Origin of the sequence: Chitinophaga japonensis, assembly GCF_007830125.1 — a bacterium.
In the GTDB taxonomy this organism is placed as follows: Bacteria; Bacteroidota; Bacteroidia; order Chitinophagales; family Chitinophagaceae; genus Chitinophaga; species Chitinophaga japonensis.
Genome location: NZ_VLLG01000002.1, coordinates 1470579 through 1585921, shown reverse-complemented (window position 1 = coordinate 1585921; position 115343 = coordinate 1470579). Strand labels below are relative to the sequence as shown.

Genomic DNA, 115343 nt, shown 5'->3' with positions numbered 1-115343 from the left:
AGCCGTGGCTGAAGGAGCGCTTCGTTTCCCCGAACAGGTAGCGTGAGGGCGTATCGTGCAGGTAGATGTTATATTCATTGGGGAACAGGAATTTCACTTTGCCCAATGCATTGGAGCGGCCCGGCTTCTGCCGGATGATGTACGGGAAATTGGATCCGCTGTACCTGCTCCAGTCAATGCTGCTCACGGAGATCGGTTTGCCGCTGGCGCCCACCACTTCCATATTCTGGCGGGCCAGGTAGCCGCGGTTCCGCTTTACGGCGGGCAGTATCTCATTCTTCAGTATGCCGGGCGGCACATTCCAGTACGGGCTGAATACCACGTACTTCATGGGCCGGGTAAAAATAACGGTGCTGGCGCCTGGCTTGCCCACTACCACATTGCAGCTCCAGGCCAATTGCCCGTTCTCATATACATGCAGCTTAAACTCCGGGATGTTTACCAGCAGGTAGTTATTACCGGGGTCTACGGGCACCCAGCGCATACGTTCCATATTCACCAGTATCTGCCGGATGCGTTGCTTCAACGGTACATTCAGTGCGTTCAGCACAGGCTGCTGGATAGTACCATTGATGGTAAGGCCCATCCGCTCCTGGAAGCGCCTCAGCGCAGTATCCAGCGCAGGGGTGAACAGGGCGCTGGTATCCGGTGCCAGCAGGTCACCCCAGGCCTGCAAACGGGCCTTTACGGCGGCGATAACGGCAGACGAATCCCCTTTTTTATACACCTTCTTATCGGCATGAATGGAATCCCAGTGCGTGGTGCGCTCCAGCTCCGCTACTTTTTGCAGCGCCTGGCGGAGCATGACGTAGTAGCGGTTCACCGGTTCTTCAAAAGTGCTGGCCGGCAATGTTACCAGGGAGTCCAGCAGGCTTTCCATATCCAGCTTTTTACGGGGAATGAACCATTCCAGGTCTTTGGCCGTATCGGCCGTCATACCGCCCCACTCGTTGCTGCCATACATAAAGAACTGCCCGGTCAGCATCATTTCCAGCCGGGTGAGCTCCGCAACAGGCGTGCGGCTGCTGTCTGTCGTCACTTTATCATAGAGCTGCTGCAGGGCGGGGTTTACGATCGCGCTATCTGGTACGCCGCGGGTATCATCGTTGCGGATCATGTTCAGGAAGTTGCCTGCCTGCTCCGTGAGCGAGCCATCATTAGACACCCAGGCGTAGTGATAGCCCCGCTGCTGGTAAAAGTTGCGGATCAGGTCACTGTAGGGGCTATACGCTGTATCCTCCTGCAGAAAGCGATGCAGGGCATTGCTGTCCAGCACCCGGTCAATATATTCCTGCCTGGTATAATGGGTAGAGTCCCGCACCAGCGGCGTGCGCGCCCCCGGCGACTGCTGGCAGGCCACCGCGCAGGATAATAAAAACAAAACAGCCAGGGTGAGATTTCGTACCTGCATAAGCGTTCCAAGTTTTGGTAAAATGATGGTATCCGGCTAATTTTAAACAAATTTCACCTAAATAAGTTTGATCATGCCACCTAAAGCATTAAAAGACATTCCCGGACGCGAGATCGTAACGGGCTTTACCGGGCGCTTTGTACATGGAGAAAGAAGCACGCTGTCCTTCTGGGAAGTGACTGCAGGGTGTGCATTGCCTGTGCACCAGCATGATCACGAACAGATCACCTATATAGCAGAAGGCACCTTTGAAATGCAACTCGGAGACGAGGTGTATACCCTGCACCAGCACGATACCCTGCTGATCCCCTCCAATACGCCGCATGGCGGCAGGGCCATTACCAACTGCCGGATCATTGACACTTTCTGCCCGGTACGGGAAGACTACAAATAATGTGCTGAAGTGAACCTCACAGTTTTATCTCCTCGTCGCTCGCATCAAAGAAGCGGTATTCCGTCAGGTGGTAGTTGGTATCCGCCTTTACCCTGATCCATTTCCGGAACTGGAAATACCATTTCCACTGGCGGCTGGTCAGGAAACCTTTGGTGAGGAAGGCGCTTAGTATGGGGTGCACCCTTACGGTAAGTCCCTTATGCTGATGGTTAATGAGGTAATGCAGGTTCTTTTCTATGTCGTCAATGATCAGCACGGAGGCGCCTATTTTACCGGTGCCTTTACAGGAGGGGCAGTCCTCGGCTACGGAAATGGTCACTTCCGGCTTCACCCGCTGCCGGGTGATCTGCATCAGGCCAAACTTGGAAATAGGCAGGATAGTGTGCTTGGCGCGGTCCAGGGCCATGAATTTTTCCATCGCTTCATACACCACCTTTTTGTTCTCCGGCAGCTTCATGTCTATGAAGTCGATAATGATGATACCGCCCAGGTCCCGCAGGCGCAACTGCCGCGCAATTTCGGCAGCGGCTTCCAGGTTGCTGGCCAGGGCGTTCTGCTCCTGGTTATTGCTGGAACTTTTATAGCCGCTGTTCACGTCTATCACGTGCAGGGCCTCCGTAGCTTCTATGATCAGGTATACGCCGCTGTCCAGGTTCACCGTTTTACCAAACGAGGCCTTTACCTGCCGGGTAACACCGTAATGGTCAAAGATGGGGGCGCCGTTATGATAATAGGTAACGATATCCTGCTTCTCCGGCGCTATCTTCTGGATATAGGCGCGGGTATCAGAATAAATGCTTTTATCATTAATGACAATGCGGTTAAAGCTCTCGTTCAGCAGGTCGCGGAGAATGCTGGTGGTCTTGGCCTGCTCGCTCAGTATCTTTTGCGGGGGCTGGGCGCCGCGCAGGTTGGCCTGTATGTTCTTCCAGGTTTCCACCAGCGTGGTCAGGTCCTCGTGCAGCTCGGCTGTTTTCTTGCCTTCCGCGGCGGTGCGCACTATTACGCCGAAGTTCGGCGCTTTAATGGCCTCCACAATCTTTTGCAGGCGTTTTCTTTCTTCGGAAGAGTGTATCTTTTTAGATACGGCAACAATATCGTTAAAGGGTGTTAACACGATGAATCTTCCGGGGAGCGAAATTTCGCAGCTAAGACGCGGGCCTTTTGAAGAGATGGGCTCCTTCAGTATCTGTACAAGGATATTGGGCTTGCCGCCCAGTACATCTGTGATCTTGCCGGTCTTTACAATTTCCGGCTCATTCTTGAACTTTGTAAAATCAAACCCTTCAGGGGTTTTGTCGTTAATAGCGAGCTGGGTGAATTTGAGGATGGAACGGATGTAAGGGCTTAAGTCTGTGTAGTGCAGAAAGGCGTCCTTTTCAAAGCCTACGTCTACAAAAGCGGCGTTAAGGCCGGGAATCAGCTTTTTTACCTTCCCCAAATACAAGTCCCCTACAGCAAAATTGGGATTGCCGCTTTCATGATGCAGCTCCACCAACTTCTTATCCTCCAGCAACGCTATCTCCACACCAGTGGGTGCCGCATTTATAATAAGTTCCTTATTCAAGCGTCCAAAATTTTTACCATTATAACTTCACCTTTGCCGACTATGCCGGCTGTGCAATGACGAGCAGCCGCATACCAAAAATCGCTAACTGTACAATACAATCAGCATGTTCGTCACATACGTGATGATGGAATTGCTTAAGGGTTTAGTGATCTGCAGGCGATATCCGGGAAATGCATTTGCGGGATCTGTGGAAATTGCCTGCATGACATCGGCAATTTAATAAATTGGGAGCAATTCACCATCAAATAATGCTCGCCGGTGTCATGCAGGCTATATATGAAACAGCGTTTTGATCTCGCTTAGCAATATACCTGTTCAGTATAAATGGCGGGAAACAGGGAAAAATACTTATTTCTTTTTCTTATGCCGGTTCTTTCTCAGTCTTTTTTTACGCTTGTGAGTGGCTATTTTATGTCTTTTTCTTTTCTTACCGCAAGGCATACTGTAATAAGTTTTTAAATGTTTGAAAAATAAATATTATTGAATGCTTTTGATATAATTGTCTATTTCTGCCTTGAGCGCCGGATCTTTTAATAGTTCCTTACATTTCCTGAACAAGGTGACCGCTTTTTCCACGTCTCCTTTGCCCCTGTAAGCCTCTGCCAGCACAAAATAGGCTTTCGCCTCTTCCGGATGGCTCTTAAGCAGCGTTTCCATCCGCTCAATAGCTTTGTCATACTGGCCGGATGTAATGGCCAGGTTGGCCAGTGTTACCTGCGCTTCTACATTGTCGGGATGCTCTGCCACCAAAGCTCTCAGCTTCTGTACTCCCACCATTGGCTCGCCGGTGTTCATGTACACAAGGGCCTGTTGTATTTTCAGGGAATCATTGCCGGGATTCAGTGTAATGGCCTGTTCCAGTAGCTCAATGGCCTGTTGGGCCTCCCATTTCATAATACCTGGCTCCGGTGCATGTTGCAGGTGCTCCAAAAACAAATTGGCTGCAAAGGTGAGGCTTTTTTCGGAATTTTCCAACTTGGCGGCCTGCCCCAGGTAATAGGCTGCCACCGGCATCTGGTTAAGGCTGTCCCAGGCGGAATATAGCTGTTTGTAAGCGGCTATCTGCTGGTGCTTTACATCACCTCTTACCACTTTATTCTCCCATGAATTGATCTGCAGCAGCTTTTCGGCAGGGATCTTTGATTTTGCGGATGATAACAGCTCCTCAAAAGATATAGGCTTTATGTCCTGCCCGCTGGCCATAGGAGCGGCAGTTGGCATAGCTTTCTTGTCAGGCCGGGGTACGGTACGGCCAAAAGCCAGCAATACTACGAGTAGTGCGATAGCTGTACCTACCAGGAGAACTTGCGATTTTTGCATGCCTAAAAATATTAGGCTGCAAAATTAAGAACTTTTGAGCTTCTTTACTTCAGCAACAAATTCTTTAGAAGGCTTGAAAGCAGGAATGTAGTGCTCAGGAATTTCCACAGCTACATTTTTCTTAATGTTACGCCCGATTTTGGCGGCTCTCTTTTTGGTGATGAAACTACCGAAACCCCGGATGTAAATGTGCTCGCCATTTGCCAGCGCTTCTTTCACCTCCTTAAACATGGCCTCCAGTGTTACTAACACATCTACTTTGGGGATGCCGGTTTTTTCAGCAATGTTGTTTATCAAGTCAGCTTTTCTCATAATTGAAGCGGAGGATTACTTATTTCTCAAAAATATTTAAAAAAATTATAATTACTGGTTTTAAGTAAGATAAATTTTATCTTTTTTCCTTATACCACCCTTTCCTTTCGTTCCAACGTGTTTATATTGAATAAGTTTTGTTCACTCAAATATCATGCAAAGGACCGCCTGGAAAGGCTTCCTGCTGACGCTACAACACCTTTTCATAGATAGCTGAGATCAAAATTCAAAATTTCACAAAACCATTGAGTAACGAATATACAAAAAATAATATTCATATCAGATTATTTTTTTTGCGCCCCGCCCCCCGATTTGCACATTAACTTTGCTGCGCATGAAACGTCCATGACAAAATTTTCATTATAACAGAGAAATGAAAATTTTGTCATGGTAAGTAACATCTGGCCGCTAAAAGAAACAAATATTGACAGATGAAACTGAGCCCGAAGCAATTTTTTACTGCCCGCCTGCTGGAATGGAACCGGCAGCACAATACCCGCAGCATGCCCTGGAAAGGGATCAGGGACCCGTACCGGATATGGCTGTCAGAAATTATCCTGCAACAAACGCGGGTGGAGCAGGGCCTGCCTTACTATGAACGCTTCATTGCCCACTACCCCACCGTACGGGACCTGGCGGCCGCACCGGATGAGGCCGTATTCCGCCTGTGGCAGGGCCTGGGCTACTATGCCCGCTGCAAGAACATGCTGGCGGCTGCCCGGCAGATCGTACAAACATTTGACGGCCGCTTCCCGGACACCTATGAGCAGATACAAAGCCTGAAAGGCATCGGCCCGTACACGGCCGCCGCCGTGGCTTCCTTTGCCTTCAACAGCCCGCATGCGGTGCTGGACGGCAATGTGTTCCGCGTGCTGGCCCGCTACTTTGGCATAGACACTCCCACGGACAGCACCGGCGGCAAAAAACAGTTTGCTGCGCTGGCGCAGGAGCTGCTGCCGCCGGAACAGTCTGCTATTTATAATCAAAGCATTATGGATTTTGGGGCGGTGGTCTGCAAACCCCAGCAGCCCTCCTGCGGGCAGTGCCTGCTGGCGCCCGCCTGTGTAGCGCTACAGCAACAAACCGTGGCCCGGCTCCCCGTAAAATCCAAAAAGCTGGTGATCCGGAAGCGGTACTTTTATTATATCGTGCTGGAGCACCAGGACCAGGTATTCATCCGCAAACGTACCGGCAACGATATCTGGCAGAACCTGCACGAGTTCATCCTGCTGGAAATGCCCGCACCGGTAACTGCCAGCGAGCTGCTGGCCTCCCCGGAGCTGCGCGGGGTGATGAACGGCACTCCATATACTATGCAGGGCGCCTCCCCTACTTTTAAACAGCAGCTTACCCACCAGACCATCCACAGCCAGTTCCTGCTGCTAGCCGCTACCCGGAAGCCCGCCATAAAGGATTACATGGCCGTGCCCCGCACCCGCCTGAACAGTTACGCCTTCCCGAAAACGATCACCGATTTCCTGCAAAACAAGTCCCTGGAGTTGTTTTAGCGCCTATAAAAATTTCTGCGTCGATTGGAAAAAAATATTAACTTTAAAGAGGTCGATTATAAGAAGAAGTTTTCATCAATAGATTAAATCCTACAACTATGAGAGGTGTTAATAAAGTAATCCTGATTGGCAACTTAGGTAGGGATCCGGATGTACAGTTTTTGGAAGGCAATATCGCGGTAGCTAAATTCTCCCTCGCTACAACAGAAACATTTAAAGACAGGGCCGGCAAGCTCATTTCCCAAACAGAATGGCATACGGTGGTACTGTGGCGCGGACTGGCGGAACTGGCACAAAAATACCTGCACAAAGGCAGCCTGGTATACATTGAGGGGCGGCTGCGCACCCGTAGCTGGGAAGACAAGGAAGGCAACAAAAAATTTGCTACCGAAGTAGTAGGAGATAACCTGGTAATGCTGGACAAACGCATGGACATGAACCATACGGAACATGCTATTCATCACAGCAATACAGGAAGTTCCTCCGGCGAAAATTTCCCCAACAACATGGAAATGCCCCCCTCCATGGGCGACGCGGCAGACGATCTGCCTTTTTAAACTGATACACGTCACCACTCCGATATCCATGAAAAATAATATGTATTTTTACTGACGGTCCCAATATGGGACATTCCCTTATATTTGCACAAGGGAAAGCGATTCGACGATTATACACGGGCATTGCTTTCCCCTTATTTTTGATCAAAAGTTGAACATCTTGGTTATCCATTCGGCAAGCATTTTATCCGGTGAACCATTCCTGCTGCAAGCCGCCGCGCCCATTGCCACACCCAACGTGGTCATATACCTGCTGGTGATATTCGTACTTTTATTACTGGCATTTATAGTTTCCGGTGCAGAGGTAGCCTTTTTCACACTGAACTATAAGGACCTGAACGTTTTGAAGACCCGGCAGAATACCAGCGGCAAGCTCATCACCAAACTGCTGGAAAAGCCTAAATCTTTATTAGCTTCCCTGCAAATAGCCGGTATATTACTGGCTATTGCTTTTATAATGGTTACCAATTACCTCATCACCCAGATGGAGGACCTGCAGACCCTGCCGGTGATCTCCCTGGTGGTAAGGATCGCCCTGATCAGCTTCATCCTGCTTTTTTTCGGGCAGGTACTGCCCCGTGTATGGGCTGCGCAGAACAATATCCGCTTTGCCACCTACTTTGCCTGGTTTGTAAGCATCATACATGCTACCCTGGAGCCCGTGAGCGACTTTTTCGTGGAGCTGAGCAGCAGCATAGAGGGGCGCTTCTTTCACCGGCAGAGCGGTGTGGTCAACTACCAGGAGATAGACGAGGCCATAGAAATGAGCGTGGACCCTACCGCCTCCCAGGAGGAAAAGAACATCCTGAAAGGCATTCTCAAATTCGGCAACATTACCGTAAAACAGATCATGCGCACCCGGCTGGATGTATCCGGGCTGGAATATGACAGCACTTTTGACCACGTGACCAAGCAGGTGGCGGAGCTGCACTACTCCCGCCTGCCGGTATACAAAGGCAACCTGGACAATATTGTAGGCGTTATCCATACCAAGGACCTGCTGCCCCACCTGGGCAAAGGCAACAGCTTTGACTGGCATGAAGTAATGCGCCAGCCTTTCTTTGTGCATGGCCACAAGATGATAGAGGACCTGCTCACCGAATTCCAGACCCGGCGCATGCACTTTGCCGTGGTGGTGGATGAATTTGGCGGCACCAGCGGTATTGTGACCCTGGAGGATATTATGGAAGAAGTGATCGGCGATATCAAGGACGAATTTGATGAAGAAGAGTTCAACTACAGCAAAGTAGATAACTATACTTACGTATTTGAGGGCAAAACCATGCTGAACGATGTTTGCCGTATTATGAACGTACCGCCCGATACCTTTGAGCACGTAAAAGGCGAAAGCGATTCCATTGGCGGGCTGATACTGGAACTGGCCGGGAAATTCCCGGAAGAGAACAGCGTGATCAACTACGGCAGCTTCGACTTTACCGTGCTGGAGGTAAGCAAAATGCGCATCCAGAAAGTGCAGGTCATTATCCGGCAGGATGAAGGCATTGCCGCCAGCTAAGCACCCAAGCCAACTTAACCGTTATTCAACAGCCGCAACATGAAGTTTCTTTTTCCGCTTTGTATACTTATACTTTTATTTACCGCCTGCGAACAAGCCTATACACCCAAACCCAGGGGGTACTTCAATATACCGTTCCCCGAAAAAAAATACCAGGTGTTTGACCTGCCGGGGTATCCTTATACGTTTGAATACCCTGTATACGCCAAAGTGGTAAAGGACTCCCTCTTCTTCGGCGAGCAGGCGGAAAATCCCTACTGGATCAATATTGAGTTCCCTTCGCTGAACGGTAAGATCTACATGAGCTATAAAGAGATAGGTCCGCGTGAGAACAACCTGGAAGCGCTGGTGAACGATGCATTCAAAATGACCTATAAGCATACCTACAAAGCGGATTATATAGATGAAAAAGAGATCTATAACGCCCATGGCGTAAGCGGCCTGTTCTACGAAGTGGGCGGCAATGCCGCCAGCGCCAAACAGTTCTTTGCCACAGACTCTACCCGCCATTTCCTGCGCGGCGCCCTGTATTTTGACGCTACGCCCAATGCCGATTCCCTGGCCCCGGTGCACCGCTTCCTGGAGGAAGATATGTGGCACCTGGTGGAGACATTGAAATTCCAAAAACCAAATTCCAAAAACCAAATTCCAAATCCCAAATCCCAGATCCCGAACTGAAACCGGCCTGCTTCAGTTAAAAGCCAGGTGTTTCACTTTTGGCATGCTTTTCCTGTTTGGAATTTGGATTTTGGAATTTGGGATTTAGCATTATTGTACCTTTGGGCTATCCATTATGATCATTATAGACGACAAGTACATCAGTGACGAAGTGATTGAGGAGCAGTTCGTATGCAACCTAAGCGCCTGCAAAGGAGCCTGTTGTGTGGCAGGGGACTGCGGCGCGCCGCTGGAGAAGCAGGAGATCAAGATCCTTAAAAAGATATTCGGCAAAATTAAGCCCTACCTGCGCGAAGAGGGCCTGCAGGAAATAGCCAAAACGGGCGTGCATACCATTGACGATGAATATGGCTACGTAACTCCCATTGTAGACAAAGGTATCTGCGCGTATGCCGTAATAGACGAACACGGCGTAGTAGGCTGCGGCATAGAGAAGGCTTACAACGACGGCGTGGTGGATTTCAAGAAACCCATTTCCTGCCACCTCTATCCCATCCGTATCAAAAAATATGACAGTTTTCAGGCCGTCAATTATGACCGCTGGGATATCTGCGCGCCTGCCTGCCGCAATGGCAAAAAGCTGCAGGTGCCGGTATACCGGTTCCTGAAGGAGGCGCTGGTACGCAAGTTCGGGCAGGAGTTTTACGACGTGCTGGATAAAATAGCCAGGAAAGCGTACCGCTGAAACCCTGCGGGTTTATGATCTATCCGTGAAAGTTCCCTATCTTTATTTTGGATCTCGGAATTTTATTTGCTTATGCACCAAATAGCATCCACCTTCCTGGAAGAGAGTGAAAAAAAAGCTTCCGACCTGGGACACCGTCAGACTATCAATTACAATATTGGTAAATACAATACTGCCGTAAAAGCTGGCAAGCAGCAGTTCACCGACCTGCAAACGGCCAGGGAACGCGCCAAGAACGTCAAATGGCGGGCCCTGGAGCACCTGGACAAGTACCTGGAGGAGTTTGAGATGCATTTCACCCAGCGGGGCGGAAAAGTGATATGGGCGGAAAATGCGCGACAGGTGCAGGAAGAGATTCTGGCCATCTGCCAGGCCAGGCAGTGCAAAAGCATTGTAAAAAGCAAATCCATGGCCACGGAGGAAGTGCACCTGAACGAGTTCCTGGCCAAACAGGGCATTGAATGCGTGGAAACCGACCTGGGCGAATACATCCAGCAACTGGACGGTGAGCCGCCTTACCATATTGTAACCCCTGCCATGCACAAGAGTAAGGAAGATGTGGCGCAGTTGTTTGAAGCCAAGCTGGGCACCCCGCCCGGCCTTACGCCGGAGCAACTGACACTGGTGGCCCGGGAAAACCTGCGGCAAAAATACCTGCAGGCGGAAATAGGCATCACCGGGGCCAACTTTATCATTGCCGATACCGGCTCCGTAGCCGTAAGTGAGAACGAGGGCAATGCCCGCCTGAGCACCGCTTTCCCCAAAACGCATATCGTACTGGTAGGCATTGAAAAAGTGCTGCCTTCCGTAAATGACCTGGCCCTGTTCTGGCCCCTGCTGGCTACTTACGGCACCGGGCAGCAGGTAACCGTGTACAATTCCATTTTCAGCGGCCCAAGGCAGGAAGGGGAAACAGACGGGCCGGATGAAATGTACGTGATACTGATGGACAACGGGCGCACCAATATACTCGAAGACCTGGAAGCACGGGAAAGCCTTTACTGCATCCGCTGCGGCTCCTGCCTCAATGCCTGCCCGGTGTACAAGAATATAGGCGGCCATACCTACGCCACCACCTACAGCGGGCCTATCGGCTCCGTGATCACGCCTTACATGCAGGGGCTGGAATCCTACGGGCATTTAAGCTATGCCTCCTCCCTCTGCGGTAACTGCACGGAGGTATGCCCGGTACGCATTAACCTGCATGAGCTGCTGCTGCACAACCGGCACAAGGCAGTGGAAGAGAACTATACCTCCGGGAGTGAGAAAATGGCCTGGTTTGGCTGGAAACAGGCCTGCCTGAGCCGAAAAATGATGAACATGGTGAGCGGCAAAACCAAGAACTTCTTCATGCGGCGGTTCTTCTCCAAAGCCTGGGGAGCGGATCGGGAGCTGCCGGTATTTGCGGCCAAATCATTCAACCAATTGTGGAAAGAAAGAAAAAACAGCTAATACTTTTAATATGACCCTGATAGCCATCCTGTTACCCTGGCTTTCCTTCCTGCTGCGGGGAAAGATATTATCCGGCATTCTCTGCCTGGTACTGCAGATCACGCTCATTGGCTGGCTGCCTGCCGCTATCTGGGCGGTAATGTCCCTTAACAACAGCCGCGCCGAGCGCAGGAACAGGCAACTGATAAGAGCGATAAAAGCGAAGTAAATTATTCTATCCTCTCCTTCACTCTTTCCAGCATCAACCGGTGCCCGCGCCCGTTCAGGTGCACACCGTCCCCGCTGTCATACTGTGGTAGCAGGCGGCCGTCCGGGGTACTGAAGCCTTCCCAGAAATCAATATAGGCGTTGGGGTAAGTGCGGATAATGTAGTCCCGCATTTCCTGCAGTTTTTCCCTTTCCGCGTCATTCATATTACGGGGCTGGGTAGTGGTGATATAGCAGGCCACGTTAAAGAGCTGCGCCCGGTGCACCACCGCAGCCAGGTTCCGCTGGAACTCCTGCAGGGAATAGCCCTCCATAATGTCATTGGAAGGCATGTTGATGATGATGGCATCCGGCTGCAGCAGGAGCGCTTTCGTGATGTTGTGCTGCAGGTCCGGCCGGGGGCGGCGGGGAGATACATCCGCGTCGTGGGGCAGAATACGGTAGGAGTTAGCCGAGCCCACTGCCAGGTTGACCACCATTGCGCGCGGATCTTTATCCTGGAGGTATTCCCGGAGCAGGTTCACCCAGGCACTGTCCGGTGTTTGGGGGCCGATGCCGGCGGCGGTGGAAGAACCCAGCACCACTATCCTGCGGGGAGCAGCCACAAAAGCCGCCTGCCTCATTTTGCGGGCCGGCGGCGCCACCATGGCCTGCGGGCGGGGGGCAGCGCTGCTGGCCGCTACTTCGGCCGGGGCGCTTCTTTTATAAGTGTCTGCTGCCGCAATGCCCGGAGCATCTTCCCGGTGAGTTTCCGTACCGGCTATTTTATTTTCCAGCAGCGCTTCAGCTTCGGGTGCTGCATCTTTAGCCGCTTCATGCAGGGCAGGCGCCGGGTGAGGCGGCGGTACGTCTGCCGGGGCGGCAGTGACCGCCTTCACCGTTTCCGCCTTTGGCTTTTCAGCGGTACGACCGGCAGGCGGCACAGCAGGTACAGGGGTACCGGCAGCGCTGTCCGCCGGCTTGGCTGCGGACGGAGCCGGGGTGGTTTCCCTGGTTTCCACCCTGGCCATATCCTGCCGGCGGGATACCTGCTGCTGGTTGATCCACCAGAAGCTGAGGCCCAGTATCAGCAGGATAGCGGCGGCAGCGGCCCAGCGATAGTACAGGAGCCTTACCCGCGCCCGGCCGCTCCGGCCTACCCGTTGCTCCAGCCGCTGCTGCAGGTCCGCCAGGTGGGCGGACTGGTCCGGGGCATGGCCGGAGAAGCCTTCCAGCGCTTCCGCCAGGAAGGGATCGTCCAGCGCCTGCCTTTCCAGGGCATGCATGGCCTTATCGTCCAGCTCCCCGGCCAGGTATTGCCGTATCAGCTCCCCGCTTACGGATGGTTTGTTATTTGCGTGCTTGTCAGGCATGTTGTTGCTCCATACATATTTTCAGGTTACGCTTACCGTTCTGAATATAGCTCTTCACTTTCTTCATTTCGTAGCCTGTAAGGGATGCCACCTCCCGATAGCTTTTTTCCTGCAGGTAAAACAACTGTACGCTCTTCTGCTGTTCTTCCGGCAGGGTTTCCAGGCATTTCTCCATTACCTGTAAATTCGCTTCCAGGCTAAATCCATTGTCATGATGTAATAATTCCTCGTTTTCCATAAGGGGCCGGTCCTCGATGGAAACCAGCCTCCCCTCCCGCTGCTTCATGGAGCGCAGCTTCATCAGGCAATGGTTGCGGGTGAGCACATGCAGCCAGCTTTTGAAATTATGCACCTCGTGCTGCTGCAGCTTGGTGACCAGCTCCTCGAATACCTGCATCACGGCGTCCTTGCTGGCTTCCTCATCAAAATAGCGCAGGCATACACCATATACCAGGTTCATGTAGCGCTGGTACAGCGCTGCCAGGTAATCCAGCCTGCCGGTAGCTTTGTACTGCCGGATCAGGTCTGCATCTGCAGTTTCCTGCATGGTATTGTGGTGTAGAAAAGCCATATTTTCAAATGTAAAATTCCAAATCCCGATGGAAATTCCAAATCCCAAAATCCAAATTCCAAATAGGGGAAATATGTCAAAATTAAAAGCAGGTCGCTTTTTATTGAAGCATATCCTGTTTCATTTGGAATTTGGATTTTGGGATTTGGAAATTCCCTTGATTTGGAATTTCAGACTTAGTGCCTGAAATGCCGCATGCCGGTCATGATCATCACCATGTCATTCTGCTTGCAGAATTCAATGGAGTCATTATCGCGTACGGAGCCGCCCGGCTGGATCACCGCTGTAACGCCGGCCGTATGCGCTATGCGCACGCAGTCGTCAAAGGGGAAGAAAGCATCGGAGGCCATGGAGGCGCCGCTCAGGTCAAAATTAAACTGGCGGGCTTTTTCGATGGCATGGCGCAGGGCATCCACGCGGGAGGTCTGCCCACAGCCTTTGCCGATCAGTTGCTTGTCCTTCACCAGCGCAATGGCATTTGACTTCAGGTGCTTGCATACCAGGTTGGCAAACTCCAGGTCCGCCTTTTCCGCGGTGGAAGCGGGCCTTGCGCCGGCATCGGTCCAGTCCTTGTAATTGCCGGTGTCGCTGTCCTGCAACAGGATGCCGTTCAGCACATTCTTATACATATAAGGCTGCTTCACGGGCTGTTTCTGCTGCAGCAGGATGCGGTTCTTTTTGGTGGTAAGCACCGCCAGCGCGTCTGCATCAAAGCCGGGGGCTATCAGTATCTCGAAGAATATTTCGTTGATGGCTTCTGCAGTGGCCTTGTCTACCACCGCATTACAAGCCAGTACGCCGCCAAAGGCGCTTTCCTTGTCGCCTGCCAGGGCGGCTTCCCAGGCATCTTTCAGCGCGGGGCGGCTGGCAATGCCGCATACGTTGGTATGCTTGATCACGGCAAAGGTAGTGGCGGTAAACTCCTGCACCAGTTGGCAGGCCGCATCCACATCCACCAGGTTGTTGTAGGACAGCTCCTTGCCATGCAGCTTGTCAAACAGCTCCTGCAAATTGCCATAGAAGCGGCCGTCCTGGTGCGGGTTCTCTCCGTAGCGCATCACCTGGCCCTGCGGCAGGGAAGCCTGGAAATACTGCTGCGGCTCATTATGCAGGAAATACTGCGCAATGGCCACATCGTAATGGGCGCACACCTCAAATGCTTTGGCGGCAAAGCGGCGGCGATCTTCCAGCGTAGTGGCGCCACTACCTTCCACCAGCACTTTCTCCAGGTCTGCATACTGGTCTTTGGACGCTACGATCACTACATCCTTATAGTTCTTGCCGGCCGCGCGGATCAGCGATACGCCGCCGATATCTATTTTTTCAATGATGGCCTGCTCCTCGGTAGTGCTTTTTACGGTTTCCTCGAAGGGATACAGGTCCACTATCACCAGGTCTATTTCCGGGATGCCGTATTCCTGCAACTGCGCCAGGTCCTGCTCATTGCCGCGTCGGGCCAGTATACCGCCAAATACTTTGGGGTGCAGGGTCTTTACCCGTCCGCCCAGTATGGAAGGATAGGCAGTGAGTTCTTCTACGGCCACGCAATGTACGCCCTGTTCCTCGATGAACTTTTGCGTACCGCCGGTTGAGTAAATAGTTACACCCTGTTCACCCAGTTTCTTAACAATGTTCTCCAGGTTATCTTTATAGAAAACGGAGATCAATGCTGATTTAATTTGCTTTTGCATGAATGGAAAACATTAGAAATTAATAAGATAGGCTCCCTGATCCGGGACCGAAAAGCAGCGCAAAGTTAGGACGCTACATTCACTTTTCCATTGTTGTACCTGCCAGAACGGGTTGGATGCGTCAAAAATGATCATCTTAAAATCAAACATATCCTTTAACTGCATGATACTCAACCGGGGATGATGTGACAACAAAATATAATCCGTGCAGAATTTTTTCACAGGGGCGCAGGCTCTCCAGGTGCTGTCTACCACCACCAGTCTTTTACGGCCTATGCTGATGAAGCCTTCCTGTTGCTGCAATGCAGGCAGGGTAGCGTCCTTTGCCCCGTACAGCAGGCGGGCGGGCTGCAGGTATCTTTTGCGCAGGGCCGCATTGCGCAGCAGGGCGGTATCTCCTGCAAAGCGGCAATGGCGGCCGGCCACCACATCCATTGCCGTATAGCCGGGCACGTTGTATATGACCAGTTGCCGCCGGTTGCAGTTACGGACCGTGGCAACGGCGTACAGCGCCGCCCATAGCAAGGCGGCATACAACGCCAGGTGCCAGCCCCGTTTCCACCTGGCCAGCCACGCCCCCATCAGTGCGGCAATGATCACGTAGGCGCAAACGGTGGCATACCCGGGCATGGGAATATTTTCCGTTACGGCATAGGGCAGGCTTTCAATGAACAATACCAGGCGGTTCATACAGGAAATCAGCCAGGTAACGGCGGCTCCCGTATAATGCGCGGCCGCCGGCAACGGCGACAGCAGCAGCAACAGGATCAGCCCATACAGGATGATGGTGGACAGGGTAACAATGAGCAGGTTGGCGGGCAGAAAGAGATTGGGAAACTGGTGAAAGTAATACAGGCACACCGGCAGTGTAAATACCTGGGCGGCCAGGGTGACGGCCATAGCGGCCCAGCACCGGCTGAGCCATTTGTTCCTGATCACCCACAGGTCGTACAAAGGGCGGTAACATAGCAGGATGCCCAGCACGGCCAGGTAGGAAAGCTGGAAACCGGCGTCCAGCAGCAGCCAGGGATCATAGCATAGCAGCAGGAAGGCCGATGCGGCCAGGGTGTTGTAAGTGCTGGTGTACCGGTTCAGCACCAGTTGCCCGATGGCGATGGCGGTAAACATTACGGCGGCGCGCAATATGGAAGCGGCAGCGCCGGTAACGCAGGCAAAGGCCCACAACAGGCTGATGATAATGGCCGCCTTTATGATGTTGGAAAACCGGTGCGCCGGCCACCATTGCAGCAGCCAGAGTAAGGTGGCATAGATCAGCGCCAGGTGCATGCCGGAAATGGCAATGATATGCACTACCCCGGCATTGGTGTACGCCTGCACCATGTCCTTGTCCAGGTCATAGCGGTAGCCAATGAGCAGGGCCGCCGCCAGTGCCGATGCCTGCCCCCCGCCCACGTACTGCTGCAAGGTATGCACGCACCAGGCCCTGGCCTGCAGCAGCCAACGGTCCACCATGCCGTTACACTCCCCTGATCTTTTCCAGTGACCGGACCTCACATAGGCCTGGTGGAATATCTGCCTGCGGGCGCAATACTGCCGGTAGTCAAAGGCGCCGGGATTGCCGGTGTTACCCACCGGGCGCAGGGTGGCGCAAAGCAGTAGCGCCTCCCCGCATTGCAGGGCCGCCGCCGTGCTGTCTTTCTGGAAATATAACAGGGTACGGCCTTTCACCGGCAGGCGCTTACCATTCCTTAGCAAAGCCTCTATGGTGGCAATGGACTTCCAGCTACGCGGCCTTTCCTGGAGGGGCTCCTGCAGCCGCACCAGTAAGGAGTCCTCACCTTGCAGGGCCTTCCCAGCATAAGCTGGGTGGTGGCGGATATCCTTTACACTTACCAGCAGCCCGCCGCCTCCCAGCAACAGGCAGTAGATAAGTATACCACGCAGCCGGTTAAGCGCATACTGCATCCCCACTGGCAGAAAGGCCGACACCATTATTCCTGCCAGTGCTACCAGCAGCACTACTGCCGACCAGTGCCAGGAAATAGCCCATCGTACCTGTACGCCAATGCCAATTGCCAGCGGGATGAATAAACGGATAAAAGGTGTAGCTCTCAATGGGTTACCAGGGTTATTTAATGGTTTGGAATGCGAATTTAGGGCCCGCTTACTTAAAAAATGTTTATCATGTGTTAACGGTGCAAAAAGGGGCGATCCAGGGAAATTCCGAAAACGGGCGTTAACATATTAAAAATATTACTATTTATATATGAATAATAAGCAATTAATTTCAATTTTAATTTTTTTGAATCTGTTATTGATTAGTTAACATCTTTTTAAATTATAATATTTATAGTAAACTGCATTACCGGTCACGCTATTTTATTGTAAATAGTCGTGTCTTTAATGGTTATTTTGAGGGAAAAGAAAGAGCCTGATTTTTATCAGGCTCTGATTTTTTTATGCTAAATGCATTAAGCAAAAAAAGCTGAAAGCAACCGGAGCGGATGGCTCACCTGCTTTCAGCTTTTTTATTTTTACTTTTCTTACTGCCTATTTCTGACCTCGTACTTCCTACTTACTCAGGTACATGCTCTTCTCTTTGTACAGTTGCCGGAAGTAAGGATCCCTCAGGTCCCTGATAAAGCGTATAGCCTCTCCCGTTGACTTCATTTCAGGTCCCAGCTCCTTGTTCACGCCCGGGAACTTGTTGAAGGAGAACACCGGCTCCTTAATGGCAAAGCCGTCCAGCTTCTTCTCCATGGTAAAGTCCTTCAGCTTGTTGGCGCCCAGCATTACCTTGGTGGCAATGTTCAGGTAAGGCACCTGGTAAGCCTTGGCAATGAAAGGCGTGGTGCGGGAAGCGCGGGGGTTGGCCTCTATTACGTATACCTTTCCGCCCTTCACGGCAAACTGGATGTTTATCAGTCCGCGGATATCCAGCGCACGGGCTATTTTCTCCGCGTAATATTCCATGGTGGTCACTTCCAGGGGAGTGAGGTTAAAGGCCGGCAGCACGGCGTTACTGTCGCCGCTGTGAATACCGGCAGGCTCAATGTGCTCCATTACGCCCATCACGTGAAACTCCTCGCCGTCAAAAATAGCGTCTATCTCGGCCTCCTGGCAGCGGTCCAGGAAGTGGTCTATCAGTATCTTGTTGCCCGGCAGGTGCTTCAGCAGGCTGATCACGGCTTTTTCCAGCTCCTCTTCATTGATCACGATACGCATGCGCTGTCCGCCCAGTACATAGCTGGGGCGCACCAGCACCGGGTAGCCTACTTCCTTGGCTACATCCAGCGCCTCATCTGTCGTATAGGCGGTGCCGTAGTTAGGATAAGGAATACCCAGGTCTTTCAGCAGGTCGGAGAAGCGGCCGCGGTCTTCCGCAATGTCCATATTGTCAAACGAAGTACCGATGATGCGGATGCCTTTTTCCTGCAGGCGCTTGGCCAGCTTCAGCGCTGTTTGCCCGCCCAACTGCACAATTACGCCCTCCGGCTTCTCCAGCTCTATGATCTCCCAGAGGTGCTCCCAGAACACCGGCTCGAAGTACAGCTTGTTGGCCATGTCAAAATCTGTGGACACGGTTTCCGGGTTACAGTTCACCATGATAGCGTCGTAACCGCATTCCTGGATGGCCTGCAGGCCGTGCGTACAGCAGTAGTCAAATTCAATCCCCTGCCCGATGCGGTTAGGACCGGAGCCCAGCACGATCACTTTCTTCCGGTCGGAAGGGATGCTCTCGTTCTGCGTATCAAAAGTGGAGTAGAAGTACGGTGTTTTCGCTTCAAACTCCGCGCTGCAGGTGTCCACCATTTTGTAGGTGCGCACAATGTTCAGTGACTTGCGCTTTTCATATACGTCCTCTTCCTCGCAGTTGCCGAACAGGTAGCACAGTTGCTTGTCGGAAAAGCCCATTTGCTTGGCTTCCCGCAGCAGGGTGGCCGGCACGGATTCCAGGTCATGCTCCTGCAACTGCTTTTCGAGGTTCACAATATCATTGATCTGGTACAGGAACCAGCGGTCAATATTCGTAAGCTGCTGGATGGTCTTTACAGACACGCCTTCCATCAGCGCGTCCTTGATGCGGAAGATGCGGTCCCATTTAGGAGTCTTCAGTCTTTCCAGCAATTGCTCGCTTTTCATGAGCGACTTGCCGTAGTAGCCCAGGCCCACAGCATCGTTCTCCAGGCTCTGGCAGGCTTTCTGGATGGCTTCGGGGAAAGTACGGCCAATGGCCATTACTTCGCCCACGGATTTCATCTGCAGGCCCAGGGTTTCGTCTGCACCCTTGAACTTGTCGAAGTTCCAGCGGGGCACCTTTACGATCACGTAGTCCAGCGCCGGCTCAAAGCAGGCGGAGGTGGTGCCGGTGATCTGGTTGCTCAGCTCGTCCAGCGTATAGCCGATAGCCAGCTTGGCGGCCACCTTGGCAATGGGATACCCCGTGGCTTTGGAAGCCAGGGCCGAAGAACGGCTTACACGGGGGTTTATTTCGATAGCGATCAGCTCCTCGTTCTCCGGGTTCAGCGCAAACTGCACGTTACAGCCGCCGGCAAAGTTGCCCAGGTTACGCATCATCATCATGGCTTTGTTGCGCATATCCTGGTAGGCCGTATCGCTCAGCGTCATGGCCGGCGCCACGGTAATGGAGTCGCCGGTATGCACGCCCATCGGGTCCAGGTTCTCCACGGTACAGATGATCACCACGTTGTCGTTATCATCACGCAGCAATTCCAGCTCGAATTCTTTCCAGCCCAGCACGGCTTTTTCCACCAGCACTTCGTGTATGGGAGAGGCCTGCAGGCCGCGGTTCAGCGCTTCGTCCAGCTCGTCCTTGCTGTGCACAAAGCCGCCGCCGGTCCCCCCCAGGGTAAAGGAAGGGCGTATTACCAGCGGGAAACCTATTTCCTGGGCAAATTCCTTTCCTTCCAGGTAGGAATTGGCGATCCTGGCGGGCGCTACCTGTATGCCCAGCTCTATCATGAACTGGCGGAACAGCTCGCGGTCTTCCGCTTTATTAATGGCTTTAATGTCCACCCCTATCAGGCGCACATTATACTTTTCCCAGACGCCCAGCTCGTCGGCCTCTTTACACAGGTTCAGGGCAGTTTGCCCTCCCATAGTAGGCAGCACGGCATCTATCTGATTCTCTTCCAGTATCTGCTCGATGCTTTCCACCGTCAGCGGCAGCAGGTATACCCTGTCTGCCATCATAGGGTCTGTCATAATAGTGGCCGGATTAGAGTTGATCAGTATCACCCTGATCCCTTCTTCCCGCAATGAACGGGCCGCCTGGGAGCCGGAATAGTCAAATTCGCAAGCCTGACCAATGATAATAGGACCAGAACCGATAATAAGGACAGATTTGATAGATGAGTCTTTTGGCATTTGTTTAATCTATTGAAAATGAAAAACCAGTCTGATTTTGATGCCAACAAGGGACCAAAAAATCGTGCAAAGATAAGGCTTTCGATGTATTGAGAAAATAAATCTGGTGCTAATATTTTGTAACTAAGTTTTAGTTGCAAAAACGAGGCATTTAGTTTAATTTGCAGGAAAAGTCCATTGCCCCATGTCCAAACATGAAAAATTGATAGCAAGGCTATTGACCCGACCTACAGATTTTACTTATCCGGAACTGGTGAAGCTTTTATTTGGTTGGGGTTATGAGGAAAGCAGCCAGGGAAAAACATCCGGTTCGCGGGTGGCTTTTATAAACAGAACGACACAACATATTATACGATTACATAAACCTCATCCCGGCAATGTATTAAAACGATACCAAGTAGACCTGGTAATTGAAGAATTGAAAAATGTAAAACTATTGTGAAACAGGTTGAATTATTTTCATATGAAAAAAGACATTCTCGAATATAAAGGTTTTATTGGCAGCGTACACTTTAGCGCAGATGATGATGTTTTCTTCGGCAAAATAGAAGAGATTGATGACCTCGTTACATTTGAAGGCTCCAGTGTAAAAAGTTTGCATAAGTCCTTTAGAGAAGCCGTGGAGGATTATCTGGAACTATGTAAGCAGGTTGGCAAGGAACCATTGCGCTCAGTAAAGGGATCTTTTAATATTCGCATTACCCCTGAACTGCACAGGAAAGCTATTCGCCTTTCCAAGCAACAGCGCATGAACCTGAACCAGTTTGTACAAAAAGCCATCGAACAGGCGGTAGCAAGGAATTGCTAATAGGCTGCCACATTATAATTAAGAAAGTCCCGGCAGAAATACCAGGACTTTTTTGAATTATGCAAATTGTTACACGTAATTGTCGGTTCTTTTACAGCTATGCCTTTATCCGGCTACCCATCACGGCAATGCAAATGCCCATGACCGCGATAATGGAAAAGGAAATGCTCAGGCTGGATGCTTCCGCTACAAAACCTATCAGCGGCGGACCTACCAAAAAGCCCAGGTAGCCGATGGTAGATACGGTGGCCAGCGCCATACCGGGCGACAGCTTTTTGGACTTGCCGGCTGCGCTGTATACCAGCGGCACTACGGAAGACACCCCGGCTCCTACCAGCAGGAAACCGAAAATGGCCGTGGCAAAATAGGGCAGCAGCACGGCTATCAGCAAACCGGCGGCCGTAAGCGTGCCGCTCAGCAGCAATACTTTCCGCGGGCCTAAACGGGTAGTGAGCCAGTCAGCCACGAAGCGGAAAGATGCCATGGTACTCATAAAGGCGGCATACCCGATGCCAGCAACGCCGTCCGGCGCATGGATCACCTTTTTAAAGTACACCCCGCTCCAGTCAAACATAGTGCCTTCACATATCATGGAGCAGAAAGCAATAATTCCCAGTATCAGCAGGAAACGGTCCGGCCTGGCGAACAAAGGCTGCCCGGCTTCCTGCGTATTTACATCCTGCGGCACAATATGCCGGGCGCTGGCGGCCACTATTACAGCGCCTATGACGGTGATGAGCAGGAAATGCTGGTAGGGCGCTACGCCCTGCCCCGCCATGAAGGCGCCAATGGCGGCACCGGTAAAACCGGCCAGGCTCCACAGTCCGTGAAAGGAAGCCATGATGGTGCGGCCGTACATGGCCTCTACGGCTACCGCCTGGGTATTCACGGCAATATTGGCCAGGTTGCCCATAAAGCCAAACAGCACCAGGACGGCAAACAGTTGCCAAGGCGCCTGCACCATACCCAGCAGGGGCAGCACAATGGCGTACAGCAGGCCGGCTGTCAGCACGATCTGGCGGCTGCCAAAGCGCCCCACCAGCCAGCCGGCCACCGGCATGGAGATCATGGAGCCCACCGGCAGGGCCAGCAATACGCCGCCCAGCCCTCCATCGCTCAGGTGCAGGGCCTGCTGTATGGCCGGGATGCGGGAGGCCCAACTGGCAAAACACAATCCCGTTAAAAAGAACAGGGAGCTGACGGCTATACGCGCGGGTCTTTTTGGAGACATTGCTTCAAGAGATAAAGACTGCAACATATTGTTATATTATATCACTTTAATACCCAGTTTTTCGTAAGGCTGTATCAATTCCGGCTCCAGCCGGTCGGTTATAATGGTGTCCAGGGCCGTAAGATCGCATACCTTGAAAGGCTCCGCCGTGCCCATTTTGTCGATGGTGGCCAGGGCTATGACCCGGTTGCCGGCCTGCACCATGCTGTACTTCACCTCCGCCTCGCCCAGGTCTATGCCGGTAACGCCGGCGGTAGGATGCAGGCTGCAGATGCCCATAAAACAAATATCGGCCCGTACTCTTTCCAGCATGCGGATGGTATCCAGCCCGGAGGTGACCTGCGAGTTCTTGAACACGCGGCCGCCGGTGAGGATCACTTCCGTGGAGGGATGCTCCATGAGCTGCATGGCAATGGGCACGCTGTTGGTAATGACGGTGATCTTCAACTGGGGCGGGAACATCTTTACCAGCGTGTAGGTAGAGGTGCCGCCGTCCATAATAATGGTCTGCCCGTCGTGCAGGAAGGAAAGGGCCTTGCCCGCGATCGTCTTCTTATCGTCCTCGTGTATGCCTATACGTTCCTTGAAAGAATACGGATGGGGGGAATGGGGAATAGCGCCGCCCCTGACCTTGATCAGCAGGCCATTCTGCGCCAGCACTTCCAGGTCGCGGCGCACGGTATCTTCCGATACCTGCAGGTCGTTGCTCAGCTCCGTCTGCAATACCTTATGATCTGCTTTCAGCTTTTTCAGGATATAGTCCAGGCGCTCTTCTTTCAGCATAATCTTGCCATTTCTTGCAAAATTATGTAATTGTTTGCAATAAGTTAATAGAAAAAACTATAAAAGTTGGAACCTAATGCATAATTTTGCAAAAAACAGCAAAATATGGCACGTATTGCAATTGACATGGATGGCGTTATGGCAGACAGCACGCAGCAGTACATCAACTGGTACGCGGCCCGTTACGGGGTACAGGTAGAAAAGGCTTCGCTGCTGGGCAAGCCGGAAACCACCGGTTTCCCGCTGGAAGGCGTGGTGCGGCAGTTCCTGTACACACCGGGTTTTTTCAGGACCAAGCCGGTGATACCCGGCAGCCAGGAGGTGATAAAGGCCCTGCAGGAAAAGCATGACGTGTTCATCGTATCAGCAGCCATGGAGTTCCCGCAATCCCTTTCAGAGAAGCTGGCCTGGCTGGAGGATCATTTCCCTTTTATAAGCTGGCACAATATTGTTTTCTGCGGTTATAAGAATATTGTGGACGCGGATTATATGATAGATGATCACATCAAGAACCTCAGCACCTTCAAGGGCGAGCCGCTGCTTTTCACGGCGCCGCATAACGTACATGTGGAAGGCTACAAACGGGTAAACACCTGGGAAGAGGTAGGCGCGCTGCTGCTGTAAAGCAGCTAGTCCGCATTAAACTGGAACGGCGTATGATCAATCCCTGCCCGGTTATTGAACCAGGTGTAGGGGTAATATTCCGGTGCGCTGACATAGCCCGCCTTTACAGGTGCGGACAGCATCCTGGACTCAAATGCCTCGAACTCCTTTTCGGAACCCACCGGCAGGTGCTCAATATTGCGCCAGAATACCTCAACGCCGTTATTATCGCGGTTCACAAAAAAACTGAACCATTCCTTTCTTTCATCCTGCATGTCGGTACGCAGGCTTTCGCAGATATGCAGGGCGGTATCTTTTACAAAATACTGCATCCAGGCGGCCAGCGGGCTTTTAAAAGGCTGCACCAGCAGCAGCAGTTGATCTGGCAGCAGCAGGTGGCTCCTGACAATGATCTCCTGCCGCTGCTGGCTGTCATTGAGCTGCCGGGCCAGGATGCCGGAATAACGGGGCCTGGTCAGCAGGTTGGGCCGGCCAATAACGGACATGGAAATAAACCAGGTTTCAGGAAAATCAGGGTTAGCGCGCATAAGCATTATTTTGGGCGTCAAAACAAATCCACATGTATCAAAAAGAGGATTATTTGATAATACAGATCATTTTGATTGCTCAAATGTAATATAAAAGGCTATTTAAACAGAAGGTTATCTTATAATAATTTTACTTAGCTATATGATAATATTATGCTTACAATAAACCTGTTTGTTACGATGTGGTAGTGCGGGCTATACTTTTCTGGGCCTGGCTTGTTTGCGTAGTTGTACAATATCCTTCTTGAAGGTATCGAGGGTTTCCTTCAGGGCGTTGTGCTGTTTTAGCAGTTGGTTGTAATCTTCCAGCAGCCGGTAATATTTTTCCCGCATCGCCAGCATCTCTTCCGAATCTGCAATGCGTACGTCGGTTACCATATTAGGGTGCAGGAAAGTGCTCTCCGTTACTTCCAGGGCTTTGGTAACCGACTCCATTTCAAGCGGGTCGAAGGCTGCTTTCTCAAAGAGGTCGTACATGTTTTTGCGGCTCATGTCCAGGCGCCTGGCCAGCTTGCTTTTATTCAGGCCTTTTTCTTCTATGAGCTCCGTAAAGCGCTGCCCGTGATGGGCTACAGTGGTTACCTGCCCCTGGCCGGTTTTCAAGGTTACTGCATTGTTCCAGTTGTAAAACTCTTCTGCCGTAATGCCCACCAGGGAACAAAAGCGCTCCAGGGAAGATCTTTTCATATCGCTTTTGCGGAGGTGGTAGTGCGCAATCTGGTTGGTGAAGCCGGCCATTCTTGCAAAGTCAACGATCTTAATTTTTTTATGCTTCAGTATCTGTTTCAAGCGCTGGCCCATGTGGATTAACCCTTGCTGCATGGTAAAAATATTTTTTGACTCTTTTGTTTTATATCAGTTTTTCATATTATATCATTAATACAATATAATAATTTCTATTTCATTACGTAAATATAAATTTCGAAACAATAAAAAATATATCATCTTAACCATTGTACAGTTTGCTAAAAGGTGCCTGAGGGGGATGAATGGAGCGGCCTGCTAAAACAACCCATTGCAATATTTCCGGTGAAAGGCATTCTGCAATTAAATTATCCACACTGTAATGCGCTGTGCGCTGAAAGCGGCTGTGGTATTGCAATAATAGTGGTATGCGGATGGGGAAAATTGTAAACTAAAAACAGCGCATTTAAAATCATTATCAATATATTTGCTAACACTAAAGCAGGTGATTATTGTTTAATCCCTATTTATTATCAACGCAAAAGCCGAACACTTTTTTTGACAGCAAGTAAAACCTCCAAACCATGAAGAAGCTAGTACCTCAGACGCCGGTACCTGTAAACATGCTGCAGGATATCCATGCTAACCTTATTGATTTTCCCATTCGCTTCCGCGAAAAGGTGTGCGAGGAATGCTCCTGGAGCGTTCCTACCTTTTACCGTAAAATGCGGGGGATAGACAAGCCTGCTGACGCGGAAAAAAAACGGGTGCCCGCCCTCAGCAATGCGGAAAGGGAAAAGATCATAGCGGTACTGGACGAGGTGTTCCGCGAACTGTGGGACTATTGTGAGCAGTACCGCAAAAAACCGCGTACCTGAGGCACATTGTTTTACCACCCGCTCCCTGCCTGCTACGTTTCCTGCTCATTACCCTGGCGGCCCCGGACATCAACTAAGTTTTTCTTATTAAAACTAAATGTTTAGTTTTATGGTAAACTTAATGGATGATGCGATCTCTTTTTATTATGCTGGCAGCAGTGCTCTGCTGTACATCCACTTATGCGCGGCAGGCGCCGGATACAATTGATAAAGCGCTGGTAGTGGGCTGGTTCCAGGACCAGCAATATGAACAGGCGGTACAATACCTCCAGGGCCGGGTGCGGCCCGACAACGTTGCTGAGCAGTCACTGCTGGGATATGCCCTGTACCAGTGGGGGCAATGGCCGGCCACCATCCGCACCTACCGGCAGGTGTTACAGTTGGACAGCCTGTATATACCGGCCCACCAGTACCTGGCTACTATTTACCTGCAGCAGGACAACCCGCTGCAGGCCATCCCCCATTGCAAGAAACTGGTAGCGCTGCAGCCATTACAGTCGCGGTACTACCGGCAGTTGAGCTTTGCCTGCTTTGCCGCCCGCCAGCCGGACTCCGGCTTCCACTACCTGCAGCAGGCCTATGCGCTGAACCCGATGGACAGCAAAGTGGTGGCCCGCCTGGGCGAGGAGTGGCTGGACCGGGAGCAGTACCCGGCGGCAGACAGCGTGCTGCGCGCCTACCTGGACAAGGACTCCCTGCAGACCAGCGTGATCATACCCGCCATTAAAGCGGCCTATTACCTGAAGGATTATCCGCGGGCCATCGCCCTGGGCCAACACCTCATACACCGGCAGGTGATCTCCGTAACGGCCTGCTCCTACGTGGCCGCCGCCTGCTATTATACCAAACGCTACCAGGAATGCATACACGTACATGATTTCCTGAAAGAAGTGGATATGACTACGGAAACCATTACCTACTACGCAGCCATGGCCTATGCGCAGCTAAAGGACTACGGCTGCAGCAACGAGCTGCTGCAGCAATGCATTGACCGCGCCAGGTCCAAAAGCCTGGACGACTACTATACCGCCATGGGCAGCAACTACGAGGAGCTGCATCAATACAAAAAGGCCACCGCCTGCCTGGATACGGCCTGGTACCTGTTCCAGAACCCCTTGCGCCAGTACAGCATTGGCCGGATCTATGATCATCACCTGCACCAGCCGCTTACAGCCAGGCGCTATTACCAGCGTTACCTGCGGCTGGCTGCCCGCCGGGAGGAAGACCCGGCTATTTCCAAATATGTACGGGAGCGGCTGGGAGAAATGGAGAAAAGAAAATAAATTTACTCTCCGTTATGACCAACGTAAATACAAAAATACAAAGCAGCTATGGCCTACCCGTATCAGATCAAGAACTTAGATGAGTACCAGCAAGCCTATCAACAGAGCGTAATAGACCCGGAAGGATTCTGGGCCCATGTGGCCGACCACTTTTACTGGCGCCGCAAATGGGACAAGGTGCTGGAATGGGATTTTAAGCAGCCGGACGTAAAATGGTTCCTGGGTGGTAAGCTGAACATAACGGAGAATTGCCTGGACCGTCACCTGGGCTCCCTGGGCAGCACGCCCGCTATTATCTGGGAGCCTAATGACCCGGAAGAACATCACCGCGTGCTTACCTACCGCGACCTGTATAACAAGGTATGCCAGTTTGCCACCGTATTAAAGAACAACGGCGTACAGAAAGGTGACCGTGTTTGTATTTACATGGGCATGATACCCGAGCTGGCCATTGCCGTACTGGCCTGCGCCCGTATTGGCGCTATCCACTCGGTGGTGTTCGGCGGCTTCAGCGCACAGTCCATCGCAGACAGGATACAGGATGCGCAGTGCAGCCTGGTGATCACCTGCGACGGCGCTTTCCGCGGTAACAAGGACATTCCGCTGAAATCCGTGATAGACGATGCCCTGATGGCCTGCCCCAGCGTAAAGAAAGTGATCGTATGCACCCGCACCCGCACGCCGGTGAGCATGCTCAAAGGCCGGGACGTATGGTGGGAAGATGAAATAAAGCAGGTGGAGACCCTGGGCAACCCGCCCTGCCCCGCCGAGGAAATGGATGCGGAAGACATGCTCTTTATCCTCTACACCTCCGGCAGCACCGGCAAGCCCAAGGGCGTGGTGCATACCTGCGGCGGCTACATGGTATATGCCAACTACACTTTTGTAAATACCTTCCAGTACCAACCCGGTGAAGTGTACTTCTGTACGGCGGATATCGGCTGGATCACCGGACACAGCTACATCCTGTACGGGCCGCTCAGCGCAGGGGCCACCACCCTGATGTTTGAAGGCATTCCCACCTGGCCGGACGCCGGCAGGCTGTGGGACATTACAGACAAGTACCGCGTAAACATATTGTATACCGCCCCCACGGCTATACGCAGCCTGATGGGCTTTGGCCTAGGACCGGTAAACCATAAGGACCTCAGCTCCCTGCGGAAGCTGGGCAGCGTGGGCGAGCCTATTAACGAGGAAGCCTGGCAATGGTTCAAGACCCACATCGGCAAAGACAAATGCCCGATCGTGGATACCTGGTGGCAAACGGAAACGGGCGGCATCATGATCACGCCCATTGCCGGCATCACCAAAGAAAAACCGGGCTATGCCACCCTGCCCCTGCCCGGCGTACAGCCAATGCTGGTAGATGAGAACGGGCAGGAAGTAACCGGCAACGGCGTGAACGGCAACCTTTGCATCAAATTCCCCTGGCCGGGCATGATACGCACCACCTACGGCGATCATGAGCGCTGCCGCAAAACCTACTTTGCCACTTACGAGAACCTGTACTTTACCGGCGACGGCTGCCTGCGCGACGAGGACGGCTACTACCGCATTACCGGCCGCGTGGACGATGTGCTGAACGTAAGCGGGCACCGCATAGGCACCGCCGAGGTGGAAAACGCCATCAACATGCACGCCGGCGTAGTGGAAAGCGCCGTGGTAGGCTACCCGCACGACATCAAAGGACAGGGCATCTATGCCTACGTGATCACCGACCGGCTCACGCACGACATGGAGCTGACAAAAAAAGATATTATACAGACGGTGTCCCGCATCATCGGGCCTATTGCCAAACCGGACAAGATACAGTTTGTAAGCGGCCTGCCGAAGACCCGCTCCGGAAAGATCATGCGCCGCATCCTGCGCAAGATAGCGGAGGGGGAAATGGATAACCTGGGCGATACCACTACCCTGCTGGACCCGGCGGTGGTAGAGGAGATCAAGCGGGGGAGGTTGTAGGGAATATCAAATCATAAATGTAAAATGACGAATGTAAAAGTGAATGCGGCGGACCAGACAGTAACTTAGTCTTTGCTGCATTCACTTTTACATTTATCATTTAGCGTTTTACATTTAGCGTTTTATTGTATGCCACTCCTGAAGCGTATTGGTAAAATCTTCCTGGGGCTGTTCCTCTTCTCCAACACCATCCTGGCTTTCCACGCCTGGAAGTTCACCCACTTTTACGAGGATGCCGCGCACACCAACATGCGCCCGGAGCAGATGAACGCCTGGGAAAAAACCCGGATGGTGCTGTTTGGCGTGCGCCTGTCCAAATCCGTTGTACACGCTTTCCCGGAAGCTCCTTATGAAACCGTACACTTAAAAACGCAGGACGGCATCCCGCTGGAAGGCTGGTGGATACCGGCTGCGCAGCCGGCCAAGGGCAGCGTGATACTGCTGCATGGCTATGGCAGCAACAAGGGCGCCAAGCTGCCTGAAGCCCGGTACTTCCGGGAACTGGGCTATAACACTTTCCTGCTGGACTTCCGCGCGCATGGCAACAGTGGAGGCTACACCTGCAGCATCGGGTATAAAGAGGCGGAAGAGGTAAAGCTGGCCTATGCGCATGTGCGCAGCCGTACAGCGGGGCCGCTGGTGTTATGGGGCATGAGCATGGGGGCCGCCGCTATCCTGAAAGCCGTGCCGGAATACCACCTGCAGCCGGACAAGCTGATACTGGAAAGTCCCTTTGCTACTTTAACAGATGCGGTAAAAAGCCGTATGCGCTCCGTACACCTGCCACCCACGCCCCTGGCACAGCTCATAACTTTCTGGGGCGGTGTGGAGCAGGGATTCTGGGCGCCGGGTTTTCAGCCGGTGCAATATGCTCCGCATATACAAATGCCGGTGTTACTCTGCTGGGGGAAAAAGGATATACGGGTCATGGAGCACGAAACGCGGGACATTTACCAGGCGCTGGGCAGCGCACAAAAAAAGCTGGTGGTATTTGACAGCGCCGGCCACCACTCCATCTGCCGGCGGGAGCCGGAAAAGTGGAAAGCGGCCATCAGCGGCTTCCTGCAATAGCGGTGAAATGTATCAACGCCGTATCACTACCGGCGTGCCTACCTTGATGATATCATACAGTTCGTTCACATCCGGGTTCTTCATGCTTATGCAGCCCAGGGTCCAGTTAATGCGGCGGTCTACATATACATCGCGGATACCGGACCTGTACTCTACACCATGAATACCTATGCCACCGCCGATGTCTGCATTAGGGCCTACCAATCCCTGTTGCTGGCGCTGGTAGAACTTGGCCCAGGAGGTTTCGTTCGGGTAATCCAGCAGCAGGAAACGGCTCCAGCGTCCGTCATACCGCTTGCTGGTAATATGGAAAGTGCCTTCCGGTGTTTTGCGGTCGCCCTGCATCAGTTTGTCCGCCAGGTTGCGGCTGCCGAACACCACTTTGTAGATCTTGCGCAGGGTCACATCTTCATAAAGATACAGGCGGTAATCGCTTTTGTCTATCAATAAAAATACTTTGTCTGCATCAATGTTGGCAGCACGCAGGTTTACGGAGTACAACCCGTTCTCATTATTAAACCCTGATAAGGGTATAAACAGCATTAACAATATGCACCAGCTATAGCGCGGCATCTCACAAGGGTTTTTTAGTACTATTGATAACGAGCCTTTTAAGGGTTTATTGTGCGTGTGAGCTAAAAGCAACGAAGCTGAAAGCCTGTGAGCGATTTGCTCCATTAGCTTTCAGCTTCGTTGCTTTATGCTTTTAGCTTTCCCTAGTACCCGAACAATTCTTCCAGTGAAACTTTCTTCACTTCACCGTACTTTTTCAGGTCGTCCATGCTGATCCGCTTTTCAGAGCCCAGCACACAATAGGTGTAGGGCTTGTTGGCCAGGTTCTGGTCATGGAATTGTTTCACCTGGTCAAAGCCCAGGTTATCGATCGCAGCATATACCTGTTTGCGGTAATCGGTGCTCAGGCCCAGTTTCTGCGCGGCCAGGTAGCTGAAGATGATGCCGTCCTGGGTAATGCGCTCGGTCTCTATATTCTGCTTCATGCTTTCCTTGGCTGTTTCCAGCAGCTTGTCGGAGCGGGGTATATCGTTCAGCAGCTCGTTCATCCCGCCAATGGCTTCGTTCATTTTATCGGCCTGGCTGCCTACATAGGCCACTACGGAATAGCGGTCTTCCTTTTTATCGGGCGTTACGTAGAACGCGTAGGTGGAATAGGCCAGGGCTTTGGATTCACGGATGGTCTGGAACACAATGGAGCCCATGCCGCCGCCAAAGTAGTTATTGAACAGGTCTATCACCGCCGTGTTGGAGGGGTTATAGCCGCCGGTATTGCGCAACCAGTTCACCTCTGCCTGTACCATGTCATAGTCTGCAAACAGCACCTGGTTCTTTGCCTGGCTGCTCTTGGCAAATGTTACGGGCTTGGGCGCAGCGGTAAATGCCGCCGGTATGGTATGCAGTTGCTTCACGGCATCTGCTGCGGCAGCAAGCGTTTGCGGGCCGTAGTAGATCACGGTATGCTTGTAGGAGGGCAACTGGTGCAGCATATCCACCAGCTCTTTGGAGGTGAGCCCCTCCAGCTCCTGCTGGCTCAGTTGATTATTGTACGGGTTCCGGGGGCCGTACATGGCGTACTGCACCAGGCCGCGCATGATGGCCACTTTGCTGAGCTTATTGTCTGTACGGGCTTTCTGCAGGCGGCCTTTTAAAGCGGCCAGCGCCTCCTCATTGGGCTGGCAGTGGGTAAGCAGGTGCTCGAACAGCGTTACCGCCTTGTCAAAATTTTCCTGCAGGCCGGAAATGGTGATGGTAGTTACATCCGTACCGGAGGCCACGTTAAAGTTGCAGGCAATGTTGTAAAACTCCTTGCTGATCTCTTCCGTGGTATACTTGTCCGTGCCCAGGAACTGCAGGTACTGCGCAGCCATGGGCAGCTTTTTATTATTCCAGGCGCCCATGTCAAAACGGTAGTACAGGCGGAACAGTTCGTTGTTCTTGTTCTGTACATACAGCATTTCGGCGGGGCCTATCTTGCTTTTCTGTATGTCCTTGTCATAGTCCAGCCACTGCGGTTTTACCGGGGTGGCCGGCATGGCGGCAATGCGCTGCAGGAAGGGGGACTGTGCTTCACGGTTCACCGCCACCGGTGTAATGGCCGGCTTTTCCACCTTCTGGATGTTCTTGTCCTCGCCCTTGCGCTTGTAGACCAGCACATAATTATCGCCGATGTATTTATTGGCAAAATCCACGATCTGCTGTTTGGTAACCTGGCCCATGGCATCTACCATTTCCACGTCATGTTCCCATTGCTGGCCGCGGTGCTTGATAAAGGCGTCCATGATGGCGTTAGCGCGGTTATTGTTGCTTTCCAGGCCCTGCAGCTCGGAGAGCTTGGCATTGTTCACGATGGCTTTTACCAGGGTCTCGTCAAACTCGCCTTTCTTCAGTATTTCCAGTTGTCCCAGCAGCAAGTCTTTCACTTCCTCCAGTGTTTGCCCCTGCTTGGCTTTGCCGCTGAGGTAGAAAACGGTGTAGTCTTTCCAGGGCAACTGTCCTACGCCGGCATTCAGCACCTTCTGCTGCTTGTTGATGTTCAGGTCCAGCAGGCCGGCCTTGCCGTTGTTCAGTATCTGTCCCATTACATTCAGCAGCACGGCGGACCGGGCATCCAGCGCACCCGGCATCCGGAAGGCCAGGAATACGTTCTCCGCATCGGGGCCAAACACCTCTTTCACAATGGGCGCCTCGATGGGCTTTTCCTGCGGGGCTTTATATTCCTGCACCTGTTTGGGCTGCATGTAGGCAAAATCTTCGTCTATCTTTTTGATCACGTAATCGGGATCAAAGTCGCCCGCCATTACAATGGCCATGTTGTTGGGCACGTAGTAGGCGTCGTAGAAATCCCTGATGACCTTCAGGTTGGGATTCTTCAGGTGCTCTATGGTGCCGATGGTGGACTGCTGCCCGTAGTTGTGGGTGGGAAACAGCGCCGCCAGCATGGTTTCATACATCTTGCGGCCATCATTGTCCAGGCCGCGGTTCTTTTCTTCGTACACGGCTTCCAGTTCTGTGTGGAAGAGGCGGAACACGGGTTCGCGGAAGCGCTCTGCCTGTACAGCCAGGTATTTATCAACGGCGTTGGAAGGAATATCCTCTTCGTAGATGGTTTCCTCTACCCAGGTGTGGGCGTTGGTGCCCTGGGCGCCCATGCCGGTCATCATTTTATCGTACTCGTTGGCAATGGCATATTTGGCGGCCAGGCCGGATACGCTGTCTATCCGGTGATAAACGGCTTTACGGGCATCGGGGCCGGAGGTGTGGTTATAGGTATCATACAGGCCTTCTATCTCGCTGAGATAGGCTTTTTCCTTCTCCCAGTCCAGGGAACCGAACTTGTTGGTGCCTTTGAACAGGAGATGTTCCAGGTAGTGCGCCAGGCCGGTATGGTCTGCGGGATCGCTGTTGCTGCCGGCGCGTACCCCTATCAGGGTCTGTATGCGGGGCTCTTTTTTGTTAACGCTCAGCACAACGGTGAGCCCGTTTTTCAGGGTATAGAAGCGGGCCTGCATGGGGTCGTCGGTAACGTACCGGTAAGTATAGCCCCCGGAGCTGCCTTCCTTCCATTGGTATTTATCCTGCGCATGTGCAACGTGCAAGGTACAGGACAATAGCAATAAGAGAAGGACTCTTTTAAAAATAGTCATACGGTGGTTTTTGAAGATTAAATATAAATCATTCAAATATATAGAAAAGAGAAAAGGCAGGGCCAGTTAAAAAAGGGGGAAAGGCTAAAAAAAATGAAGGGCGACGGGGCTATACTACCGGCGGGGCCGGAAATGCAGCATCATGGTATCTGTTCTGGCGGAAAAAAGGTTCCTTTGCCGCAGGTACCGGTAGCTGGCCAGGTACACCTGGGGATCGTTACCTACTACGCTCAGGGCGGCGGCGGAAAAGAACTGCTTTAAATACCGCTGTTTGACGTAATAGGGACGGGGTTTAGCCACTTCCTGTTTTACTGCCAGGGTTTCGCGGGCTGCCGGGGAGGGTTGTACGCCTACTATTCTTTTATCACAGGAATGTGCCCATACAATGAATCCCGAACATGCCAGAAAGGTCAAAAAAGTGCGCATAAGCTATCTAGACTGGTGATCAAAAACGTCAAAACCCGTTAAACCGGATACCGATAGAGAAAGGGTATTGCTCCAACCCATAATCGTGTAATGGCGTCAAGGCAAAGTTACTATATAATTTCACAGGTCCATAGGCCAATTCACTGGTAAGCCCGAAACGCCATTTATTGAGGTTAAAATCATCTGTACGCTTGATCTTGCCGCGCTCTTCACTGATCTGCTTGGTGCGGGACTTTACAAGGTACCCGCCCATAACGCCTACACTCAACTCAAAAGAACGGCCGGGCCGGGCCGGGTTTGAATTAAAATTGAGCATTACCGGAACACTCAGATACTCTGCAAACAATTTATTTTTAGAAAAGTTCACTGTATCGCGAATAATTTTGGTAGGATAGCCGGGCACATAGGTAATGTTGCGGGCATAACGGTAGTTGTTCATTTCCACGCCCAGGGCGTAAATAACATTCAGCTTGTGCTTGTAAATATTGAGGCGCTGCTGTATGATCCAGATATTGACGTTGACGGATTTGCCGGTGATCAGCTTGAACTCGTCCGGGGTAAGGGGCGCGCTGGCAGCGCGGGGGGCAAAAGCATTCAAGCCTGTACCACTATACCCATAACTTGCGTTCGGGCTGCTGTAATAGCTGTTTCTTACATCCAACGCCTCCGCATAAGCTCCCCTGTAATCACTGCGGTCTATATAATTATTAAAGCCCACATCCACCACAAACCACTTGGTATGCAGGTTCTTAGCCAGCTTGGCGCGGGCATAGGCGGTGTCATGGTAGAATTTATAGGTATTTTTGCCACGGGCGTCCTTCCCTTTTATAATGATCAGCCCTTTGACCTGGATAGTATCCGCCGTTGGCGCCGCAGCCTTCTCCTGGGCGTAAGCCCCTCCTGCCATTATCAGTATCAATAATAATATCCAGTGTAAAATTTTATGCTTCATACTAACATCAAACATTATAAAACAGGATGCATAATTATTTATTCGGATCTCCGGTTTTTCTTCTTTGAAAAGAATTTGGCGATGCTGGTCACCCCGTTGAGCAGCTTGCTTTCACTGCTGCTGGTCACGGACATGATCAGCTCTCCCTGTACCGACTCCGGCGCGGGAGCTGCCTTTTCTGCAGCCGGCGCGGGGGCCGGGGGCAGGTCCATGTTATTGGCCAGCACCGGGCTCTGATCGGCCCGGATGGGCGTTTGCCGTGCCGGCGGCATTGCATTCTCCAGGTGTTTTTCCAGGTGCTGCTCCACTACTTCCGCCGAGGTGGCGGGCGGCTGGGGCAACTGGGCCAGCACCGCTGTATTGTTATTGTTACCGGCCGGCCTGGGCTTAGCCGGTGCAGGCGCTGCGGCCACGGTTATGGCAGATGGCTGGCGGGCCGGCGTGTTGGTTACCGGGGCCGGTTGCCTGGCAGCAGGTGCGGCAGCTTCCTCCTCCGCCCTTGTTGCCGGCATATGGGCGGCCACCTGCGGCGCATCCGGATCCGGTGCGGGCAGGGCCCGGGAAGGCGCCGGTACGGTATTCCCTGCGCCGTTGTTCTCCGGGGCACCGGGTGTGGTCACCGCTACAGGGGCGGTCTGCACGGTATCCGTATTTTGCTGTAACGGCAGCAGCCATACCAGGCAGCCGGCCACTACGGCCGCGGCGGCGCCCCACCACCAGGCCGGGCGTATCACCCCGCGGTTGCCGGTTTTCCGGTACAGATCTGCCTTGCCGGGCATCCGCAGCGCGGGGTCCGGCTGCAGGCGGGTGCGCTGTAGCACCTGCAGCGCCGGTTGCAATTCCGGGTGCTGCTGCAGGAACTGCTGCAACGCCTGTTCCTCTTTTTCACTCAGCTCGCCATCAATATAACTTAGTAAATACGTTTCGTAGTTTTCGGTGGTGAGCGTACCGGTGTGGCGGTACAGCATTTCCCGGTTATCGAACTGCAGGCCGGGATCTGCCTGCAGGCGGGTGGCCTGCCAGGTTTCCAGCTCCTGTTCCAGGTGGGGGTGTTTTTTCAGGAACGCTTCCAGGGCGGTTCGTTCCGCGGCATTCAGCTCCCCATCCATGTAGCTGAGCAGGAAGGCCTCATAGTTTTCGGTGGTGATCTCTGTGCTGCGGTACAATATTTCCCTGTTGCCAAAGCCCTCCTGCTCATCCGGTTTTAAAATGGCGGCCTTCAATACCTCCAGCTCCTTCCCCAACCGGGGATGTTGCTGCAGGAAGGCTTCCAGCGCAGCGCGCTCTTCATTGTTCAGCTCCCCGTCTATATAACAGAGCAGGTATTCCTCGTAATTCGATATGTTGATGTCTACAGACAATTATATTACATTTTCCATTTTTATCAGATAGTTCTTCAGATGTATCCTTGCCCGGTGCAGGTATACCTTTACCTGGGAAGGGTTGAGCCCCATGATATTGCTGATCTCCTCGTAGCTGTATCCTTCATAATCCTTCAGCAGCACCAGGGAGCGCTGTACTTCCGTAAGCCGGTTCAGGGCCTTTTCCAGCACTGTCCGGGCATTGTGTATGCGCTGCTCCGATACCTTCTCTTCTTCCTTGAACTGGTCTACCAGTGTGATCCGCTTTACCTTGCGCACATGATCTATCATATTATGGTACGCCACTGTGAAAAGGTATGACTTCGCCTTTTCAAACGGGACGTCATTACAGTGCTTCCATAATATTTCAAATGCATTCTGTACCACATCTCTTGCATCTTCCGTGTGCTCCAGGTTCTTGACAATGAAGCGGAAGAGGTTATCCGCGTACAGGTCCACGCATTTATTGTACTCTTTTTCCGTCATCCGGTGCTGCGGGGATTTTAGTGCTAATGTCCGACAATTACTTGAATACTACTAACATTTTGGCCTCAGTTGGCAGGTCGCTGCGTTGCTGTATCTTGCCGGTTTTACAGCTTCGCAGTACCCGGACTGCTTACTGCGGACTGCCAACTGACCACTAACACAAACTCCCGCTTACATGATAGTATTATGACGGAAAGCGGTACCGGAATGTTACACCCCCGTCAAAAAATTGCCGTAAAACCGGCCGGCGGGCCGCCAACTGGGCATATCATGCTACATTTAATGCTATAACTTTGTAACTTCTTAATGCCAAGCATATGAACCAGCACTTCATTGACCGTTTGCGGCAGGAACTGGACGAGATCCGCTCCGCCGGCCTCTTCAAAAATGAACGGATCATTACCTCCGAACAGGGGGCTGAAATAACGGTAGGCGGCAACACCGTTGTGAACTTCTGCGCCAATAACTACCTGGGCCTCAGCTCCCACCCGGCCGTGATCGCTGCCGCCAGGGAAGCCATTGATACCCATGGCTACGGTATGAGCAGCGTGCGCTTTATCTGCGGCACCCAGGATATTCACCGGGAGCTGGAGCAAAAGATAGCGGGCTTCCTGGGTATGGAGGACGCCATCCTGTATGCTGCGGCCTTTGACGCGAACGGAGGGGTATTTGAGCCCCTGTTCAACGAGCAGGACGCCATTATCTCCGATGCGCTCAACCATGCCTCCATTATTGACGGGGTGCGCCTATGCAAGGCCCAGCGCTTCCGGTATGAACATAACAATATGGCCGACCTGGAAGCCAAACTGCAGGAAGCGGCCGGCGCCCGCAGCCGTATCATCGTAACGGACGGCTCCTTCAGCATGGACGGCACCATTGCCCAACTGGACAAGATATGCGACCTGTCAGACAAATACAATGCGATTGTAATGAGCGATGAAAGCCACTCTTCCGGTTTCCTGGGCAAGACCGGCCGCGGCACCCACGAATACCGCGGCGTAATGGGCCGGGTAGACATTATCACCGGCACCCTGGGCAAGGCCCTGGGCGGCGCTTCCGGCGGCTTTACCAGCGGCCGCAGGGAGGTGATAGATATGCTGCGCCAGCGCAGCCGCCCCTACCTGTTCTCCAACTCCGTGGCCCCCAGCATTGTAGGCGCCTCCATTGCCGTGCTGGATATGCTGAGCGAAACCACCACCCTGCGCGACAAACTGGAATACAATACCCAATATTTCCGTAAGAAAATGACGGAAGCCGGCTTTGACATCAAGCCCGGCGACCACCCCATTGTGCCCGTTATGCTGTACGACGCCGTACTGAGCCAGCAATTTGCCGACAGGCTGCTGCAGGAAGGCGTGTACGTGATCGGCTTCTTCTTCCCGGTAGTGCCCAAAGGGCAGGCCCGCATACGGGTACAACTGAGCGCCGCCCATGAGCAGGCTCACCTGGACAAAGCCATTGCCGCCTTTACCAAGGTAGGCAGGGAGCTGGGCGTGATCCAGCAAACGCCGGCCTGAGAAAGTGGAGAAAGGAAAAGGGAGAAAGGAGAAGGAAAAAGGACTTGCAGCGATTCCCTTCTCCTTTCTCCCTTCTCCCTTCTCCTTTCTCCCTTCTCCTTTCTCCTTTCTCCATTTTAAATTTTACATTTTACATTCCCAACCGCTACTTTTGCAGCAATCAATTCAATATTAAATGAAACGAATAGCCTGGATATTGCTGCTGGCACCTTTGCTGATCACTGCCTGTGCCCCCAACAACGTGCGGGAAGAAAAAAGCTGGGAAAAATACTTTACGCAACACAAGGTGGAAGGCTGCTTTATGCTGTTTGACAACAGCAAGGGCCTGTTCAAGGTATATAACCTGGAGCGCGCCAAAGAGCGTTTCCTGCCCGCTTCCACCTTCAAGATATTCAATTCCCTGGTAGGCCTGGAAACCGGGGCGATCAAAGATACCGGCATGGTCATCAAATGGGACGGCATTACCCGCTCCGTGCCGGAATGGAACCAGGACCTGAGCATGCGGGAGGCTTTCCGGGTATCGGCAGTCCCCTATTACCAGGAAGTGGCCCGCCGGATCGGCAAACCTACCATGCAAAAATGGCTGGACTCCGTGAAGTACGGCAACATGAAGATCAGCAGCATAGATACCTTCTGGCTGGATAACTCCCTGAAAATATCCCCGGACGAAGAGCTGGGCTTTGTCAAGCAACTGTACTTCGACCAGTTGCCCTTCCATAAGATCACCATGCAATGGGTGCGCAGCGTGATGCTGATGGAAAAGACGGACAAGTACGAGCTGAGCTATAAGACCGGCTGGGGCATTGCCGGGCCCAAGGAAATAGGCTGGGTAACCGGCTGGGTGGAGGAGAACGGCCGCCCTACCTTTTTTGTGCTGAACTTTGAGTCTGAAGATCCCGATATTGAAATGCGCAATGTGCGCATGAGCATTCTCAAAGGTATTTTGCAGGAGGAAGGCTATTTTGAAGGCATGAAATAGCCGCGGGCGCGGGTACCGGCCCGCAGACCGTTAAAAAACTCCTAAATCACCACAGATCTTCTCTGTAAAACGTAGCAAAAAATTTATATTTGAGCCATATGTTACGTTTTCAGCATAGTGAATATTTATGGGCGCTGGTGCTGCTGCTGGTGTTGCAGTTGGCATTTATCGGCGTTTCCTGGTGGAAACGCCGCTCCATCCGCAAGCTGGGCGATCCCACGCTGGTGGAGAGCCTGTTCCTGGGCTACAGCCGCCGTTTGTTTGTATTGAAGTTCCTGCTGCTGTTTGTGGCCTTTTTCTTTGGCGTGATCGGCCTGGCCAACCTGCAGAAAGGCAGCCGGATGGAAAAGATCACCCGCAAGGGGGTGGATGTAGTGATTGCGCTGGACGTAAGTAAAAGCATGCTGGCCCGCGATGTGAAGCCGGACCGCCTTACCAGGGCCAAACAACTGATCACCAAGCTGATGGATAAGCTGGACAATGACCGCGTGGGCCTGGTAGTATTTGCCGGCAGCGCTTACCTGCAGATGCCGCTTACCATCGACTACTCCGCCGCCAGGATGTACCTGAGCACCGTAAGCCCGGATATGATCCCTACCCAGGGCACAGCCGTTTCCCAGGCCATAGAGGTAAGCACCAACGCTTTCAATAAGATGGAGCGCAAGCACAAGACCCTGGTGATCATCTCCGACGGGGAAGATCACGAAGAAGGCTCTGCGGAAAAAGCCAGGAACGCCTTCGGGGAAGGCGTGGTGATCAATACCGTGGGCATTGGCTCCCCTGCCGGCGCACCGCTGACCGATCCGGAAACCGGCGCACCTAAAAGAGACCGGGAAGGCAACGTGGTGATCTCCAAACTGAATGAAGATGAACTGAAAAGCATCGCATCTGCCGGCAAAGGCGTATATGCCCACCTGGATAACAATACAGAAGATGTAGTGAACACCCTGGTGAACAAGATCGACGGCATGGAGCAGAAAGAATTCGGGGAGAACATATTTACCGATTATAACAGCTATTTCCAGTATTTCTTGGCTATCTGCCTGGTGCTGATCATAGCAGAGTTCTTTATTCCCGAAATAAGAAGACCGAAAGAGGAATTGGTAACCCTTGTTAAAGAATGATCATGCAGCTATTGAATACCACCTACCGTATGCTTATTACTGCCGCACTGCTGTGCGGGTGCTCCGGCGTATGGGCGCAAAGCGGCAACAAGTACATCCGCAAAGGCAATGAACTGTACCAGGAAAAGAAATATACCGATGCGGAGGCCAACTACAAGAAAGCGCTGGAACAGAACCAGCAATCCGAAATAGGGCGTTATAACCTGGGCAATTCCCTGTACGAACAGAAACGGTTTGAGGATGCCCGCACCCAGTACGCCAACACCATTAAGCTGTCCGGCGACAAGCATACCAAAAGCGACGCCAGCTACAATATGGGCAATACCTACATGGAGAACAAAAAATGGGAGGAAAGCATCAAGTCCTACAAGCAGGCGCTGAAGCTGAACCCCACGGATGAGCAGGCCCGCTATAACCTGGCCTATGCCCAGGCCATGCTTAAAAAACAGCAGCAGGGCGGCAGCGACAATAAAGACAAGGATAAGAAAGAAAAGGACAAGCAGCAACAGCAACAGAACCAGCAGAACAAAGACAAAGACCAGAACAAAAACCAGCAGGACCAACAGGACCAGCAGAACAAGGACAAAGAACAGCAGGACCAGCAAAAACCCCAGCCCCAACCCAGCAAGCTGGACAAACAGGAAGCCGAACGCCTGCTGCAGGCCCTGAACCAGGAAGAGAAAAAGCTGCAGGACAAGATGAAGAAAATGAAGGGGCAACAGGTACCTGTGGAAAAAGATTGGTAGCTAATTTGTTAGATGGTTTATTAAATTAAACCATGATAGAAACCACCGAGATCATTCTGCGCCTGGCCACAGCAGCCGTATTGGGCGGCCTGGTGGGCCTGGACCGGGAGCGCCTGGAATGGGCCGCCGGGCTGCGTACCCATATGCTGGTATGCCTGGGCTCCACGCTGGCCATGATCGTTTCCGCTTACGGCTTTGAAGAGGTACTGGGCCACGAGAACGTGGAGCTGGACCCTTCCCGTATTGCCTCCCTGGTGATCAGCGGCATCGGTTTTATTGGCGCAGGCACTATTCTTTTCATCAAGCGTAAAGTGATATACGGCCTTACCACGGCTGCCGGGCTGTGGACCGTAGCGGCCGTGGGGCTGGCCGTAGGCGGGGGCATGTACTGGGCAGCTATTGCCGCCACCCTTATTACCCTGGTGATACTCACCGCCATCAAGCATATTGAGAATAAGTTCTTCTCCAATATAAAGGACCGCAGCATCCGTATCAGCTTCCAGCATGCCAGCCTCACGATGTCGGGCGTATCACAGTTGCTGCAGCAGCACAAGGTAGATTTTGACGAGATCACCCTGCAACGCCCGGAAAAGGGATACATAGACGAATTGGAAATAGTGATCAATAAATCGGCTGCTGAAGGCAAGGTGCTGGCAGTAATAGATACTTTAAAAGAACAGGAAGGCGTAAAGGAAGTAAGCTATTCCAACATATAACTCCTATCCCTGCCGGAGGGCGGACGACCCGTATATTTCTCAATTTACATAAATCAAGTCTGTCAACTGACCTAATTTTCATTAATTAAGTCACTAAAATGACTTAATTTTGAATATGGATATTCCCAGAATTTTAGAACAAACCCTGGATAAGCAACTGGGCAAGCAAAAAGTAATCATGCTTTATGGCACCCGCCGGGTTGGAAAAACAACCCTTATCCAGAATATTGCGGAAAGACATAAAGACAATGTGCTGTTATTGCAGGGAGAAGATATGCAGGTTGCAGCTATTTTACAGCAGCGAACAATTGCTAACTATCAACGCCTGACACGCAACAAAAAAATCATAATCATTGATGAAGCACAGGCCGTTCCTGCAATCGGGCAGGTACTAAAGCTGATGATAGATAACATTAAGGGAATAACCATAATTGTCACGGGCAGCAGCAGCTTTGACCTGGTAACAGCAGCAGGTGAGCCGCTGGTAGGCCGCCAACTTGTTTATCAATTATATCCTATTGCTCAGGTGGAGCTTACTGAAATAGAGGACTTGTTAACCACTACATCCAACCTTGAACAAAGGTTGATCTATGGCAGTTACCCGGAATTATGGCACCTTCCTACCATTGAGGAAAAGGAAACTTATCTGAAATCCCTGGTAAGCAGTTATCTGTTAAAAGATATCCTGATGTATGAAAATGTAAAAGGGGCAGATATTCTGTACCGGCTATTGCAGTTACTCGCTTTCCAGATTGGCAGCGAAGTAAGTACAATAGAATTGGGCAATACATTACAATTAAGCAAAAATACAGTTGACCGCTACCTTGATCTGCTTGCCAAAGTCTTTATTATATACCCGCTTCCCGGTTACAGTAATAACTTACGGAAAGAAGTAAGTAAAAGTAAAAAGTGGTTCTTTTATGATAATGGTATCAGGAACGCACTGATAAATAATTTTAGCCCGCTTCAAACTCGTAACGATGTTGGACAATTATGGGAGCAATATTTTCTATCGGAAAGAATGAAATTTAACAGTTACCGTGGATACCACCCGCAGTACTACTTTTGGAGAACTTATGATCAGCAGGAACTGGACCTGATTGAAGTGAATAACCGGCAGGAGCTGACAGCTTTCGAATGCAAATGGAAAGCAGGAAAGATCAGGATTCCCACCGCATTCGGGAAAGCTTACCCCCATGCTATATTTAACGGCATTACACAGCTAAACTATCTGGATTTTATTACATTCACTTAAAATTCAGTCCATTATGCACACTAACAAACTCTTTGTCAGCGTGCATATCTAGTTATTCACCTCATCCCGCTGCTAACTATTTTCACCCCCGTTCGTTACCTTTGTAACATTATGCAGCTATATTGCCATTCCCTGACAACGTACAAGCGCCTGCCCACTTTAGAAGTAAAGGTAGGCGACCTGCTGATCGGAAATAATAACCCTATCCGCATTCAAACCATGACCACCACGGACACCATGGACACGGCCGGCACCGTAGCCCAGGCCATCCGTTGCATAGAGGCCGGGGCGGAGCTGGTACGCATTACCGCGCCCAGTAAAAAAGAAGCGGAAAACCTGCTCCCTATTAAAAACGAGCTGCGCAAAAGAGGCTATCACACCCCCCTGGTGGCCGATATCCATTTTACTCCCAATGCCGCGGAAATTGCCGCCCGCATCGTGGAAAAGGTAAGGGTGAACCCGGGCAACTATGTAGACAAAAAGAAATTTGAGACCATCAATTATACTGATGCGGAATACCTGGCGGAGATAGACCGCATACGCGAACGGTTTACGCCGCTGGTGCAGGTGTGCAAGGAGTACGGCACGGCCATGCGCATCGGCACCAACCATGGCTCCCTTAGCGACCGCATCATGAGCCGCTATGGCGATACCCCCATCGGCATGGTGGAAAGCGCCATGGAGTTCCTGCGCATAGCGGAAGACCTGAATTATTATAATATCGTGCTGAGCATGAAGTCCAGCAACCCGCAGGTAATGGTGCAGGCCTACCGCCTGCTGGTACAAACCATGCAGCAGGAGCTGGGCCACTGCTATCCCCTGCACCTGGGCGTTACCGAGGCCGGCGACGGGGAGGACGGGCGCATCAAGTCCGCCATCGGCATCGGCACCCTGCTGGAAGACGGCGTGGGGGACACCATCCGCGTATCCCTTACAGAAGACCCGGAGTTTGAGCTGCCCGTATGCCGCGACCTGGTAAAGCGCTATACCCAACGTGAAGGGCATGCGCCCATCACCCCGGTAATCCAGCCGCCTTATTCGCCCTTTGAGTACAAACGGCGGGAAACCATCGCCGTAGACAACATCGGCGGCAAGCAGGTACCGGTGGTCATAGCGGATTTTGGCAAGATCGCCAACATACAGCCCGCTGACCTGGAAGCCATTGGCTACCATTACGACGCCGATACCGATAAATGGAATATTGCCGACCAGGCCGCCGATTACATCTTTTCCGAAACCATACTGCCTTTTGCCCTGCCCGGCACCTTGAAGGTGATCACCCCCTACGATACCTGGCTGCAGGCGCCGGACAAGGAAAAGTACTTTCCCTTCCTGCCGGTAGATACCTACCTGCAGCCCGGAGAAAGGTCCCCCGTACTGAACATGGTGGATGCAGACAGCAGCCAGCCCCTCCCGGAGGCATTCCTGCAAAAGCTGCAGGGCGACCCTACCGCTGTGCTGAGCGTATGCTCCACGGCCAACAGCCATGCTATGCCGGAGGTACGGCGCCTGCTCATGACGCTGATGGAACAGCGTATTGCCAACCCCGTTATTTTATTGACTTCCAGCGCACAGCCGGCAGCAGACGACCGCCTGCTGCAGTACGCCATAGAGACCGGTGCCCTGCTGCTGGATGGCTTTGGCGACGGCATCTGCCTGGGCATTGACTACGGGCAGCCGCGCAGCGCGCAGGACCTGGCCCGCATCAATCCCGTTGCCTTTGGCATCCTGCAGGCCACCCGTACCCGTATTTCCAAAACAGAATATATCTCCTGCCCTTCCTGCGGCCGCACGCTGTTTGACCTGCAGGAAACCACGGCCAAAATACGCGCGGTCACCCACCACCTGAAGGGGGTGAAGATCGCTATCATGGGCTGCATTGTGAACGGCCCCGGCGAGATGGCCGATGCAGACTTCGGCTATGTGGGCAGCGGCGTAGGCAAGATCACCCTGTACAAGGGCAAGGAAGTGGTAAAGCGCGGGCTGAACAGCGAGGTGGCAGTGGCGGAGCTGATCAACCTGATAAAGGAGAACGGCATGTGGGTGGAAAGTAACAGTAACTGAAATGAAAAATGTCCGTCCCCGGGGTTAGGAAGGGAGCGGACACTCTGATAATAGGTATTTTTTGAGGTTAACAGGATGTTTTGAATTTTCACTACACATTGCATCAATAGTATGGTGGTGAAATACCAGGGCTAACGCTTCTATTTATTGGACAGTACAAAGGTACAATGCGTGCCGGGTGCCCGGCAAGCGTATTTCTACGTGTTTTTTAGGGGAAAATACTTTTTATTACGTACCTTTCTGATCTGAAAAGGTTTAAAACTGTTATAGAGGAGGGGCTTCTGCGGAAGCTCCTTTTTTTATACGGCCAGGCGCCGCAGGAATAATTCGTAATTTCATTTCATGCTTGATTTCCGGTTAAAGGTTTTTTATACGGTGGCCAAACGCCTCAGCTTCACCAAAGCGGCAGAGGAGCTGTTCATTTCTCAGCCCGCGGTCACCAAGCACATTCATGAGCTGGAGCAGCAACTGGGCATTGCCCTGTTTGAGCGCATCGGCAACAAGATCACGATTACCCCCGCGGGGAAGATCGCGCTGCAGTATGCAGATGAGATCTTTACCAGCTACCGCAACCTGGAATATGACATCAACCAACTGAAGCATGAGCGGGGCGGCAGGCTGCAGATAGGAGCCAGCACCACCATTGCCCAGTATTTTATACCACCCCTGCTGGCCCGGTTCAACCAGCGCTATGCGGATATTAAAACCTCCCTGGTAAGTGGTAATACCGAACACATAGAACAGGCCCTGCTGGAAAAGGATATACAACTGGGCATTATAGAGGGCAGCTCGCGGAACCCGCAGCTCAAGTACATAGAATTTGCGCAGGACGAGATCGTGCTGATCAGCAATGCCGCCTATACCTATGGCAGCGGCGAGGCCCTCAGCCCGCAGGAGCTGTGCGCCATTCCCCTGCTGGTGCGGGAGCATGGTTCCGGTACGCTGGAAGTGCTTACGGAAGCGCTGAAACGCCTGAAGCTAAAGCTTACGGACCTGAATATCGCCATGTACATGAGCAGCACGGAAAGCATGAAGTCCTACCTGCACCATGCGCCGGGTGCGGCCTTTTTGTCCCTGCAGGCAGTGAGCAGGGAGCTGGAAGCGGGGGAGTTCAGGATATTGCCGGTAAAGAATTTTAAAGTGGTGCGGCAGTTCAGGTTTACACACCTGCAGGGGCAGCAGGACAAGCTGGCGCAGCTTTTCATGAAATTTGCCGGGAAGGAGATAAAATGAATGTGCGGATGTGCAGATATGCAAATGTGCAGATGATCAGGCATTTACGGCATTTTCATCTGCACATCCGCACATTTGCATATACGCACATTATCTTGTTTTTTGCAGCGTATACACGATAAATGCGCTCTGGTTCTCAAAAGTGACCGGCGCCCGCCATACCATGTTATCGCCGCTTACGGAGCTCAGCTCTACGCGGTACCCATCCGTAATGTCTTTTGCCTTAATGCCCTGCGTGAGCTTTTTGAACTGGAACATGGTATACCCCGCCTGCTTGTTCAGCGACCACATAATGGGCTGGGAAGCCGTCGTACAGCCGTCGGAGGTAGCAGAAAGCGTATAGGATCCTTTGCCGTTGGAGGGCAGCACCCAGTTGCTGCCTTTGAAGCAGTTGTAAGAGGCTTCGTCAAACACGGTAACCTTGCTGTTTTCCGGTATCCCTTCAAACTGGATATCCGTTACTACCCAATTGCCGGTTACGTTGCTCTTGGAAATGCTCTGGGAAGTGGCACCGGAAGGGGTGCTGCAGGAAACGGCCAGCAGGGATGCCACCAGGCATAATGCTGCAAGGGTAAGATTTTTCAACTTCATCTGTTATAATTTAATTTGATAGCGAATGCTCGGTTTTCAGGTGCAAAAGCAAGAAATATACCAATTAAACATCCCTGCAGGTCAATTTGTTGAAGGGCGCGTCAACTGGGAAGCTGGATACGCGGAGAGCATTCTTTCTTCCAGTTCATGGTATTTCCGGTAAAAATAAATGCTGGTGGCCAGCAATGCCATCACCAGCATACACAGGGCGATAAAAGCGCAGCGCCACCAGATGCTCACCTGTATCACCCTGGGCGGCGCCGGCTGCTGCAGGTTGATCACGGTATAGGCTGGTTCCCCCCGGCGGCCGTGCCGGCGCTGCTCCTGTTTGGCCGGCCATTGTACCTGCTCACAGATGGACTCCCATACCTGCGCCGGCGGGGTAACGCCACCCGCCAGGGCGGCCAGCTCCAGCCGGTAAGCCACCACAGATATCTCCGAGTCCAGCTCGGGATATAGCTGCCGCATCTCCTCCAGCCGGGCCTCTTCTTCGGCATTGGACAGGCCAAGCAGGTAGCACTCTATGGCGCCGCTGTTTATGTATGCTGTAAGATCCAAGTTCGTTTGTTAAAATAGTGCTTTATGTAGCATGATGATCCGCACACTTGCATATTTGCACATCCGCATATCAGATATATACGTAGTGACAAGCATAACCGTTTTAATTGAATAACAAAAATACGTTATTTGTTTCAGTTTCCCCTGCGGGCGGCCTTTCCCAGTAATACATGGGCAATTTGCCGGGAGATGGCATTATCGCACAGCTTGTCCAGCCAGAAATACTCCCCGGCAGCATTCACTTCCAGGAAATAATATTGATTATCAGGGCTCAGGATCAGGTCAATGGCCCCATAGTTCAGCCCGTAAGTGTCCATAAACGCCCGGAGCTTTTGCTGCAGCTCGTCCGGCAGGGTGTAGGGCTCCCAGCTTTCCACCAGGGCGGCGCCGTCCTTGCGCCAGTCCGTAGCGGCCCGGGCGGCCACGGCGGAGTTGACGCTGAAGGCAAATATGGCCTGCCCTACGATATTCACCCGCAGCTCCAACTGCTTTTCAATCCTTTCCTGGAACACCATGGGGCAGTATTGTACACTGTCCAGGTCCTGCAGGTGCTCGTCTTCCACGGCATTGGTAAACACTACATGCTCCTGCCCTTCCCGGTATATGGCAAAGGCGCTCTGCATTTTAGTGATCACCGGCGCCTCTACGGACTGCATAAAATGCCGGATGGCGGCCGGGTCGTTGCTGATGCAGGTGGCGGGAACGCGTAGCCCGCAGGCGACCGCTATCCGCAACTGCTCTTCCTTGCTGTCCAGGCGGCGGTACACGCTGTACCGCTCCATCTGGAAAATATCCAGCCCTTCTATCATGCCAAACAGGGTGCGCTTGCTTTCCAGCAGGGTGGCCGGCAGGTATTCCCTGTCAATGATCTTGTCCAGCCCCTTGCCAATGTTGTAGCTGCGCCGGTACCAGATGCCGGCGGCATCGTGCAGGGTGTGGATGCCGCTTTCGTTTTCCAGCACGATCTCCTGCTGCCCCTGCCGGTATACGGAGCTGAGCCGGCTGTGCAGCGGGTACTGGTCCACGTTAAAACGGATCGCTTCGCCGCCCGCTTCCTGTACAAAGCGGGTAACGGTATCTACGGAAATATTGTCTGCGGTATGGGTGAGGATGATCACCTTTTCTTTAGCCATGTTGGATCTTGTTTACGAGTTTTTCTGCTATTGTTTCGGCAATGGGGTAACCCAGGTGTTTTTGCAGCATACCCCACTCCCCCTGGGGGTTTACTTCCAGGAACACATATTCCCCGTCCGGGCGGCGTATCATGTCAATAGCGCCAAAGGACAGGTTCAGCCGCTGCATCAGGGCGTCTATCTTTTCCGCTACGGTGGCAGGCAGCGTGTAGGGCGCCCAGGGCAGGGTAGCCGCAGCGGCCCGCCAGTCCGTACTGCCGGCTGCATCGCCGCCGGCGTTGATCTTGCCGGTGTAGACAACCCCGGCCGCATAGGCAATGCGCAGCTCATAGGCCTTGGGCACCAGCTCCTGGAATATCATGGGGCAGTAGGCCAGTGTGTCCAGTTGCGCCAGGTCGGCCGCCTGCAGGCGGGTGGTAGGCAGGAAAGCGCCTTTGCCCTCCATGCTCCTGCTCAGCGCGCCATGCAGCTTCATAATGATGTTGCCGCCGCAGGCTTCGTAGAGGTCGCGCACGGCTTCCGGCTGGTTGGTAAGCACAGTGCGCGGCACCCGGAGCCCGCAATGCTGCGCCTCCCGGAGCTGCCAGAGCTTGTTGTTGCACACCGCATGGTCTGCCGCCATGTTGTTGATCCAGGGCGCGTGCTGCAGGGCGTCAAAAAATATGTGCAGGCTGGTGTTGTACTCCTTGCTGAAAGCAGGCAGGTAGGCGGGGTCCAGTTGGGCGGGCGCCCGCAGGCCCCACAGCTTGCGGTACCACACGCCGGTGATATCCGCGGCGGCCAGGCTGCGCCTGCCCTGCCGCAGCCGGAGCTGTGCCGCCCCCTTGTCCAGCGTGTACTGCAAGGTATAGCCGGTGCCGAACTCGTCTGAATTCAGTCGCCAGGAAGGGTAGCCCAGTTTTTCCAGGTGCTGCTGCACAAGATCTATGGTATAGAAATCCTGTGAGTGGGTAATGCAAAGTATCATGTGTGTAACAATAAAAACAAGCAATAGCGCGGCGGCTATTGCTTGTTACTTAAAGAAGTCTGAATGGCGTTAGATATCCCATTCTTCATCGCCGTCGGAAGGGAATTTCTGGGTTACATCACCACCCGGCGCATCAATCAGCTTGCCGGTACCCTGCCAGGAGCTGGCTTCTTGTGATTCATTAGCTTGTGACTCAAGGAATTGTGCAAAAAAGGGTTTCTGCACCTGTTGGTTAGACTGCATCATTTAAAGTGGTTTAGATTGTTAATAAAAAATGCTACAATGAAAAGGGAACGGATCAACCCCAATCTGCATCATCCCAATCGGAAGGGAATTTCAGGGTGGTCTGTGTTTCCGTCAACTGGCCGGCAAGGGTTTCCTGCTGCTGGGCAGTAGCGGCTTTGGCATCAGCCTGGTTCTCCAGGAATTGGGCAAAGAAGGGTTTTTGCACTTGGTTGTTGGGTTGCATACCAAATCGGGTTTTAAATGGTTAAACAAAAGCGTTTTCAAACGTGTCACGTTGCATATTAAGTAAAAATACCGGTTAAATGAACAACAGTGATATAACGGACCGCCACGCCGGATTGTTACCCCGCCATGGCAAAAAGATAAGGGCTGCGCATTGCCATAATTTAATATCCCTTTATTGTTATCAAGCCGTAACTTTAGGGGCCGACCAGCAGGCATAGTTGTTGTAACTTAATTTTCATCACACGGCAACTGCCCGAAACTGTTTACCCGGATCTACAACTGTCACCTATACGCTATGCACCGCTTGTATATGATACATGCGCCGGCAAAGTGATGCCTGCCTGCACCTGCTGCCTGTTACAGACGAATGGCCAAACAGAAGGGTTATGAGAATATTACTGACCGGAATACTAATACTGGTAATGGCTGCAGGGGCAAAATGCCAGGTCATTCCCACGGCAGACAGCCTGGGCAGGATGCTGCGCATTTACGAGGATAATGATTTTATGAACGTCCGCGGGCAGGGTACGGATGAGTCCTATACCAACGGCACCCGCATCGACTATTTCTACCAGAAAAGGAGGCCCTCCCGCTCCCCGGACAAATGGCTGCTGCCCCGTACCGGCCCTGACGCCATCAATACCTATCACTGGAGCCTGATGCAGGTAATGATCACCCCGGAGGATCTTTTCACCACCGAGTACCTGCCGGACGATTATTCCTATGCCGGCGCGCTGTTCCTGGCCCACGGACTGGACTCCTATGACCCCGTAAGAAAGTTCAGCCTGCAGTCCGAGCTGGTAATGGGCGTTATGGGCCCCTGGGCCTTTGCAAAAGAAACGCAAACCTGGATGCACAGCCTGATTGGATACGACCGCCCCAAAGGCTGGGACAACCAGTTACCCAACGCCCCGCTGCTGAACTACCACTTCACTTTTGAAAAAATGCTGTGGCAGCCGTCGGCAGGCCTGGAGCTGATAGGCGGCGCTACTGCCTATGCCGGCACCATGCTGGACGGGGCAGCCCTGCATGCTACCTTGCGGGCCGGGTGGATGACGCCCTACTTTGGCATGCGGCGCGGCAGCGCCTGGCGGGAGAAAAAATTCCAGGTATACGCCTTCCTGCGCCCTGCAGTAGAGTACACCTTGTACAATGCCCTGCTGGAAGGGGGATTGTTCAGTTGGCGGAACAGCCGTTTTGAATTTAACAAATCCCTGAAGACGGCCCACCTCCGTCCCTGGAACCTCAGGGTAGACTATGGCATTACCGTGGCCTACCACCGCTGGCGCCTGGCCTATACACAGAAAACGCAAAGCCCCTCCCTGAAGGGCACCCGCCATCACGAGGTAGGCAATGTTTCCCTGTACATTCCCCTGTAGCAAATGAACCTTTCCGGAAGCGGTGGTGTTAAATGTACAATGATCAAATTCCACGTGAAGGGTGAAAGCACCTGTGTGAGGGCCGCATTCACCTTTCACATTTTTTCCTGCCGGCAGGTATCTCATCCCCGCATAAAGCGATTACCTTATTTTTGCCTTTTTATCTCTAAATTGTTGTTGGCAATGATCCAACACTGAGGCAAAACACTATGTCCCGCGAATCCTTACAATACCAGCAACGGTTCCTGGAAGTATACCATCGCCTGAACGAGCGCCAGCGCCAGGCGGTGGATAATACGGAGGGCCCGGTAATGGTAATAGCCGGACCCGGTACCGGTAAAACCCAGATACTGGCCTCCCGTATCGGTAAAATACTGCAGGATACGGACTTCCTGCCGCAGAACATCCTGTGCCTTACCTATACGGACGCCGGCACCGTGGCCATGCGCAAACGGCTTACGGACTTTATCGGGCCGGATGCCTACCGGGTAAACATACATACCTTCCACTCCTTTTGTAACGAGGTGATACAGGACAACCTGGCCCTGTTTGAAAAGAACGTGCTGGACCCCATCTCCGACCTGGAAAAGATACAGTTGCTCAAAAAGCTGATAGACGGCTTTACGAAAGACAACCCGCTGAAACGCTACCGCGGCGACGTATACTTTGATATCCGCAACCTGGACAACCTGTTCTCTACCATGAAGCGCGAAGGCTGGTCGGTGGATTATATCCGGGCCAGCATCAAAGCCTACCTGGACAGCCTGCCGGAGCGGGATGAGTATATCTGCAAGCGCGCCACCAAAAATTTCAAGAAAGGCGACGTACGCACCGATAAAATAGAGCAGGAAGCGGAAAAGATGGCCCGCCTGCAGGCCGCCGTAGAACAGTTCACCGTGTTCCAGCAAATGATGCAGGCCGCCAACCGCTATGACTTTGATGATATGATCAACTGGGTGATCCGCGCATTTGAAGAGAACCCGCACCTGCTGGCCGATTACAAGGAACGTTTTCAATATATACTGGTAGATGAGTACCAGGATACCAGCGGTACGCAGAACCGGCTGATACAACTGCTGATCAGCGGGGAGGAGCTGCCGAATATTTTCGTGGTGGGCGACGATGACCAGAGCATTTACCGCTTCCAGGGCGCCAACATAGAGAATATGGAGCAGTTTGCCGGCAGCTTTGCAGACACGCTGCGCACCATTGTGCTTACGCAGAACTACCGCTCCGTGCAGAACATCCTGGACGTATCCATGTCCCTGATAGATCAAAACGGCGACTCCCGGCTGGTAAACCAGTTGCCCGGCCTCAGCAAGCAGCTCAGCGCCGGCAACGAGAAGCTGGCCGCCCTGTCCATACCGCCGGTGATACAGCGCTACAATACTCCCCGCGATGAGATGGCCGGCATTACCCTGGAGGTGACCAGGCTGCTGCAGGCAGGCGTGGCCCCGGGAAAGATAGCCGTCATTTACCGGGAGAACCGCTACGGCGAGGAGCTGGCGCAGTACTTCCGCATGAAGGGGCTGCCGGTGTACTCCAAGCGTAACATCAACCTGTTTGAAGTGCCCTTTGCCCGCAAGGTGCTGACGCTGCTGCGCTATGTGGCCTGTGAAACGGATACGCCTTACAGCGGCGACGACCTGCTGTTCTCCATCCTGCACTACGATTTTTATAATATCCCGCCGGTAGAGGTAGCCAAAATGAGCATCCGCGTAGCGGAAAAAGGCTACCAGGATAAAACATCCATCCGCCAGTACCTGCGGGAGTGGCAGCAAACACGCAACCCCACCCTGTTTACCGAAGCGCCGGATACCGCCATGATGAACGTGGGCAGGATGGTGGAAAAATGGATCAGCGACGCCTATAACGTAACCCTGCAGCAACTGTTTGCCAACATCGTTAACGAAGGCGGCATACTGGCCTACATTATGGCATCGCCGGAAAAAATCTGGCTGATGAAGATCCTGCAGGCCCTCTTTGATTTCATTAAGGAGGAAACCCACCGCAACCCGGACCTGACCATTGCCGGCTTTATGGAGATGGTGGACCTTATGGAAAAAAATAATCTTCCCCTGCCGCTGGTGCAGGTGGCGGGCAATGACAAAGGCGTGAACCTCATTACCGCCCACGGCTCCAAAGGGCTGGAGTTTGAATACGTGTTCCTGGCCAGCGCCAACTCCCACCTCTGGGAAAAGAAAAAGAAGAACAACAGCGGCTTCTCTTTCCCGGACACGGTGTTTGTAACGCAAAGCACCTCTACGGACGAGCAGGAGCTGCGCCGCCTTTTCTATGTAGCCATTACCCGCGCGGAAAAGCACCTCTACATCAGCTATCCTGAATTCCGGCAGGACGGCAAGCCCCTGGAGCCCAGCATGTTCATTACGGAGATACTGGACCAGCACATACTGCCCAATGAAAAAGTGGAGCTGCCGGAAAACGACCTGTTTGAATTTGAGCTGCTGAACTACGCCAAAGGCCAGGCGCCGGAAATAGCCCGGGTAGACCAGCAGTTCATAGACACCCTGCTGGCCGGCTTTGTTATGAATGTGACCGCGCTGAATAATTACCTGGACTGCCCACTGGGCTTCTTTTACCGCAACCTGGTGCGGGTGCCTACCGGCCGCTCGGAGAATACGGAGTTCGGCTCCGCCGTGCACTATGCGCTGGAAAAGCTGTTCCTTAAAATGCAGGAGAATGGCAACGTGTTCCCCGCCAAAGAGGAATTCATCCGGGATTTTAGCTGGAGCATGCGGCGCAACCGGGAATCCTTTACCAGGGAAGCCTTTGAGCGGCGAATGGAATACGGGCGCGATATCCTCAGCGAGTACTATGACACCTACATTGATACCTGGCCGCGCATTGTAAGCGTGGAGCGCAATATCCGCAACGTGGTGGTAAACGGGGTGCCCTTAAAAGGCAAAGTGGACAAGCTGGAGTTTGACGGCAACCTGGTAAATGTAGTGGATTACAAAACAGGCGATTACGAAAAGGCCATTAAGGAATACCGCAAGTTTGAACAGCCGAACGAGCGCAATCCCAACGGCGGCGATTACTGGCGGCAGGCCGTATTCTATAAAATATTGCTGGACAATTACCGTTCAAAGAGCTGGCAGGTGGTGAGCACCGAGTTCGATTTTATAGAACCTAACCGGCAAAAACAGTATCACCGGCAGAAGGTGACCATCACCCCGCAGGATGTAACCACCGTTACCCAGCAGATCGTGAGCACCTGGAACAAGATACAGAACAAGGAGTTCTACACCGGTTGCGGCAAGGAAGACTGCCCCTGGTGCAATTTTGTGAAGGACAACCGCCTGCACGTGGCGCTGCACGACCTGGAGGAGGAAGAGATGGCCGGTGGGTAAAAGCACGAATGAAAGCAGTAAGTTTGCAGTTTAATACAAGTGGCAATTAATTTAAGATAATGATTCAACGTCTCAGGAGCTGGATATGCTGGCTGATAGTACTCGCTTCCGTTCTCTTTTCGCGCTGCGCCAATATAGTGCCGCCGGGCGGCGGTCCCCGGGATACGCTCCCCCCTGTGCTGATCACCGTAAATCCTGCGGACTCCTCCCTGCACTTCAGCAGCAAGAAAGTGGTGTTCTCCTTTGATGAATACGTGGAGCTGGATAATATCTTCGAGAAGATGATCGTGTCTCCCACGCTGAAACGCACACCTACCGTTACTTCCAAGCTGCGCACCGTGACCATGGAAATACGGGACACGCTGGAGGCCAATACCACCTATACTTTCAACTTTTCTGACGCCATCAGGGACGTAAACGAGCGCAATCCCATAGAGGATTTCCAGTACGTGGTGTCTACCGGCGACTACCTGGACTCCCTGCAGGTAAGAGGCCGCACCATCAATGCGGAAACAGGCAAGATAGACAGTAACGTGGCGGTAATGCTGTACCGCAACATTACAGACTCCGTGGTATCCAAGGAAAAACCGGTGTACTATGCCCGCTCCAGGGGCAACGGCACCTTCTGGTTCAAGAACCTGGCGCCCGGCGACTATAAGCTCTTTGCCCTGAAGGAGGAAGACCGCGACCTGCAGTACACCCAGCCCAATGCGGAACTGATCGCCTTCCAGGACAGCCTGCTGCACCTGCGGGAGGAAAATGTGAGCGACATCACCATGCTGCTGTTCATGGAAAAGGACAGCAGCATCAAGTCCCCGGAAGACCTGCCGCCGCCGGATGTACCCGCTGAAGACAATAAGGACAAGGACGAAAAGAAAAAGCCCCGCCTGCAGGTAAGCCCCCTGCTGGAGCAGCAACTGCAGGACCTGGACACGCCCCTGCTGCTTACCTTTTCCATACCGCTCCGGGCACTGGACAGCACGCAACTGCACCTGGCGGAAGATACGCTCTTCAAACCGGTGCCTTTTACCACTTCTTTTGACTCTACCCGCACCCGCCTGTCCCTGGCTTACCAGTGGAAGCCCGGTATGCCCTACCGCCTGATCATAGACAAAACGGCCGCCACCGATACGCTGAACCAGCAGTTGACCAAGGCGGACACCATCCACTTTACCGCGAAGAAGGAATCCGACTACGGGAAGATCTTCGTGAAGCTGCGGCTGAGCGACAGCACCCGCAATGCCCTGCAGGGCGATACCGGTATCAGCTTCGTGGTGCAATTGGTAAAGGACAAAGAGATCAGGTACACCGGCGCCATTGTAAACGGCGGCTGGACCCAGGAACTGATCCAGCCCGGCGAGTACGAGATCCGGGTTTTGCTGGACGAGAACGGCAATGGCAAATGGGACCGCGGCGTATACTACGGCACGCCTAAAAAGCAGCCGGAAAGAGTGGTGAGCTTCCCGGATAAAAAGAACATCAAGGCCAACTGGGGAATCAAGGAGGACCTGACGTTATAAAGCTAACTGCTATCTTTGCATTATGATTTTTTCCTCCGCCCTGATTGAAACTGCGGTTAATGAATTTGCCAGGATGCCGGGCATAGGCAAGAAAACTGCTTTACGGCTGGTGCTGCACCTGCTGAAGCAGGAGCCGGCCCAGGTGCAGCAGTTCAGCGAAGCGATTGCCCGTATGCGCCAGCAGATCAGGTTCTGCAAGCTATGCCATAATGTATCCGACGAAGAGATCTGCAGCATTTGCGCCAGCCACTCCCGCAACAAGACCCTGGTATGCGTGGTGGAGAATATACGCGATGTAATGGCCATTGAGAACACCCAGCAGTACAACGGCGTATACCATGTGCTGGGCGGCATCATCTCCCCCATTGACGGCATCGGTCCGGACCAACTGAACATCCATTCCCTGGTAGAAAGGGTGCAGCAGCAGGAGATCAGTGAGGTGATCATGGCCCTGAGCCCCACCATTGAAGGGGATACCACCATCTATTATCTTTCCAAGAAGCTGCAGGGCGTACCCGGCAACCCGGTGAAGATCACCACCATTGCCCGCGGCATTGCCTTTGGCGGCGAGCTGGAGTATGCCGATGAAATGACGCTGGCCCGCTCCATCACCAACCGCCTGCCGCTGGAAAACTATATGCAGAAGTAGCTGGCGCTTCCCCGCTAAAAACTGTTGGCTACCGCGGCGCTGTCCTGCTTGCCGGGTTCTTCCGCCAGCATGCCGTTCACCACATACCGGATCTGCGTTTTGGTATCACCTGTTTCGCCGGGCATCCCGGTAAGCAGGGCGGTATATATTTTTGATTGTTCCAGCGTAATACTGCGGCTGATGTCCGTGGTGCTGCTGAGCGCCCGGATGCTGATCTCCCCGGGAGGGATGGCCGTAAAGCCGGACACTGCTCCAAAAGCGGCAGGGGTATCAACGTAGGCAGAATCCCCCATTGTAACGGTCACCACCGGGTTGCCGGAATCCGGTATGGCATTTACAAAACGAAGGTAGGCGCTGCCGGCCGCCGCATTGGACAGGCTGTCAAAGTTGTCCATCACTACCAGGTTGCGGTAGTTATCGTTGGCGCCTATTACAAACAGGGAATAGTACTGGTCCTCCATAAAATTATGGGTGGTGGCCGCAATCTCGTTCCCCGAAAGATAGCTGAAGGTTTGCACCGGCCGTTCAGCGGCATATATGTTCAGGTACACCCCGGAATATCCCAGGTAGGGCAGCGGAGAGCCAGGCAGCAGGTTCCCCGAAAGGGCAATGTCCACGGCTTCCTGGTCCGGCGCCAGGTTTAAGGTCATCAGGCCCGTCACGGGGGGAGGATTAGGATTATCATCATCGTCGGAGCAGCCTGAAAATACAATGGCGCATAATAACATGGCGCTTATCGCCAGCAGGTAATTGCGGATCTCTGCAATAAAGTAATGTTTCATAAGATGGTCTTTTTATCAAAGGCTAACACTTTTCATGCCGGAATGGTTCAGGACAGGGCAGGCTAAAACCGCTGCAGACACGGCTTTACGGGGCGTCCCACCGGTCCCCCGGCCGCCCCAAAAGTCCACCGGTGCTTTTCTCTTGGGAGTTTACTATCTTTGCAACGGCCCGGGAGGGTGGATTTGTTTATTGTTCGACCTCCGGAGCCCTGCCTATTTTAAACCGTAACTAATAAACGTTTTAAACATGAAATCTTTGCAACAATGCGCTGCCGGGCGCATCCTGATCATTGACGGTGCCATGGGCACCATGATACAACGCTACAAGCTCCAGGAAGCCGACTACAGGGGCGAACGTTTTAAATCCCATCACTGCGATGTAAAAGGAAATAATGACCTGCTGAACCTGACACAGCCGGACATCATAGCCGCCATTCACCGGGAGTACCTGGAAGCGGGAGCGGACATTATCGAGACCAATACCTTCAGCAGCACTTCCATAGCTATGGCGGATTACGATATGCAGCACCTGGCCTATGAGCTGAACGTGGCGGCTGCCCGCATTGCCAAAGCCGCCGCCGCGGAATACACCGCCAAAAACCCGGAAAAGCCCCGGTTTGTGGCCGGCGCTATCGGTCCGCTGAATAAAACCCTGTCCCTTTCCCCGGATGTAAACAATCCCGGCTACCGCTCCGTTACCTTCGACGAGGTGGCCGCCGCCTATACGGAACAGGTAAAGGGCCTGGTAGAAGGCGGGGTAGACATATTACTGATAGAGACCATTTTTGATACGCTGAACAGTAAAGCAGCTATATACGCCATCAAGCAGTATTTCCGGCAAACCGGCCAGCCGGAGCTGCCCATCATGATCTCCGGCACCATTACCGATGCTTCCGGCAGAACCCTGAGCGGGCAAACGCTGGAGGCCTTTTATATTTCCGTGATGCATGCCCATCCCTTCTCCATAGGGTTGAACTGCGCGCTGGGCGGGCAGCAGATGCGGCCGTACATAGAAGAGCTGTCGCAGATAGCCGGCTGCTACGTAAGCTGCTATCCCAATGCCGGGCTGCCCAACGCCTTTGGAGAATACGACGAGCAGCCGGAGGATACCGCCCATATTATCGAGGATTTTGCCCGGGAAGGCTTTGTAAATATCGTAGGCGGTTGCTGCGGTACCACCCCGGACCATATACGCCATATAGCAGACCATGTAAAACAGCTAACACCCCGCCCCCTGCCCCGGCAGGAAGCTGCACTGGCCTCATAACACACGCAAACGAATGAGTACAACTGAGATCAACAAAGATACTTTGAACGGGACACTGGTTATTCAGCCCTACCTGCGCCTGAGCGGCCTGGAACCGCTGGTGGTAAGGCCGGAGACCAACTTCATCAACATCGGTGAGCGCACCAACGTGACCGGCTCCAAGAAATTTGCCCGCCTGATACGGGAAGGGCAGTACGAAGAAGCCCTGTCCGTAGCCCGCCAGCAGGTGGAAAACGGCGCCCAGATACTGGACGTGAACATGGACGATGCCCTGCTGGACGGGGAAAAGGCCATGACCACCTTCCTGAACCTGCTGGCCGCCGAGCCGGACATCTCCCGGATCCCGATCATGATAGACTCCAGTAAGTTCAGCATCATAGAGGCCGGGCTGAAGTGCATCCAGGGCAAGTGCATTGTAAACTCCATCAGCCTGAAAGAAGGCGAGGACAAGTTCATAGAGCAGGCCTTTACCTGCAAAAGCTTTGGCGCAGCCATCGTGGTAATGGCATTTGACGAGCACGGGCAGGCAGACACGCTGGAAAAGAAAGTGAGCTTCAGCCACCGCGCGTACAAAATACTGACGGAAAAGGTAGGCTACGATCCGCAGGACATCATCTTTGATCCCAATATTTTTGCCATTGCCACCGGTATAGAAGAGCATAACAACTACGCGGTAGATTTTATTGAAGCTACCCGCCAGATCAAGCAGTTGATGCCCCTTACCCGCGTAAGCGGCGGGGTGAGCAACATCTCTTTCTCCTTCCGGGGCAACGATGTGGTGCGCGAGGCCATGCATTCCGTATTCCTGTACCATGCCATAAAAGCCGGCATGGATATGGGCATTGTAAACGCCGGCATGGTGCAGATCTATGACGAGATAGAGCCGCAACTGCGCGAGCTCTGTGAAGACGCCATCCTCAACCGCCGGGAAGACGCCACCGAAAGGCTGATCACCTTTGCGGAAACCGTAAAGGCCAAGGGCAAAGTGCTGGAAAAGGATGAAAGCTGGCGCAACGGCACTGTGCAGGAAAGGCTGAGCCACGCCCTGGTAAACGGCATTACCGATTATATTGAAGCAGACACCGAAGAAGCACGGCAGCAATACCCCCGCCCGCTGGACGTGATAGAAGGCCCCCTGATGGACGGGATGAACATCGTAGGCGACCTCTTTGGCAGCGGTAAAATGTTCCTGCCGCAGGTGGTGAAAAGCGCCCGCGTCATGAAAAAATCCGTTGCGGTGCTTACGCCCTACATTGAAGCGGAAAAGCAAAAGCTGATCGAAGAGCAGGGCGGACAGATAAAATCCGCCGGCAAAATATTGCTGGCCACCGTAAAAGGCGATGTGCACGACATTGGCAAGAACATCGTAGGCGTGGTGCTGGGTTGTAACGGCTACGATATCATAGACATGGGCGTAATGGTGCCCGCAGAAAAGATACTGCAAACCGCCCGCGAAGAGCAGGTGGATATTATAGGGCTGAGCGGTTTGATCACCCCCAGCCTGGATGAAATGGTGCACGTAGCCCGGGAGCTGAAACGCCAGCAGTTTGACATTCCCCTGCTGATAGGCGGCGCCACCACCTCCCGCACACATACGGCAGTAAAGATAGCGCCCGAGTATGAGCACGGCGTAGTGCATGTGCTGGATGCCTCCCGCAGCGTAACCGTTACCGGCAGCCTGCTGAACAAAGCCCTGAAGAAGAACTTCCTGGAAGAAGTAAAAGGTGAGTACACCAGGCTGAACGACAATTTCCGTAATAAAAGGCCGGCCAAACAATACCTGTCCATTGCAGACGCGCGCAGGAACAAAACGCCCATTGACTGGAAAGGCTATACCCCTGTAAAGCCCCGCCAGCTTGGGGTACAGGTGTTCCAGGATTATGACCTGGCAGACATTGCGCAGTATATTGACTGGCAACCCTTCTTCATTGCCTGGGAATTGCACGGCAAGTTCCCGCAGATACTGGAGGATAGCGTGGTAGGCCAGGAAGCCACCCGCCTGTATAATGACGCCCGGGCTATGCTGGAGCGGATCATCAGCGAAAAGTGGCTGGATGCCAAAGCAGTGATAGGCCTGTTCCCGGCCAATGCTACCGGCCCTGACAGCGTGCGGGTAACGCCGGCCGGCAGCGATCAGCCAATGCAACTGGAATTCCTGCGGCAGCAGGTGAAAAAAGCACCGGGCCAGCCCAATTTCTCGCTCGCGGACTTCATAGCCCCGGAAGATACCGGCCTGCAGGATTACATGGGCGCCTTTGCCGTTACCACCGGCGGCGGTATTGAAAAGTGGCTGGAAAAGTTCAAAGCGGATCATGACGATTACAGCAGCATTATGCTGAAAGCGCTGGCAGACCGCCTGGTAGAAGCCTTTGCCGAGTTGATGCACGAACGGGTGCGTAAAGAATGGTGGGGCTATGCCAGTGAAGAGCATCTGAGCAACGAGGAACTGATCAAGGAAGCCTATTCCGGCATACGCCCGGCGCCCGGCTACCCCGCCTGCCCGGAGCATACGGAAAAGTACAAGCTGTTTGACCTGCTGGACGCCACTAACAACACGGGCATTACGCTCACGGAGTCACTGGCCATGTACCCGGCGGCCAGCGTAAGCGGCTGGTACCTGGCCCACCCGGACAGCAAGTATTTTGGTATTGGTAAAATAGAAAAGGACCAGGTAGAGGATTATGCCCAACGCAAGGGCTGGACCCTGGAAGAGGCGGAGAAATGGCTCCGGCCCAACCTGGAATACGATATGTAACCACCACACGCATATGAGAATAGTATCCTATAATGTGAATGGCCTGCGCTCCGCCATCAATAAAGGCTTTATGGAATGGCTGCAAACCAGCCCGGCAGATGTGATCTGCCTGCAGGAAATAAAAGCGCAGCAGGAGAATATAGATTGCCAGGCGTTTGAGCAGCTTGGATACGAACATTACTGGTATTCCGCCCAAAAGAAGGGCTACAGCGGCGTAGCCGTGCTCACCAGGATAAAGCCCGACCATGTGCAGTATGGGAACGGCTTTATGCAAAGCGATGCCGAAGGACGGGTAATACGGCTGGACTTCGGGGACATTACCCTGGTCAATACCTACTTCCCTTCCGGCACCAGCGGCGACGAGCGGCAGACCTACAAATACCAGTGGCTGGATGAATTTTACGGCTACCTCCACCTGCTGCGGGAAACCAGGCCCAACCTGGTGGTTTGCGGCGACTACAACATTTGCCACAAGCCCATAGATATACACGACCCCGCAGGCAACAAGAAATCATCCGGTTTCCTGCCGGAAGAGCGCGCCTGGATGGACAAGTTCTTTGAAGGCGGCTTCGTGGACACCTTCCGGCACTTTAACGCGGCTCCCCACCACTACAGTTGGTGGAGCGTAAGGGCCGCCAACGCCCGGGCTAATAACAAAGGCTGGCGTATTGACTACATCAATGTAAGCACTCCCCTGCAGGCCAGGCTGAAACATGCCGAAATATGGCCGCATGTAAAGCACTCGGATCATTGTCCGGTGTTCCTGGAGCTAACCCCCGGCAAGCTATGATCATATATAACGTTACTACCAAGATCACCCCTGACATCCACGAAAGCTGGCTGCAGTGGATGAAGGAAGCGCATATACCGGAGATCATGGCTACCGGGCTGTTTCATGACTACCGCATATGCCGGCTGCTGGAGCAGGACGACGAAGAGGGCCCTACCTACGTGGCGCAGTATTTTACAGACAGCCTGGAGAACTATCACACCTACCTGCAGGAGCATGCCCCCCTGCTGCGGCAGAAGAGCTACACGCAGTTCGGCGACCGTTTTGTGGCCTTCAGAACCGTTATGCAGGTTGTGTAAAGCCCAAACTTATCCACAGGAAATCCACTGTTTTCAAGGGATTAGGCCCCCGACACAATACCCGGGGAAACTATACGTTTAATAGCTGGTTGCTATCAAACCCGCTGTAGTGGCTGATTTTGAAGTAAAACAGGCGCCGGCCGGCGGACGCCCGGGGAAGGGCCAATCTGCTGTAACCGTTACCAGCAGGAGCTTACAGCCGATAAAAATTTATTTTAAGACAGGGTAAAAAATTTGGTAATCTGATAAAACGCGCTATATTTGCTCACATCAAACATTTTTTCACTAGTTAAATCTTACTAACTATGAACAAAGCCGAATTAATCGACAAACTGGCAAAAGATGCTGGTATCACCAAAACCCAAGCTAACGACGCGCTGGATTCCTTTACCAAAGCTGTTGCTGATTCACTGAAAAAAGGTGGTAAAGTAACCCTGGTTGGTTTCGGTACCTTCTCTGTATCTAAGCGTGCTGCTCGTAATGGTAGAAACCCGCAGACCGGCCAAATCATCAAGATCAAAGCTAAAAAAGTTGCTAAATTCAAAGCTGGTAAGGCACTGTCCGACAAGCTCTAATCAGTTAGCACAACTTATTCAAGCAAGGAACAATTCTGTTTCTTGCTTTTTTTTGTCCCCAGGTATACCACCACAAATTACATGAATTGTGTAATTTGCGCCTGAATAGCGCTGCTACAGGCGCAGATTATAAAACCGAAAACTTCATTACAATGGGTAGAGGAGATATCAAAACCAAAAGAGGTAAGATCTCTAACAAATCTTTCGGCAAGTCAAGACCTGCCAAACCCAAGAAAGCTGCTGCTGCCAAGGCAGAGAAGAAAGGGTAATAAAATGCTAAATGTAAAATTTCAAATGTAAAATGTAAAAGTTAGTGGAAGTACGCATTCCCGACTTTTACATTTAACATTTTACATTTGAAATTTTACATTCATTAGGGTGCCAGCCGTTCTATTTTCCAGCTACCCGTTTCCGTTAGTGTATACTGTATCCTGTCATGCAGGCGGTTGCTCCGCCCCTGCCAGAACTCCACCAGGGCAGGCTTCACAATATATCCGCCCCAGTGCTCCGGGCGTGCCGGCGCATCCAGCACATACTTTTCCGCCAGCATGCTCACCTGTGCTTCCAGGAAGCTGCGGTGCGGTATTACCTGGCTTTGCGGTGAGGCAATAGCGCCAATACGGCTTCCCATCGGCCGCGAATCATAATATGCATCGCTGACGGCCGCAGATGTTTTGCTAACCACACCGTCTATACGTACCTGCCGCTCCAGCTCCTGCCAGAAGAACAGCAGGCTCACGTGCGGGTTGGCCGCCATCTCCCGGCCTTTCCGGCTTTCGTAATTGGTAAAGAACATAAAACCGTCCTGGTCAAAGCTTTTTAACAGTACAATGCGGGCAGACGGGCGTCCGTCCGGCGTACTGGTAGCCAGGGTCATGGTATTGGGCTCTTCCAGTTGGCTGTTAATGGCATCCTGCCACCATTTTTCAAATTGTTGCACCGGGCTTTCCGCTACCTCGCTTTCATCCAGTGAGGCCAGGCGATAGTCCTTCCGCAGATCTGCTACTTGTTTATTCAACATAACCCCTTGTTTTATTGTTAACAAAGGTATTAATGAACGGTGAAAATAATTATTTGTAAAATTGTACCTGTTCAACATCCGGATGCATATGAACAAATACTTACTATTCCTCCTGCTGGCCGCCGGCTTTGCGGCCTGCCAGCCAGGCAGCAAAGAACAAAAGGACGATAAAGGAGCAGACAGCACGGCCATACCGGGCCAGGCAACCGCCTCCCCCTACTACTACCTGCGGCTAAAGGGCACCGTGGGCGAACAGCCGGTAACCATGCACCTGGTTAAAACAGGCCCGTCCATATTCCGCGGCTATTACTGCTATGACAAAGTAGGCGCCCCCATCGATATCTGGGGCAGCCCGGAGTATGAGCAACAGGTAACCTTATACGAAAACAGCCGCGGCGACGACGAGATCACCTTCAAAGGCAAGCTGGACCCTGAAACGGGCTTTAGCGGCACCTGGCGCGGCGGCGGCACCTCCTATCCCTTTACGCTGAAGCCTGATTTTGATGGCGCCATACGTTTGGACGTATTTTACGCACGGGATTCCACCCCTTTGCTGCCCGGCAGGGAGCAGTCTCCCACAGGCACCGCTACCAACAGCATCCTGTGGCCGGCAGCCGCCAACAATGAGCGCATGGCGGACTTCATAAAGTCTGCCATCGTAAACGGCAATAGTACCCCGGCGCCGCAGCAGTTTGTAAAAAGGAACATAGATTCCTTCCTCACCGCCTACAAGGGCAGTATTGCCGGCATGGATACCTCCGGGCTGAATGATGAAACCATGAACGCTTCCTGGAACTGGACATCCGATGCAGATATGAAGGTAGTGTGGAACCAATACCCCCTGCTGGTGCTGGAATACGCCGGCTATGAATTTACCGGCGGCGCGCATGGCAATGGCGGCGCCAGCTACCAGGTACTGGACCTTGACAGGCAAAAGGTGCTGAAAGTAGCAGATGTGTTTAAGGGGAATTATAAAACGGCGCTGACCAGGGAGCTGGGCCTGGCCTTCCGCAAAGCCTACCGCATGCCCAACGGCGAATCCCTGCAGCAGATGCTGATGGTGGACAAGATTGAGCCCAACGATAATTTTATACTGACCAATAAAGGAGTGGTGTTCAGCTACACGCCGTATGAAATAGGCGCCTATGCACTGGGGCAGATCAGCCTGTTTGTGCCTTACGAGCGGATCAGGGAAGTGTTGAAGGAAGACTACTCAAAGTAATGTGCGAATGTGCAGATATGCGGATGTGCAAATGAAAGTGTTTCGCTACAGGCATCTGCACATTTGCATATCTGCACATCCGCACATAAATAAGATCATCCGGAAACCAGCGTTCCCACATTCTTGCCCATGATCACCTGCAGCAGGTTACCGGGCTTATTCATATCAAAAACAATGATCGGCAGCTTGTTTTCCTGGCAAAGCGTAAAGGCCGTCATATCCATTACGTTCAGTGATTTCTGGTATACTTCCGCAAAGGTGATGGACTCAAAGCGGGTTGCCGAGCTGTCCTTTTCAGGATCCGCGGTATAGATGCCGTCCACCCGGGTGCCTTTCAGGATCACATCGGCCTGTATCTCTATAGCGCGCAGGGAGGCGGCCGTATCGGTAGTAAAGTAGGGATTGCCGGTGCCGGCGCCGAATATCACCACGCGGCCCTTTTCGAGGTGGCGGATGGCACGGCGGCGTATATACGGCTCGGCGATCTGTTCCATTTTAATGGCGGATTGCAGGCGGGTGTACAATCCCACTTTCTCCAGGCCGCTTTGCATTGCCATACCGTTTATAACGGTTGCCAGCATGCCCATATAATCGCCTTGTGCTCTTTCAATCCCTGTTTCCGCTTCGTTCATTCCCCGGTAGATATTACCTCCGCCAATCACGATGGCCACCTGTACGCCCAGGTCCGTAACGGATTTAATATCATACGCATAATGGGTTATTACTTTCGGATCAATACCATAATTACCGTCGCCCATCAGGGACTCACCGCTCAGCTTGAGCAAAATACGCTTATACTTTGGCAACATGACGCAAAAAAAAATTGTAGAAGATGGTTAGTTAATAAGATAAATATACAGGTATATGCACAAAAAAAAGGAGAGAATTTCTATTCTCTCCTTTTTCACAGGTTTTATGCTTATCCTAGTGCAATGCGCTTGAAGCCGGTTACCGTCAGGTCAGCAGCTACTGATTTCAGGTAATCTGCTACGGTTTTGTTGCTGTCCTTTACGAAAGCCTGCTGTAACAGGGTGCTTTCCTTAAAGAACTTATTTACCTTGCCCATGGCAATTTTCTCTGCCATTTCAGCGGGTTTGCCTTCTGCCTTTACCTGCTCTACGGCAATTTCCTTTTCACGGGCTACCAGCTCGGCGGGCACGCTGTCAGCATCCACGGCAATGGGGTTCATTGCTGCGATCTGCATGGCTACGTCCTTACCTACTTCTTCTGTTACGGGTTTGGAGAAACCAACCAGTACGCCCATACGGTAGTTACCATGTATGTAGGCGGTTACGGCGGCAGCGTCCACCTTCTCAAATTTGCTGAGGGTGATCTTTTCACCGATCTTGGCTACCTGGTCGTTCACCTTGTCAGCTACGGTAGCGCCGTCCAGCGCGGCAGCGCCCAGCTCTTCTATGGATTTAACGCCATTGGAAAGCGCCAGGTCTACAATAGACTGGGCAAATTGTATAAAGTCTTCGTTTTTGGCCACAAAGTCGGTCTCGCAGCTCAGTCCTACAATTACACCGGAGGTGTTGTCGGCTGTAGTTTTAGCGATGATCACGCCCTCTTTGGTTTCACGGTCGGAACGCAGGGCCGCTACTTTCTGTCCTTTTTTGCGCAGGTAATCCACTGCTTTTTCAAAATCACCGTCACTTTCTACCAGTGCCTTTCTGCAGTCCATCATACCTGCTCCAGTTTGCTGACGCAGTTTGTTTACATCAGCGGCTGTGATTGTTGCCATGGCTTATAAAATAGTTTTAAAGTTTACAAAGGTATTATTAACAATTACGAATTACGACTGCGTTGGCGAGATGGCCAACAGGGTACGTAATTCGTAATGTTAATTTAATGAGGTACGTTATGCTTATCTGGGTCCGCCGGGCCTGTTGCCACCGGGCCTGTTACCACCGGCACCGGAAGGACGACGCTGGCCGCCGCCGGATCTGCCGCCGCCACCAGGTCTGCCACCACCACCGGGGCCACCTTTACCGGGGCCTCTGCCGCCACCGCCGGGTCCGCCCCTGCGGTTTCTTTCACGGTCTTCTCCGCCTTCCAGCTCAAAGCGCAGTGCTTTGTTGTCTGCTTCTTCCTCTTCCACTACCTCGTCTGTTTTCTCGGTAGCCCTTTCAGCCAGCCCTTCTGCAATAGCGGCTGCAATATAGTTGGTAACGATAGCGATAGACTTGGTAGCATCGTCGTTAGAGGGGATCGCAAAGTCCACTTTGGTAGGATCGGAGTTGGTGTCCACCATACCAAAGGTAGAGATACCCAGTCGACGGGCTTCTGCCAGTGCAATGTGCTCATGGCTGATATCTACCATGAACAGGGCAGCCGGTACACGGGCCAGTTGGGAAATACCGCCCAGTACTTTCTCCATTTTCTCTTTGTCACGGCTTAAGGTCAGGCGCTCTTTCTTGGTAATGTTGTCAAAAGTGCCGTCTGCCAGCATTTTCTCAATGCTCTGCATTTTCTTCACGCTCTTGCGGATAGTGGCAAAGTTGGTCAGCATGCCGCCCAGCCACCTTTCGGTCACGTAAGGCATGTTCACACGCTTGGCAGCTTCCGCTACAATTTCCTTCGCCTGCTTTTTGGTAGCAACGAACATGATCTTCTTACCGCTCTTGGCAATGGACTTCAGGGCGGCTGCGGCTTCCTGCAGGCCTTCCACGGTTTTATTCAGATCAATGATATGAATACCTTTCTTTTCGGCGAAGATGTATGGCAGCATCTTCGGGTTCCATTTTTTCTTCAGGTGACCGAAGTGAACACCTGCCTCCAGTAACTGCTGCTGCAATGAGGTATTATTTTCCATGTTTATTATACTCTGTTAATAAGGATCAATAAATAATTAGCTAATAGCTAATAGTTCCCACATACTAGCGTTTAGAGAACTGGAAGCTTCTTCTCGCTTTACGTTTACCAGGTTTCTTACGTTCCACAGCTCTCGGGTCGCGGGTCAGCAGGCTTGCTGCTTTCAGGGCAGGGCGGAAATCAGGATTGATCTCGCACAGCGCACGGGCAATACCCAGCTTCACGGCTTCTGCCTGGCCTTTGATACCGCCGCCGGCTGCATTCACCTTCACGTCAAATTTATCCAGCGCGTCAATGGTTTTGAACGGCAGCTCTACCTGGTTCTGCAGGTAGATGAGCGAAAAATATGTTTTATAATCCTTGTCGTTCACGGTAATGTTACCGGTACCCTTGCTTACATAAACACGGGCAACAGCTTCTTTACGACGACCAATGGTATTTTTTTGCTTTTCCATGTATCAAAGAAGAATTAGAAAGTTAAAGTTTGCGGTTTCTGCGCTGCATGCGGATGCTCAGCCCCGGCGTATGTAAACAGTTTCTTGTACATTTTACGGCCCAGGCGGTTCTTAGGCAGCATGCCTTTTACAGCCCTTTCTATCACCGTTTCCGGACGACGGCGGAGCAGGTCTTTTGCCAGCTCCCTTTTCTGACCACCGGGATAACCGGAGTAGGTCTGGTATTCCTTTTCGTTCAGTTTATTACCGGTGAGGATCACTTTCTCAGCATTGATCACGATAATATAATCACCACAGTCGGTATGAGGCGTGTAGTAAGGCTTGTTCTTACCTCTCAGGATGGCGGCAATCTTGGCGCTCATACGTCCCAGCGTCAGGTTGGTAGCATCTACTATGTACCAGTCGCGCTTTACAGAAGCCTCGTTGGCCGATTTGGTTTTGTAACTTAAGGTGTTCATTTTTATTAGATAAAATTTACGTCGGTAAATAATTATCCCGAAAAATCGGGAGTGCAAAGCTAAGTAGTTGGGTTGGAATAACCATGAAATCCAGGCTGTTTTTTACAAGACACCTTTGTAACAAACTGGTTTTCAATAAAATTTTTGGCAAAAAGTTTTCAACATACGATAAAATGCCGGGTGGGCGGGCGATAACGGGCCCGGCAAAAAGCAGGAGGCCGGCCAGTATTGGCCGGCCCCGGCAGGAAGCCTGCTTGTTTATATATAATTTACTACTAATTAATACCCGCTGTTCTGCGTAAGCTGGCTGTTTACATCCCTTTCCCGCTGGGGAATAGGCAATATCAGCTTGTCATCATCATAAGGCCGGCTGCCTACATCCAGGCGCAGGCGCTTTACGGTCCAGTAGCGGTCGCCTTCAAAGGCCAGCTCACGGAACCTTTCTGCTATAAAATCATCTTCTGCCAGCGTAACCTTCGCTGTGGCATTAGACCTGTCGCGCACGGCATTGATATCATTCAGCGGCGTGTCGCCAATGGCGGAGCTATTGCGGAAGTTGGCTTCTGCACGGGTCAGGTACATTTCAGCCAGGCGCACTACGGGAATAACGCTGTAACGTTTTTCCCATTTGCGTGTATAGCTGCCCTGGGCGCCGGTAATGCTCTCCCCCTCATAAAAATATGTTTTACGGATATCCCCGTCCTCATACAGGTCTGCAATGGTGGGGTCTACCTGCACATCCCCTCTCCCGGTGGGGGAGGCGGCAAAAAAAGTGGTGAGCCCGTTGTTATTTACCCCCGCATTGCTCTGCTCATTCTGCTGGATGGCAAACACGTCTTCGGGTGAGTTAGCCGCATTGTTGAAGGCCATATCAAAAGACGTAGCAAGGGTAAAATTACCTTCTGTTATCACCATATTGGCCGCTGCTGCAGCCTCCGCATAATTGCCCTGCGCCATATATACCCTGGCCAGGAATGCATAGGCGGCAAATTTATTGGCCCGGGCGCCGTTGTCCGCCGGCAGGTTGGCGGCGGCATCCTGCAGGTCTTCGATCACCTGCTTGTATACGGCATCCACCGTGGCCCTGGGTTTATTGCCCGTAGCCAGATCCGAGCTGTTCAGCACCGGCTCCAGCACCAGCGGTACGGCTTCATTGGTAGTGATGTTGCCGGCGGAGTAGGGCTTGCCAAACAGCCCGCCCAGCATGAAATAGGTAATGCCCCGTATAAATTTGGCTTCGGCGGTAAACGCGGCCTTGTTATCATCAGAAACCAGGTCCATTTTGCTCAAAGCCAGGTTGGACGTATTAATGAGCTGGTAGCCCCGGTTCCAGATGCCCTCCGCAATACTGGAAGTTTTATCCTGCTGCTTCCTGAGTATCTCGCTGTAAGGAATAAACGTTCCTACAAAGCTCAGCTTTGCGTCCACCAGCATGTCAGGGATCAGGATATAACGCTCGCCAAAGGCGCTGAAGTGCTGCAGTGACTTGTAGTTGCCCAGTATTACGGCTTCCACATCGGCCTCATTGGTGATCTGCTCGGGCACAATGCTGGTGCCGGGCTCCACATCCAGCTTCTTGTTGCAGGATAGCAGTATAAAGAAGAGGAAGGCAATGGATATATATTTAGCTAAATACTTCATCCGTCAATATTTTATTTAGAATTTAACGTTTAACCCAACAGTAAATGTCCTGGCCTGGGGTATAGTATAAAAATCCACACCGCTGGTGATGTTCTCGGGCGCGCTGCTGGTCCTGGTGCCGGTTACCCCGGTATTCACCTCCGGATCGCTGATATAATCGGTCCTGGTCCACAGGTTATACCCGGCCACGTACAGGCGCGCTCCGCTGATGCGCAGCAGGGAGGCCGCTTTCTGCGGCAGGGTGTATCCCAGTGTCACCGTTCTCAGGCGGATGTAGGAGCCGTCGTAGATCCAGCGGGAGGAGGCCCGGTGGCCGTTGCCGTACCAGTAGGACAGCCTGGGCACATTGGTGACATCGCCCGCTTGCTGCCACCGGCCTAATATTTCCTTGGTCTGGTTATCGAAGCCGCCGCCAAAGCCGGCAGCCTGGTACACACCGGCCCTGTTATAAATATTATTGCCTTCCACAAATGTGAAGAATGCGCTCAGGTCAAAACCTTTATACGTAACCGTATTATTGAAGCCTCCCGTCCAGTCCGGGTTGGCCTTTCCCACCACCATCCGCTCTGCCTGGCTGTAATCCGTGGTGGTTTTCCCGTCTGCATCCAGGTACAGGGCGTCGCCGGTCTCGGGGTCCACGCCTGCAAATTTGGGCAGGAAAAATACGCCGATGGGCTCTCCTTCCACGGCGCGCTGCTGCCCGGATTCTATGATCTGGCCCTGTATATCCTTCACCTTGTTCTTATTGTATGCCAGGTTCAGGGAAGTGGTCCAGGTAAAGTCCTTTGTATCAATATTGCGGGTATTGATCGTTATTTCCACCCCTTTGTTCTCCAGCTTGCCGGTGTTGCGGTAGATGCTGGCAAAACCAGTGGTATAAGGTATGTTGGCCTGCAGAAGCAGGTCGCTGGTCTGTTTGTTATAGTAATCTATTTCACCGCTGATCCGGTTGTCAAGGAAGCCAAACTCCAGTCCTACATCCATCTGCGCGGTCCTTTCCCAGTGCAGGTCTTCATTGCCCAACTGGAAAGGACGGAAGCCGGGCTGCTCGGGGTAGTTGGTAACTTCCAGCAGGGTCAGGTAGCTGTTGTTGCCTATTTCCGCGTTACCGGTAAGGCCATAGCTGGCTCTCAGTTTCAGGAAGCTCAGCGCCTTGTTGTTCTTCAGGAAATCCTCCTCGGAGATGACCCAGCCCAGTGATCCGGCCGGGAACCAGCCATAGCGCTTATTGGGGCCAAAACGGGAGGAGCCGTCCGTACGTACACTGGCAGATACCAGGTACTTGTTGTTAAAGGCGTAATTCGCCCGCAGGAAATAGGACAGGAACGTATACCGCTGGTTGGAGGAGCTGCCGCTGGTAATGGTGCCGGCAGCGGCCAGGTTCTTGATGGCATCTGAAGGGAAGCCTTCTCCCTGTACCGTGGAAGCGCTGAAATCATTCTGGAGATAGCTCATGCCCAGCGTAGCCGTCAGTGAATGCTGCGCGCCCAGGTGAGGCGTAAAGGTAAAATAGTTGTTGGTGTTCAGGCTTGCGTTCTGCGTGAAGAAGTACTCCGCCCTGCCAACACCGCCGCCATCCTGCGTTTGCTTGCCATTGAAGCCCTGCTCGGTAATATTATAGATATCCGTGCCCAGCTCCGAACGGAAGGAGAGATAGGGCGTGAAATTATAATTCAGGAAGGCATTGCCGATCGTGCGGAAAGTCACCTGCTTGTTGAAGCTGTAAGCCGCATCAATCAGGCCATTGCTGTACAATGTTGTGCTGTTCAGCTCACCGGTAGCCGGGTCATGTGTCGGTGAAATGGGCAACTGCGCCACTAACTGTCCCGGCGTGGAAAAGATATTGTCATTTGTCACACGGTCCAGTTGGGAACGGTTCATGGCCAGGTTTATGCCCAGGGACAAACGGGAAGTGGCGCTGTGCTCCAGGTTCAAACGGCCGCCGTATCTCCTGAAACGGTTCACGATCACCACCGCCTCCTGGTCATTATAAAAACCGGAAACATAGAACCGGGTCTTTTCATTTCCGCCGGTGGCAGAAAGATCCAGTTGGCGGGCATGCGCTACATCCCGGTATACCTCGTCTTCCCAGTTGGTATTCACCTCCTGCTGCTGCCAATTGGTGCCCAGGGAGAACCGGTCCAGTATGGCCTGCGTATAAAGGTTGGTGAAATAGTCGATGCCTTCCTGCTCCGTGGCAAAATCGCCGTAGCGGGCGCCGGTAATGCCATCCATCCTGGCGGTTTCCAGTACCAGGTCTGTATACTCTTTCGCATCCAGGAAACCTCTCTTTTTAGTAGGCCTGCTAAAGCTGGTGCTGGCATTCAGCTCTATCCTGGTCTTTTCACCCGGCCGCCCTTTTTTGGTGGTGATCAACACAACGCCGTTGGATGCCCTGGCGCCATAAATGGCCGCGGCAGAGGCGTCTTTCAATACCTCTACGGAAGCAATGTCGTTAGGGTTGAGGTCCGCAAGGGGGTTGGTGTTGTCGTTATTGATATCGCTCTGGCTTTCCGATATAACCGGCATACCGTCTATTACGTACAGGGGCTGGCTGCCGGCGGAAATGGAGGAGGTGCCACGCACCCGCACCTTCATGCCCTGGCCTACCTTGCCGCTGCCGGATTCAATCACTACGCCCGCGGCCCGGCCCTGTAATGCGGACTCAAAGCTGGGCGCGGGAAAGTTCTCTATTTCCCTGGCGCCTACTTTGGCTACGGAGCCGGTCAGGTCGCGCTTTACCTGCGTACCGTAACCTACTACCACCACTTCCGACAGGTCCTTGTCTGAAGTGCTGAGTGATACATTTACATTACGCTGAGTGCCTACATTTACCTCCTGCGTGCCAAAGCCCACAAAGGAAAATATCAGCGTGGTAGCGCCCTGGGGCAGGTTGATCTGAAAGGTGCCGTCGGGCTGCGTGGCGGTGCCCAGCGCAGTACCCTTTACCTGCACAGTTACGCCCGGTAATGCGCTGCCATCCCTGGCATCCGTTACTTTACCGGTAATGGTGCTATGCTGCTGCGCATACACCAGTTGAGACATGAGCACAAGCATGCCCACGAATAGGGAGTAGAATCGTTGCATAAGCTATCTTTTGGTCCAATTGTTTTTTTAGGGGATAAAGGCTTTCATGGGCCCCGGATTAAAGGTTAAATGTTGATACCGTCAATTTAAAAATAATACAGCAATATAGTTCCAATTTTTGTCCCTTGAGTCTAAAAAAGCTTTCGTTAAACGAAAATTAGACCCAAACAACAAAAATACATTTTATCAGATAAAAAAAACCCATTTGCCAGGTGGCAAATGAGGCCTTTTTTATACATTAAAATAAGCTCGATAAGTTGGGTGCTGTTTTAATCCCTGCTGCGTGCGCCCATGTAGATCATCAGGTACTGGAAGAGGGTAACGATAGAGGCCACTGCAGCCACTACATAGGTCATGGCGGCCCACCAGAGGGCATCCTTGGCCTGCTTGTGCTCCTGCGCCGGCATCATGGCGGTCTGGTTCAGCCAGGCCAGCGCCCGGCGGGAAGCGTCAAACTCCACCGGCAGCGTGATCACGGAAAAGAGGGTGGTAACGGCAAACAGTATAATACCGCCCAGCAACAGGGCCGGGAATACATTAATGAGCAGGATACCGCCCAGCAACACCCACTGTACCAGGCTGGAGCTCACCTGCACGGCCGGCACCAGCTTGGAGCGCAGGGTCAGCCAGCGGTAGGCGTTGGCGTGCTGCACGGCGTGGCCGCATTCGTGGGCCGCCACCGCGGCCGCCGCTATACTGGCGCTGCTGTATACTTCAGGGCTCAGGTTCACCGTTTTATTGGCAGGATTATAGTGGTCAGATAAAAAACCGTCCACAGAAACCACCTGCACATCGTAAATACCGTTGTCGCGCAGCATCTTCTCTGCTATCTGCTTACCGGTAAGGCCGGATGAAACAGGTACTTCGCTGTACTGTTTGAACTTGCTTTTCAGCCGCCAGCTTACCAGCATGCTGATGCCGATAAATATCAGCGATGTGAACATTATGCCGGGATCCATTCCTGGCATTATAAATAACATTGTACTTGGTGTCATGCTTAACAGGTTAATTTCTTTTGTAAAATTACTAAAGGTAACTCATCAAATTTTCATCCAATCCTGCTTGCTGACCCCGTTTTAGGTTTTTGTTAAGAAAAGGCGGGTTCCCCGCCTTATTTTTTGTCAGTCTGAAATTTTATTCCAGCCATTATGGCACTAATCAGCAAATTAATCTACCCGGAATGGACTATTTGTCAGTGATAAAAAGCTTTACTATTACGAATTTATTATATGTAAAATAACCCGGTATCGCTCCTATTTATCAATATTTTATGGCCGGCCAGCGAAAGTAATATTAAATTTCGGAATGCCCTGAAACAGGCGATGGGAGCCGATTTGTCACATTATGAAAAATGCTCAAAAGTTATTCACATCAATTAAATAAACTTTTTTATTCTCAACCCATTTAGTAATTTAGACCTGAATTTAATGGGTTAGTAAGTAGAAAGAGTCAACGGAATCTTCTGTTGGCTCTTTTTCTATTGCATATTTCCCACACCTTTTTCCCGGCTTCCAAATTTTTAATGCGTGAGTAAGATAAAGACCGCCTTCTTTTGCCAGCAATGCGGGTATGAATCAGCGAAATGGAGTGGCAGATGCCCGAGTTGCGGACAATGGAACACCTTCGTTGAGGAGAAGATACAAAAAGACGTGCCCTTGCGGAACACCAGTTGGAAACAACCCGAGCTGTCTGCCGCAGGCAACAATAACATCATTAACCTGGCCGCTGTAAACGGCGCGGAAGAAGAGCGCCTGCTTACACCGGACGCAGAGCTGAACCGTGTGCTGGGCGGCGGTATTGTTCCAGGCTCGCTGGTGCTGGTAGGCGGTGAGCCGGGCATCGGCAAGTCCACCCTGTTCCTGCAGAACGCCCTGCTGTTAACACACATCACCACGCTCTATATCAGCGGGGAAGAAAGCGCGCAACAGATAAAAATGCGGGCAGACCGGCTGAAAATTCAGAATGACCAGTTCTTCCTGCTCACGGAAACGTCCACGCAAACCATCTTCCAGGAAATAAAAAAACTGCGCCCGCAACTGGTGATCGTAGACTCTATACAAACGCTGCAATCGCCTTTTATAGAAGCGGCGCCCGGCAGCGTTTCGCAGATACGGGAAACCACGGCAGAGATGCAGCGCTTTGCCAAGGAAACCCATACGCCGGTATTCCTGATCGGCCATATTACAAAAGACGGCGCCATTGCCGGCCCCAAAATACTGGAGCATATGGTAGATACCGTGCTCCAGTTTGAAGGCGACCAGCACTATGCCTACCGCATCCTGCGCACCATCAAGAACCGCTTCGGCTCCACCGCAGAACTTGGCATTTATGAAATGACCGGGCAGGGCCTGCGCCAGGTGACCAACCCTTCTGAAATACTGATCTCACAACGGGAGGACCAGCTAAGCGGCATCGCCATTGCCGCTACCATGGAAGGCATGCGGCCCATGCTGGTAGAAGTGCAGGCGCTCGTTACCCAATCTGTATACGGTACGCCGCAGCGCACCGCTACCGGCTTTGACCTGCGGCGGCTCCAACTGCTGCTGGCCGTGCTGGAAAAACGCGGCGGCTTCCACTTCGGCGTAAAGGATGTTTTTCTCAACATTGCCGGCGGCATCCGCGTGGAAGACCCGGCCATAGACCTGGCCGTGCTCTGTGCGCTGCTCTCCTCCTATGAAGATGTGGCCATTGCCGGCAACATCTGCTTTGCCGGCGAGGTGGGGCTTAGCGGCGAGATACGCGCGGTGAACCGTATTGAGCAACGGATTGCGGAAGCGGAGAAGCTGGGCTTTGAAAAGATCTTTATATCACGCTACAATAAAAAAGGCGGGCATACCGGCAAGTTCGACATCGAGGTAGTGCCCGTAGGCCGGGTAGAGGAAGTATACCGGCAACTGTTCTGAAAAAGCGGCTGGTTTTACGCCGTTAATGAATGATTAACAGCTTCTCATTTTCATTTTGGTACATTCGCTTTGATCATTCATTACTAACCGCTTATCGCTACGCTACTGTTTATGCACCTGCTTTCCTCGCTGGTTCATCTCTTTTACCCGCATACCTGCGACGGCTGCGGCCGGGACCTGGTCCGCACCGAAAACATCCTCTGCCTGCGCTGCCTCCGCAGGTTGCCCGCTACCGGCTTTCAGCGATGGGACCGCAACCCTGTGGAAAAGATCTTCTGGGGCAGGGTAAGCATCCACCATGCCATGGCCGCCTACTACTTTACAAGGGCCTCCGTGCTGCAGCGGCTCATCCACCAGTTCAAATACCACCGCCGCAGGGATATCGCCCTGCACCTGGGCCGGCAAACCGGGCACCAGTTGCTGCAAAGTGAATGGTTATACGAAATTGACTGCATTGTGCCGGTACCGCTGCACCGTGCAAAGGAACGGCACCGCGGGTACAACCAGGCAGCCGTGCTGGCCGGCGGCATAGCGGAAATAGTGGGCAGGCCCCTGCTGCCCCATGCCATGCGGCGCACGGCCTATGCCGATTCACAGACCCGGAAGGGCCGCGTATCCCGCTGGGAAAATGTGGAAGGGGCATTTACCGTCAGGGAGCCGGCGGCCCTCCGGGGCCGGCATGTACTGCTGGTGGATGATGTGATCACCACCGGCGCTACCTCTGAAGCCTGCAGCCAGGCCATAATAGACGCACAGGCCAGCGTAAGCATCTGCGCGCTGGCTTTTGCCAATAACTGATGCTTAATAATCATAACAGTGCTGCCACAGTGAAACACCTGTGCAGCATATTATTAATTATTAATTCTTAATTATTAATTGATACAGGTTAGTTAACTTTACGTTCGGGGCACATACTTTATTTGCTTGTTTTCTAAAAAAACCGGTTATGCTTAAGACACTACTCTTTTCCATCCTGCTGGCGGTAACAGCGCCCGGGTCTATCTATGACTATAACGTGGAAGCTATTGACGGTGGTAAGATCAACTTTGCCGATTTCAAAGGAAAGAAAATACTGATCGTGAACACCGCCTCCCAATGCGGTAATACCCCGCAGTACGCCGACCTGGAAAAGCTCTATAAAAAGTACCAGGGCAAGCTGGTGATCGTAGGCTTTCCCGCCAATAACTTTAACCAGCAGGAGCCGGGCTCCAACAAGGAGATCCAGGAATTCTGCACCAGGCAATACGCCGTTACTTTCCCTATGGCGGCCAAAATATCTGTAAAGGGAGCCGATATGCACCCGCTGTACAAATGGCTGCTGGCTGAGAGCAAGGCCAAGCACATGCAGCCGGAGGCAGTAACCTGGAATTTTCAGAAGTACCTCCTGGATGAAAAAGGGAACCTGGTAGCCGTATTTGCCCCTAAAACACAGCCAATGGCTGCAGAAGTGATCGCCGCTATTGAAAAGCGTTATAACTGATACCCGGCTTTATCACCGCAGTCCCTCTCATAACTATTGCCAGCTTACCGGTACCGTATTTATCAACACACGTAATATGCGTAAAATACTACTGCCTTTTTTAACAGTAGCTGTACTTTGGGGAGTTTGCTGCGCTTGTGAGAGCGACTATAACGCCCCATCTTTCAGTTGCTCCGGCTACACCTTTGATCTATCCCTGCAGGACAGCACCAGCAGCACGCTGGCCCTCAGCAACAACACCTACTTCCGTACGCCTACCGATACCGGCGGCTACAAGTACATTACACTGGAAGCGGTGGTAGACTCTTTCAAGATCATCTTCAACCTTAAGGACGGACCGTATTATGATGATGCCACGCTATGGAACGATAACTTCCCGGTTAAAACGTACCGCTACCGCCGGTATACCGACAGCGCCGCTTCCGGGCTGGTAGTGGCGGGCATCCGGGCAGGCGACAGTTTCCAGTACCTGGACACGGATACTTCCAGCATTACCCTTACGGAGTGGAACGCCGCAGCCCAGACCATGACCGGCCATTACTACTTTGAAGCGGACAACCGCAGCTACAAAGGCCAGGGCACGTTCAGCAATGTCTGCTTTATTTCGCTCAAATAAGAGTGAATAATGTGCTAATTTGCCCCAATGCTTTTTTCAGATATCATCGGACAAGAGAACATCCGCCTGCAACTGGTACAGGCTGAGCAACAGAACCGGCTGAGCCACGCCATGCTGCTGCTGGCGCCGGAAGGAGCCGGCGGACTGCCCCTGGGACTGGCTTTTGCGCAATACCTGGTATGCGAGAACAAGCAGGAAAAAGATGCCTGCGGACAATGCAGCGCCTGCACCAAGGCATCGCAGTATATTCACCCGGACATTCATTTCTCCTACCCCGTTATTCCGCGCAAACCGGGAGACAAGCCCCTGAGCACCGACTATGCGGCGGAATGGCGCGAGTTCATCTCCACCCACCCCTATGGCAATGCCTATGACTGGCTGCAGTTCATAGGCGCGGAGAACAAGCAGGGTAATATCACCGCCAATGAATGCCACGACATTATCCGCAAGCTGAGCCTGAAAAGCTTCGAAAGCCCTTACAAAATACTCCTCATGTGGATGCCGGAGTACCTGGGCAATGAAGGCAACCGCCTGCTCAAGCTTATCGAAGAGCCGCCGGCCAACACCTTTTTTATACTGGTGGCGGAAAACCAGGAGCAGATACTGGCCACCATCCTTTCCCGTACCCACCTGGTAAAGGTAAACCCGCTGCCCAAAGAGGAGCTGGTGGATGCGCTGGTAAACCGCGCCAAAGCCGCCCCGGCCAGGGCGCGGCAGGCCGCTACCATTGCCATGGGCAATTACCGGGAAGCCATGTACCTGCTGCAGCACGCTGAGGACGATTACCACGAGCTGCTGCGCAACTGGCTCAACTATATTTTTACCGGCAACCGCCCCGCGCTGCAGGCCTGGATAGAACAGATCGCCAGCGCCAAAACCGGCCGCGAGAACCAGAAACAGTTCCTGCGCTACTTCATAAACCTGCTGGAGCACAGCCTGCGCGTGCAGTTCCTGGACCGGCAGTTGCTGGCGTTCTCAGAAGAGGAAATGGACTTTGCTGCCAAGCTCAACAAGCTGGCCAACCTGCAGCAAATGGAACAGATCACGGAGCTGCTGGACAATGCCTGCTACCACATAGAACGCAATGCCAATGCGAAGCTGCTGTTCCACGCCCTCTCCATCCGGCTGCAATATATATTCAGGAATAAGCCGCTGCCGCAGGTGTAAAATTCCAAATTCCAAAACCCAAATTCCAAACTGGAGGCAGGGCACTAATAACATTGAACTGTCCCTGTAGTCAAGAGACTGCCCCCCAATTTGGTTTTTGGAATTTGGGATTTGGGATTTGGGGGAATTTGGGTTTTGGAATTTGGAACTTTTATTTTGGTTACCTTTGTGCGGCCTGTCCTTTGTATTCTATAAAATAAATATGTATTTTGATGGATCAGGACAGGATCGGAATTGATATTTAGTAAAAACAAAATTTAAACTGAAAAATATGGCTTGTGCCGGATGTGGTACGGGTGCGGATGGGAAGCCAGCAGGATGCAAAAGCAACGGAGGATGCAGTAGCGGAGGATGTAACAGGCTTAATGTATTTGATTGGCTGGCCAATATTCCCTTGGGTGATAGCTTAGCACCATTTGACATTATAGAAGTTAGTTTCAATAACGGTAGTAGAAAAGATTTTTTCCGCAATGTTACCAAACAGCACTTTGAAAAAGGGGAGATGGTAACCGTGGAAGGTATCAGCGGCTTCGACGTGGGTACCGTAAGTCTTACCGGCGAGCTGGTAAAGCTCCAGATGAAGAAACGGCGGGCAGAAGATACCCCGGAAGTAAAGAAAGTGCTGCGCCGCCCTACCCCGGAAGACCTGCACCGTTTGAACGACAACAAGGCCCGCGAAAAGGAGGCCCTCATCAAGGCCCGGGCCCTGGCCCGCAACCTGGGGCTGGAAATGAAGCTGACCGAAGTGGAGATACAGGCCGATGGCCGTAAAGCCACTTTCTTCTATACCGCCGATGACCGGGTGGATTTCCGTGAGCTGATCAAAGTATACGCCTCCGAATTCCGCGTAAAGGTGGAAATGCGCCAGATCGGCGCCCGCCAGGAAGCCGGTAAGGTGGGCGGTATCGGCAGTTGCGGCCGCGAGCTGTGCTGCGCTACCTGGCTGTCTGACTTCAAGAGCGTAAACACCACTGCTGCCCGCTACCAGAACCTTTCCATTAACCAGGCAAAACTTTCCGGCCAGTGCGGCCGCCTGAAATGTTGCCTCAATTACGAGCTGGATACCTACCTGGATGCCCTCAAGGATTTCCCGGAAGATGCAGATACCATTGAAACGGCCGCCGGGGTAGCCTCGCTGCAGAAAAGGGACATCTTCAAGAACCTCATGTGGTACAGCTACGAAAGCAGCAACAAACAATATCCTCTAACCATTACCCGTGTAAAGGAGATCCGCCAGCTCAACAAGCAGGGCGTTAAACCCGAAGAGCTGAAAGCGGTGGAAGTAGTGGTCACCAAACCCAAGGAAACAGACCTGGGCTTTGCAGACGTGGTAGGCCAGATCAGCCTGCGCTCCCTGGAAAAGAACTCGCACAAACGCAAGCAAAAGGACCGGGAAAAACAAAGGCAGCAGCAACAACAGAAACAGCAGGGGCAACCGGCATCCAAAAAAGGCGAGCAACGCGGAGGCGGAGGCGGCGACCAGCGGAACAGCCATGGCGGGCAGAAACGCCGGGACCAGAAACCGCAACAGCCGCCCAGGCAGGAACAAAAGCAGGGCCCCCGCCCCGATAATAACCGCCAGGAGTCCAGGGCGCCTAAGGAAAACAAGCCCCGGCCGCCAAGGCACAGGAGCAAAAAATAATGTGCGGATATGCAAATGTGCAGATGAATTGAAGCGAGTCACTCATTTTTTTCATCTGCACATTTGCATATCTGCACATCCGCACATCAATCAGCTTTCCTTCTCAAACAGCAGCTTGTAATAGTACATATTCGTTGCCTCATCGTACCCGCGCTCTATCAGGTCGCGGTCACCGTGTATGTATACGTGAAAGTTGCGGTCCAGCTTCAATACGCTCTTGAATACTTTCTGCTGCTTCTTTACCGCCGGTGCAGATATGTCAAATTCATCCGGTATATCCAGCCGGAACTCCTGCTGGTAGTGCTGCCGGTATTCCTTAAAGGAAGCAATGGCATCCGGGTGACCCAGCACCTCCTGCGCAAAATCATCTACATGGAACTGCTCCTTGTCCTTGAAGTAGCTGGCCGATTTGTTGAGCAGGTCCACCTGGTCTACCCGGCTCATCTCATACTCCGCCGGCAGCTTGTCCTCTATGAACAGCTTGCACATGTTTACGGCGGTCTCCGTCTGGTGGTAGCTGTCCTCCCGGCGCTGCACCTGTAAAAAGGCGTCTTTCCAGTATACCGCCTCGTTCTGCTTGCCGATGCTGTCTATCACGCTCACCTTGTAGCCCTGCTCCCCTTCCAGGTCAAAGATCAGGCATCCTTTATCCAGCTTGTTGATGTTAATGCCATCATCGGAGCTTACCTGGTAGTTATCGCCGGAAAGGAACACTTTCAGGTAGGTATCCCGGTTCTCCGATTTGAAAATGCCGATGGCCGGCGCTTCTTCCCCGTCTGTCAGGCATTTGCTGAAGTAGGCGATATACAGTTCCCCGCCCTTTATTTTAGGGTGCGTGGAATGCTTGTACAGGTGTTTGGCAATGTTCACGGACTGCTCGTAGAAACTCTCCTGGTCCGCAAAAATGCGCTTGCAGTACTGGAATACCTCGTTCAACTGCAGTTCTGCCTCATGAAAAAAACGGAAATACTCCGCGCTGTTGGTAAATGGCTGTATAAAATAGTGCAGCAGCAATTGGCTGATGGTTTCATCCTGCAGCTCCAGCGGAGCCTGAGAACAGATCAACGGCTCATCCTGGGAGGAATTGCCTACTTTATGAATGGCCAGATGCGCCAGATCGGATAACGCTGAAACATGGATCATGGGTGCGAAAATAGTAAAACGGCATACAGGTTGCGCGCCGCAATAAATTTATATAGCTTTACCATTATGCACAAGTTTATCGGTCTGCTGGCGGCGGCCGTTATTGCCAGCCCTGCCCTTGCACAGCAAAAGAAAGCCGGCGCTCCATACCAAGCGCAGGACCTTACGGAAGAAAATATGTTCTCCCAAAACATTGAAGGGCCCAACTTTGATAAGGCCGGCAACCTGTACGTGGTGAACTTCCGGCACGACGGCACCATCGGGAAGATCAGCACCAAAGATGGCAGCGGGGAAATATTCGTGACCCTGCCGGAGGGCAGCACCGCTAACAGCATCGTGTTTAACCGTGCAGGCAATATGTACCTGGCGGATTTCAGCGGGCATAATGTGCTGGAGGTAGACATGCGCACCAAAGCCGTGAAACCCTACGTACACTCCGACCGGTTCAACCAGCCCAATGATATCTGCATCAACCGCAAAGGCCAGCTGTTTGCCTCTGATCCTGACTGGAAGAACAATACCGGCCAGCTATGGCGTATTGACAAAGGCGGCCAGGCCGTGCTGCTGGAGCAGAACATGGGCACCACCAACGGCATTGCCCTCAGCCCCGATGAAAAGACGCTCTACGTGAATGAAAGCGTGCAGCGCAAAATATGGCGGTTTGATGTGGACGATGCGGGCAACCTCTCCAACAAAACCCTGTTTACGGAATTCCCTGATTTTGGTTTTGACGGGATGAAATGCGACAAGGCCGGCAACCTGTATGTGGCCCGCTGGGGCAAAGGCGTGATTGCGATACTATCCCCCCGGGGTCAACTGGTACGGGAAGTGCCGCTGAAAGGCAAACAGTGCAGCAACCTTATTTTTGGCGGCAGGAACAAAAAGACCGTGTATGTAACCCTCCAGGACAGGAAGTGCATTGAGATGTTCAGGATACCATAGTTGGCGGTTGTTAGCCTTTAGCTGCCAGCTTTAGCTAATGGGCAAAAGCTGGCAGCCAACAGCTAAATATTCAGTCCGCCGCAGGCGCTGATCACCTGGCCGGTCAGGTAGGCGCCCATGTCGGATGCCAGGAACAGGCATACATTGGCAATATCTTCCGGCTTGCCAAAACGGCCCAGCGGTATTTTTTCTATGTAGGTTTTAGCGCCGTCCCCGTCCTGCAGGTAGTGCGTCATATCCGTTTCAATAAATCCCGGCGCTACGGCATTGCAGCGCACGTTGCGGCTGCCCAGCTCCTGCGCAATGGATTTGGTGAACCCGATGATGCCGGCCTTGGACGCGGCATAGCTGCTCTGCCCCGCATTGCCCTTGATGCCGATGATGGAGCTCATGTTGATGATCACGCCATTCTTGGCTTTCATCATCGGGCGTATGACATGCTTGGTCATGTTGTATACGCTCTTCAGGTTAATATCCATTACATCATCCCACTGGTCGGGGCTCATGCGCAGCAGCAGGTTGTCTTTTGAAATACCGGCGTTGTTCACGCAAATATCCACGGCGCCAAAATCCTTCAGCACCTCCGCTACCAGCGCTTCACAATCTTCGTACAACCCGGCGTTGGACTTGTAAGCCTTTGCCTTTACTCCCTTGGCCTGCAGCTTTTGTTCCAGGGCTTTGGCCTTTTCATCAGAGCTGAGGTAAGTAAATGCTACATTGGCTCCCTGCTCGGCAAATTTCTCCGCGATCGCTTCTCCAATTCCACGGCTGGCACCTGTTACAATAGCAACTTTGTTCTCCAGTAATTTCATGAAATAATTAATAATTAAGAATGAATAATTAATAATCTTAGTGCTGGCCTCCGTTAATTATCCGGGTGCGCAAACTGCAGTATCTCCTCCACGTAATGCCTTTCATTATTCAGGCGCGGCACCTTGTGCTGCCCGCCCAGCTTGCCCTTGCTCTTCAGCCATTCGGTAAAGGTGCCTTTGGGCAGCACATGCACCACCGGCATGCGCAGCGCAATATCCTTATGCCGCTTGGCCTCGTAGTCTGAATTAATGGATTGCAGCATGCTGTCCAGCGCCTGTGTGAACTGCTGCAGGTCGCAGGGCATTACATCAAACTCCAGCAGCCACTCATGCCCGCCGTTGCCACGCTCGCTGAAGTAGATGGGCGCCGCCGTATAGTCATTCACCACGGCCCCGGTCACCTCGCAGGCATGGGCAATAGCCCGGTCGGAATTCTCCACGATCAGCTCCTCGCCAAATGCGTTGATGAACGATTTAGTGCGGCCGCTCACCTTGATGCGGTAGGGCGCCAGGGATACGAACTGTATGGTATCGCCTACCAGGTAGCGCCACAGCCCGCCGTTGGTGCTGATAATCAACGCGTAGTTCCTGCCCAGCTCCACCTCCTGCAGTTGCAGGGTGCGGGGCTGTTCCTTGCCGTATTCCTCCATGGGCATGAATTCGTAGAAGATGCCATGGTTCAGGAACAGCAGCAATCCCTCCTGCCCGATGATGTCCTGCGCGGCAAAAAAACCTTCGGAGGCATTGTAGGTTTCCTGGTAGTACATGTCCGGCTTGCGGATCAGTTGCCTGAACTGTTCGCGGTAAGGCGTGAAGCTCACGCCGCCGTGCATGTACAGCTCTATATCGGGCCATACGTCCGCCAGGTTGTCGGTGCCGGTCAGCTCAAAAATGCGCTTTATCAGCACCAGGGTCCAGGTAGGTACGCCGGCGATGGAAGTAACGTTCTCGTGTATAACGGCATTGGCCATACGCTCTATTTTCTCTTCCCATTCGTCCATCAGGGCAATGGAAAGGTCCGGCGTGCGGATCATGTTGCCGTAGAAAGGCATGTTCTGCAGCATTACCGCGCTCAGGTCGCCGTAATAGGAGTCGCTGTCCGGCGAGAGCTTGTTCACCTGGTGGCTGCCGCCTATCACCAGCGATTTGCCAGTGAGCAGGTCGGAGTCCGGGAAGTTGTTGTAGAACAGGGACAGCACATCCCTGCCGGAACGGTAATGGCATTCGTCCAGGCTCTCGATGGATACCGGGATGAACTTGCTTTTATCTGCCGTAGTGCCGCTGGATTTTGCGAACCACTTGATAGGCGTGTTCCACAGTACATTCTGCTGCCCTTCCATTACCCGCTGTATATAAGGTTTGATGGAATCGTAATTGTGCACGGGCACCCTTTGCTTGAACTCGTCTATCTTGAAGATGCTGGAAAAGCCATATTGTTTGCCAAACTCCGTATACTGGGCGGCACTGATCAAACTTTGAAAAACCTGCTGCTGCACCTGTAAGGGATATTGCATAAAATGCTCTATGCGTCCCATACGCAAACGCGCCAACTGAGATATTGCAGGACTTAAAATTCTCATAAGAAGAAGAATACAGTTAGTTTATTGTTGTTTTGCGGCTTCGTCCAGGTAATTTTTACGGCGCAGGATGAAATTTTGTCCAAGATACACTTTTCTTACCTGTTCATCCGCCGCCAGCTCTTCCGCGGTGCCGGCTTTCAGTATCTTCCCTTCAAACAATAAATATGCCCTGTCCGTGATAGACAGCGTTTCCTGTACGTTATGGTCTGTAATAAGAATGCCAATGTTCTTGTACTTGAGCCGCGCTACAATGGACTGTATATCCTCCACGGCAATAGGGTCAATGCCGGCAAACGGCTCATCCAGCAAAATGAACTTGGGGTCTACCGCCAGGGCCCTGGCTATCTCCGTACGCCGGCGTTCGCCACCGCTCAGCACATCACCCGGGCTTTTGCGCACGTGCTGCAGGCGGAACTCGTTCAGCAGGGACTCCAGCTTCTCCTTTTGCGCGGCCTTTTTCATGCCGGTCATTTCCAGCACGGCGGCTATATTGTCCTCCACGCTCAGCTTGCGGAACACGGAAGCCTCTTGCGGCAGGTAGCCTATGCCCATCTGCGCCCGCTTGTACATGGGCAGCTTGGTAATATTCACATTATCCAGGAAGACCTCTCCCTCATCCGGCTTTATTAAGCCCACCACCATGTAAAAAGTGGTGGTCTTGCCCGCTCCGTTCGGGCCCAGCAACCCTACTATCTCCCCTTGTGTTACTTCTACAGACACGTGGTTCACGACGGTTCTGTTGCGGTACCGCTTAACTAACTGATCTGTATGAATTTTTAATACCATATGTTCAAACTTAGCAAAAATAACCATTTAACTAAGATTATATTATTTTTGCCCGTCATAAAAATAAGGCGCCGGAATTATGAACCCGGGCAGAAAAGACCTTACTCAAACAGGGGCGGGTTCATGCGAGGTTCCATGAGGTTTCTAAAAAGACAAAAAACTACGAATGAAGGTAACAGAACATATTGCACAGGCAAAGGACACCCTTATCTCTTTCGAGATATTGCCGCCCCTGAAAGGTAAAAGCATAGAGTCTATCTACGACCACCTGGACCCCTTAATGGAGTTCAAGCCGGCTTTCATTAACGTTACGTACCACCGCAGCGAGCATATGTTCAAGAAACGGGGCGACGGCTCCTTCGAAAAAGTGGAGATCCGCAAGCGGCCCGGCACCGTAGGCATTTGCGCCGCCATTATGAACCATTACAACGTGGATGCCGTGCCCCACCTGATCTGCGGGGGCTTTAGCCGGGAGGAAACGGAGAACGCGCTCATAGACCTTAACTTCCTGGGCGTGGACAATGTACTGGTGCTGCGCGGAGACGCGCCCAAGAACGAAACCTTCTTTGAGCCCCATCCCGACGGCCACCGCTATGCCTTAGAGCTGCTGCAGCAGGTGGTGAACATGAACAACGGCGTATACCTGGAAGAGGACCTGCAGGAAGGGGTAAAGACCAAGTTCTGCATAGGCGTGGCCGGCTATCCCGAAAAGCATTTTGAGGCGCCCAATATGCAAACAGATATCGCCCACCTGAAAAGAAAAGTGGAAAAAGGTGCCGACTACATCGTAACGCAGATGTTCTTCGACAACCAGAAATTTTTTGATTTTGTGACCAAATGCCGGGACATGGGTATTACCATCCCTATTATTCCCGGTCTCAAGCCCATTACCTCCAAAAAGCAGCTTACCGTGCTGCCCCGCACCTTCCATGTAGACATCCCGGACGAGCTGTCTACTGAAATACTGAAATGTAAAACAGACAAGGAAGTGGAAGAAGTAGGCACCCAGTGGCTCATACAGCAGTCCCGGGAGCTGAAGCAGTTCGGCGTACCGGTGCTGCACTACTACACCCTGGGCAAGCCCAAAGTGGTAAAAAGAGTGGTGGAAGCAGTGGTATAAAAAATGCCATTACGTGGAAACGCAGTGGCATGTACGCATAACTGTCACACTTTTTGTTTTTTTGTCCTATGTCGATGATAGTGTTATTACTGGTAAGACGGACAAGCGGCGCCATTCCCCTAGACAGCACGCATAAAAAAACCGTCCCGCTGAAAGCAGGACGGTTAATGGTGTCTTAGTTGTGTACTATATCTCTATTATGGTTATTTCTTTGTCTTGAACAGGTAACCAACGCTGATACCGAAGTAGCCGTTTTTGGACTTGGTGCCGTTAGGATCTACATCTGTTAAGCCCAGGCTGTAGTTTACGCTGAACAGCAGGCCGTTTTTCAGCTCGTAACCAGCAATGAAGTTGGCGCCGGCATCCATTCTTTTACCATGGATATCCTCATCGGTTTCGCCCAGCTCCTCATCTTTTTTGCCGTCAAACTTCACATCCACTTCGCCGTATTTGCCGCTCAGGCCCATAGCCAGGTAGGGGCCAAAACCGCCGAATATTTTACCGGCGCCCAGCTCGTGCTTGTACAGGAAGTTTACCGGCAGTTCCAGGTAGGTCAGCTTAAAGCTCTCATCAATGCCTTCAGCCTTATAACCTTTAGTGCTTACCAGTAACTGGGGTTGCAGGGCAAAGTTCTCTGCCAGCTCAAAATCGGCAATAGCGCCGGCATGCCAGGCAGCCAGCCTTTTAACGCCATCGCTCTCGTCAAAGCTCATTTTGGCGCTGCTGAAGCCAGCTTTCACGCCAAAGGATACCTGGGCATAGGAGGACAGGGTTCCCAACAGGGCCAACAGGGCTAATACTACATTTTTTTTCATTCGTTGATAGTTTTTGGTTAAGGTCTCATGGAACCGCTCCACCGGCCGGCGAATCAATTCCATTCGTTTGAATTGGTTTTAAGTAATGGTTAAAAATCTTGTGAAAACCGTTTTAGTTTTTTAAAAGCGACGCAAAGATAGTTTGTATATTTAATTTTTATAATTTGTTTTTTATAAATATTAGTTTATTTTATCAATTTTATCTTGCTGCTCCTATGTATATATGGGTATAAACAAGAAAGACCTGCCAGGTTTAAAAAACCTGGCAGGTCTTTACAGACTAAAAGAGCAGGGCCTGATTAATAATTAATAATCTTCCCGGTTTAGTAAAAAGCCCAGGCTCAGGCCCAGGTACCGGTGCTTTAAGGTGCTGTTGGACGATTTGTCCACATCCGTCATTCCCAGGCTGTAATTGGCGCCTATCATCACAAAATTGTTCAGCTCCAGCCCCAGCATAAAGTTGGCGCCGGCATCCCAGCGCCGCAATTGTGTGTTGGTGGAAATAATGCCGGTTTGGTCATTAAAGCTGATATCCTGCTCGGTATTTTGCACCACCTTGCCATTGTAGCGGATACCCAGCTCATATTTGCCCTCCAGGCCATACCCCACATAGGGGCCGGCGCCAATGGCTATCTTCCCGAAGCTTAACGGTATCTTATATACGATATTCAGCGGCAGCTCCAGGTAATGCAGCTTTACACTGCTGGCTACGGGCAGGTATACCCCGGAAAGCCGGGCATCGTCCGGCCGTTCAAAATTTGCGCCTTTGGTAAGGTAGCGTACTACCGGCTGCAGGTAAAAGTTGTGCGTCACCGGGATATTCAGCAGGAAGTCCGCATGCCAGCTCTTTAACCGGCCGGGGGTGCCCATGCCATTGTATTTATAGCCGATGGTGGGGTCTTTGTACTCCATGTCCGCCATGGTATAGCCGCCCCGGAAGCCTATGCTGATCTGGGCATGAAGAGGCGTACCGGCTGCAACAGCCAGCAGGATAAATAGTGTAAAAATTTTCATGCATCTGTCCTGTTTAAAATGTGAAAAACCTATGAAAACTCAGTTTATACTTCAGGGTAAACACTACTTTCGACGACTCCGGGCTAAAGTACGCAATTAAACCGTAAAGGTTTAAGCGTTAACATAAAAAAAACAGGCTGTTCTTTTAAAACAGCCTGTTTAGCAGATTTGTTCTGTGATTTACCGGGTTCCTTACCTGCCACCGAATTTATAACCTACAGACACGCCGAAGGAGGTGTTCTTCCAGGAAAAATCCTCGCCTGCTATCTCCTTTTCGCTGGCTACGTTCACCAGGCCCAGGTCTGTGTTCAACCCGAAATAAAGGCCCTGCGGCAACTCATAGCCCACCTGTATGCCGGCGCCGGCATCAAAACGGCTTAGCTTGTACGCACCGGATTCGTCGTCAAAAGCTTTCAGGTCTCCGCTAAGGTTGCCTATACCGCCTTTGTGTTTGCCACCCAGGCCATAAGCCAGGTATGGGCCTACGCCCAGCACCAGGTTACCTGTGCCTACCTGTGGTTTATAAGTGAACAGGATGGGCAACTGCAGGTAGGACAGCGTGGTTTTGAAATCGCTGTTGTCCTTGTTCTTACCGCCTTTGCCGGCATACAATAAACCGGTGCCGATAAAGAACTCGTCCGCCAGCGGCAGGTCGGCAGTGATCCCCGCCCTTACGCCTACGAGCAAGCTGCTGGTTTCCTTGTCACCGGCATATTTTTGCGTAACACTGGAAAAGTTGGGCCCTGCCACAACTCCCCATTTTACCTGTCCGAAAGAAAGTCCTGCAATAAGCATGGCAGCTACAGATAGCAACGTCTTTTTCATCTGTTAATGTTTAAGTGGATTTTTTAGTCAGTTTTTTTAAAAACTATATTTGATTTATATACAAAAGTGGATGAACAATTGTTTAAAACAGGAAGCCGGCGGATACGCTGAATACGCGGTGTTTGCTCTTGTTGGAGCTCCCGTCGTCCGCACCTGAATTGATCTTGTTAAAGCCCATACCATACTGGGCGGAGAGCAGGAAGTGAGAGATCTCGGCGCCCACCATTACGTTGCCGCCCCAGTCAAAGCGTTTGTACTTGTTCCATCCCTGGTTGGGATCATCGTTATTAAACGGCGTATCGTCGTCCCATTCAATACCGTCATCGCCGGAAGTGCTTACCAGGCCGTTGTTGAACTCATACTTGTTCTTACCGGCCACCCCGAAAGCAAAATAGGGGCCAATACCGGCAAAAAGCCGTGCGTCTGTGCCTACCGGTATTTTACCTACAAAGTTCAGTGGTATTTCTATGTACTGCGGGTTGGTGGTGTACTTGGAGTAAGGGTCGGTTACTGTTGGATTGTCCTTGTCGCCGGACTCAAGCTTGGAACCCTTGCTGCTATAAAATACACCGGGTTGAAAAGATAATACGTTTTGGATCAGTGGCATATCGGCAATAACCCCGATATGATAGGCGGGCAGCGTTCTGTTCTCATCTACAGACCCATCATTGTCTACTGATATGTTTGCCAGGTTCAGGCCACCTTTCACACCTACTCTAACCTGGCTCATGGCCCCCAGTGAAAGGGCCAGGGCTGCAAAGGACAGGATGATTGCTTTGGTCATAAACTATACGTTTTGTTCCGGAGCATACGAACCAAAGACTATGCCAAATGTTTTTTTTGAAAATTTATCTTGTTGATTGTAAGTACGTTGCAACAGGCATATATTAAATATGCCCTCCCGGGGAGGAGGGCATATCCAGGTATCTTTCCTATAGTGTTCCCGGAGTTTTCCCCCTGGAACAAGCGGTAATATAGCGGTGAGGTCCCGGTAAGGTCCCGTGGAATTTAACGTGTAGGCAATGCGGAAGCCGTTCCCTGCGCCAGGCGTTCCAGGAAGCCGTTCAATTGCTGTACGCCCAGGCGCTTGGCCAGGATCTTTTTCTTTTCATCCAGCAGGTATACTACCGGTGTGCTATACACGTCATACAGGCGGCGGTAGTTGCTCTGCGATTGCGGGTCCCAGGCATGTATCCAGCCATCCAGTTGATGGCGGTGGATAAAATCCAGCCACTCCTCGCGGGTACCGTCTGTTTTTACGCCTACCATTACTACGCCCATGTCCTTCCAACTGGCTTTATAGGCGGAGTCCAGGCGGGGTATCTCTGTTTTGCAATGCCCGCAGGTAGGGTCCCAGAAAACCAGCACGGTATATTTTGCTTTGGTGCCGTACAGGGAAAGCGGCCTGGCCGTGGAATCCTGCATGTCCAGCGGGGGCGCCTGCTGCCCTATGAGGTTGGGCGCTATGGCATAGGCCCTTGAAATGATCTTGTTCAACTGCTCATTGTTCAGCCAGTAAGCATCTCCCGGCACATAATATTTTTCCACGAGGTGCACAAACACGGCGTCCATGCCCATGTACTGCGAGGTTTCATAATGGTAGGTAAGCCACCACAGCACGTATTTGAACATTTCCCTGTCCTGCCGGGCCTGCGCCAGCAGGGTATCGCACTCCGCTATAATGGAGTCCGGCTCCATGGGCACCAACTGGGTGAAATATTTCTGCAGCTTGCCTTCCAGCACCGGTGTGCGCACCAGGCGGCCGTCTGCCAGGTTCACCTCATCCCAGTAATGCGATTTGAAATAGCGGTAGGCAAAGGCGGAATCCGCATCAGCCGGTTTAGGCGGCACTTCCGGCTCCTTCATGGCCCTGAATATGCTGGTGAGCAGGGAGGACGGGTGCTTTTGCATGAAATCATGCCGGTAGTCCTGTATCCTCCTGTTCAGCGCTGTTTGTATGGGCCGGGCGCGCGCAGTGTCTGCCGCTGTCCTGGCAGCCAGCGCCTCCTGTATCTGCCGGCTCTCGGGGGCCAAGGTAGCCAGGAAGCGGTTATATTCCAGGAAAAGGTCGTTTTCCGGGGAGGTCTTGTACACGGTTTTGCCAACCAGGTCCGTGGTATCCACGCTTACAGTAAACACCTGCTGCTTGTCCAGCAGCATTTCAAAGTAACGCTGCTTGCCGGGAAACACAACCAGGTAGATACCGCCGGGCAGCGGCTCCTTACCTTCCAGCACAGCGGTACCGCTGGCGTCGATCATCGCGGAATCCGCCAGGAAGGTGCCTTTACCCATGTAATGCGCCAGGAACATCTTGCCGCCGGTATATTGGCTGAACTTAACCGTAAGACGGTATCCCTGGGCCTGTAACTGCGCCTGGCTGTAAATAAAAATGATGATAAAAAACAAAAGTTTACGCATAGGATTGTAGGATATGTAAATGTATAATGATAAACCCGGAATGTAAAATATAAAACCCGCCGCAACCTGCAAGTCATCAATTGTTGAACGGCAGCGCAACCGCCCAAAACCTGCCGCGCCTACTGGCGGCTTGCTGCTAAAAAGACTACCTTTGCATCCGTGAGGAAAAAAAACGTAGTACTGGAAAAAGTACCTGTAAGCGCTTATGCGGCAGAGGGTAAAGCCCTGGCGCGTAAAGACGGGAAAGTTATATTTATAGAAGGCGGCGTGGTGCCCGGCGATGTGGTGGATATCCGGCTCAGTAAGAACAAAAAGGACTGGGCGGAAGGCAGGGCCGTGCATATCCATGAATACTCCAGCCAGCGCGTAACGCCTTTCTGCGAGCATTTTGGCGTGTGCGGCGGCTGCAAATGGCAGATGCTGCCCTACTCCCTGCAACTGGAATACAAGCAGCAGCAGGTGGCGGATCACCTGCAGCGCATAGGCCGCCTGGAGCTGCCGCCTATACAGCCCATCCTGGGCTCGCAGCACAGCACGCAGTATCGCAACAAGCTGGAGTTTACCTTCAGCAACAAGGCCTACCTCCTGCAGGAGGAGATAGCGGAGGACGGCACCATTCCCCGTCGCAATGCCCTGGGCTTTCATGTGCCCCGGCTCTTTGACAAGGTGCTGGACATCCGCACCTGCCACCTGCAGCAGGAGCCGGTGAACCAGATCCGCAATACCATCCGGGAATATGCCATTGCCCATGATCTTGCTTTCTATGATATCCGGGCGCAGCAGGGATGGCTGCGCAACCTGGTGGTGCGCATCTGCACCACGGGCGAGGTAATGGTGAACCTGGTGATCCATTACGAGGATGAGCCGGCCCGCAAGGCGCTGCTGGACCACCTGCTGGCCAGCGTGCCGGGCATTACTACCGTGGTGTATACCATCAATCCTAAGAAGAATGATAGTATCTTTGACCTGGAGCCCCGGGTATATTACGGCAAAGGATATGTGGAAGAGCGGCTGGAAGATTTTGTCTTCAAAATAGGCCCCAAATCTTTTTTCCAGACCAATACCTACCAGGGCGTTACCCTGTACCAGGTTACCAGGGACTTTGCAGCACTAACAGGAACGGAAATTGTGTATGACCTGTATTGTGGTACCGGCAGCATCGGTATTTTTGTATCCCGTAAAGCCGGCAAGGTGATCGGTATAGAGCTGGTGAAAGAGGCCATAGATGATGCCCGGGAAAATGCGGCACGCAACCAGGTGGATAATGCGGCCTTCTTTGCCGGCGATGTAGTGGATATCTGTGATGATGATTTTTTTGCACAGCACGGACAGCCGGACGTGATCATTACCGACCCCCCACGGGCAGGTATGCACGAAAAGCTGGTTGGCAAACTGTTGCAGATAGCAGCGCCCAAAATAGTATATGTAAGCTGTAACCCTGCCACGCAAGCCAGGGACCTCGCCCTGCTCAGCGGGCTATACCAGGTAACAAAAGTACAGCCCGTAGATATGTTCCCGCATACACACCATATCGAGAACGTAGTATTGTTAGAGAAAAAAAGCTAATAGCTCATAAAAAAGACCCGTTAATACGATGAACGAATTCAGGCCCGGCAGATTTGAGATTCTCCCCCTGGTGATCAAAAACCTCCTGATCATCAATGGATTGGTATACCTGGCACAGATCACCCTTGAACCTATGATGGGCGACTGGATCATAGACACATTTGCCCTGCATTACTGGGGCTCGGACCTGTTCCGCCCGCACCAGGTCATTACCCACCTGTTCATGCACGGCTCCATCGGCCACCTGTTCATGAATATGTTTACCCTCTGGATGTTTGGCAGCACCCTGGAAAACGTATGGGGCCCCAAGAGGTTCCTGATATTTTACGTGATCTGCGGTATAGGCGCCGCCATGTGCCACATGGGCGTGCTCACCTATGACAACATCCACCTTACCCGCGATGCGCAGGCTTTCCTGCAGGACCCCACCTACTCCAATTTTGCACTGCTGGACCGCAAGTACGATCTCAGCTCCGGCACCTTTACGGCGGAAAGCCTGAAGAACGCGCTGGCCATGGCCCCGGGCAATCCCCAGGTGATACAGGACGCCCAGGTGTTTGTACAGGCTTTTGTGGCCGAATTCCGCAACACGGCCACACTGGGCGCATCCGGCGCGGTATACGGCATCCTGTTCGCATTCGGCTACCTGTTCCCGAACAGCCTTATTTTCCTGTATTTCCTGTTCCCCCTGAAGGCGAAGTACTTTGTTGGCATATTGATTGTATTGGAACTGTTCTCGGGCATACAAAACTCCGCCGGCGATAATGTGGCGCACTTTGCGCATCTGGGTGGCGTGCTGTTTAGCTTCCTTTTACTGAAGTACTGGAACAGGAACAACCGGCGACATTTTTATTAGGGGTGATGGCCCTTCACCTTTCCTAATTTTGTAACTTTATAGTAAAGTGATCGTAGCATGCGTACAGTGCAAAAAGAACGGATTCCCAGCCTGACTTTAGGAGAAGAGCGGAACATTGTTACCCAGATCCTGGTCGTAAATCTCACGGTGTTTATACTGCTGTTGTTCACCCGGGTTATTTATAACATGGAAGGTTACACCACGGAGCGGTTTAACCAGGAGATACTCACCTGGACCACCCTGCCCGCCAACCCGGCGCGCCTGCTTACCCGCCCCTGGACGCTGATCACTTTCATGTTTTCGCATATCAGTTTCTGGCAGATTTTCAGCAACATGGTATGGCTGTGGTGCTTTGGTTCCCTGCTGCAAAACCTGGCCGGCTACCAGCGCATCCTGCCACTGTACCTCTTTGGCGGCGTTTGCGGGGCCATCTTTTATGTAATGGGCATGCACGCCATACCGGGCTTTGAATCCCTGCTGCCGCAGGGCGCCATGATAGGCGCGGGCGCCAGCGTAATGGCTCTGGCCATTGGCGCTACCACCGTTGCTCCCGGCTACCGCATATTTCCCATGCTGGGCGGCGGCATTCCCTTATGGGTGATCACGATCGTTTTCGTAGCCTTGCACGTAGGCGCCCATATCTACTCCCCCAACGATAGCTACCAGACCTATTTCCCTGCCCTGATAGGCGGCGGCCTTACCGGCTTCCTCTACATGCTGCAGTGGAAAAAGGGCAGGGACTGGGGCGCCGGCCTGAACCGCCTCACCTACAAAGCCACCCACATTTTCCACCCGGCAGAGCAGGAGCACCCGGACGTAACTATGGTGAAGAAAAGGCTGAACACCCCGGGCGCCAACAATCCCTACCGTAAGGTGGGCAATGTACCGGAGCAACGCCTGAACGAAATACTGGACAAGATCAATGAGCAGGGCATGCACTCCCTTACGCCGGAAGAACGCGAAACCCTTTTCCGGGCCAGCCGCCAGGGAAGTTGAACAGCCTCACAGCGCCCCGCAGATAATAATGTAAAATTTACACAGCCGCATAGGGTAATTTTCACGCATTTGCCTTATTTTTATAAGGTTAAGTAATTCAATGCCATAACCCCTGTTTCGTGAAACTATTGCATGTCTTTATTCCCCGACTGCTGCTTTGCTGCAATGGCCTGTTAATAGCTGCGCTGTTAACTTCCGCCTGGCTGCCCTACATCAGCCCGCATTATTGGTGGCCCAGCGGCTTTGCCGGCCTGCTGTTTCCTGTACTGCTGTGCATCACGCTCGTGTTCATCCCCATCTGGATCTTGTATAAAAAATGGTATTACTGGCTGTGCCTTGCGGCTATCGCGCTCTGCTACAAGGCCATACTGGTAAGCGTATCCCTCCGCCCCGCGGAGGAGATGGCTGCCGGCAGCCAACCGGTCCCGCATTTTACCGTAATGACCTTCAACACCAGCAGCATGGGCGTGAAAGGTTACCGGCTGGACAAGGAGCTGCACAGCGGCATCCTGCAAACATTGAAAGCGGCCAGCCCGGACCTGCTCTGCCTGCAGGAATTCTATACCAACGATGATCCCGCGCTTACCAATAATATTGCCGCCATACAGCAGCAGTTGGGCTACCCTTATTACTACTTTACCTCGGACAAAACGCAGTGGAACACCTGGCATTACGGCATCATTCTTTTTTCCCGCTATCCCGTGATACATGCCCGTAAAGTGCCCTGCGGCTACAGCGAGGCCGGTAGCGGCAGCAGTATCCTGGAAGCGGATGTACGGGTTCACGGCGATACCATCCGGGTCTGCACCGCCCAGTTGCGCTCCTATATGTTCAATGCGGCAGACCTGGCCCAGCTACACGCCATCAAAACGATGGACGGCCGCCGCGCGGAGCTGCCTGCGGCACGCTCCCTGCTGTCCAGGATGCGGCACACCTTCAGCGCACGGGCGGAGCAGGCCCGCCTGCTGCAACGCCTGGCGGAGCAAAGCCCCCATCCCGTTATTGTTTGCGGCGACCTGAATGATACCCCCGTTTCCTATACCTACTACACGCTCAGCCGCCACCTGCAGGATGCGTTCCTGCAAAAGGGCAGCGGTACAGGGCGCACGCTTTCCTTCCTGTCGCCCACACTGCGTATTGATTATATTCTCGCGCACAGCCGGTTCAATATACACGGCTACCGCACCTTTCACCATCCTTTATTTGAACATTTCCCTGTGATGGCAAGTTTTTCTTTAAAGAAAAAGACCTGACAGGTTTTTAAAACCTGACAGGTCTCCACTTTATTATTCCCTATCTTTAAGCCCAAAAGTGTCTGGTAACAGGTGAGATTTATCCGATTATTCACAAAAGGAGTTTTACTGGCGATCAACACAGGGGTTGTACTACTGTTCCTGCTGGCCTGCCTGGCGCCCTGGATATCGCCGGAACGCTGGTGGCCTATCAGCTTCATCACCCTCCTGTTTCCTTACCTGTTGCTGCTGGTGGTGCTGTTCTTTTGCTGCTGGGTAGTGTTCAAGATAAGATACAGCCTGCTGTCCCTGGCCGCTATACTGGTTGGCTGGAAATCCATCAGCGCCTTTATTGCCTTTAACTGGCCGGATGCGGAAAAACAGTTTACCGCGCCGGACAACAGCATTACGGTGATCAGCTACAACGTAGGACTGTTTGGCCTGTACCGCGAAAAGGACAGCAAGTACAACCGGCAGGCCATGTTTGCGCTCATAAAAAAACAGTCGCCGGATATTGCCTGCTTCCAGGATTTTTATACTTCGGAAAAAAAACACGACTTCAACAACCGGGAAGATATATCCCGGGAGATGCGGCTGCCCTACCGCTATTTTTCCAGCGATTTTAACCGCGACGGCATGCAGCACTGGGGCTCCATCATCTTTTCCCGTTACCCCATTGTGCAGTCTGAAAAAGTAAAGCTCTCCAGGGGCCCGCTCAGCGAAAGCATGATCTATGCAGACGTGGTGCGGGGCAGGGATACCATCCGTATCATCAACATGCACCTGGAGTCTTACCGTTTCAATGAAAAGGACTACCGCTCTATTGAAAAGATCAGGAACCAGGAAGATACCGGCCTGGTGGCGGCCAAAAGCATCATCCAGAAAATGAAGGAAGCCTTTCAGCGCCGGGGCCGGCAGGCGGATATCGTGGCGGACTTCATCCGTAAAAGCCCGTACCCCGTGGTGGTATGCGGCGACTTTAACGATACGCCCGCATCCTATACCTATTTCAAGATCAGGGACGGCCTGCAGGACGCCTTCCTCAAAAAAGGCACCGGCATAGGCCGCACCTTTACCGGGCTGGCCCCTACCCTGCGCATTGACTACATACTGCCGGATAAAGCATTTACCGTGAACAGCTTCCGCAAGATCAACTCCGATCTCAGCGATCACTACCCGGTTATTGCCAATCTTACGCTGCAGGCTGACAGCACTTCCGCTGATCACTAAGCAGCCAACCGCAAACAAGTAATCACTATCTTTGCAATCCCGGAAATAATGGATTATGTCGGAATTAAAAATATACAACTCACTGCACCGTCAAAAGGAAGTATTTAACCCTTTATATCCCGGGCATGTAGGCATGTACGTTTGCGGGCCTACGGTATCCGGCGAGTCGCACCTGGGCCATGCGCGTCCCTATATCACGTTCGATGTGCTGTTCCGCTACCTGCAGCACCTCGGCTACAAGGTGCGCTATGTACGCAACATTACGGATGCCGGCCACTTCGAGGAAGAAGGCCGCGCCGCCGAAGATAAAATTGCCAAAGGCGCGCTCCTGGAAAAACTGGAGCCCATGGAGCTGGTACAGAAATACACGAATCTGTACCACTGGGCCATGCACCAGTTCAACTGCCTGGAGCCCAGCATAGAACCTACCGCCACCGGTCATATCCTGGAGCAGATAGAAATGATCAAAAAGATCATGGAAAAAGGTTATGCCTACGAGGTGAACGGCTCCGTTTACTTTGACGTAAAGAAATATGCGGAAGGGCATGACTACGGCATACTGAGCGGCCGCGTGCTGGAAGATATGCTGGAAACCACCCGCGAGCTGGAAGGCCAGGACGAGAAAAGGAACAAGGTGGACTTTGCCCTCTGGAAAAAGGCCCCGCCGGAGCACCTCATGCGCTGGAACAGCCCCTGGGGCGAAGGCTTTCCCGGCTGGCACATTGAGTGCTCCGCCATGAGCGGCAAGTACCTCGGCCGGCAGTTCGACATTCACGGCGGCGGTATGGACCTGCAGTTCCCCCATCATGAATGCGAAATAGCCCAGAGCGAGATCGCCAACGGCGAACTGATGGCCCGCTACTGGATGCACAACAACATGATCACCATCAACGGGCGCAAGATGGGCAAGGCCTACAACAACACCATCAAGCTCACGGAAATATTTGCCGGTACCCACCCGCTGCTGGAAAGGCCCTACAGCCCGATGACCATCCGGTTCTTTGTGCTGCAAACTCATTACCGCAGCACGCTGGACTTCTCCAACGAAGCCCTGCAGGCGGCGGAAAAAGGCCTGCAGCGCCTGTGGGCCGCCTTTGACGTGCTGCAGAAGCTGAGCTATGCAACCAACGGCAGCCCGGTAAATGAGGAGCTGGACAAGCAGGTGCAGCAATGGTGCCAGGAGTGCCATGCGTTCATGGACGATGACATTAACACCGCCAAGGTGCTGGCCAACCTCTTTGAGCTGGCGCCGGTGATCAACTCCCTGAAAGGCGGGCAGATAAAAATGCACGAGATCAGCGAAGCCAGCTTCCACCTGCTGCAAAAGACCTGGCAAACCTTTTTAATTGATATACTGGGCCTGCAGCCGGAAACGCTGGTAACGGATAACAGCAAGTTGGACGGCGCCCTGCAACTGCTGATCGAAATGCGGAAAGAAGCAAAGCTGAGAAAAGACTACGCCACCTCCGACAAGATACGCAACCAGTTGCTGGCCATCGGCATACAACTGAAAGATGAAAAGGACGGTAGCGTAAGCTACAGCATTCTATAAATACCATATTCACCAGGAACGTGTTTAAGCAACCTACTCTTTGGACAATCATCGCCGGCATGGCCTTACTTACCTTTGCCTGCCAGCCCTCAGCAAATAACGGGAACAGCGATTCGGAGGACAATACCACCATATCTGCCGTGAAAGTACCTGCTTTTAACGCGGACAGCGCCTATGCCTATACCGCCAAACAGGTGAGCTTTGGCCCCCGCATTCCCAACACACCCGCGCAGGAGCAATGCGCGGACTGGCTGATACAGACCCTGCGCCCGCTGGCAGACACTGTATATGTGCAGCGCACCACCGTAACCGGCCCTCAAAAAACGGCGCTGCCCTGCATCAATATCATTGGCGTTTTTAACCCGGCGGCTACCCAGCGCATCCTGCTGCTGGCCCACTGGGATACCCGGCCCCACGCGGACCAGGACGCTTTTGACAAAACGAAAAAGCTGGACGGGGCGGACGATGGCGCCAGCGGCGTGGCTGTACTGCTGGAGCTGGCCCGGCAGTTTCACCGGGAAAAGCCCAACATTGGCGTAGACCTGCTGCTGACCGATGTGGAAGACTCCGGCGTGAGCGAGGAGGAGAACAGCTTTTGCCTAGGCACACAGTACTGGGCCCATCACCCGCATGTGCCCGGCTACAAGGCCAATTACGGTATCCTCCTGGATATGGTTGGCGGGCGCGGCTCCCAGTTCTACATGGAAGCTACCTCCCAGCAATATGCGCTGGGCCCCATGAAAGCTTTCTGGGACGTGGCTAACAAGCTGGGCTACTCGGACTATTTCCGTTACGAAGGCAACGGCGCCGCCATTACGGATGATCACGTATATGTAAATACCATTGCCCATATACCCACCTTCGATATCATTGCCCTGCAGCCCAGCGGCAGCTTTGCGCCGCACTGGCATACGGAGAACGATAATATGAGCGTGATAGATCCGCGTACGCTACAGGCAGTAGGGCAAACACTGATGCAGGTGGTATATGCGCAGCCATTTTAGGAGGTAGGATGTAAGAGGTAAGAAATATGATGCTTACCGATTGCACCCTACATCATATTTCTTACATCATACTTCAAACTTCCTGTTATGTCGTACCATCCGCATTTATGCAAGGACAAAAAGCTCCTGCGCATTATAGATGGCCCGCTACCGGTATTGCCTGTACGAAAAAATATTACCCTCCGCCTGATCGGCTCCATCATGAGCCAGCAACTTTCTGTTCGGGTGGCGGAAGTGATCTATGCCCGCTTCCTGGCCCTCTACGATGGCAAAGAGCCTACCCCCCGGCAGGTGCTGGACACCCCGGCGCCGGTGCTGCGCAGCATAGGGCTCAGCAATGCCAAGGTGAGCTATGTGCACAACGTAGCGCGCTTTACCGTGGAAGAAAAGCTAAGCGATAAAAAGCTGCACAAGATGGGCAATGACGAGGTGATCGCTTACCTCACGCAAATTAAAGGAGTAGGGCGCTGGACCGTAGAAATGCTGCTGATGTTTTACCTGGGGCGGGAAGATGTGTTTGCAATAGATGACCTGGGGCTGCAGCAAAGCATGATCAAGCTCTACCGGCTGGATACCACTGATAAAAAGGCGCTGCGGCAGCGGCTGCTGCAAATATCCGCTAAATGGGCTCCTTACCGCACCTATGCCTGCCGCTACCTGTGGAAGTGGAAGGACATGAAGCCGGTGGCCGGCAACGGGCAGTAGGCCTGCTGTTTATACCTGTGACATGATGTAGCTGATTGCATTCCTCGTTTTCTCGAAAGAGAAGATCTTTGCCAGTGTGCCTTTAAAGTGCTCTTCGTCGCGGATATCATAAAAAGTTTCCTCCAGTATGGAATACAGTTGGAAGGGATATACCTGTATGCTGCCGTGCAGTATCCATAGCAGCGGGAACTGGTAGTTGCCCAGCGCAGGCACTTTTATGATAAACTCATGTCTCAATCCATTTGCAGTAAGCGTGTCTTTACTTTCATTGCTCAGCAGTGCCGGGGATGTTTTTATTTCCACTGTCAGAATGTTGTTGCTCATTTCAGACAGGTACTTTGCCTGGTCCAGTAAAATGGTTTTGGGCAGCGTGATCTTCTTCTCTAAAATATCTTCCGGCCATAGATTGGGCGCCTCACTCATATTTTAAATATTTACAAGTTATAAGAAAATTTTATTGGTAAATGATCCGAAAAATGTTTGGTATCAATCAAACCCTCCTCTGTTAAAAGGCTGGTTCCCTTTATGTGCGTAACAATATCCAGGTACTCATCGTCAAAGTAATCAATCAGCGCAGGCCGCATGATCACCTGGTCAAACAAGTTCCAGTGATAGCTGATCGGTTTAGCCGGACTGTAATAATGCGTTCCCGAAACCTTGCCCTTCCCCAGATCCCCCAGAAAGCTCCACATCGGGTTGTAAAAAAAGTCGTACTCCACGCCGTCAACCGTTCTTACCAGCCGCTTCGCGATCGTCCTTTCCATGGTGGTATGGAAACCGGTGCTCTGCACCAGCCCATGTTCAAAGGGATGCATGTTAAAATCGCCAAACACGACGGTTCGCTTATGCCCAACCAAACTTTCTACACTATCAATAAAAGACTTTACACCCATCAGGTAGGCTGCCTGGTCGTCCCCTGTCCAGTATAGCTTGCTTGGAAGGTGTAAGCATAACAAAGTTATAGTATTGCTCAAAACCGGAGAATACAAATATCTGGCTGTCATTCTCCTGGTTTCGGACAACAGCCCCAATAACGAATCCTTGAATCTGGTATATATCTGTATCTTATCGCAATTGATCCCGGCGCAAAAGTAGAAGGCATTGGTGCTGCGGTTCAGCTTTCGTAATACATCTCCCGGCTTCAGGTTACATTCTGCCAGAAATATCAGGTCAATGCTTTGTTCTTCTACCAGGTCATACAACAGGTCGGCTAGGTCGTGGTTATTGAGGTTCCAGAAGCAATAGTTCATTGGCTACGCAGGTAAACGCTAATAGTGTAATATAAAAAATTAAACGGGTAAATCATAGCCTGCCGCTATACAAAAAAAACTCCCCACCCAGAAGTGGGCGGGGATTTTGAATTACTAACTAACCCAATGCTTATAACTAAAACTAACTGTCATGTTTGTGTGCCTTGCTACCTGCGGCCGCGGACCATGCCGGCCTGTAACAGGCGACATTTGACGGTGAAATGCCGGGCGCCGGCTTCGCGTTAAGCAGACTGCTGCTCCGCGATCTTGGCCTTGATCTTGGCCTCTACTTCCGCGGCTACTTCGGGATTATCATTCAGCAACTGCTTCACGGCATCGCGTCCCTGGCCCAGCTTATTGCCTTCGTAGCTGAACCAGCTACCGCTTTTCTGTATAATGCCATACTCTACGCCCATGTCCAGCACCTCGCCCATTTTGGAGATGCCTTCCCCGAATATGATATCAAACTCTGCCTGCCGGAACGGGGGAGCTACCTTGTTTTTTACCACTTTCACCTTTACACGGTTACCCACGGCGGAGTCGCCATCCTTGATCTGCGTCATACGGCGGATGTCCAGGCGCACAGAGGCGTAGAACTTCAGTGCGTTACCGCCGGTGGTGGTTTCGGGGTTGCCAAACATCACACCGATCTTTTCACGCAACTGGTTAATGAATATGCAGCAGCAGTTGGTCTTGGAAATGGTGGCGGTGAGCTTGCGCAGGGCCTGTGACATCAGGCGGGCCTGCAGGCCCATCTTGCTGTCGCCCATTTCACCTTCCAGCTCCCCTTTGGGCACCAGGGCTGCTACAGAGTCGATCACCACTACATCTACCGCGCCGGACAGGATCAGGCGGTCCGCAATTTCCAGGGCCTGCTCACCGTGGTCCGGCTGGGAGATCAGCAGGGCGTCCACATCCACGCCCAGGCGGCGGGCATAAGAGCTGTCAAATGCGTGTTCCGCATCTATGATGGCGCAGATACCGCCCTTCTTCTGGGCTTCTGCAATTGTATGTATGGCTACGGTTGTTTTACCGGAAGATTCAGGTCCATATATCTCAATGATCCTGCCTTTGGGGAAACCTCCTATACCCAGCGCAATATCCAGGCCCAGTGAACCGGTGGATATTACTTCCATGGGGTCTGTTCCCCGCTCACCCATCATCATTACCGATCCTTTTCCAAAATCCTTTTCGATCTTGTCCATGGTGAGGCGGAGCGCCTTCAATTTTTCTGCATTGGCTGTAGACATATTAGTAAGTGTTTTTTACAAATTTAATGGTGTGCTAAGTTATGATCTAATTTTTGATTTTCCCAAAAAATTTAGCATTTTTCTCAAAATACTAAATCCTGTAGCAATCATTATTCATAATCATGACACAAAGATGGAGCGCCCTTACGCATTGGATATGCGCAGTGAAAAAAATCTGGCTTTAGTGATCAGCTTTTCTAGCCTACTATCAGGTAGGCGATCAACTGGGAAAGGATGCCCACCCCGAAACCGGCGTAGATCTCCGCAGAGCTGTGGGCGGAAAGTACCAGGCGGGCCGTGGCTACCAGGCCGGCCACAAAGAAAGTAATGACCAGGGGAATGGTCACATTCATCTGCATGCCCCCCATCAGCGCCAGCAGGAAGCCTATTACGCCGCCCCAGCCAATGGTATGCATACTGATCTTGATAAAGATATTGGCGATGAACGCGATGATCACTGCCAGAAAAATGCCCAGGAAGAAGGCATTGTAAAACGCGGGCGATACGCCTTCACGGATAAAGGTGTAGAAGGCCCAGAAATAATAAATGATAGAGGCTACGTAAGGGATAATACGATCGCGCTGCGTGCGCAGGTAAAAGGAGTCTATGAAACGAAGCGCGCGCGACAGCATTACCGTCAGCAGCGGGAAGAACAGGCTGATGCTGATCACCCGGAAATACAGCTTGTCATAAGGAAAACGTATGCTGTCCTGCTTGAAGTTCACGAAATACTCCGGCAGCGCGTGCACCGTCAGAAAGGTAATGATGGTGGGTATGAACAGCGGGTGAAGGAGATAGGAGATCACCTGGGCCACTGTACGCACAGCGGGCGAAAATAAAGGCTGCTCCTGGCGGAGATCACGCACATGCAATATTGGTTCGTTTTCCATTTATAGTTCCTTTCTTAACCGGGCTACCGGGATGTTTAGCTGCTCACGGTATTTTGCCACCGTACGGCGGGCGATATTATACCCCTTGTCCTGCAGCATTTTGGTCAGGTTCTCATCACTCAGCGGCTTGCGCTTGTTCTCGCCTTCTATCAGGTCGGAGAGGATCTTTTTCACCTCGCGGGTGGATACCTCCTCGCCGCTGTCGGTAGACAGGGATTCACTGAAAAAGAACTTGAGCTTGAAGGTACCGAACTCCGTCTGCACATACTTGCTGTTCGCCACACGGCTTACGGTAGATATGTCCAGTTGCGTGATGTCTGCAATATCCTTCAGGATCATGGGTTTCATGGTGGTCTCATCCCCGGTCAGGAAAAATTCCCGCTGGTAGTCCATGATGGATTCCATGGTGGAAAGCAGGGTATGCTGGCGCTGCTTGATGGCGTCTATAAACCATTTGGCGGCGTCTATCTTTTGCTTGATGAACAGCACGGCTTCTTTCTGGCGTTTGTCCTTCTTGTCGCCACGATCGTATTCCTTCAGCATTTCGCGGTAGCCTTCGGAAATACGGAGATCCGGCGCGTTCTTGGAATTGAGCGTCAGCTCCAGCTTGCCGGCGTTATTGAATACAAAGAAGTCCGGCACTACATAACTTTCTGCCTTGTTGATAGTGGCGTAGTTGCCGCCGGGCTTGGGCGTAAGCCGTATGATCTGGTTAATGGCCTCTTTCAGCCCTTCGTCAGTCAGGTTTAGCCCCTTCTGTATTTTCTCGTAGTGTTTCTTGGTAAATTCATCGAAATAGACATCCAGTATCTGGTAGGCGGTTTGCACGCCCGGATCGTCCTGGGGCTTGCGTTTCAATTGCAGCAGCAGGCATTCCTTCAGGTCGCTGCAGCATACGCCGGGGGGATCAAATTCCTGTATGCGTTTGATGAGCTGCCGGATCTCGTCCTCTTCCGTGGATACATTCTGCGAAAAGGAGAGATCGTCCACAATGGCGCTCACTTCCCGCCGCAGGTAGCCGTCGTCGTCAATGCTGCCGATGATCTGCTCCGCAATACGCTGCTGCCGGTCGTCCAGCTCCAGCATGCCCAACTGGCTCAGTAAATGTTCGTGGAAGGAAGTTTCCACCCTTACCGGGATCACCTTGTTCTCCTCCGGGTCGGGATAATTGTCGTCCCGCAGCCGGTAGTCGGCAATATCATCATCCCCCTCGTTCACATATTCGGATATGTCTATATTGTCATATTCGTTTTCACTGCCATCCGGCTCAAACTCATCTTCCTCCCCTGCCTCCCCGTCTTCCGATGCAGGCGGCAGCAGCTCTTCCTGCGTTTCCTTGTTGGGATCGTCTTCGTGCGTATCCTCTTCCCCGTATTCCAGCGCAGGATTTTCCTCCAGCTCTTCCTTAATGCGTTCCTCCAGGTTGGCAGTAGGCACCTGCAGCAATTTCATCAACTGAATTTGCTGGGGAGAAAGTTTCTGTAATAACTTTTGCTGTTGTGTCTGCTTTAACATAGTCTACGCTCCCTCTTCAGGACAAAAATAATAACAATACGATATAAGTAATGACTTTCGGTACCCGCCCAACGGATCTTTCAACAATTGCCTAATACTGGCGCCAGCAGGGTATATCCCATCCTCGCTACTGGTCCAGGTCCAATTCCAACTGTTCGGGTAATAACCGGAACGATTTACGGTGATAGGGGGTTTCGCCATGTTCCCGGATGGCGTTGCGGTGTTGCAGGGTCGGGTATCCTTTGTTATCGCACCAGCCAAAATGCGGGTATATATTATGCAATTTCTGCATATATTCGTCCCGGTAGGTTTTAGCCAGTATGGATGCCGCTGCAATAGACGCGTAAATACCATCGCCCTGGATAATGCAGGCATGCGGCACTTTTCCATAGGGTACAAAGCGGTTGCCATCTACCAATATAAAGCCCGGCTGGCTGCTAAGCTTTTCAAGCGCCAGGTGCATAGCCCTGAAAGACGCCTGCAGTATATTAATGCGGTCTATTTCCACATTGTCTACGCTGGCCACTGCGTAGCAGACCGCCTCTTTCTCTATCACATATCTCAACTGGTCCCGTTCCACCGCTTTCAGTTGCTTGGAATCGTTCAGCAGCGGGTGGTAAAACCCTTCGGGCAGGATCACCGCCGCAGCGAATACCGGACCTGCCAGGCATCCCCGCCCGGCTTCATCGCAGCCCGCTTCCGGCTGTATATGTTGATGATAAGATAGTAGCAAACCGATAAAATTGAACGCGGTAAAGTTAAAAAACTATTTTGTGCCGCAAGTAATTTTACCGGAACAGGTCCTTGAAGTCCTGTTTGAACTCCGTCCATTCCCGATCGGACTTTTTCAGCAAAGTGTCCAGTTCCAGGCGGGTGCTATCCCAGGTTTCGGCGCTGGCGCTTTTCACCTCGTCCAGCTTCCTGTTGATATCGTTCCGCAATCCGGTTAGTTTTTTACGCGCCTCCTTTGCTTTTTCAGAGCCATCGTTCCGCAGCTCCCTGAGTTGCTGGTCTATCTCTTTCCTGCGCTCCTCCAGGTCCTCCGCCGCTTTTCTTTTTTGCTCGTCCAGGTAATCCGCAGCAGTATCCGCGGCATCCTGCACATCCTGCTCAATTCTTTCCATGCCCGTTCTCATTTCTTCCTGCTCATCCTGCCGGGACTTATTCTCCCCGCAGGCCCAGAGGGCGGTGATCAATACCAGTCCTGTCAATAATTTGTTCATCGGAAAATAGGTTTTAGTGCTTACAGGAATAAATTTCACCTTATCAAAAGGCGTTCCACTTTTCCATATGCATAAAACAAACATATGAAAACCAATGCCCGGGTGTTTTTTTCAAAAAAAAAGTTAGGTTTGAAGTCCTTAAAAATTCTACGCGCTTATATGAAGAGATCTTTAATGATTTTTTTCCTCCTGCTTGCCATGCAGTGGGCCAAAGCAGACGAAGGCATGTGGCTGCCCTATTTACTGGGACAGCAGGTATATAACGACATGGTAAAGAAAGGATTGAAGCTGACAAAGGAACAATTGTACAGCATCAATAAGGCTTCCCTCAAAGATGCGATCATTATTTTCGGCGGCGGCTGCACCGGGGAGATCGTCAGCAGCCAGGGACTGATATTTACCAACCACCATTGCGGCTACGACGCCATTGCCGGCGCCAGCACGGTAGCGCATAATTACCTGAAAGACGGGTTCTTTGCCAAAACCAGGCAGCAGGAAATACCGGCCGCCCGCCTCTCCGTACAGTTCCTGGTCAAGGTGGAAGATGTGACGGAACAGGTGAACGATACCCTGGAGGGGCTGAGCGGACAAGAACGCCTGCGGCTGCAGCAGCAGGTGTTTGCCGACATTGTAAAAAAAGCGGTGGACAGCACGGACTACGAGGCGAAAGTGCTGCCCATGTTCAAGGGCAACCAGTTCCTGCTGTTCGTATACCAGCGCTATAAGGATATCCGCCTGGTGGCGGCCCCGCCGGAAAGCATCGGCAAATTTGGCGGCGATACCGATAACTGGGAATGGCCCCGCCATACCGGCGACTTTTCCGTTTTCAGGGTGTATGCAGACAAGAACGGGCAGCCGGCGGAGTATTCCGCGGATAATGTACCCCTGAAACCAAAATACTTTTTACCGGTATCGCTCAAAGGGGTGAAGGAAAATGATTACGCCATGCTGTTCGGCTATCCCGGCAGCACCAACCGCTACGAAACTTCCTATGGCGTAAACCTGAAGACCTCCGTGGAAAATCCCGCGATCGTGCACCTGCGCGATATCCGCCTGAAATATATGTTCGAGCGTATGAAGAACGACCCCGCCATCAAGCTGAAGCTGGCCTCCGCTTACGCCCGCATCGCCAACTACTGGAAGTTCTTTGACGGGGAAACCCGCCAGTTGCTGAAATACAACGTGGAGGAGCAAAAGCGGGAGCAGGAAGCCGCTTTTGAAAAATGGGCGCAGGGCAAGCCAGCCTACCAGGGCCTGTTGAAGGATTATGCAAAGATCTACGAGGAATGGCGCCCCTATGCCAAGCACCGTATTTACATTAATGAAGGCATCCTAGGCTCTCCCCTGGCCGCCTTTGCCGCCAGCCTGCAGGCGGTGGAAAAAGCGCTCACACAGCCCGGCATGCCGGCGGATGCGGTACAGAAAAGCCTGCAGGCGGCTGATAAAGCCCGTAAAGCTTTCCTGGAGGACGAGGATCAGCCCAGCGATCAGAAAATACTGGCGGCCACCTGCCAGCAGTTCTATACGGACATTGCACCGGCGCAGCATCCCATCGGGTTTTACGATGCGGTAAAGGCGAAATTCGGCAACCTCAAAGATGACAATACTTTCCGGTTGTGGGCGGCTGCACTGATGCACAGCACCTTTATCTTCAACGATGAGAAATGGGCGGCGTTCATGGCCCACCCGGATGCGGTGACCCTGCAAACCGACCCGGCTTTTGCCTATGCCAGCGCTTTTGTAAAGAACTATACCGGCAAGTACCTGCCGCTGCACACCCGCTTTGTGCTCCAAAACAATGACCTGGACCGCGCTTACATGAAAGGGCTGATGGAAATGTCGCCCGGCAAAAAATGGTACCCGGACGCCAACTTCTCCATGCGCCTCACCTATGGCCAGGTGAAGCCTTACGAGCCACGCGATGCGGTACATTACGATTACGTATGCACGATGGCAGGCGTAATGGAAAAATACAAGCCCGGCGACTACGAGTTTGACCTGCCGGAGAAATATATTGACCTGTACCGGAAAAAGGATTTTGGTCCCTACAAGGATGCCAAACGGAATGATATGGTAGTATGCTTTATTACCACCAATGATATTACCGGCGGCAATTCCGGCTCTCCCGTGCTGAACGGCAACGGTGAGCTGATAGGACTGGCCTTTGACGGTAACTACGAGGCGCTGAGCCATAAGATACAGTTTGACCAGGTGTACAACCGTACCATTTGTGTAGACATCCGCTACGTGCTGTGGTGCATTGACAAGCTGGGCGGCGCTACCAATATCATTAATGAGCTGAAGATCGTGAAATAACCGGCTTCCTTTCATATAAAAAGCCCCTGTACGCTGCACGTACAGGGGCTTTTTATATAAGCTGCTTTATGGCTTTTTAGGAGCGGGGCTCTCGGCGTTCCGGATACCGCGGTAGTAAAACTGCTGCCGCACTATTTTCCCGTTTTCCCAATGCTGCACAAAGGCCTCTTTCAGGAAGCGCAGGCCGCCGGTCTTGTGATAGAAGGTCACCATCATCTCTCCCATGACGATCTGCTGCGCTTCATCCACCACCAGGGTGGGTATGCGGAAGATCAGCTCATTGACCTTTGCCAGGCTTTGCCTTTCCAGCTCCAGCAGGCGCTGCTTGCCCACGATGGAGTCTTCGTCATTCTCCAACTGCATGATGTTGTCGTCATAGAACTGCTCTATAACGGCAATGGTCTCTCCCTTTTCCAATAGCTCCTTGTATTGCGCTGCCAGTTCACGTAGCATAAAACGGTTTAAGATGGCTTATTGTACCGGCTCTACCGGCTTGTCCTGCATGCCGAACATCAGCACCACTTTGCCGCTGTCATACAGGTTCAGCGTTTGCTCGGCAATGTCAAATGTGTAGATATGATCATTCAGCAGGCGCAGGAAAGTGCTTTCCCTTTCATTGGCCGAATCGCTCAGGCAGGCCATGCGGGTGCTGATCACCTGTTTGAACTGTATCTGCCGGTTGTCCGCCTCATAGTTGCCGGACAGCCGGTTGCAGCCGCCATGCCCGGTAAAGCGGTGCTCCGCGGTGTCAAACTCCAGCCAGATGGGGTTGGGTAAGGCCGTGAGTGTATTACCGTCCAGTTGGATCAGGTTCCATCTTTTCTTTTGGATAAATGCCCAGGGGTCTGGTTGGGTGGCGCCCACCTGCGCTGTGGCCGCTGTATCCTGTTCGTTTTTTTCAGTGGCGGCCTGGCGGTTGTTGCAGGTATTGGCCAGTAATACTACGGTGGCTGTAAGTACCAGTTTTGTAAACATAATATAGGTGGTTTTTCGGTTTCAGTTACATGGCAAGGTACAAAAATTACGCCTGCTTTACCCGCTTCAGCACTTCCTGGTAGTAAGCCAGCTTGGTTTTGGCGCTGATATCCACTACCTGCACATCATTGGCCCGCAGCATGTCCAGCTTGAAGGCAGACTGCTTTACAAACTCTGCCGGTATATAGTAGCTCAGCTTATTGGTTACCGGTATGGTATTGCGCTGGTACTTTTGCCGGGCGCGGTAGGTGAGCAGCCACCACAGGTCCGTTTCCACGAAATCCAGCGACAGGCCAAAGATGTGGATATCCTTCGTAAAGAACAGGTCCAGCCAGGAATGCACCTGGAAATTAGCGCCTGCCCTCAGGCGCCGCAGTAAGGGCAACTTTGGCGCCTGCGGGCTGCTGTAGGTGGTGCCGGACACCACGTAGTTGCGCATCTGCTGCAACTGCCCGCCATAGTGCTCAAAGCCCAGGTTTATGCTCATGGGGTTCAGGCAATCCCCATGTATGTGCCAGCATTCCGTTTGATCCACCGTGTATTTCCTGAAGATGCTGAATGAGCGCTCCGTGATCAGGCTGCTGTGCTGCGTGGGGGTAACGCCTTCCAGGGTGTATTCATAGTTGGTGGTCAGGATATGCTCGGGGCGCAGTTCCCGGATGCGGGCATGGAGTTCGTTACCGGCAATGGCGGCTACCTTGCCGGCTATAAAGGCCTTCAGGTCCTTTTCCCGGATATGCGACTGCCGGATAGCGGTTAAAAATATCTCCTCATATAGCAGGGGAAATGGTTTCTTGTCATCCAGCAGTACGCAGTCCGTACCGCAAAAAGTAAGGATCTCCTGCAGCAGGTCTTTCCAGCTCTGCCCTTTGGAAATGTTGTTAATGTCATTGCCTACCAGTAAAACGGGGTGTTGCATAGGAGTATGGTTTTGATTACTGGTTTCAAATTAGCTCCTTACGTTGCAGGGTATCTGCGTTCCCTTTTTTTATTACCCGGAAGGTAAGATTAATTCTTGAAGGCAGCGGGCGCGTCGTTTTCGGCACCTGGTGCTGCCAGTAATGCTGCAGTTGGTCTTTCATGATCAGCAGGGAGCCATGCTGCAGCTCCAGCGCATACTTCAACTGGTGGTCCTGCCGGTGGCGCAGCATAAAACGGCGGGCAGCGCCCAGGTTTACGGAGGCAATCACCGGGTTGCGGCCCAGTTCCGGCTCATCATCGGCATGCCAGCCCATGGAGTCCTTTCCATCACGATACAGGTTCAGCAGCACACTGTTGAAAGTAACGCCTGCCACCGGTTCTATACGCTGTTTGATCTCCAGCAGCGGCGGTATCCAGGGTTGGGGCTGGTAAGTAACCCCGGAAAAAGCATAAGCGCTGCCGGCATCGCCATGCCAGGCCATCAGCCGGGGAAAAGGCACCACCTTGCCATACAGGGTCATGGATTCCTGCTTCCACGCCACCTGTTCCAGCAGTTGCTGCCGGAGACTGTCCGCCTCCGATGATGTAAAAAAGCTGGGATAGTATTCCAGGGCGCCATCTTTTAGCGGGATATAGCGGGGCGATGGATCTTCGGGAAACATGCTACAAAGTAAAAATTCCAAATCCCAAAATTCAAATCCCAAAGAGCGCCATATGTGCTTCAGGTAAAAGCAGCCTGCCTTTCCTGAAATGCATATAGCTATGTTTGGAATTTGGATTTTGGAATTTGGATTTTCGTATTTATCCTACTTCTTCCGTCTTCATGGTCTTCTGGAACTTCTTGCGCTCTTCCTCATCCAGTATGGTCTTACGCATACGGATAAAATTAGGCGTTACCTCAATGCACTCGTCCTGCTGTATATATTCCATGCATTCCTCCAGCGTCATCAGCGTTTTCGGCGCAATGTTGGTAGCGCCGTCCGTACCGCTGGCGCGCATGTTGGTCAGTTTCTTTCCTTCATTGGGATTTACCACCAGGTCGCCCGGTTTGTTGTTCTCCCCGATGATCATACCCTTGTATACTTCCTCTCCGGGATCTACAAAGAAAAAGCCCCTGTCCTGTAATTTATCCAGCGAGTAACCGGTAGTGGTGCCCGCTTCCTTGGCGATCAGCACCCCGTTGTTACGGCCGGGGATGGGTCCTTTCCAGGGTTTGTAATCATTAAAACGGTGCGCCATTACCGCTTCTCCGGCAGTGGCGGTCAGCATTTGCGTACGCAGGCCTATCAGTCCGCGGGAAGGTATTTCAAACTCCAGGTGCTGCATGTCGCCCTTGGTTTCCATTACGTGCATTTCTCCCTTGCGGCGGGTTACCAGGTCTATCACTTTGCTGGCAAATTCCTGGGGCACATCTACCACCAGGGTTTCGTAAGGCTCGTGCTTCTTACCGTCAATGGTCTTTACAATTACCTTGGGCTGGCCTACCGTCAGCTCATACCCCTCGCGGCGCATGGTTTCTATCAATACACCCAGGTGCAGGATACCACGGCCGTACACCATAAAGGTATCGGCGCTGTCCGTATCTACTACGCGCAGGGCCAGGTTCTTTTCTGTTTCCTTGATCAAACGGTCGCGCAGGTGGCGGCTGGTCACAAACTTTCCGTCTTTACCGAAGAAAGGAGAGTTGTTGATACCGAACTGCATGTTCATGGTCGGCTCGTCCACGCTGATCACCGGCAACGCTTCAGGATTTTCAAAATCAGCAATGGTATCGCCGATATTGAAATCTTCCACGCCTACTACGGCGCAAATATCGCCGGCCACCACTTCTGTCACCTTCTTTTTACCCAGC

Annotated in this window: 107 protein-coding genes (2 of these 107 cut by a window edge); 51 read left to right on the top strand and 56 right to left on the bottom strand. The window is 52.4% G+C overall.

Going from position 1 to position 115343, the window contains the following annotated elements; translation table 11 throughout:
• Positions 1-1411: the 5' portion of a L,D-transpeptidase family protein gene (locus tag LX66_RS06445; protein ID WP_145711059.1), read on the bottom strand. It extends 251 nt beyond the left edge of the window; 1411 of the gene's 1662 nt are visible here — the first part of the coding sequence; the start codon lies at positions 1409-1411; its stop codon lies beyond the left edge, outside the window.
• A gap of 73 nt (positions 1412-1484) precedes the next feature.
• On the opposite strand from LX66_RS06445, the gene LX66_RS06440 reads away from it, so the two are divergent.
• Positions 1485-1805 (top strand): cupin domain-containing protein, encoded by a 321-nt coding sequence (locus LX66_RS06440; RefSeq protein ID WP_145711057.1) that lies wholly within the window; start codon positions 1485-1487, stop codon positions 1803-1805.
• A 16-nt stretch (positions 1806-1821) separates the two neighbouring features.
• On the opposite strand, the gene LX66_RS06435 is transcribed toward LX66_RS06440, so the two are convergent.
• From LX66_RS06435 to LX66_RS06425, 3 genes are all read right to left on the bottom strand, one after another.
• Positions 1822-3372 (bottom strand): Rne/Rng family ribonuclease, encoded by a 1551-nt coding sequence (locus LX66_RS06435; RefSeq protein WP_145711056.1) that lies wholly within the window; start codon positions 3370-3372, stop codon positions 1822-1824.
• A gap of 480 nt (positions 3373-3852) precedes the next feature.
• The gene (locus LX66_RS06430) at positions 3853-4695 is read right to left on the bottom strand and encodes a tetratricopeptide repeat protein (RefSeq protein ID WP_145711054.1); all 843 of its coding nucleotides are present in this window, start codon (positions 4693-4695) and stop codon (positions 3853-3855) included.
• Between the two features lie 24 nt (positions 4696-4719).
• A complete protein-coding gene (locus LX66_RS06425) occupies positions 4720-5007 on the bottom strand; it encodes an HU family DNA-binding protein (RefSeq protein ID WP_029464490.1) in 288 nt (95 codons plus the stop codon).
• A 431-nt stretch (positions 5008-5438) separates the two neighbouring features.
• Between LX66_RS06425 and mutY the strand changes: the two genes are divergently transcribed.
• From mutY to LX66_RS06390, 7 genes are all read left to right on the top strand, one after another.
• Positions 5439-6515, top strand: coding sequence for an A/G-specific adenine glycosylase (mutY, locus tag LX66_RS06420; RefSeq protein ID WP_145711052.1), 1077 nt, complete (start codon positions 5439-5441; stop codon positions 6513-6515).
• Positions 6516-6613: 98 nt separating this feature from the next.
• On the top strand, positions 6614-7072 hold the full coding sequence (locus LX66_RS06415; RefSeq protein ID WP_145711050.1) for a single-stranded DNA-binding protein: 459 nt from the start codon (positions 6614-6616) through the stop codon (positions 7070-7072).
• A gap of 160 nt (positions 7073-7232) precedes the next feature.
• Positions 7233-8588: a gliding motility-associated protein GldE gene (gene gldE / locus LX66_RS06410; protein WP_244620315.1), complete on the top strand. Its 1356-nt coding sequence runs from the start codon at positions 7233-7235 to the stop codon at positions 8586-8588.
• 39 nt (positions 8589-8627) lie between these two features.
• A complete protein-coding gene (gene gldD / locus LX66_RS06405) occupies positions 8628-9266 on the top strand; it encodes a gliding motility lipoprotein GldD (protein WP_145711047.1) in 639 nt (212 codons plus the stop codon).
• Between the two features lie 115 nt (positions 9267-9381).
• On the top strand, positions 9382-9951 hold the full coding sequence (locus LX66_RS06400; RefSeq protein WP_145711046.1) for a DUF3109 family protein: 570 nt from the start codon (positions 9382-9384) through the stop codon (positions 9949-9951).
• Positions 9952-10023: 72 nt separating this feature from the next.
• Entirely contained in the window at positions 10024-11403 is a 1380-nt protein-coding gene (locus tag LX66_RS06395) for a LutB/LldF family L-lactate oxidation iron-sulfur protein (protein ID WP_145711045.1), read from the top strand.
• A 10-nt stretch (positions 11404-11413) separates the two neighbouring features.
• Positions 11414-11611 carry a YqaE/Pmp3 family membrane protein gene (locus LX66_RS06390; RefSeq protein ID WP_145711044.1) on the top strand — a complete coding sequence of 66 codons (198 nt, stop codon included), beginning with the start codon at positions 11414-11416 and terminating at the stop codon, positions 11609-11611.
• 1 nt (position 11612) lies between these two features.
• Here LX66_RS06390 and LX66_RS06385 read toward each other — a convergent pair whose 3' ends face one another.
• The 5 genes from LX66_RS06385 to carB all read right to left on the bottom strand — a co-directional run bounded on the left by LX66_RS06385 (position 11613) and on the right by carB (position 20573).
• Entirely contained in the window at positions 11613-12962 is a 1350-nt protein-coding gene (locus tag LX66_RS06385) for an SGNH/GDSL hydrolase family protein (protein ID WP_145711043.1), read from the bottom strand.
• On the bottom strand, positions 12955-13533 hold the full coding sequence (locus LX66_RS06380; RefSeq protein WP_145711042.1) for an RNA polymerase sigma factor: 579 nt from the start codon (positions 13531-13533) through the stop codon (positions 12955-12957). The genes LX66_RS06385 and LX66_RS06380 overlap by 8 nt, the downstream gene beginning before the upstream one ends.
• Before the next feature lie 176 nt (positions 13534-13709).
• Entirely contained in the window at positions 13710-15224 is a 1515-nt protein-coding gene (gene purH, locus LX66_RS06375; protein WP_145711041.1) for a bifunctional phosphoribosylaminoimidazolecarboxamide formyltransferase/IMP cyclohydrolase, read from the bottom strand.
• 12 nt (positions 15225-15236) lie between these two features.
• A complete protein-coding gene (locus LX66_RS06370; protein WP_145711040.1) occupies positions 15237-17300 on the bottom strand; it encodes a ComEC/Rec2 family competence protein in 2064 nt (687 codons plus the stop codon).
• 456 nt (positions 17301-17756) lie between these two features.
• The gene (carB, locus tag LX66_RS06365; RefSeq protein WP_145711039.1) at positions 17757-20573 is read right to left on the bottom strand and encodes a carbamoyl-phosphate synthase large subunit; all 2817 of its coding nucleotides are present in this window, start codon (positions 20571-20573) and stop codon (positions 17757-17759) included.
• A 184-nt stretch (positions 20574-20757) separates the two neighbouring features.
• On the opposite strand from carB, the gene LX66_RS06360 reads away from it, so the two are divergent.
• Together LX66_RS06360 and LX66_RS06355 are read left to right on the top strand one after the other, a co-directional pair.
• Positions 20758-21015, top strand: coding sequence for a type II toxin-antitoxin system HicA family toxin (locus LX66_RS06360; protein WP_145711038.1), 258 nt, complete (start codon positions 20758-20760; stop codon positions 21013-21015).
• Positions 21016-21036: 21 nt separating this feature from the next.
• Positions 21037-21381 carry a type II toxin-antitoxin system HicB family antitoxin gene (locus tag LX66_RS06355; protein ID WP_145711037.1) on the top strand — a complete coding sequence of 115 codons (345 nt, stop codon included), beginning with the start codon at positions 21037-21039 and terminating at the stop codon, positions 21379-21381.
• A gap of 97 nt (positions 21382-21478) precedes the next feature.
• Here LX66_RS06355 and LX66_RS06350 read toward each other — a convergent pair whose 3' ends face one another.
• Together LX66_RS06350 and LX66_RS06345 are read right to left on the bottom strand one after the other, a co-directional pair.
• The gene (locus LX66_RS06350) at positions 21479-22612 is read right to left on the bottom strand and encodes an MFS transporter (protein ID WP_244620314.1); all 1134 of its coding nucleotides are present in this window, start codon (positions 22610-22612) and stop codon (positions 21479-21481) included.
• 36 nt (positions 22613-22648) lie between these two features.
• A complete protein-coding gene (locus LX66_RS06345; RefSeq protein WP_145711035.1) occupies positions 22649-23395 on the bottom strand; it encodes a DeoR/GlpR family DNA-binding transcription regulator in 747 nt (248 codons plus the stop codon).
• 105 nt (positions 23396-23500) lie between these two features.
• On the opposite strand from LX66_RS06345, the gene LX66_RS06340 reads away from it, so the two are divergent.
• The gene (locus tag LX66_RS06340) at positions 23501-24019 is read left to right on the top strand and encodes a 5' nucleotidase, NT5C type (RefSeq protein ID WP_145711034.1); all 519 of its coding nucleotides are present in this window, start codon (positions 23501-23503) and stop codon (positions 24017-24019) included.
• A gap of 5 nt (positions 24020-24024) precedes the next feature.
• Here the strand turns inward: LX66_RS06340 and LX66_RS06335 are convergent, their stop codons facing one another.
• The gene (locus tag LX66_RS06335; protein ID WP_145711033.1) at positions 24025-24546 is read right to left on the bottom strand and encodes a hypothetical protein; all 522 of its coding nucleotides are present in this window, start codon (positions 24544-24546) and stop codon (positions 24025-24027) included.
• 195 nt (positions 24547-24741) lie between these two features.
• Positions 24742-25368: a helix-turn-helix domain-containing protein gene (locus LX66_RS06330; RefSeq protein ID WP_145711032.1), complete on the bottom strand. Its 627-nt coding sequence runs from the start codon at positions 25366-25368 to the stop codon at positions 24742-24744.
• A 446-nt stretch (positions 25369-25814) separates the two neighbouring features.
• Between LX66_RS06330 and LX66_RS06325 the strand changes: the two genes are divergently transcribed.
• From LX66_RS06325 to LX66_RS06310, 4 genes are all read left to right on the top strand, one after another.
• Positions 25815-26108, top strand: coding sequence for a hypothetical protein (locus LX66_RS06325; protein ID WP_145711031.1), 294 nt, complete (start codon positions 25815-25817; stop codon positions 26106-26108).
• 125 nt (positions 26109-26233) lie between these two features.
• Positions 26234-27391: a tetratricopeptide repeat protein gene (locus LX66_RS06320; RefSeq protein WP_145711030.1), complete on the top strand. Its 1158-nt coding sequence runs from the start codon at positions 26234-26236 to the stop codon at positions 27389-27391.
• 48 nt (positions 27392-27439) lie between these two features.
• Entirely contained in the window at positions 27440-29353 is a 1914-nt protein-coding gene (gene acs / locus LX66_RS06315; RefSeq protein WP_145711029.1) for an acetate--CoA ligase, read from the top strand.
• Positions 29354-29482: 129 nt separating this feature from the next.
• Entirely contained in the window at positions 29483-30424 is a 942-nt protein-coding gene (locus LX66_RS06310) for an alpha/beta hydrolase (RefSeq protein WP_145711028.1), read from the top strand.
• 12 nt (positions 30425-30436) lie between these two features.
• On the opposite strand, the gene LX66_RS06305 is transcribed toward LX66_RS06310, so the two are convergent.
• The 6 genes from LX66_RS06305 to LX66_RS06280 form a co-directional block, all read right to left on the bottom strand.
• Entirely contained in the window at positions 30437-30997 is a 561-nt protein-coding gene (locus LX66_RS06305; RefSeq protein WP_158642551.1) for a L,D-transpeptidase family protein, read from the bottom strand.
• A gap of 143 nt (positions 30998-31140) precedes the next feature.
• Positions 31141-34035, bottom strand: coding sequence for a M16 family metallopeptidase (locus tag LX66_RS06300; RefSeq protein ID WP_244620313.1), 2895 nt, complete (start codon positions 34033-34035; stop codon positions 31141-31143).
• A 162-nt stretch (positions 34036-34197) separates the two neighbouring features.
• Positions 34198-34509 carry a hypothetical protein gene (locus LX66_RS06295; protein WP_145711026.1) on the bottom strand — a complete coding sequence of 104 codons (312 nt, stop codon included), beginning with the start codon at positions 34507-34509 and terminating at the stop codon, positions 34198-34200.
• A 28-nt stretch (positions 34510-34537) separates the two neighbouring features.
• Positions 34538-35461: an outer membrane beta-barrel protein gene (locus tag LX66_RS06290; protein ID WP_158642550.1), complete on the bottom strand. Its 924-nt coding sequence runs from the start codon at positions 35459-35461 to the stop codon at positions 34538-34540.
• A 38-nt stretch (positions 35462-35499) separates the two neighbouring features.
• Entirely contained in the window at positions 35500-36822 is a 1323-nt protein-coding gene (locus tag LX66_RS06285; protein ID WP_145711024.1) for an anti-sigma factor family protein, read from the bottom strand.
• Positions 36823-37308: an RNA polymerase sigma factor gene (locus LX66_RS06280; RefSeq protein ID WP_145711023.1), complete on the bottom strand. Its 486-nt coding sequence runs from the start codon at positions 37306-37308 to the stop codon at positions 36823-36825.
• A 317-nt stretch (positions 37309-37625) separates the two neighbouring features.
• Between LX66_RS06280 and kbl the strand changes: the two genes are divergently transcribed.
• From kbl to LX66_RS06240, 8 genes are all read left to right on the top strand, one after another.
• Entirely contained in the window at positions 37626-38825 is a 1200-nt protein-coding gene (gene kbl, locus LX66_RS06275; protein ID WP_145711022.1) for a glycine C-acetyltransferase, read from the top strand.
• A 175-nt stretch (positions 38826-39000) separates the two neighbouring features.
• The gene (gene blaOXA / locus LX66_RS06270; RefSeq protein ID WP_145711021.1) at positions 39001-39804 is read left to right on the top strand and encodes a class D beta-lactamase; all 804 of its coding nucleotides are present in this window, start codon (positions 39001-39003) and stop codon (positions 39802-39804) included.
• A gap of 98 nt (positions 39805-39902) precedes the next feature.
• On the top strand, positions 39903-40928 hold the full coding sequence (locus LX66_RS06265; RefSeq protein WP_145711020.1) for a VWA domain-containing protein: 1026 nt from the start codon (positions 39903-39905) through the stop codon (positions 40926-40928).
• 2 nt (positions 40929-40930) lie between these two features.
• The gene (locus LX66_RS06260; RefSeq protein WP_211366031.1) at positions 40931-41674 is read left to right on the top strand and encodes a tetratricopeptide repeat protein; all 744 of its coding nucleotides are present in this window, start codon (positions 40931-40933) and stop codon (positions 41672-41674) included.
• 32 nt (positions 41675-41706) lie between these two features.
• Positions 41707-42390, top strand: a complete 684-nt coding sequence (locus LX66_RS06255; RefSeq protein WP_145711019.1) for an MgtC/SapB family protein — start codon at positions 41707-41709, stop codon at positions 42388-42390.
• 115 nt (positions 42391-42505) lie between these two features.
• Positions 42506-43645 carry an ATP-binding protein gene (locus tag LX66_RS06250; protein WP_145711018.1) on the top strand — a complete coding sequence of 380 codons (1140 nt, stop codon included), beginning with the start codon at positions 42506-42508 and terminating at the stop codon, positions 43643-43645.
• A 111-nt stretch (positions 43646-43756) separates the two neighbouring features.
• Positions 43757-45709: a (E)-4-hydroxy-3-methylbut-2-enyl-diphosphate synthase gene (gene ispG, locus LX66_RS06245; RefSeq protein WP_145711017.1), complete on the top strand. Its 1953-nt coding sequence runs from the start codon at positions 43757-43759 to the stop codon at positions 45707-45709.
• Between the two features lie 342 nt (positions 45710-46051).
• Entirely contained in the window at positions 46052-46942 is an 891-nt protein-coding gene (locus LX66_RS06240; protein ID WP_145711016.1) for a LysR substrate-binding domain-containing protein, read from the top strand.
• 90 nt (positions 46943-47032) lie between these two features.
• Here LX66_RS06240 and LX66_RS06235 read toward each other — a convergent pair whose 3' ends face one another.
• The 6 genes from LX66_RS06235 to LX66_RS06210 all read right to left on the bottom strand — a co-directional run bounded on the left by LX66_RS06235 (position 47033) and on the right by LX66_RS06210 (position 50660).
• Entirely contained in the window at positions 47033-47533 is a 501-nt protein-coding gene (locus LX66_RS06235; protein ID WP_145711015.1) for a lipocalin family protein, read from the bottom strand.
• 81 nt (positions 47534-47614) lie between these two features.
• The gene (locus tag LX66_RS06230) at positions 47615-48091 is read right to left on the bottom strand and encodes a hypothetical protein (protein WP_145711014.1); all 477 of its coding nucleotides are present in this window, start codon (positions 48089-48091) and stop codon (positions 47615-47617) included.
• 134 nt (positions 48092-48225) lie between these two features.
• Positions 48226-49224 (bottom strand): MvdC/MvdD family ATP grasp protein, encoded by a 999-nt coding sequence (locus tag LX66_RS06225; RefSeq protein ID WP_145711013.1) that lies wholly within the window; start codon positions 49222-49224, stop codon positions 48226-48228.
• Entirely contained in the window at positions 49217-50191 is a 975-nt protein-coding gene (locus tag LX66_RS06220; RefSeq protein ID WP_145711012.1) for an MvdC/MvdD family ATP grasp protein, read from the bottom strand. Before LX66_RS06220 ends, LX66_RS06225 begins: the two co-directional genes overlap by 8 nt.
• Before the next feature lie 69 nt (positions 50192-50260).
• The gene (locus LX66_RS06215) at positions 50261-50437 is read right to left on the bottom strand and encodes a microviridin/marinostatin family tricyclic proteinase inhibitor (RefSeq protein WP_145711011.1); all 177 of its coding nucleotides are present in this window, start codon (positions 50435-50437) and stop codon (positions 50261-50263) included.
• Positions 50438-50489: 52 nt separating this feature from the next.
• Positions 50490-50660 (bottom strand): microviridin/marinostatin family tricyclic proteinase inhibitor, encoded by a 171-nt coding sequence (locus tag LX66_RS06210; RefSeq protein WP_145711010.1) that lies wholly within the window; start codon positions 50658-50660, stop codon positions 50490-50492.
• A 388-nt stretch (positions 50661-51048) separates the two neighbouring features.
• Here LX66_RS06210 and LX66_RS06205 point away from each other — a divergent pair, with 388 nt between their 5' ends.
• The 4 genes from LX66_RS06205 to recR all read left to right on the top strand — a co-directional run bounded on the left by LX66_RS06205 (position 51049) and on the right by recR (position 57581).
• Complete coding sequence (locus LX66_RS06205; protein WP_158642549.1) at positions 51049-52041, top strand: lipid A deacylase LpxR family protein; 993 nt, start codon at positions 51049-51051, stop codon at positions 52039-52041.
• Between the two features lie 209 nt (positions 52042-52250).
• The gene (locus tag LX66_RS06200; RefSeq protein WP_145711008.1) at positions 52251-55412 is read left to right on the top strand and encodes an ATP-dependent helicase; all 3162 of its coding nucleotides are present in this window, start codon (positions 52251-52253) and stop codon (positions 55410-55412) included.
• Positions 55413-55471: 59 nt separating this feature from the next.
• Positions 55472-56932 (top strand): Ig-like domain-containing protein, encoded by a 1461-nt coding sequence (locus tag LX66_RS06195; protein WP_145711007.1) that lies wholly within the window; start codon positions 55472-55474, stop codon positions 56930-56932.
• Between the two features lie 22 nt (positions 56933-56954).
• On the top strand, positions 56955-57581 hold the full coding sequence (gene recR / locus LX66_RS06190; RefSeq protein ID WP_145711006.1) for a recombination mediator RecR: 627 nt from the start codon (positions 56955-56957) through the stop codon (positions 57579-57581).
• Positions 57582-57595: 14 nt separating this feature from the next.
• On the opposite strand, the gene LX66_RS06185 is transcribed toward recR, so the two are convergent.
• On the bottom strand, positions 57596-58363 hold the full coding sequence (locus tag LX66_RS06185) for a DUF4397 domain-containing protein (protein WP_145711005.1): 768 nt from the start codon (positions 58361-58363) through the stop codon (positions 57596-57598).
• 247 nt (positions 58364-58610) lie between these two features.
• Between LX66_RS06185 and LX66_RS06180 the strand changes: the two genes are divergently transcribed.
• From LX66_RS06180 to LX66_RS28610, 6 genes are all read left to right on the top strand, one after another.
• On the top strand, positions 58611-59630 hold the full coding sequence (locus LX66_RS06180) for a homocysteine S-methyltransferase family protein (protein WP_145711004.1): 1020 nt from the start codon (positions 58611-58613) through the stop codon (positions 59628-59630).
• 13 nt (positions 59631-59643) lie between these two features.
• Positions 59644-62385 carry a methionine synthase gene (gene metH / locus LX66_RS06175; protein ID WP_145711003.1) on the top strand — a complete coding sequence of 914 codons (2742 nt, stop codon included), beginning with the start codon at positions 59644-59646 and terminating at the stop codon, positions 62383-62385.
• A 13-nt stretch (positions 62386-62398) separates the two neighbouring features.
• Positions 62399-63175: an exodeoxyribonuclease III gene (locus tag LX66_RS06170; protein ID WP_145711002.1), complete on the top strand. Its 777-nt coding sequence runs from the start codon at positions 62399-62401 to the stop codon at positions 63173-63175.
• The gene (locus tag LX66_RS06165) at positions 63172-63474 is read left to right on the top strand and encodes a DUF4286 family protein (protein WP_145711001.1); all 303 of its coding nucleotides are present in this window, start codon (positions 63172-63174) and stop codon (positions 63472-63474) included. The genes LX66_RS06170 and LX66_RS06165 overlap by 4 nt, the downstream gene beginning before the upstream one ends.
• A gap of 305 nt (positions 63475-63779) precedes the next feature.
• On the top strand, positions 63780-64049 hold the full coding sequence (locus LX66_RS06160; protein ID WP_145711000.1) for an HU family DNA-binding protein: 270 nt from the start codon (positions 63780-63782) through the stop codon (positions 64047-64049).
• A gap of 152 nt (positions 64050-64201) precedes the next feature.
• Positions 64202-64318: a 30S ribosomal protein THX gene (locus LX66_RS28610; RefSeq protein WP_145710999.1), complete on the top strand. Its 117-nt coding sequence runs from the start codon at positions 64202-64204 to the stop codon at positions 64316-64318.
• 104 nt (positions 64319-64422) lie between these two features.
• On the opposite strand, the gene pdxH is transcribed toward LX66_RS28610, so the two are convergent.
• A complete protein-coding gene (pdxH, locus tag LX66_RS06150) occupies positions 64423-65070 on the bottom strand; it encodes a pyridoxamine 5'-phosphate oxidase (protein ID WP_145710998.1) in 648 nt (215 codons plus the stop codon).
• Between the two features lie 88 nt (positions 65071-65158).
• On the opposite strand from pdxH, the gene LX66_RS06145 reads away from it, so the two are divergent.
• A complete protein-coding gene (locus tag LX66_RS06145; RefSeq protein WP_158642548.1) occupies positions 65159-66292 on the top strand; it encodes a DUF3298 and DUF4163 domain-containing protein in 1134 nt (377 codons plus the stop codon).
• 95 nt (positions 66293-66387) lie between these two features.
• Here LX66_RS06145 and pyrH read toward each other — a convergent pair whose 3' ends face one another.
• The 8 genes from pyrH to LX66_RS06105 form a co-directional block, all read right to left on the bottom strand.
• On the bottom strand, positions 66388-67101 hold the full coding sequence (gene pyrH / locus LX66_RS06140; protein ID WP_145710996.1) for a UMP kinase: 714 nt from the start codon (positions 67099-67101) through the stop codon (positions 66388-66390).
• A 110-nt stretch (positions 67102-67211) separates the two neighbouring features.
• Positions 67212-68036: a translation elongation factor Ts gene (tsf, locus tag LX66_RS06135; RefSeq protein ID WP_145710995.1), complete on the bottom strand. Its 825-nt coding sequence runs from the start codon at positions 68034-68036 to the stop codon at positions 67212-67214.
• A gap of 123 nt (positions 68037-68159) precedes the next feature.
• Positions 68160-69107 (bottom strand): 30S ribosomal protein S2, encoded by a 948-nt coding sequence (gene rpsB, locus LX66_RS06130; RefSeq protein WP_145710994.1) that lies wholly within the window; start codon positions 69105-69107, stop codon positions 68160-68162.
• Positions 69108-69171: 64 nt separating this feature from the next.
• Complete coding sequence (gene rpsI / locus LX66_RS06125) at positions 69172-69561, bottom strand: 30S ribosomal protein S9 (protein ID WP_145710993.1); 390 nt, start codon at positions 69559-69561, stop codon at positions 69172-69174.
• 14 nt (positions 69562-69575) lie between these two features.
• Complete coding sequence (gene rplM, locus LX66_RS06120; protein WP_145710992.1) at positions 69576-70019, bottom strand: 50S ribosomal protein L13; 444 nt, start codon at positions 70017-70019, stop codon at positions 69576-69578.
• Between the two features lie 279 nt (positions 70020-70298).
• On the bottom strand, positions 70299-71660 hold the full coding sequence (locus LX66_RS06115; protein WP_145710991.1) for a RagB/SusD family nutrient uptake outer membrane protein: 1362 nt from the start codon (positions 71658-71660) through the stop codon (positions 70299-70301).
• A 15-nt stretch (positions 71661-71675) separates the two neighbouring features.
• Positions 71676-74747, bottom strand: a complete 3072-nt coding sequence (locus LX66_RS06110; protein ID WP_145710990.1) for a SusC/RagA family TonB-linked outer membrane protein — start codon at positions 74745-74747, stop codon at positions 71676-71678.
• Positions 74748-75016: 269 nt separating this feature from the next.
• Positions 75017-75706, bottom strand: a complete 690-nt coding sequence (locus LX66_RS06105) for a zinc metallopeptidase (protein ID WP_244620311.1) — start codon at positions 75704-75706, stop codon at positions 75017-75019.
• A gap of 567 nt (positions 75707-76273) precedes the next feature.
• Between LX66_RS06105 and radA the strand changes: the two genes are divergently transcribed.
• The 6 genes from radA (at position 76274) to LX66_RS06075 (ending at position 82555) form a co-directional block, all read left to right on the top strand.
• Positions 76274-77650 (top strand): DNA repair protein RadA, encoded by a 1377-nt coding sequence (radA, locus tag LX66_RS06100; RefSeq protein WP_145710989.1) that lies wholly within the window; start codon positions 76274-76276, stop codon positions 77648-77650.
• Positions 77651-77761: 111 nt separating this feature from the next.
• The gene (locus tag LX66_RS06095; RefSeq protein WP_145710988.1) at positions 77762-78448 is read left to right on the top strand and encodes a ComF family protein; all 687 of its coding nucleotides are present in this window, start codon (positions 77762-77764) and stop codon (positions 78446-78448) included.
• A 148-nt stretch (positions 78449-78596) separates the two neighbouring features.
• A complete protein-coding gene (locus LX66_RS06090) occupies positions 78597-79130 on the top strand; it encodes a glutathione peroxidase (RefSeq protein ID WP_145710987.1) in 534 nt (177 codons plus the stop codon).
• A gap of 76 nt (positions 79131-79206) precedes the next feature.
• Positions 79207-79746 carry a hypothetical protein gene (locus LX66_RS06085; RefSeq protein WP_145710986.1) on the top strand — a complete coding sequence of 180 codons (540 nt, stop codon included), beginning with the start codon at positions 79207-79209 and terminating at the stop codon, positions 79744-79746.
• Between the two features lie 27 nt (positions 79747-79773).
• Positions 79774-80913, top strand: a complete 1140-nt coding sequence (locus LX66_RS06080; protein WP_145710985.1) for a DNA polymerase III subunit — start codon at positions 79774-79776, stop codon at positions 80911-80913.
• A gap of 502 nt (positions 80914-81415) precedes the next feature.
• A complete protein-coding gene (locus LX66_RS06075) occupies positions 81416-82555 on the top strand; it encodes a PSP1 domain-containing protein (RefSeq protein WP_244620310.1) in 1140 nt (379 codons plus the stop codon).
• A gap of 90 nt (positions 82556-82645) precedes the next feature.
• On the opposite strand, the gene LX66_RS06070 is transcribed toward LX66_RS06075, so the two are convergent.
• Positions 82646-83698, bottom strand: a complete 1053-nt coding sequence (locus LX66_RS06070) for a nucleoid-associated protein (RefSeq protein WP_145710983.1) — start codon at positions 83696-83698, stop codon at positions 82646-82648.
• A 66-nt stretch (positions 83699-83764) separates the two neighbouring features.
• Here LX66_RS06070 and LX66_RS06065 point away from each other — a divergent pair, with 66 nt between their 5' ends.
• Entirely contained in the window at positions 83765-84640 is an 876-nt protein-coding gene (locus tag LX66_RS06065) for an SMP-30/gluconolactonase/LRE family protein (protein WP_145710982.1), read from the top strand.
• A gap of 62 nt (positions 84641-84702) precedes the next feature.
• On the opposite strand, the gene fabG is transcribed toward LX66_RS06065, so the two are convergent.
• The 3 genes from fabG to lptB form a co-directional block, all read right to left on the bottom strand.
• Positions 84703-85452 (bottom strand): 3-oxoacyl-[acyl-carrier-protein] reductase, encoded by a 750-nt coding sequence (gene fabG, locus LX66_RS06060; protein WP_145710981.1) that lies wholly within the window; start codon positions 85450-85452, stop codon positions 84703-84705.
• A 53-nt stretch (positions 85453-85505) separates the two neighbouring features.
• A complete protein-coding gene (locus LX66_RS06055) occupies positions 85506-86987 on the bottom strand; it encodes a GH3 auxin-responsive promoter family protein (protein ID WP_425545329.1) in 1482 nt (493 codons plus the stop codon).
• Positions 86988-87053: 66 nt separating this feature from the next.
• A complete protein-coding gene (gene lptB / locus LX66_RS06050) occupies positions 87054-87818 on the bottom strand; it encodes an LPS export ABC transporter ATP-binding protein (RefSeq protein WP_145710979.1) in 765 nt (254 codons plus the stop codon).
• A 166-nt stretch (positions 87819-87984) separates the two neighbouring features.
• Here lptB and metF point away from each other — a divergent pair, with 166 nt between their 5' ends.
• A complete protein-coding gene (gene metF, locus LX66_RS06045; protein WP_145710978.1) occupies positions 87985-88938 on the top strand; it encodes a methylenetetrahydrofolate reductase [NAD(P)H] in 954 nt (317 codons plus the stop codon).
• A gap of 203 nt (positions 88939-89141) precedes the next feature.
• Here metF and LX66_RS06040 read toward each other — a convergent pair whose 3' ends face one another.
• The 5 genes from LX66_RS06040 to LX66_RS06020 all read right to left on the bottom strand — a co-directional run bounded on the left by LX66_RS06040 (position 89142) and on the right by LX66_RS06020 (position 94010).
• Positions 89142-89753, bottom strand: coding sequence for a porin family protein (locus tag LX66_RS06040; RefSeq protein WP_158642547.1), 612 nt, complete (start codon positions 89751-89753; stop codon positions 89142-89144).
• 306 nt (positions 89754-90059) lie between these two features.
• Complete coding sequence (locus LX66_RS06035; RefSeq protein WP_145710976.1) at positions 90060-90767, bottom strand: outer membrane beta-barrel protein; 708 nt, start codon at positions 90765-90767, stop codon at positions 90060-90062.
• A gap of 192 nt (positions 90768-90959) precedes the next feature.
• Positions 90960-91592 carry a porin family protein gene (locus LX66_RS06030; RefSeq protein WP_145710975.1) on the bottom strand — a complete coding sequence of 211 codons (633 nt, stop codon included), beginning with the start codon at positions 91590-91592 and terminating at the stop codon, positions 90960-90962.
• An 82-nt stretch (positions 91593-91674) separates the two neighbouring features.
• Positions 91675-92376 (bottom strand): porin family protein, encoded by a 702-nt coding sequence (locus tag LX66_RS06025; protein ID WP_145710974.1) that lies wholly within the window; start codon positions 92374-92376, stop codon positions 91675-91677.
• Positions 92377-92600: 224 nt separating this feature from the next.
• The gene (locus LX66_RS06020) at positions 92601-94010 is read right to left on the bottom strand and encodes a TlpA family protein disulfide reductase (RefSeq protein WP_145710973.1); all 1410 of its coding nucleotides are present in this window, start codon (positions 94008-94010) and stop codon (positions 92601-92603) included.
• 159 nt (positions 94011-94169) lie between these two features.
• On the opposite strand from LX66_RS06020, the gene rlmD reads away from it, so the two are divergent.
• The 8 genes from rlmD (at position 94170) to LX66_RS05980 (ending at position 103151) form a co-directional block, all read left to right on the top strand.
• Complete coding sequence (gene rlmD, locus LX66_RS06015; protein WP_145710972.1) at positions 94170-95576, top strand: 23S rRNA (uracil(1939)-C(5))-methyltransferase RlmD; 1407 nt, start codon at positions 94170-94172, stop codon at positions 95574-95576.
• 28 nt (positions 95577-95604) lie between these two features.
• Positions 95605-96432: a rhomboid family intramembrane serine protease gene (locus tag LX66_RS06010; protein WP_145710971.1), complete on the top strand. Its 828-nt coding sequence runs from the start codon at positions 95605-95607 to the stop codon at positions 96430-96432.
• 57 nt (positions 96433-96489) lie between these two features.
• Complete coding sequence (locus LX66_RS06005; protein ID WP_145710970.1) at positions 96490-97428, top strand: rhomboid family intramembrane serine protease; 939 nt, start codon at positions 96490-96492, stop codon at positions 97426-97428.
• A gap of 119 nt (positions 97429-97547) precedes the next feature.
• Positions 97548-98681: an endonuclease/exonuclease/phosphatase family protein gene (locus LX66_RS06000; RefSeq protein WP_145710969.1), complete on the top strand. Its 1134-nt coding sequence runs from the start codon at positions 97548-97550 to the stop codon at positions 98679-98681.
• A gap of 72 nt (positions 98682-98753) precedes the next feature.
• Positions 98754-99890, top strand: coding sequence for an endonuclease/exonuclease/phosphatase family protein (locus tag LX66_RS05995; protein WP_145710968.1), 1137 nt, complete (start codon positions 98754-98756; stop codon positions 99888-99890).
• A gap of 55 nt (positions 99891-99945) precedes the next feature.
• Positions 99946-101442, top strand: a complete 1497-nt coding sequence (cysS, locus tag LX66_RS05990) for a cysteine--tRNA ligase (RefSeq protein WP_211366027.1) — start codon at positions 99946-99948, stop codon at positions 101440-101442.
• A gap of 59 nt (positions 101443-101501) precedes the next feature.
• Positions 101502-102446 carry a M28 family peptidase gene (locus LX66_RS05985; protein WP_145710966.1) on the top strand — a complete coding sequence of 315 codons (945 nt, stop codon included), beginning with the start codon at positions 101502-101504 and terminating at the stop codon, positions 102444-102446.
• 87 nt (positions 102447-102533) lie between these two features.
• A complete protein-coding gene (locus LX66_RS05980; protein ID WP_145710965.1) occupies positions 102534-103151 on the top strand; it encodes a DNA-3-methyladenine glycosylase family protein in 618 nt (205 codons plus the stop codon).
• A gap of 9 nt (positions 103152-103160) precedes the next feature.
• On the opposite strand, the gene LX66_RS05975 is transcribed toward LX66_RS05980, so the two are convergent.
• The 7 genes from LX66_RS05975 to LX66_RS05945 form a co-directional block, all read right to left on the bottom strand.
• Complete coding sequence (locus LX66_RS05975) at positions 103161-103574, bottom strand: hypothetical protein (RefSeq protein ID WP_145710964.1); 414 nt, start codon at positions 103572-103574, stop codon at positions 103161-103163.
• A gap of 11 nt (positions 103575-103585) precedes the next feature.
• Positions 103586-104401 carry an endonuclease/exonuclease/phosphatase family protein gene (locus LX66_RS05970; RefSeq protein ID WP_145710963.1) on the bottom strand — a complete coding sequence of 272 codons (816 nt, stop codon included), beginning with the start codon at positions 104399-104401 and terminating at the stop codon, positions 103586-103588.
• 242 nt (positions 104402-104643) lie between these two features.
• Positions 104644-105651, bottom strand: coding sequence for a recombinase RecA (gene recA, locus LX66_RS05965; RefSeq protein ID WP_145710962.1), 1008 nt, complete (start codon positions 105649-105651; stop codon positions 104644-104646).
• 197 nt (positions 105652-105848) lie between these two features.
• Positions 105849-106541: a hypothetical protein gene (locus tag LX66_RS05960; protein WP_145710961.1), complete on the bottom strand. Its 693-nt coding sequence runs from the start codon at positions 106539-106541 to the stop codon at positions 105849-105851.
• Positions 106542-108056, bottom strand: coding sequence for an RNA polymerase factor sigma-54 (gene rpoN / locus LX66_RS05955; RefSeq protein ID WP_145710960.1), 1515 nt, complete (start codon positions 108054-108056; stop codon positions 106542-106544).
• A gap of 127 nt (positions 108057-108183) precedes the next feature.
• Positions 108184-108789: a ribonuclease HII gene (locus tag LX66_RS05950; protein ID WP_145710959.1), complete on the bottom strand. Its 606-nt coding sequence runs from the start codon at positions 108787-108789 to the stop codon at positions 108184-108186.
• Positions 108790-108844: 55 nt separating this feature from the next.
• Positions 108845-109279: a hypothetical protein gene (locus LX66_RS05945; RefSeq protein WP_145710958.1), complete on the bottom strand. Its 435-nt coding sequence runs from the start codon at positions 109277-109279 to the stop codon at positions 108845-108847.
• Between the two features lie 159 nt (positions 109280-109438).
• On the opposite strand from LX66_RS05945, the gene LX66_RS05940 reads away from it, so the two are divergent.
• Positions 109439-111595 (top strand): S46 family peptidase, encoded by a 2157-nt coding sequence (locus LX66_RS05940; protein ID WP_145710957.1) that lies wholly within the window; start codon positions 109439-109441, stop codon positions 111593-111595.
• A gap of 66 nt (positions 111596-111661) precedes the next feature.
• On the opposite strand, the gene LX66_RS05935 is transcribed toward LX66_RS05940, so the two are convergent.
• The 5 genes from LX66_RS05935 to typA form a co-directional block, all read right to left on the bottom strand.
• A complete protein-coding gene (locus tag LX66_RS05935) occupies positions 111662-112048 on the bottom strand; it encodes a nuclear transport factor 2-like protein (RefSeq protein WP_145710956.1) in 387 nt (128 codons plus the stop codon).
• Positions 112049-112066: 18 nt separating this feature from the next.
• Positions 112067-112570, bottom strand: a complete 504-nt coding sequence (locus tag LX66_RS05930) for an META domain-containing protein (protein WP_145710955.1) — start codon at positions 112568-112570, stop codon at positions 112067-112069.
• A gap of 46 nt (positions 112571-112616) precedes the next feature.
• Positions 112617-113489: an SIR2 family protein gene (locus LX66_RS05925; RefSeq protein WP_145710954.1), complete on the bottom strand. Its 873-nt coding sequence runs from the start codon at positions 113487-113489 to the stop codon at positions 112617-112619.
• A 25-nt stretch (positions 113490-113514) separates the two neighbouring features.
• The gene (locus tag LX66_RS05920) at positions 113515-114153 is read right to left on the bottom strand and encodes an alpha-ketoglutarate-dependent dioxygenase AlkB family protein (RefSeq protein ID WP_145710953.1); all 639 of its coding nucleotides are present in this window, start codon (positions 114151-114153) and stop codon (positions 113515-113517) included.
• A gap of 139 nt (positions 114154-114292) precedes the next feature.
• On the bottom strand, positions 114293-115343 hold the 3' portion of the coding sequence (typA, locus tag LX66_RS05915; protein WP_211366025.1) for a translational GTPase TypA. It continues 761 nt past the right edge of the window; the window shows 1051 of its 1812 coding nt (coding positions 762-1812); its start codon lies off the right edge, out of view; it ends in the stop codon at positions 114293-114295.

Bases quoted from the DNA above. Each gene is read 5' to 3' on its own strand.
- LX66_RS06440 (WP_145711057.1), top strand. From the start codon at position 1,485: ATGCCACCTAAAGCATTAAAAGACATTCCCGGACGCGAGATCGTAACG.
- LX66_RS06430 (WP_145711054.1), bottom strand. From the start codon at position 4,695: ATGCAAAAATCGCAAGTTCTCCTGGTAGGTACAGCTATCGCACTACTC.
- LX66_RS06425 (WP_029464490.1), bottom strand. From the start codon at position 5,007: ATGAGAAAAGCTGACTTGATAAACAACATTGCTGAAAAAACCGGCATC.
- mutY (WP_145711052.1), top strand. From the start codon at position 5,439: ATGAAACTGAGCCCGAAGCAATTTTTTACTGCCCGCCTGCTGGAATGG.
- LX66_RS06415 (WP_145711050.1), top strand. From the start codon at position 6,614: ATGAGAGGTGTTAATAAAGTAATCCTGATTGGCAACTTAGGTAGGGAT.
- gldD (WP_145711047.1), top strand. From the start codon at position 8,628: ATGAAGTTTCTTTTTCCGCTTTGTATACTTATACTTTTATTTACCGCC.
- LX66_RS06400 (WP_145711046.1), top strand. From the start codon at position 9,382: ATGATCATTATAGACGACAAGTACATCAGTGACGAAGTGATTGAGGAG.
- LX66_RS06395 (WP_145711045.1), top strand. From the start codon at position 10,024: ATGCACCAAATAGCATCCACCTTCCTGGAAGAGAGTGAAAAAAAAGCT.
- LX66_RS06390 (WP_145711044.1), top strand. From the start codon at position 11,414: ATGACCCTGATAGCCATCCTGTTACCCTGGCTTTCCTTCCTGCTGCGG.
- LX66_RS06385 (WP_145711043.1), bottom strand. From the start codon at position 12,962: ATGCCTGACAAGCACGCAAATAACAAACCATCCGTAAGCGGGGAGCTG.
- LX66_RS06380 (WP_145711042.1), bottom strand. From the start codon at position 13,533: ATGGCTTTTCTACACCACAATACCATGCAGGAAACTGCAGATGCAGAC.
- purH (WP_145711041.1), bottom strand. From the start codon at position 15,224: ATGCAAAAGCAAATTAAATCAGCATTGATCTCCGTTTTCTATAAAGAT.
- carB (WP_145711039.1), bottom strand. From the start codon at position 20,573: ATGCCAAAAGACTCATCTATCAAATCTGTCCTTATTATCGGTTCTGGT.
- LX66_RS06360 (WP_145711038.1), top strand. From the start codon at position 20,758: ATGTCCAAACATGAAAAATTGATAGCAAGGCTATTGACCCGACCTACA.
- LX66_RS06355 (WP_145711037.1), top strand. From the start codon at position 21,037: ATGAAAAAAGACATTCTCGAATATAAAGGTTTTATTGGCAGCGTACAC.
- LX66_RS06350 (WP_244620314.1), bottom strand. From the start codon at position 22,612: ATGTCTCCAAAAAGACCCGCGCGTATAGCCGTCAGCTCCCTGTTCTTT.
- LX66_RS06345 (WP_145711035.1), bottom strand. From the start codon at position 23,395: ATGCTGAAAGAAGAGCGCCTGGACTATATCCTGAAAAAGCTGAAAGCA.
- LX66_RS06340 (WP_145711034.1), top strand. From the start codon at position 23,501: ATGGCACGTATTGCAATTGACATGGATGGCGTTATGGCAGACAGCACG.
- LX66_RS06335 (WP_145711033.1), bottom strand. From the start codon at position 24,546: ATGCGCGCTAACCCTGATTTTCCTGAAACCTGGTTTATTTCCATGTCC.
- LX66_RS06330 (WP_145711032.1), bottom strand. From the start codon at position 25,368: ATGCAGCAAGGGTTAATCCACATGGGCCAGCGCTTGAAACAGATACTG.
- LX66_RS06325 (WP_145711031.1), top strand. From the start codon at position 25,815: ATGAAGAAGCTAGTACCTCAGACGCCGGTACCTGTAAACATGCTGCAG.
- LX66_RS06320 (WP_145711030.1), top strand. From the start codon at position 26,234: ATGATGCGATCTCTTTTTATTATGCTGGCAGCAGTGCTCTGCTGTACA.
- acs (WP_145711029.1), top strand. From the start codon at position 27,440: ATGGCCTACCCGTATCAGATCAAGAACTTAGATGAGTACCAGCAAGCC.
- LX66_RS06310 (WP_145711028.1), top strand. From the start codon at position 29,483: ATGCCACTCCTGAAGCGTATTGGTAAAATCTTCCTGGGGCTGTTCCTC.
- LX66_RS06305 (WP_158642551.1), bottom strand. From the start codon at position 30,997: ATGCCGCGCTATAGCTGGTGCATATTGTTAATGCTGTTTATACCCTTA.
- LX66_RS06295 (WP_145711026.1), bottom strand. From the start codon at position 34,509: ATGCGCACTTTTTTGACCTTTCTGGCATGTTCGGGATTCATTGTATGG.
- LX66_RS06290 (WP_158642550.1), bottom strand. From the start codon at position 35,461: ATGAAGCATAAAATTTTACACTGGATATTATTATTGATACTGATAATG.
- LX66_RS06280 (WP_145711023.1), bottom strand. From the start codon at position 37,308: ATGACGGAAAAAGAGTACAATAAATGCGTGGACCTGTACGCGGATAAC.
- kbl (WP_145711022.1), top strand. From the start codon at position 37,626: ATGAACCAGCACTTCATTGACCGTTTGCGGCAGGAACTGGACGAGATC.
- blaOXA (WP_145711021.1), top strand. From the start codon at position 39,001: ATGAAACGAATAGCCTGGATATTGCTGCTGGCACCTTTGCTGATCACT.
- LX66_RS06265 (WP_145711020.1), top strand. From the start codon at position 39,903: ATGTTACGTTTTCAGCATAGTGAATATTTATGGGCGCTGGTGCTGCTG.
- LX66_RS06260 (WP_211366031.1), top strand. From the start codon at position 40,931: ATGCAGCTATTGAATACCACCTACCGTATGCTTATTACTGCCGCACTG.
- LX66_RS06255 (WP_145711019.1), top strand. From the start codon at position 41,707: ATGATAGAAACCACCGAGATCATTCTGCGCCTGGCCACAGCAGCCGTA.
- LX66_RS06250 (WP_145711018.1), top strand. From the start codon at position 42,506: ATGGATATTCCCAGAATTTTAGAACAAACCCTGGATAAGCAACTGGGC.
- ispG (WP_145711017.1), top strand. From the start codon at position 43,757: ATGCAGCTATATTGCCATTCCCTGACAACGTACAAGCGCCTGCCCACT.
- LX66_RS06240 (WP_145711016.1), top strand. From the start codon at position 46,052: ATGCTTGATTTCCGGTTAAAGGTTTTTTATACGGTGGCCAAACGCCTC.
- LX66_RS06235 (WP_145711015.1), bottom strand. From the start codon at position 47,533: ATGAAGTTGAAAAATCTTACCCTTGCAGCATTATGCCTGGTGGCATCC.
- LX66_RS06225 (WP_145711013.1), bottom strand. From the start codon at position 49,224: ATGGCTAAAGAAAAGGTGATCATCCTCACCCATACCGCAGACAATATT.
- LX66_RS06220 (WP_145711012.1), bottom strand. From the start codon at position 50,191: ATGATACTTTGCATTACCCACTCACAGGATTTCTATACCATAGATCTT.
- LX66_RS06215 (WP_145711011.1), bottom strand. From the start codon at position 50,437: ATGATGCAGTCTAACCAACAGGTGCAGAAACCCTTTTTTGCACAATTC.
- LX66_RS06210 (WP_145711010.1), bottom strand. From the start codon at position 50,660: ATGCAACCCAACAACCAAGTGCAAAAACCCTTCTTTGCCCAATTCCTG.
- LX66_RS06205 (WP_158642549.1), top strand. From the start codon at position 51,049: ATGAGAATATTACTGACCGGAATACTAATACTGGTAATGGCTGCAGGG.
- LX66_RS06200 (WP_145711008.1), top strand. From the start codon at position 52,251: ATGTCCCGCGAATCCTTACAATACCAGCAACGGTTCCTGGAAGTATAC.
- LX66_RS06195 (WP_145711007.1), top strand. From the start codon at position 55,472: ATGATTCAACGTCTCAGGAGCTGGATATGCTGGCTGATAGTACTCGCT.
- recR (WP_145711006.1), top strand. From the start codon at position 56,955: ATGATTTTTTCCTCCGCCCTGATTGAAACTGCGGTTAATGAATTTGCC.
- LX66_RS06185 (WP_145711005.1), bottom strand. From the start codon at position 58,363: ATGAAACATTACTTTATTGCAGAGATCCGCAATTACCTGCTGGCGATA.
- LX66_RS06180 (WP_145711004.1), top strand. From the start codon at position 58,611: ATGAAATCTTTGCAACAATGCGCTGCCGGGCGCATCCTGATCATTGAC.
- metH (WP_145711003.1), top strand. From the start codon at position 59,644: ATGAGTACAACTGAGATCAACAAAGATACTTTGAACGGGACACTGGTT.
- LX66_RS06170 (WP_145711002.1), top strand. From the start codon at position 62,399: ATGAGAATAGTATCCTATAATGTGAATGGCCTGCGCTCCGCCATCAAT.
- LX66_RS06165 (WP_145711001.1), top strand. From the start codon at position 63,172: ATGATCATATATAACGTTACTACCAAGATCACCCCTGACATCCACGAA.
- LX66_RS06160 (WP_145711000.1), top strand. From the start codon at position 63,780: ATGAACAAAGCCGAATTAATCGACAAACTGGCAAAAGATGCTGGTATC.
- LX66_RS28610 (WP_145710999.1), top strand. From the start codon at position 64,202: ATGGGTAGAGGAGATATCAAAACCAAAAGAGGTAAGATCTCTAACAAA.
- pdxH (WP_145710998.1), bottom strand. From the start codon at position 65,070: ATGTTGAATAAACAAGTAGCAGATCTGCGGAAGGACTATCGCCTGGCC.
- LX66_RS06145 (WP_158642548.1), top strand. From the start codon at position 65,159: ATGAACAAATACTTACTATTCCTCCTGCTGGCCGCCGGCTTTGCGGCC.
- pyrH (WP_145710996.1), bottom strand. From the start codon at position 67,101: ATGTTGCCAAAGTATAAGCGTATTTTGCTCAAGCTGAGCGGTGAGTCC.
- tsf (WP_145710995.1), bottom strand. From the start codon at position 68,036: ATGGCAACAATCACAGCCGCTGATGTAAACAAACTGCGTCAGCAAACT.
- rpsB (WP_145710994.1), bottom strand. From the start codon at position 69,107: ATGGAAAATAATACCTCATTGCAGCAGCAGTTACTGGAGGCAGGTGTT.
- rpsI (WP_145710993.1), bottom strand. From the start codon at position 69,561: ATGGAAAAGCAAAAAAATACCATTGGTCGTCGTAAAGAAGCTGTTGCC.
- rplM (WP_145710992.1), bottom strand. From the start codon at position 70,019: ATGAACACCTTAAGTTACAAAACCAAATCGGCCAACGAGGCTTCTGTA.
- LX66_RS06115 (WP_145710991.1), bottom strand. From the start codon at position 71,660: ATGAAGTATTTAGCTAAATATATATCCATTGCCTTCCTCTTCTTTATA.
- LX66_RS06110 (WP_145710990.1), bottom strand. From the start codon at position 74,747: ATGCAACGATTCTACTCCCTATTCGTGGGCATGCTTGTGCTCATGTCT.
- LX66_RS06105 (WP_244620311.1), bottom strand. From the start codon at position 75,706: ATGGATCCCGGCATAATGTTCACATCGCTGATATTTATCGGCATCAGC.
- LX66_RS06095 (WP_145710988.1), top strand. From the start codon at position 77,762: ATGCACCTGCTTTCCTCGCTGGTTCATCTCTTTTACCCGCATACCTGC.
- LX66_RS06090 (WP_145710987.1), top strand. From the start codon at position 78,597: ATGCTTAAGACACTACTCTTTTCCATCCTGCTGGCGGTAACAGCGCCC.
- LX66_RS06085 (WP_145710986.1), top strand. From the start codon at position 79,207: ATGCGTAAAATACTACTGCCTTTTTTAACAGTAGCTGTACTTTGGGGA.
- LX66_RS06080 (WP_145710985.1), top strand. From the start codon at position 79,774: ATGCTTTTTTCAGATATCATCGGACAAGAGAACATCCGCCTGCAACTG.
- LX66_RS06075 (WP_244620310.1), top strand. From the start codon at position 81,416: ATGGTAACCGTGGAAGGTATCAGCGGCTTCGACGTGGGTACCGTAAGT.
- LX66_RS06070 (WP_145710983.1), bottom strand. From the start codon at position 83,698: ATGATCCATGTTTCAGCGTTATCCGATCTGGCGCATCTGGCCATTCAT.
- LX66_RS06065 (WP_145710982.1), top strand. From the start codon at position 83,765: ATGCACAAGTTTATCGGTCTGCTGGCGGCGGCCGTTATTGCCAGCCCT.
- fabG (WP_145710981.1), bottom strand. From the start codon at position 85,452: ATGAAATTACTGGAGAACAAAGTTGCTATTGTAACAGGTGCCAGCCGT.
- LX66_RS06055 (WP_425545329.1), bottom strand. From the start codon at position 86,987: ATGGGACGCATAGAGCATTTTATGCAATATCCCTTACAGGTGCAGCAG.
- lptB (WP_145710979.1), bottom strand. From the start codon at position 87,818: ATGGTATTAAAAATTCATACAGATCAGTTAGTTAAGCGGTACCGCAAC.
- metF (WP_145710978.1), top strand. From the start codon at position 87,985: ATGAAGGTAACAGAACATATTGCACAGGCAAAGGACACCCTTATCTCT.
- LX66_RS06040 (WP_158642547.1), bottom strand. From the start codon at position 89,753: ATGAAAAAAAATGTAGTATTAGCCCTGTTGGCCCTGTTGGGAACCCTG.
- LX66_RS06035 (WP_145710976.1), bottom strand. From the start codon at position 90,767: ATGAAAATTTTTACACTATTTATCCTGCTGGCTGTTGCAGCCGGTACG.
- LX66_RS06030 (WP_145710975.1), bottom strand. From the start codon at position 91,592: ATGAAAAAGACGTTGCTATCTGTAGCTGCCATGCTTATTGCAGGACTT.
- LX66_RS06025 (WP_145710974.1), bottom strand. From the start codon at position 92,376: ATGACCAAAGCAATCATCCTGTCCTTTGCAGCCCTGGCCCTTTCACTG.
- LX66_RS06020 (WP_145710973.1), bottom strand. From the start codon at position 94,010: ATGCGTAAACTTTTGTTTTTTATCATCATTTTTATTTACAGCCAGGCG.
- LX66_RS06010 (WP_145710971.1), top strand. From the start codon at position 95,605: ATGAACGAATTCAGGCCCGGCAGATTTGAGATTCTCCCCCTGGTGATC.
- LX66_RS06005 (WP_145710970.1), top strand. From the start codon at position 96,490: ATGCGTACAGTGCAAAAAGAACGGATTCCCAGCCTGACTTTAGGAGAA.
- cysS (WP_211366027.1), top strand. From the start codon at position 99,946: ATGTCGGAATTAAAAATATACAACTCACTGCACCGTCAAAAGGAAGTA.
- LX66_RS05985 (WP_145710966.1), top strand. From the start codon at position 101,502: ATGGCCTTACTTACCTTTGCCTGCCAGCCCTCAGCAAATAACGGGAAC.
- LX66_RS05980 (WP_145710965.1), top strand. From the start codon at position 102,534: ATGTCGTACCATCCGCATTTATGCAAGGACAAAAAGCTCCTGCGCATT.
- LX66_RS05975 (WP_145710964.1), bottom strand. From the start codon at position 103,574: ATGAGTGAGGCGCCCAATCTATGGCCGGAAGATATTTTAGAGAAGAAG.
- LX66_RS05970 (WP_145710963.1), bottom strand. From the start codon at position 104,401: ATGAACTATTGCTTCTGGAACCTCAATAACCACGACCTAGCCGACCTG.
- recA (WP_145710962.1), bottom strand. From the start codon at position 105,651: ATGTCTACAGCCAATGCAGAAAAATTGAAGGCGCTCCGCCTCACCATG.
- LX66_RS05960 (WP_145710961.1), bottom strand. From the start codon at position 106,541: ATGGAAAACGAACCAATATTGCATGTGCGTGATCTCCGCCAGGAGCAG.
- rpoN (WP_145710960.1), bottom strand. From the start codon at position 108,056: ATGTTAAAGCAGACACAACAGCAAAAGTTATTACAGAAACTTTCTCCC.
- LX66_RS05945 (WP_145710958.1), bottom strand. From the start codon at position 109,279: ATGAACAAATTATTGACAGGACTGGTATTGATCACCGCCCTCTGGGCC.
- LX66_RS05940 (WP_145710957.1), top strand. From the start codon at position 109,439: ATGAAGAGATCTTTAATGATTTTTTTCCTCCTGCTTGCCATGCAGTGG.
- LX66_RS05935 (WP_145710956.1), bottom strand. From the start codon at position 112,048: ATGCTACGTGAACTGGCAGCGCAATACAAGGAGCTATTGGAAAAGGGA.
- LX66_RS05930 (WP_145710955.1), bottom strand. From the start codon at position 112,570: ATGTTTACAAAACTGGTACTTACAGCCACCGTAGTATTACTGGCCAAT.
- LX66_RS05925 (WP_145710954.1), bottom strand. From the start codon at position 113,489: ATGCAACACCCCGTTTTACTGGTAGGCAATGACATTAACAACATTTCC.
- LX66_RS05920 (WP_145710953.1), bottom strand. From the start codon at position 114,153: ATGTTTCCCGAAGATCCATCGCCCCGCTATATCCCGCTAAAAGATGGC.